Consider the following 115343-nt stretch of genomic DNA (forward strand, 5'->3'; position numbering starts at 1 on the left):
CCAGCCTGTCACCAGGTCACTGATCTCGTTCGATCACTGACCAGTTAGGACTTACTCGTCTAGCACCGGCTACCGCCAAATTGGCCGCGACCCGCGCAACCGGTTGCCGGCCGCGCCGACGCCCGGCTCCCCCGGCCCGCTGTGTCACGATGGCGGGGAGATGAAGACGCAGGACGGGACCCCTCCGCGCGCCGAGATCGTGATCGACCTCGACGCCGTGCGGCACAACGTCGGGCTGCTCGCGGAGCGGGCGGCCCACTCCGGCGCGGCCACCATGGTCGTGGTGAAGGCCGACGGGTACGGGCACGGGGCGACCGACGTCGCCCGGGCCGCCCTGGAAGCCGGCGCCACCTGGATCGGCGTCTGCCACCTCGAGGAAGCCCTCTCCCTGCGCCGGGCCGGCGTCACCGCACGCCTGCTGTCCTGGCTGCACGTCCCGGACGAGGACTTCGCCCCCGCGATCACCGCCGACGTCGACCTGTCGGTCTCCTCGCCGCGGGCGCTGGAGGCGGTGCTCGCCGGTGCCCACCGCGCCGGCCGCCCGGTCCGACTGCACCTCAAGGCCGATACCGGGCTCACCCGCAACGGGTGCCCGTCGGCCCAGTGGCCCGAGCTGGTCGAGGCCGCCGCCAAGGCCGAGGCCACCGGTGACGCCGAGGTCGTGGCCGTCTGGTCCCACCTGGCCAGCGCCGACGAGCCGGCCAACCCCTCGGTCGACCGGCAGGCCGCGCGCTTCGCCACCGCCTACGAGCAGGCCCGCGCCGCCGGCCTGCGCCCGATTCGCCACCTCGCGAACTCCCCGGCCGTGCTGACCCGCCCGGACCTGCACCTCGACCTGGTCCGCCCGGGCATTGCGAGCTACGGGCTCAACCCGGTCCCGTGGGCCGGTGACTTCGGTCTCCGCCCGGCGATGACCTTCCGCGCCCGGGTGGCGCTGGTCAAGCGCGTCCCGGCCGGCGAGGAGGTCTCCTACGGCGGCACCTGGACGACCCCGCGCGAGACCACGCTGGCGCTGGTGCCCACCGGCTACGCCGACGGCGTCCCCCGGGCGCTCAGCGGCCGGATGGAGGTCTGGCTGGGTGGCCGCCGCCGGCCCGTCGTCGGCCGGGTCTGCATGGACCAGATCATGGTCGACTGCGGCGACGACCCGGTCGTCGAAGGCGACGAGGTGATCCTGTTCGGCACCGGCGACCGCGGCGAGCCGACCGCCCAGGAGTGGGCCGACACGCTCGGCACCATCCACTACGAGATCGTCAGCGGCATGGTCCGGCCACGGGTGACGCGCACCGTCATCAACCGGGGAGCGCGCCGGTGAAGCCGGTGTGGCGAGCGATCAGCCTGGCCGCTGGCGTGGCGGGCGCGACCCTGCTCGGGACGGCCGTCGGCATCGCCGCGCGACGTTCCCTCCGGGCCCAGCGCCGCCACCCGATCGCTGAGGAGCCACCGGCCCGCGAGTTCACCGTCTCCGCGGATGACGGCGTGCCGCTGTCGGTGGAGGAAATCGCCCCGACGGACGGTGGGTCACCGGATCTCACCGTGGTGCTGGTGCACGGCTACACGCTCGACCGCCGATCCTGGATCTTCCAGCGCGAGTCGTTGCCCCGGCTGGCCGACCCGCGGGTGCGCCTGGTGCGGTACGACCAGCGCGGCCACGGCCGCTCCGGCCGCTCGACACGCGCGCACAGCACCCTCGACCAACTCGGTAGGGACCTGGACGCCGTGCTGCGGGTCGTCGCTCCCGACGAACCGGTGGTCCTGGTGGGCCACTCGATGGGTGGTATGACGATCATGGCACTGGCCGAGCATCGGCCCGAGCTTTTCGGCGACCCGTCACGAGGGACCGCCGGGACCCTGCCGCGAGCCCCCGCGCGGGCAACCTCCTTGGAGGCGCAAGCCCGCAACCAGCCTCGAACCATCGGCGCGGCCCCCGTGCTCGGGGTGGCATTGGTGGGCACCTCGGCCGGCGAGATCGGGCGGCGCGGGCTCCCGCGGCCGGTGCTGTCCCGCTACAACCCGTTCACCCTCGGCCTCGCCAAGCTCACCGGCTGGCAGCCCGGCCTGGTGGAGCGGGCACACCGGATGACCGGCCACCTCACCTGGGGAGCGGTGCGGGCGCTGTCGTTCGGCGACCGCAAGATCGACCCCGAGCGCGTGGACCTGGTGCACCAGATGATCGAGGGCACGTCCGTGCAGGCCATCTCGGACTTCCTCGCCACACTCGCCACCCACCACCGGTACCGCGCGCTCGCCGCCCTACGGCGGTGCGAGGTGCTGGTGATCGGCGGAGACGCCGACCAGATCACCACGTTCTCGCATTCCGAGGCGATCGCGGCGGAGCTACCCGACTCCCAACTGGTTCGGGTACCGGGTGCCGGGCACATGGTGGCCATGGAGCGACCGGAGTTGGTCGACGGGTACCTTGCGGCATTCCTGACGCGATGCGCGGCGGCGAATCGGCAGCCGCGCGAGTGGCGGGCGGACGACGACACCGGGAGCACGGAAAGGGGAGCGTGACGGTGCGCAGCGGGGTGGACGGCGTCCACGGGACCGCACAGGGCCGGGGCCGGGACGGCTTCGAGCTGCCGGACGAGGCGGACACCATCGCCTTCGGCCGCCGGCTGGGCTCCGTCCTCCGGGCCGGTGACCTGGTGCTGTTGTCCGGGCCGCTGGGAGCGGGCAAGACGGTGATGGTGCGCGGGATCGCCGAGGGGCTCGGCGTGGCCGGCCAGGTGAACTCGCCGACATTCGTGATCGCCCGTGTGCACCGGCCACGACCGGACGGCCGAGGGGTGCCGCTGGTGCACGTGGACGCGTACCGGCTGCGCGGCCTGGACGAGCTGGACGACCTCGACCTGGACACCGACCTGATGGACGCCGCCGTGGTGGTCGAGTGGGGCGAAGGTGTCGCCGAGCGACTGTCCGAGGAGGACCACCTGGTGGTGCGGCTCAACCGGCGTCCCGACGACGTGCGGGAACTGTCCCTGGAGCCGCACGGCGCGGACTGGGCCGACCGCGTCGCCTCCCTGCTTTCCTGACCGGAAGCAGGAACACGACCGTGATCCTTTCTTCATATTTTCCCGATAAACCGTTCCGGCGGTCGGAATTCGCATTTGTATCACCTGGTCCTGCGGTGCTTCCCACCGCGCGGACCCAACTACACCACGTGGGGTAAGAACCGCACGCGGATCCTTCGAAACCGCGGGCCCGATGCCACTGTTTGGTGGCTACGGCTTCGCGTGCGCTGTTCCGGAGCCTGCGGCCCAGGGAAGGGAGAGGGATGAGACGCATGATGCGCGCGGTGCGCGTCGGGGCGGCGTTGCTCGGTGCGGCTGCGGCCTTGGTCGCCACCTCGCTGCCCGCCTCCGCGGAGGCGACCGCCGTGGTGACCGGCGACGAGGACTTCGGCCGTAACGTCGTGCTCGAGGGTTACGGCTCGTGGCGGACCTCGCTGATCGGCCTGCGCCTTGCCGACGGTACGGATCTGCGGACCTACTGTGTCGAGCTGGACGTGGACACCCGCAAGGGAGCCCCGATGACGGAGGCGCCCTGGGAGGCTTACCCGGACGCGAGCAAGGCGTTCAAGTCCCAGCCCGACAAGGTGCTGTGGATCCTGAGCCACTCGTACCCGACGGTGCAGCTCGACGAGTTGAGCAAGAAGGTCGGCGTCGGCCTGGACAAGCAGGAGGCGATCGCCGGCACGCAGGCCGCCATCTGGCACTACAGCAACGGCGTGAAGTTCGTCGAGGGCCGGAACGAGCGTGACGTCACCGCCCTCTACAAGTACCTGACCGGCCCGGAGAACGTCGGCCAGAAGCAGCAGCCGCCGGTGTCGCTGGAGCTGACGCCCGCGACGGCCAAGGGCGTCGCGGGTGAGCGGATCGGCCCGTTCACCGTCAACACCACCGCCGAGTCGGTGCAGGTGTCGGTGGAGACCAAGTCCGGCAAGGCCGTGCAGCTCGTCGACGCCAACGGCAAGCCGGTGACCGAGGTGAAGAACGGGGACAAGGTCTTCGTGCTGCCCTCGGCGGACTCCGACGCCGGTTCCGCCACGATCAAGGCCACGGCGACCAGCGGCGCCACCGTGGAGAAGGGCCGGCTGTTCGTCGGCTCCGACCCCAAGGCCCGCACGCAGACCCTGATCACGGCGGAGACCACCACGACCAAGCCGATGGCCGAGGTGAAGGCGCAGTGGACGGCCAAGCCGGCGCCGACCACCACCCCCGCCCCGACCACGACCGCGCCGCCGACCACGACGCCGCCGACCACCACCGAGGTGGTTCCGCCGGCGACGACCAGCCAGCCCCCGTCGGTCTCGATCGATGACAAGAAGAACCTTGCGAACACCGGCGCCTCCGTGTGGGGTGCTCTTGGTGCCGCTGCCGTTCTTCTGGGCGCGGGTGTGGTCGCACTTGTGCTGACGCGCCGGCGTCGCAGGGCCTGACGGCTCATCCCGGCACGACCGACGAGAGGTGCCGCCCCCTCGGGGTTGGGGGCGGCGCCTCTCTTCTGTTGTGGGTCGAGTGGCACGTCGCCTGTCCTGCCGCGCCAGCCCGGCGCGTTGCCGGTCTACAGCCACGCCAGGATCAGGGGCACCCCGACGAGGAACACCGCCAGGTTTGCGGTGAGGACGGTCCCGGCGCAGCCCCCTGGCAGCGCCGAGAGGCGCTCCTGGAGGCACAGGAAACAGACGACGCAATGGCCATGCTCGCCCCGACGAAGGCCGCGACCGCCGCCCTGCTCCCGATATCCAGGACTCCGGTCCGATCCCATGTCAGAAGGACACATCCGAGCAGGGTCAGCGCGAGTGAGAGCCAGGACAGCTCGGATAAGGGCTGACGCCGGACTTCCCGCGGGCGTGGCTCGGCACGTTTCTCGTGATCAATCAGCCGGCTCACAGTCGATCACGCACCGATCGCGGATCGAGTATCCATAGATCAGGCCGGCACGCATCCGCGTGCGTTTCGTTCACCTTTGGTTTCTCAATGGGCCGCCGAAGCCTCCAGACCATGCGGGGGACCGTTGGGGCTGGATGCGACGGCCTGGCCCGTTCCGGAGCCGGCGGGGGTACGTCCGGTGTCGGCGTCGCCGCCGAGCCCGACCGAAAGGGTGGCCAACAGGGCGGTGATGACCTCCTCCGCCTCCGGGCCGAAGCAGCCCCCCAGCTCCAGCGTGACGACACCATGGAGCGCGCTCCACAGCTGCGCGGCGACCAGTACCGGATCGGCAGCGACGAAGCTGCCGGTCTCGATGGCCCGGCGCACGGCCTCCACCAGCACCTCGAACGTCCTGCCCGCTTCGGTCAGTTCCCCGTCTCGCGGTTGCCGGTACCTGCTCAGCGACACGTTCTGGAACATCACCTTGTACAGATGCGGGTTGGCCAACGCGTTGGCCCGGTAGGCCAGTGCCAGGTTCCCAAGGTCGACGACCGGCTCGCCGCTCGGGCACACCTGGCTCAGGTGTGCATCGAGCCGGTGGAAACCTTCTCGGGTGACGGCGGCGACGACCTCCTGTACCCCAGCGAAATGGGCATCGACGGTCCTGGCGGAGGTGCCGGTCTCGGCTGCCAGGCGTTGGGTCGACAGTGCGCAGGTGCCTTCTTCCACGAGGATCCGGGCAGCGGCTTCGACCAGCTGACCGTGGACAGCTATGCCGGGGTCCTGAAGGTCGGATGGGTGCGGCGGCATGTCCGGACCTTCTCGTATACGGGCGCTGTCGCGCAGTCAAAGCGTCGCGATTCGCCCTGCTGCAGCAGCGTCACCGCCAAGCCGTCGGATCACGGCCCACCACGCGGTGAGGCGGCCCGCGGCACGTAGCTCGGCGATCCGGCTGACCGGCGAGAACACTCGTTCTCTCGTACCGTCCCACCATGAAGAACATGACGGACGCCGAGTGGCGGGCCTTTCTCACCGCGGACACTCGCACCGCCAAGCTGGCCACGGTCCGCGAGGACGGCCGACCACACGTGGCGCCGGTCTGGTTCGTGCTGGATGGCGACACCCTGGTGTTCACCACCGGAGCCACCTCGGTGAAGGGGCGCAACCTCCGCCGCACCGGGTACGCGGCGGTGGCTGTCGATACCGACGGGCCACCGTACGCCTTCGTGACGGTGGAGGGGCCGGTGTCGATCAGCGACGACCAAGACGAGAAGCTGCGGTGGGCAACCGCCGTCGCCCGGCGGTACGTGGGCGACAAGTTGGCGCCGGCCTTCGGGGCTCGCAACGCGGTCCCGGGAGAGATCGTGGTGCGGCTCAGCATCGCGAAGGTGGTCGGCATGGACCTGAGCGACTAGCGGAGCCGGCCCGGTTGCCGAGGCGAGGAACAGGTGGGTGGGCGCGGCCGCCTACTCTGGACGGGTGCTCGTGCTCGCCATCGACACCGCCACGCCCGCGGTCACGACCGGCCTGGTCCACCTGGACACGGACGGGGCCCCGGGCACCCTGGCCCAGCAGATCACTGTCGACCCCCGGGCCCACGGTGAGCTGCTGACCCCACACATCAAGGCCACGCTGGCCGAGGCCGACACCGAGCTGGGCCAGCTCGACGCCATCGTGGTCGGCGCGGGACCGGGACCGTTCACCGGCCTGCGCGTCGGCATGGTCACCGCCGCCGCGCTCGGCCACGCCCTGGGCTGCCCGGTCCACCCCGTGGCCACCCTCGACGCCATCGCCCACGACGTGTTCGCCGCTGCCCCCGCCGAACCGCTCCTGGTCGCCACGGACGCCCGCCGCCGCGAGATCTACTGGGCCCGCTACGACGAGACGGGCGCGCGGGTCGACGGCCCGCACGTCGAGCGCCCCGCCGACGTGACAGCACGGGGCCTGGAGGTCGAGCGCGCCGCCGGCCACGGCGCGGAGCTGTACGCCGACGTCCTCGGCCTGCACCTCATCCCCCCGCCGTTCCCCAGCCCGGAGGGCCTGGTCGGGGTCGCCGCCGACGCGCTGCGCTCGGGCGCCGAACCGGCCCCGCTCACCCCGCTCTACCTGCGCCGCCCCGACGCCGTCGAGCCCGGCGCCCGCAAGCGGGTGACCCAGCCGTGAGCGAGCCCGCGGTGCGCCTCGACCGGCTCGGCTACGCGGACCTGGCCCGCTGCGCCGAGCTGGAGAAGGTGCTTTTCCGGGGCGACGACCCCTGGCGGGCCTCGGTCTTCGCCTCCGAGCTCGACCAGGGCCACTACTACCTCGGCGCCTACCTGCGACCGGCCGAGGGGGAGCCGGAACTGCTCGTCGGTTACGCCGGCCTGGCCGTCGTCGGTCGCCGGCCGGTGGCCGAGGCGAGCATCCAGACGATCGGCGTCGACCCGGCCTGGCAGGGGCGCGGGATCGGTCGAGCGCTGCTCCGCGCGCTGTTGAAGCGCGCGGACTCGTTCGAGGCCACCACGTTCCTCGAGGTGCGCACCGACAACGCGGCGGCCATCCAGCTGTACCAGGCGCACGGCTTCGAGACCGTCGGCCTGCGCAAGCGTTACTACCAGCCGTCCGGCGCGGACGCGTACACCATGCGGCGTCTGCCGGCCACGGCGGTCGAGAAGGGGAGAAGCGCGTCGTGAGCGCGAATGCTGCCGCGATCGTTCTCGGGATCGAGACGTCCTGCGACGAGACGGGCGTCGGTGTCGTCCGGATGCGCGCCGACGGCCACGTCGAGCTGCTGGCCGACGAGGTCGCGTCCAGTGTGGACGAGCACGCCCGCTTCGGCGGTGTTGTTCCGGAGGTCGCCAGCCGGGCGCACCTGGAGGCCATGGTGCCGACGGTGCAACGCGCCATGACGGTCGCGAACGTGAAAGAGTCCGATGTGGACGCTGTTGCGGTGACCGCCGGACCCGGACTCGCGGGCGCACTCCTCGTCGGTGTCGCCGCGGCGAAGGCATATGCGACGGCGTGGGGAGTGCCGCTCTACGGCGTCAACCACCTCTCCGCGCACGTTGCCGTGGACACCCTGGAACACGGGCCACTCCCCGGACCAGCACTGGCGCTGCTGGTTTCCGGTGGGCACTCCAGCCTCCTGGAAGTGGACGACCTCGCGGGGCCGGTCACCCAGCTTGGCGCCACGATCGACGATGCCGCGGGCGAGGCGTTCGACAAGATCGCCCGGGTGCTCGGCCTGCCATTCCCCGGCGGGCCCTACATCGACCGCGCCGCCCGCGAGGGCGACCCGGAGGCCATCGCGTTCCCGCGCGGTCTCACCGGACCCCGTGACCCCGCCTACGACTTCTCCTTCGCCGGCCTCAAGACCGCGGTCGCGCGCTGGGTGGAGAACGAGGAACGCGTGGGGCGTTCCATCCCGGTCGCCGACGTCGCCGCCTCGTTCCAGGAAGCGGTTGCTGATGTGCTCACCGCGAAGACCGTGCGCGCGGCCAGGGACAAGGGCGTCGACCAGCTCGTCATCGGCGGCGGTGTGGCGGCCAACTCGCGCCTGCGTTCGATGGCCGAACAACGTTGCGCCGACGCGGGTATCCATCTTCGCGTGCCACGGCCGAAGCTGTGCACGGACAACGGCGCGATGGTTGCCGCGCTGGGCTCCCACCTGCTGGCCGCGAACGTTCCGGAGTCCTCGCTGGACATTCCGGCGAACCCGGGCCTGTTCGTCTCCGAAATCGTGATGCCCTGAGCCCGCGAAGGCGGTCGTCCTGACACGCGTTGTGGTGGCACGACTTTTCGGCCGTGCCACCACAGCACATGTCAGGGCTTCAAGACATTACGAGGCGGAGTCGGTCTCCGTCCCACGCTCCGCCGCGACCTTGTCGAGTGCGTGTTGCGCCTCGGTGAGCGTCTGGATCCAGACCGGTAGCTCCTCCCGCTTGATGGCCAGGTAGAGCTGGGCGTTCGGGCCGGTCGTCAGGAACACCTCGTCGCCATAGCCGTCGGTATTGAAGGTGAGCCCACCCCGCTCGACGGCCTCCGCACGCCTCCTCACCACACCGTCCCCGCCCTTCAGCTCCGCGTCCTGCACCGCGACGTACAACATCTCGCCTCCCCGTCGCCACCCGCTGGTTGCTATGGGTGGTTGGTCGGTTACTCTGCCGTTCGGCTTAGGCAAGATACTTTGATTATTTTCATGATCGAAAGTGCCTGATTGGGTGAGGTGGCGCGATGAGTGGATCGGCACGACTTCGCCGGCTCGGTGCGGAACTACGGCGGCTGCGGGAGGCCGCCAACCTGACCCAGGCTCAACTTGCCAGGACGCTGGGGCGTTCTCAGGTGTCGCTGGTCCACTGGGAGCATGGCCGGACCCGCATCGGCAAGTCGGACCTGCACATGTTGTTGATGGAGCTGGGTGCGTCCGAGGACGTTCGGGCCGAGCTGGAGAAGCTGCGTCTGGACGGTCGCAAGAAAAACTGGTGGTCGGTCTTCAAACTCCCGGAGTGGTTGCGCCCGTTGGTGAGCTTCGAGGCGGATGCGGCCAAGATCGAAGCGTTCGAGCCGATCTTGGTTCCAGGGCTGCTCCAGACCGAGTCATACTCCCGAGTGGTTCACATAGCCGGTCCCCACGCCACCCCACCCGACAAGGTGGATGACCGCGTGAAGCTTCGGATAGAGCGGCAGCGCCGTCTTGAGGGCGAAGACCCTTTGCGGTTTCACGCGGTGATCGCCGAGGCGGCGCTGCGACTGGAGGTAGGTGGATCGGCAGTCATGAGCGAGCAGCTTTGGCATCTGGTGAAGTTGGCCAGCGCACCGAACATCCGCATCCAGGTACTGCCCAGCAGTGTTGGCGCGCACTCAGCGCTGAGCGGCAACTTCGCCGTACTCCACTTCACAGACCCCAAGCTTGACCCTCCGCTCGGCTACGCCGACGACTCCGTTGGCGGGCACATCATCGATGACCAGGCAGATGTCGAGGTCTTGATGAGCATGTTCGGGGAACTCTCGCGGATCGCTCTGTCAGAGCCAGAGTCCGTGGACTTCATCGCCACGGTGATGCGTGAATACGCTTCATAGCTGAAGGCGTGTCGAGGAGGGTTAGGTTGATGACTGGTCTGTCTGCCGTCTCTTGGCGGAAGAGTAGCCGCAGTGGCTCCAGCAGCATGTGTGTGGAGGTCGCCCGGTCGTCTGGTTGGGTCGCACTGCGTGACAGCAAGGACCCGACCGGCCCTGCCCTCGTGGTCAGTCCGGAGATCTTCGACATGTTCCTGCGCCGCTTATGCCAGGGGTGACCGATGACCGAACGGCTCGTGTGGCGGAAGAGCAGCCGCAGCGGATCCAACAACACGTAGGTGGAGGTCGGCCGATCGGCCGGCGCCGTGGGTTGACCAAGGTCAGGACGGCCCGTCTGGGATGCGTCGCGGCCCGCCGGTCGTCCGTGCCGTCTCGCGGAGTCGCCGCTACGGATCACGCCCCGGGGGAAGGCTTCCTTCTCGATTTGAAGGGCCACTCGGACAGGAAGTACGTCCGTGCCAGAACCGCGGCTGCCAGGACTAGCAGGATCGCGGCCACAACCCAGGGTGTCCAAGGCCCGCGCGGTAGATAGATATTGAGTATGGTCAACGCCGCCATCAGCGTGGGAGGGAAGCACACCCAAAATCGTCGCGCTTTCTTGTCCTGTCCGTCCACGCCTACCTACCAAACCGACACTTCTTGAACATGCCGATACACCCGCTCACGGTTCCGTAAACGTTCACGAGATTCTCCGCATCTGTCATCGGCCGCCACGACCGCCACCCACCCCGACCACTCACAGCATGACCAACCCCCGACGAGCTAGCGGCCGCGACCATCAGACGTGCCTCGCCGTGAGTCCGTGTCCCGGGCTCCACTCTGATCTTGTCCCTTGCTGGGATCGAATCGCGCGTTCTTTCCCTTACCGCTCGTGGCATGCCGTTCTCGTACCCCAATCGGTCGCCCCTGCTGGGCATACCATGGGATGGCCGCGGCATTACGCCGCGGCCACCCTGTCGATGTCCGGTCCTACAGGTCGAGCAAGGTTAGTACTTCGCGGACGGCGCGTAGGAGGTCATCATCCGTCGGATCACCGGGCTCGCGCAGGCTCGCGTCAGCCGTATAGTCTTCGAGAAAGAAGAACATTTCTTTCAGAGCCTCGTACAGCACGCCATGTGTCCGCTCGCCGGAGTCTCGTTCCCGCCTCCAGGCGTCATACCAGTCCATCTCAAAGGACTTGGGGGAGATCTCACCGGTTACCAGCGCGGTCATGAGGGTCAACTGGTCGGCCACGGCCGAGCCTGGTTCCACCTCCTGTGCGGTCTTCCATGATCGACGTGTGGGCGGGTACTGGGCCGCAATGGCTCGGAGCGGGTCACCAACCTTCTTTGCCTGGCGGCGGAACAGGGCGCGGGCCGCGTCAACTCCACCGTTCATGGTCATGGCACCATTTACAAATGCTGGGTCACCACCGAGCAGTGAGTACCCCTGGGTGGTGACCACGAGGGCGGCCGACACGTCGGGCAGCGCGACCACGAACTCGGTGTCCCGCCAAGTGGCGTCGGCCAGCTCCGCCGAATCGACTAGTGACACCCACACCAGCTCCTCACCGGCGTGCTCCTCACCGAGCCGCCAGCCACTCCAGTGGTCACGCCGACTGTTGCCGCACCCGCATAAAGTGCATCAGCGAGCGTGCGGTTGATGTGGGCGGGCGATGCCACCGGCACGACGATCCCGGCCATACTGCTCAACCAGGCCGGGCTGAAGGTCGTCCCGCCCTCGAACAGGATGGCGGACAGTTCGCCGCGGGTGCGTGGTACGACTCGGCTTGTCACGTGAGGGACTCCTTGTGGATGCTGCTGGCGAACTGCTTGTCTCCCAGTTTCCCACCTTGGTCAGGAGGTGACTTCTCGGCAAGTGAGCCGACGCGGATGCGTTCTTCTGGAGGCTGCCTGGTCGAACCGACGCGATGATTTCACCGCTGGTGAAGACTTCAGCCTGGTTTTCTAACTCGTTTATGGGAAAGCCCGCACCCTCCGCTGTCCGGTGCGGAGGGTACGGGCTTCGTCAGAGCCCCGCTATAGCCGAGGACGGCCAGCCCCGCGATTGGGGTGTGACTATCGAAGTTCGACCTCTGAGGTTCGGTCGCTGATCACCGACAGCAGGCTATCCAAAGTCGATTGCGTCAGATGTCGCTGTGTGTCGGTGAAGTTCTCCCAGCGAATCCGGGGTGCGGCGCGTGCTCCCCAGCCCCCGTGGAGGCAGTCGGTCAAGGAGTCCAGGTTCCAGCCGAAGTAGCCGCCGGGGCCGTTGACGGCCTCGCCGATGGCGAGGTAGAAGCTGTCGAGATCGACGATGTGCTCGCCGTTGAGCACGATCTCGCTGGTCGGCGTCTTCGGTCGGGCTGCACCGCTGGTGGCGAAGGCGCTCAACGCCACCACCTGCAGCCATCCGGCGCGACGGCCGGATGGAAGCTCGGTCCAGAGGTTCTTTTGTTGCGGTCCGCCCTGGCGCCACAGCTCCCACACCGGTTGCGCGTCGCGGTGCGGCAGGAGTGCGGTGGCACAGGTGATCTGGCGCCGGTCCTCATCCAGTCGGGTCAGTTCAGCGTTCCAGGCACTGTAGGCGCCCAACACCTCGCCGTGGCCGCCAAGAACCTGGACCTCGAGGGAGTCCAGTGCCGTCCCCGCCGCGCCGCCTTCACCACCAGGTGACTGGAACGGTGGCACCGGGGTGAACCCGGTGAGCGTGAACGTCCACTCGTCCAGATCGTGGTCGCTGGAGATGATGCGGCTGTCCTGCTCGCGGCCGCCACCGCCCACGAAGAAGTCGTGAACTTCGGTGGCCGTCGCTACGGGTAGGTCCTCGGCGCGATCGTATATCGCGTATCTCGGTGACGGTCCTGCTATCCGGCTCACTGTGTTTGCTCCTGATCCTCAGAATACCTGCTTGCTGTTCGCGAACAGATGATTCTGGCTCGCCGAGACAACCTGCTCGATTTGGTCATATTTGACGTATTTCCGGGAAGTCTACGGCAGTCATTATTGAGAAGATGTCGACAAATTCCGAAAAGCTCAAAATTCGCGTTCCTCGTCGAACCAGTCCTGAACCAGCTCAGGCGCGATCTCGACGGGAGCATGGGCGGCCAGCAGGTGTACGCTGGTTTTAGCTCATTGTTGTACGGTGTCTGAGAGGATTCATAGGTATCCTCCGACTCTCAGCTGCTTGAGTCACTTCTCGTGAGCCTCGTGCCTCACCGTATGTTTGCGTCCCAGGCTCCACTCTGATCTTGTCCCTTGCTGGGATCGAATCGCGCGTTCTTTCCCTTACCGCTCGTGGCATGCCGTTCTCGTACCCCAATCGGTCGCCCCTGCTGGGCATACCATGGGATGGCCGCGGCATTACGCCGCGGCCACCCTGTCGATGTCCGGTCCTACAGGTCGAGCAAGGTTAGTACTTCGCGGACGGCGCGTAGGAGGTCATCATCCGTCGGATCACCGGGCTCGCGTAGGCTTGGGTCAGCGGTATAGTCTTCGAGAAAATAGAAAATTCTATTTAGGGCGTCGTACAGTAGGCCGTGTGTCCGCTCGCCGGTGGCTAGCTCTCTGCTTCGGGAATCCAGCCAGTTTCTCACAAAGGATGCGGGGGAGATCTCGCCGGCTACCAGTGCGGTCATGAGGGCGAGTTGGTCGGCCACGGCTGAGCCTGGGTCGACCTCCTGCGCGGTTTTCCATGAGCGATGCGTGCGCGGGTACTGGGCCGCGATGCGCCGGAGCGCAGCACCACCTTTCTTTGCCTGGCGACGAAACAGGTCTCGGGCAGCGTCAACTCCGTCGGCCACGGCTCGCTCCACGAACGCCTGAGAGCCGCCGAGCAGTGAGTATCCCTTGGTGGTGACCACGAGGGCGCCCGACAGGTCGGGCAGCGCCACCACAAACTCGGTGTCCTGCCAGGTCGCGTCGGCCAGCTCCGCCGCATCGACCAGTGACACCGTGACCAGCTCCTCGTCGACGTGGTCTTGGCCGAGTCGCCCTGCTAGCGCCGTGCTTGCGCCGACAGCTGCGGCACCGGCACAAAACGCGTCAGCGAGCTTGCGGTTGATGCAAGCAGGTGATGTCAGCGGAACCACTGTCCCAGCCACACTGCTTAACCAAGCCGGACTGAAGGTCGTCCCGTTCTCGAACAGGATGGCGGACAGCTCACCGCATGTGCATGGCACGGTACGCCCTACCCCCACAAGAACCCCTTTTGGATAATGCTTAGGAATTGTTTTTCTTTCAAATTCCACGCCGACCAGAAGGTCCCGTCAGAGCGCAACATGACCATCTTGGAGGGGTCCGCCTTCTTTATTCCTGGCTTGATGAACCCGATCGCACTGCCCTGGTGGCGGTAGTTGAATCGGTATATTTTCGTCTCGGGGTCGAGCATGTGCTGACGCATGGCCGCCTCGAACCTCGCAAGATTCTGCTTGTTGCGGTTGCCCGTAACGCCGAAGACCGCAGCGTGTTCATCATACTTCTTGCTCATGGTCTTTGGGTTGGTGAAGTCGGCTGCGCGCTCCCAGCCGCCCTTGGCGCCTGCAGGCCCGCAGCCGGCGTTGTGTACGAGGATGGGGTAGTGCCGGCCAGCACATAGTAGGTGTGAATGCCCTCAACCGTGAGGTTGTAGACCTTCATGACCTCGGTGTGCCGGGTGGTGCTCGTGGCGACCACGTGGTCCCCGGTCACCGTCTGGAGGTGCTCACCGGCCCGGATGTCCTGGGCATCGATCCACTGGCCACGCTCGGTGACCCAGAACGGGTGGCGCGCCGTGACCTCGATGGTCCCTCTGTTGGGGCCGTCCACGGCGACCGAGACCATCTGTTTGACCCCCTGTCCGACGATGACCCTGGTGACCGCGCGGGCCGCGGTCTGTCTGGTTGTCGGGTCGGTGGCGGTGACCTGATCGCCGACCGCAATGTCCTTGATCGGCTTGGTGGTGCCGTCGGCCATCAGGACCGGTACTGTGGGTGCGAAGCTGTTGCCTGGCACCTTGCAGGTCTCAATGGCCCGTTGCATCGCCGTACGGCCGGCCTTGACCTCGTTCTTTGCTTGTGCGGTCCGTTTGAGGAAGGTGCCGACCTTGCCGGCGATCTTGGCGATGGCGGCGACGAGCTTGCCGCCCTTGGTGACCAGGAGGAGTGGGCTGGCGAGGGTGAGTGCGTTGATGGTGGTCCAGATGCAGCCCTCGACGTCGCCCTGGGTGAAGCACTTGACGGCGTCGTTGTAGCCGATCACCTCGAGGATGACCTCGGCGCCTTCCCGTTTGAGGAAGTCGAACAAGGTCATGTTCGCGTCGGCGACCGCCTTGTGGAACTTGTCAATGCAGGCGGTGGACGAAGGATCTCGTCGACACGGGGTGGGGGGATCGCTACAACCTGATTGTCGCGGCGGGCGAGGGTGTGCTGTACGCCCGTGACACGGAAGGGAAGCTCTTCCGCTACCACTACGACCACACCAACAAGCGTTGGTTGCAGAAAGAGAAGCTGGTCGGCTTCGGTGGTTGGGAGGTCTACTACCAGCTCTTCTCGCCGGGTGGTGACGTCCTCTACGCCGTGACCAACGACGGTCTTCTCCGCTGGTACCGCTACCTGCCCGAACGTGAGATCGACTGGGCGGGGCCCAACACGATCGGCCTGGGTGGTTGGCGAATGTATCGCGACGTCATGACCAACACCGATGCCTGCAAGCTGAAGAAGAGCTCTTGACAGGCGATCCCCTCACCGCGGTGCCGGGCTGACCAGACCTGGAAACGTGAGCACGTTGCAGCGGCCGTGAGCCCGACAGGGTCGGGCCCCGGCGCGCCTCGTCTGGCGCCGGGGCCCGGTTCCGACACTGGCACGCGTTGTGGTGGCACGGCCGGAAAGCCGCCCCACCACAGCACATCGCAGGGCTTCATGTGCTTCAGCGGAGCGAGACGGCGACCTGCTCCAAGGCGTCCAGCGACTCCTGCATGCCGGCCTCCATCCCGGAGTTCAGGATCGTGTCGCGTAGCTCCTTGCTCGTGGTCTGCATCAGGGCCGTGAGGGTCGTGCGTCCGTCCACCTCGGTGAAGGTGACCGTGTTCAGCGGCGCTTCCGCGTCGGGAAGCTCCGCGCCCTCATAGATCTCGGTGTACACGATCCGCTCGTTCGGGACGATTTCGCGGTACTCGCCGTGGAAGGCGACCTCGAACCCGTCATTGGTGACCATCACGTACCGCCACCGGCCACCGACCCGCAGGTCGATCTCGACCGAAGTCACCTTCCCCCGCTGCCCGCTCCACCACCGTCTGACCAACTCGGGCGTGGTCCATGCCTTGTACACCAGGTGTTTGGGCGCGTCGAACTCCCGGGTGATCAGGATTTGCTCGTCCGTCGGGAGGGTCACCGTCGCCGACCCACTGCTCGTCGTTCCCGCCATCTCAGCTCTCCCCGTCCCTGCGTTCTTCGTCCTTGAGCTCTTCCAACACGACATCCAGCCGCTCGAACCGCTCCGACCACGACCGCTCGTACTTCGTCACCCAGTCGTAGATGGGCTTGAGGGCATGGCCGTTGAGCCGGTACAGCCGCTGCCGCCCCTCGTCGCGCACGTCGACCGCTCCCACCGCCCGGAGCACCCGCAGGTGCTTGGACACCTGCGGCTGGGTCAGCCCGAGCAGGCGTGCCAGGTCGTTCACCGGCCGCTCCCCGCCGGCGAGGAGGTCCAGGATCTGCCGGCGCCGGGGTTCGGCCACCGCGTTGAACGCATCCGTCGTCGTCGCTGCCCGTGCCACGGCCCGAATCATATTCCCATATAGGCATGTGTCAATCGGCCGATCGTGAACCGGCTTGAAAATGGCAGTTCAGCAGGGTTGTATCCGGGTGTGACCCGGCACCTTGTGGGGGCCGTTGAGGACCTGGCACTCTCCTAGGTAGAGTGCTAGTCGCACGGCGCCGGCCCGCCCCGGCACCCGCGACGGCGGGGTGGCAGGAGCCGTCGGTACCTGCCAACGCTTCGAAGACCCCAGAAGGTGGAGGTCACACCGGTGAGCGTGAAGATCAAGCCGCTCGAGGACAAGCTCCTCGTCCAGGCCAGCGAGGCTGAGAACACGACGGCGTCCGGCCTCGTCATCCCGGACACGGCCAAGGAGAAGCCCCAGGAGGGCGAGGTCCTGGCGGTGGGCCCGGGTCGCGTGGACGACAAGGGCAACCGCGTCCCGATGGACGTGAAGGTGGGCGACACCGTCATCTACTCCAAGTACGGCGGCACCGAGGTCAAGTACAACGGCGACGAGTACCTGATCCTGTCCGCCCGTGATGTGCTGGCCGTCGTCGAGAAGTGACGACCCGCTGACAGCGTGAACCGCCCCGGCGGCCCCGGACCCGGGGCCGCCGGGGCGGTTGCGTGCGTGGGGAGCTAGAGGAAGGCAGACATGCCCAAGCAGATCAGCTTCGACGAGAACGCCCGCCGGGCTCTGGAGCGCGGTGTCAACCAGCTCGCCGACGCCGTGAAGGTGACGCTCGGCCCGCGCGGCCGACACGTGGTGCTGGACAAGAAGTTCGGCGGCCCCACCGTCACCAACGACGGCGTGACCATCGCCCGGGAGATCGAGCTAGAGGACGGGTTCGAGAACCTGGGCGCCCAGCTCGCCAAGAACGTGGCGACCAAGACCAACGACGTTGCCGGCGACGGCACCACCACCGCCACCGTGCTCGCCCAGGCCATGGTGCGCGAGGGCCTGCGGGTCGTCGCGGCCGGCGCCAACCCGGCGGCCGTCGGCAAGGGCATCCAGGCCGCGGCCGACGCCGTGGTCGAGGCGCTCAAGACCAAGGCCACCCCGGTCAAGGGCCGGGACAACATCGCGCAGGTCGGCACCGTCTCCTCCCGGGACGCCACGATCGGCGCGCTGCTCGGCGAGGCCATCGAGAAGGTCGGCGAGGACGGCGTGGTCACGGTCGAGGAGGCCTCGACCCTGACCACCGAGCTGGACATCACCGAGGGCATCCAGTTCGACAAGGGCTTCATCTCGCCCTACTTCATGACCGACCACGAGTCCGGCGAGGCCGTGCTGGAGGACACCTTCGTCCTGCTGCACCGGGAGAAGATCTCCGCGCTGCCGGACCTGCTCCCGCTGCTGGAGAAGATCGCCCAGGCCGGCAAGCCGGTGCTCATCGTGGCCGAGGACCTCGAGGGTGAGGCGCTGTCCACCCTGGTCGTCAACGCCATGCGCAAGACCATCAAGGTCTGCGCGGTCAAGGCCCCCTACTTCGGCGACCGGCGCAAGGCGTTCCTGGATGACCTCGCGGTCGTCACCGGCGCCCAGGTCGTCGCCGCCGAGGTGGGCCTGAAGCTGTCCGAGGTCGACATGGGTGTGCTGGGCAAGGCCCGCCGCATCGTGGTGACCAAGGACACCACCACGATCGTCGACGGCGCGGGCGACCGGTCCGCGGTCGACGCCCGGGCCGAGCAGATCCGGCGGGAGATCGAGACCACCGACTCCGACTGGGACCGGGAGAAGCTGCAGGAGCGGCTGGCCAAGCTGGCCGGCGGCGTCGCGGTGATCAAGGTTGGCGCGGCCACCGAGACCGAGATGAAGGAGCGCAAGCACCGCATCGAGGACGCGGTGGCGGCCACCAAGGCCGCGGTCGAGGAGGGCATCGTGCCCGGTGGCGGCGCCCCCCTGGTGCACGCCGCCAAGCAACTCGACGGCGGGCTCGGCCTGACCGGTGACGAGGCGATCGGCGTGCGCGTGGTGCGCGACGCGCTGCCGGCTCCGCTGAAGTGGATCGCGGCCAACGCCGGCCAGGAGGGCGCGGTCGTCGTCGCCAAGGTGCGCGAGCAGGAGTGGGGCCACGGCTACGACGCGGCCACGCTCACCTACCGCGACCTGGTCGAGGCCGGCATCGTCGACCCGGTGAAGGTCACCCGCTCCGCGGTCTCCAACGCCGCCTCCATCGCCCGCATGGTGCTCACCACGGAGAGCGCCGTGGTGGAAAAGAAGGAGGAGGAGCCGGAGGCAGCCGCCGGGCACGGCCACGGTCACGGCCACCGGCACTGACCCGGCCGTTCGCGGAACCCTTCCGCGGTGGCCACGGCCACCAAGGTCCGTTCGAGGGGGCCGGCTCGCGTCACGCGGGCCGGCCCCCTCGGTTTTCGGCAGCGCGGCGGTATCCGCCCCTTGGCGGCTGGCACTGTCGCGGGCAGGCTCGACCACCGGTCCGGTGTGGACGTTCGTTCACCCGACTGATTCACCAGAACAGGGTGTTTCGACTAAACGGAGAGTCACGGGCGGACGGTGTCGAACCGGCCCGATTTGATCGATTTCATCTGATAATTCGGGATCTTTTCGGTCGGTGCTGTCGATCTACCGACACGCCGGAAATCACTCTTCCGGTACAACGTGGGACCTAGGAAGATCCCTGTGGGGGACCTGTCGGTGGTGGCTGGTCCGATGGCTGCGACATCGACGCCTGCGTCGCGGGGATGGGACGCGCCTGCAGGTACGCCACGGTCTTGCCGGTGGCGAACCACAGCAGCACGCTCAACGGCTGGAAGAAGAGGGCCAGCAGGACCCAGAGAGCCTGCTCGCCGCCGCCCAGTGGGGAGCGGGACACGCTGACGATCGTCACGACGACCAGGACGACGTAGACGATCAGGCTGACGAGGCCGAACAGCCCGACGACCACGCCGATGCGCTGGTCCAGCTCGGCCGCGACGCTCCGGACGAGGTCCGTCCACAACGGGGCGGCCGTGCTCGAGCTCAACATGGGGCCTCCTTCCCCATCGGCTCACCGAAGATCAAGACGGCGGGTTTGGTACCGGCTCCGCGGCGTCCTCGTGTGCCACGTCGAGCACTTGACGGATGCTGGGCGCCAGGGCGTGCCGACCAGCCGCAGCCCGATGGCTTCCTGCGAGGTCTCTGGCCGGGACCTGTGCGGGTTTCGGAGCTCAGGTGCTGCGTTGCCGGACGCATCGGTGCCTCGTCCGACGGGATGCTTGGGTGGAGAGAGCCGTGTTGGCCCGCCCCATCACCGCGTTCTCCCGCCCGGTGAAGCACACCTGCACCCGACACACCTGCTCGGGCTCTGCGGTCACCGACGTTGGACACGAGGAGGGGGCGCCGCCAGACCGACGTCGCCCCCTCCCCGCCCGCTGCCCGGCCCAGGGCTGCCCCCCCGACGAGCCCCGGACAGGTTCAGCGCAGCGCAAGCTGCCGCTTGCGGGCCTTGATGATCGAGTCCCGTTCCGATTCGGACAAACCGCCCCAGATGCCATAGGGCTCCTGGACGGCCAATGCGTGTTTCCGGCACTGCTCGAGTACCGGACAGCGTTGACAGATCGCTTTCGCCCGTGCCTCCCGACGAGCGCGCGCTGGCCCCCGCTCGCCGTCGGGATGGAAGAAAAAGGCGCTGTCCATACCTCGGCAGGAACCGCGAAGCTGCCAGTCCCAGAGGTCCGCATTGGGTCCGGGGAGCCGCCGAGTGTCAGCCACCGCGACCACCTCCTCACCGCCTGATCGGTGCCCCACCTGTCGCTGGTTGCCGCGCCAACGAGACCTCACCGTAGAACCGCGCCAAAACTTGTTCAAGAGGAAGCGGGGCAGTCGTTGTTCAATCGATCGGCCCAGTCGCTGCGCCGGACGGGGGCCGTATCCGGTCACCCGGGTTGCCACCCGGCCGGGGCACCCGGAACATGTCCGCCGTGATGACGCAGCCGGACACGCACCACGGGGTGACGGCTGACGGGACCCCCGACTACGTCGCGGAACCGGCCGCGGAGGAGATCGCCGCCCATGCCGGTGAGCCCCGGCTCAGCGTGGCCGCCGTCGCGCGCCGCCTCGGCGTCGCGCCCGCGACCCTGCGCACCTGGGACCGCCGGTACGGGCTCGGGCCCAGCGACCACACCAGCGGGCGGCACCGCCGCTACGGCCCACAGGACGTCGCCCGCCTGGAGCTGATGCAACGCGCGTTGCTGCGCGGCGCCTCCCCGGCCGAGGCCGCGCGGTACGCGCTGACCGCGCCGCTCCCGTCGCTGCAGGTCGCCACGTCGCTGGTCGGGGAGCCGCCGCAGGAGGCCGCCGCACCGCCCGTGAGCGCGGAGCCGCTGCTGCTCGCCGGTGGCGAGGAGGACGAGCAGGAGGGCGCGGGGATCCGGGTCGGGGGACGGGTGCTCCGGCTGCCCGGGGCCGGCCGCCGGGCACGCGGGCTGGGCCGGGCCGCGCTGGCGATGGACGCGGCGGCGGCGCTGCGCCTGATCAGCGACGCGATCGCCGAGGACGGGGTGGTGTCCACCTGGGACGGCGTGATCCGGCCGGTGGTCTGTGCCGTGGGGGAGCGCTGGGAACACTCCGGTGCCGGGATCGCGGTTGGTCACATGCTCGACGAATGTGTGGTCACGGCGCTGTCCCGGGCGACCGCGAGTGCCCCGCCGCCGCGCAACCCCAGGCCCGTACTGCTGGCGTGCATGCCGGACGAGCAGCACAGCCTCCCGATCAAGGCGCTCGGCGCCGAGCTGGCACTGCGTGGAGTGGGCACGTTGACGCTGGGTGCGGCCGTACCACCGGACGCGCTGGCCGCGGCCGTGCGTCGGACCGCGCCGGCGGCGGTGGTCCTCTGGGCACACCTGCCGCGCAACGCCAACCCCGACCTGCTTACCGCGCTGCCCCGGCCCCGGCAGCGGGTGCGCGTGTTCGCCGGCGGGCCCGGCTGGGAACCGGTCCTGCTGCCGAGCCAGATCGAGCTGCTCTACGGCCTCGGCTCCGCCGCGGATCGGCTGGAGCAGACGGTGGTGGGGGTCGGCGGCGTCGCCACCGGCGCCGCGCGCTCCTGATTTCCCGGGTATCTGTGCTGAATCTCGACGCGGTCACGCGTGCCCACTGAAAGTGCGGACTCGAAGTGTGAACCGTAGCAGTGAGTTCGGGAAGTGGCCATTCGCGGCCGCCTGTCGAGCTCGGGTGGAGAACAGAGCGGAATTAAATTGCATTCCGCGGGGCCGTTGCTCTCGCCGCGCTGGCCGAGTACGCCCGCCAAAGTCCCCCTTGTCTTCCATGTCCTTCGACTTCCAGGCACATGCCTTCTCGGGTGCTGGGCCTCCCAGGACGCTTGACTTCCGGGTGTCTCGACCGCCGGGCAACTCGCTCTTCAGGTGCGACTCGCCTTCCCACAGCTGGTCATTCCGGGTGCCTTGCCCCTCGGGTGCTTCGCCGCCCGGGCAACTTGTCTTCCAGGAAAGGTGGCAGGCTCAGATAATGGTGGTTGGAAATATCCGGCGGGATGGCTGGATAGCCATCAATGCAACCGAGAACTGCAAATGTAGAGGTGATGGGGGCGGGTCGGGTGGTCCGCCCCACCGTTCCGTCAGGATTCCGACTGTGCGAGCGCCGGTATCGGACTCGTGGCCAGTGGCGATTTCGTTGGCCAGGCCCATGGAAAATCCTGTCGGGTTGCCGTCGGTGGTGCCGGGCCACACCCGGCGCGGCGGTGGCGGCGAGCGGCGTCGGCCGGCCAGGTCAATCCCCGGCCGCGGCACCGGCCACCGACAATGCGGGGATGGTGGACCTGCGGCGAGCTGCGTTCGGCGATCGGCCTGACCTCGACGTCTCCGCCGCCACCTTCGACCCCGACCCGTGGCGCCGCTGGCTCGCCGCCGTCGCCCTCGGCGGCCAGGGCCGCTACGCCGCCGCCACCGCCCTCCTCCACCCCCTGTCCAGACACCACGACCCCGTCATCGCCGCGCTTGCGGCGACGGCGCTCTCCTCCCACCGCCGCCAACTCGGCGCGCACGCCCCGGCACGCGTCCTGGACGCCCTCGCCCTCAGCCGGATCGCCGAGATCCCACCATCCCGCCTTCGCGCCAGCACCGACCCGGACTCGGTGGACGCTGCGGGTGCCCGGGTCGACGCCCTTCTCGGCTTGGCTGCCGACGCCATCGGCCTCGGACGCCTCACCGAGGCCCGGCGGCTGCACGAGGCCGCGACCCGCGCCGCGGATCCCGCGGCCTGGCGCCCCGCGGTCCGCGTGGGCTGGGTCGCCGCCGAGATCGAGCTGGCCTCCGGCCGCCCGGATGCCGCGATCCACTCCGCCGAACGAGTGATTCCTGTGGCCGAGGAAGCCCCCTCGACCCGGCATCGGGCCAAGTCCGCGCTCGTCCTGGGCACCGCGCTCGCCACCGCCGACGCACCCGCGGCGACTACCGCTCTCGACCGCGCGCTCGGGTGGGCGTCCCGCTTCGGTCTCCTCCCGCTGCTGTGGCCATCCGCGCTGGTCAGAGCGGATTTATCGGACACCGGGGAAGCCGCCGCGCTGCGTCGCGACGCCGCCGCTGCCCTGCGCGAGATACTTCGCAGATCTGATTCGGACGGAAGGCTGTTCGCGGCGGCCTCCCCCTGGTTACCCTCGGGTTTGCTCCGTTCCGGTGACCCACCCTGAACGGGCGGCGATTCGATCCTTGACGGATTAAGTACCGGATCGTGTCAAGGTCGGGGCTCCGGCGTCCGATAGGGGAGTTGGAACGTCACTCGGCTGCAGGAAGGAGTCCCCGTGACGACGGTCCTGATCTGCGATGACCGGCGCAGCGTCCGGGAGGGCCTCACCCGTGTCATGTCGGCCGTACCGGGGGTGAGCAGGATCGACTGCGTGGCGCACGGTGACGAGTTGCTGGCGCGCTACTCCCGGCAGCCGGTCGATGTCGTCCTGGTGGGCACGCAGCGCGCGGTGCCGACGGGGGTGGAAGCGACCAGGCGGCTGGTCTCCGCGCACCCGCAGGCCAACGTGATCGTGTTCGGCGCACCGGACGACGCCGGCAGCATCGCCGCCGCGATCGCCGGCGGCGCCCGTGGCTACCTCCGCTGGGACGCCTCTCGCCCGGAGCTGGTCGCCGCCCTCGCCCACACCCTCGCCAGCACCTCGGTGCCCGCCCCGCGACAGCCCTCCGACCCCGGCGTGCAGCTCACCGAGCGGGAGCTGCAGGTCCTGCGGGGGATGAGCCAGGGCAAGAGCAACGGACAGATCGGCCGCGAGCTGTACCTGTCCGAGGACACCGTGAAGACCCACGCCCGCCGGCTGTTCCGCAAGCTCGGCGTGCGGGACCGCGCCCAGGCCGTCGCACACGGCTTCCGACGCGGCCTGGTCTCCTGACCCGACCCGCCCGGGCGGTATGAACCGCCCGGACAAGGTCACCATCCGATCACTCGGTGGTGTCCGGGTTCACCCCACACAACGGGGACCCCTTTCGGGGTGGACCGCGGGCATCGCGTGCGGGTACCGAGTGGGGCGTCGGCCCGACCGTCAGTGTTGATCCGGACGGCGGCGGCGTCCCGGTCGGTTGACCGGCATTCACCTAGCCGTGTGGCAGATCGCACACCGGCTCGGTCCACCCCACTCCGGGGTCGCCGAGCCGGTGCCGACTGTGGCCGGACTGCTCGGTTCTGGGCTTCGCTGCGCACCTTGTCGCCGCGATGCTCGCTCCGCCCGTCACCTCGCTGTCACACATTGATCCATGTGAGCGGCATCGCACCCGGCGTCCGGGTGCTGATCCGCGCCCGACATCCGACCTGTCAGCGCTGCCCGGTACGGTGAGGGCTCGGCCGGCAACAGGCGGGCAACCACCTCGCGCCGGTCGTTCGTCGGTCCGCCTACACGTAACACCAGGGCTGCTGTCTGCGATGACCAACTCGGGGGACGGGCTGGACGCCGTCGTCGGCGCCGCCGTCGAAGGCGACCGCCAGGCGATCGAGCGTCTGCTGGCGACGATCCGGCCCCTGGTGGTGCGGTACTGCCGTGCCCGAGTTGGTAGGCAGGAGAGGTCGTTCGCCTCCGCGGACGACGTCGCCCAGGAGGTGTGTCTCGCCGTGCTCACGGCGTTGCCGAGCTATCGCGACCAGGGGCGGCCGTTCCTGGCGTTCGTCTACGGCATCGCCGCGCACAAGGTGGCGGACGCCCACCGCTCCGCCGCGCGCAACCGGTCCGAGCCGGTCCCGGAGGTGCCCGACGCCCCGGAGCTGGGCGCCGGCCCCGAGCAGCGCGCGATGCAGGGCGAGCTCTCCGAGCGCATGGCACACCTGTTGCGGGTCCTCCCGCCGAAGCAGCGCGAGATCCTGCTGCTGCGGGTGGTGGTCGGGCTGTCCGCCGAGGAGACCGCCGAGGCGGTGGGCTCGACCCCCGGTGCGGTGCGGGTGGCCCAGCACCGAGCACTGGCCAGGCTCCGGAGGACGTTGGCCGCGGAGGAGGTGGTCTGAAGTGGCCCGGCACGACGGTGAGAACGGGGCCGACCGCGGAAGAACCGGCGTCGGCGACGGGCGGCCGGCAGACGGTCCGATGGACCTCGACGACACCCTGATCGAGTCCGGAGCACCGACCGACCTGTCCGCCCTGCAGGCCGACGACGCGTTGCTCGACATGCTCGGCGGCACCGACCCGGCGCTCACCGGCCGGCTGGCCGAGCAGGAGCTGAGCGCCCTGCTGCTGTCCTGGCGGCGGGACGTCGACGCCGAGCCGATCGACGAGCTGGTCGACACCGACACCGCGCTGGCCGTGGTCGCCGCGGCCCGCGCCCCACGCCGCCGGCACCGGCTGCTGGTCCCGCTGGCCAGCGCCGCGGCCGTGCTGGCCATCGCCTTCACCGGCGTCGGCATGGTGGCCCGCGACGCCCAGCCCGGAGACGCCCTGTGGGGCCTGACCCGGGTGCTCTACTCCGACCACGCCCGCTCCGTGGAGGCCGCCGCCTCGGTCAAGGCCGACCTGGAGCAGGCCAGGACCCTGCTGGCCAACGGCCGGATCGCCGAGGCGCGCGCCCTGCTCGACCGCGCCGAGACGCAGATCGGCGAGGTCAACAACGAGGACGGCAAGCGCGACCTGATGGCCACCCACGGAACGCTGCTGCACGCGATCAACACCGGGCAGCTGCTCCCGCCCGACAGCAGCACCGCCGACTCCAGCAAGCAGGCCAAGCCACCGACCAGCAGCGGGGACACCGCGACGTCGCAGCCGTCGACCTCCCGCAACCCGCAGCCCCCGCCGGCGACCAGTACGACGCCGGTCTCGCCCAGCGACCCGTCGAAGCCGACCGGCAGCACGCCGTCCACGACCCCCGGCAGCAGTGGCTCCAAGGACGGCGGCACCAGCGACGGCTCGCGCAGCAGCCACGGCGAGTCCGGTCAGTCGGACCCCGCCGACGGCGGCGGCAGGTGACCAGCGGGGAGTAGCGCCGGGCGAGTCACGGTGGCCCTGCCGCCCGCCGGTGGCGGCGCCCCGCCGTCCGTGATCAGCGGCCGCGAGGCCGGGATGACCGAGCGGCCGGGCGGTACCCCGCTACCGGCTGCCTTCGCGGCTGCTCTCGGTGGCCGTCACGCCATCGGCGAACCCGCGGCAGTACTCCCAACTCACGTACGCGGCCGGGTCCGGGTCGAAGGCGGGCTCGTGCGGGCGCATCCGACCGTCGGTGAGCAGCTGCTGCAGGCTGGCCCGCAACAACTCCCAGTCGTGGTAGTGCGGTTCTCCGCAGTCGCCGCAGTCCACGACGATCCCGCGGACACCACGCGGTTCGAGCAACGCCTGGTAGACGGCCAGGTCGGTGAGGTCGGCCAGCAACTCGGCGCGCTCGGCGTCCCCGAGCGGCTGTACCGGCTCGGCGTCCTCGTGGCCGTCCAGCTCGCGGGCCGGGTCGTCCGGGTCTTCCGCGAACGGGTCTGGGGGCAACGCATCATGCGGCACGGGGTCGCACCGTACCGGGCGAACCGCTCGCAACGGTGACCCAGTCCGGCCCGTTAGCATGGTGGTACCCGTTCCGCCAATGGTCGCTCCGGGCGACAATCTGCCCGACGCCACCCGTACGAGGACCCGGCCGCACCGGGCGGCCGGCTCCCTAGGAAGGCCAGCAACCCGCCATGACCAGCGAGCTCACCGCTCCCGGCCTGCCCCCCAAGTTCGCGACGCTCGGGCTCACCTTCGACGACGTGTTGTTGCTACCGGCCGCCTCCGAGGTCGTGCCCAGCGAGGTCGACACCACCACCCGGGTGTCGCGCAACGTCAGCCTGAGGGTGCCGCTGTTGTCCTCGGCCATGGACACCGTGACCGAGGCCCGGATGGCCATTGCCATGGCCCGCATGGGCGGGATGGGCGTGTTGCACCGCAACCTGTCCATCGACGACCAGGCGGCGCAGGCCGAGGTTGTCAAGCGGTCCGAGGCGGGCATGGTCACCGACCCGGTCACCTGCTCGCCGGACGACACGCTGGCCGAGGTGGACGCGCTGTGCGCCCGCTTCCGTATCTCCGGAGTGCCGGTGACCGACGCCGACGGCACCCTGGTCGGCATCATCACCAACCGCGACATGCGGTTCGAGATGGACCACACCAGGCCGGTGCGCGAGGTCATGACGCCCAGTCCGCTGGTGACCGCCCAGGTGGGGGTGACCGCGGAGGCGGCGCTGGGGCTGCTGCGCCGGCACAAGGTGGAGAAGCTGCCGATCGTGGACGGGGCCGGCAAGCTGCGCGGGCTGATCACGGTCAAGGACTTCGTCAAGACCGAGCAGTACCCGAACGCGACCAAGGACGCCGACGGCCGGCTGCTGTGCGGGGCCGCGGTCGGCGTGGGTGCGGAGTCCTACCAGCGGGCGATGACCCTGGTCGACGCCGGGGTGGACGTGCTGATCGTGGACGTTGCGCACGGCCAACACCGCCACGTGCTGGACATGGTGGCCAAGCTGAAGCAGGAGCTCGGCGACACCGTCGACGTCGTGGGCGGCAACGTGGCGAACCGCGCCGGGGCACAGGCCCTGGTGGAGGCCGGTGTGGACGGCGTCAAGGTGGGTGTCGGCCCGGGCTCGATCTGCACCACGCGGGTCGTGGCGGGGGTGGGGGTTCCGCAGATCACCGCGATCTACGACGCCGCCGAGGTGTGCCGGCCGGCGGACGTGCCGGTGATCGGCGACGGCGGTATCCAGCACTCCGGCGACATTGCCAAGGCCATCGCCGCGGGCGCGAGCAGCGTGATGCTGGGCAGCCTGCTCGCCGGCACCGCGGAGTCCCCCGGCGACCTGATCCTGATCAACGGCAAGCAGTTCAAGACCTACCGGGGCATGGGCTCGCTGGGCGCGATGCAGACCCGCGGGCAGGCCAGGTCCTACTCCAAGGACCGCTACTTCCAGGACGACGTGCTGTCCGAGGACAAGCTGGTGCCGGAGGGCATCGAGGGTCGGATCCCGTTCCGCGGGCCGCTGAGCCAGGTGGTGCACCAGCTGGTCGGGGGACTGCGTGCGGGCATGGGCTACACCGGGTCGGCCACGATCGCCGATCTCCAGGGGGCCCAGCTGGTCCGCATCACCGCGGCCGGGCTCAAGGAGAGCCATCCGCACGACATCACGATGACCGCCGAGGCACCGAACTACACCACGCGTTGAGCAGGGCGTAGCCTGCCTGCCGGCGAGTTCACCCGCCCGGGCCCGACGCCCCGGCCCGGGCCCGGCCATGCATGCCGCCGCCGGCGGTGGGGAAAGGGGAGCAGTGCGCGATCAGGTCGAGATCGGGATGGGCCGTACCGCGATGCTGGCCTACGACCTGGACGACGTGGAGATCGTGCCGTCCCGGCGCACCCGGTCGTCGAAGGACGTCTCCCTGGGCTGGCAGATCGACGCGTACCGGTTCGGGATCCCGCTGATCACCCATCCGACGGATGCGGTGGTCTCGCCGGCCACGGCGATCCGGATCGGGGAGCTGGGCGGGCTGGGCGTGCTCAACGCCGAGGGCCTGTGGGCGCGGCACGCCGACGTCGAGGACGCGTTGTTCCGCGTGGTGCGGGCGGCCGAGGAGGACGAGGACCCGGACGCCCCGGTGCGGGTGCTGCAGGAGCTGCACGCCGCGCCGCTGCGGCTGGACCTGATCAGCCAGGCGATCAAGCAGATCCGGGAATCCGGGGTCACGGTGGCGGTGCGGGTGAGCCCGCAGCACGCCGAGGAGCTGACGCCCGACCTGCTGGCCGCTGGCATCGAGCTGCTGGTCGTGCAGGGCACGATCATCTCGGCCGAGCACGTGGCGCGCAACGGCGAGCCGCTCAACCTCAAGCGGTTCATCGGTGACCTGGACGTGCCGGTGATCGCCGGTGGGGTGGGCGACTACCGCACCGCGATGCACCTGATGCGGACCGGCGCGGCCGGGGTGATCGTGGGCTACGGCGAGTCCCGGGCGACCACCACCGACCAGGTGCTGGGGATCGGGGTGCCGATGGCGACCGCGATCGCGGACGCCGCCGCCGCGCGTCGTGACTACCTGGACGAGACCGGTGGCCGGTACGTGCACGTGATCGCCGACGGTGGGCTGACCCACTCCGGCGACATCGCCAAGGCGATCGCCTGTGGCGCGGACGCCGTGATGCTGGGTGAGGCGTTGGCGGACGCGGCCGAGGCACCGGGCCGGGGGCTGTACTGGACGACCGCGGCGGCGCACCCGAACCTGCCGCGCAGCGAGGTGATCGGCTTCTCCGGTGCGGGCCACGACCTGGAGACGTTGTTGTTCGGGCCGTCCTCGGACCCGAGTGGTGCGGTGAACCTGTTCGGCGCGCTGCGGCGGGCGATGGCCAAGACCGGGTACTCCGATGTGAAGGAGTTCCAGAAGGTCGGCCTGACGGTCCGCCGCTGAGCCACGCGTGTTTGTCGACGCTGAGTCGGCCGACACGGTGACCGGACGAGACAACCGAAAGCGCCTTTCCCACACTGCCGGGGAAGGCGCCCTTACATGTATGTCAGTTCGACGAAGCAGTGGAGGCTGTCTGTCCGCTCCTGGCCCGGGCGCGCTGTGCGTGAACCGTACGGGCTCGAGGCGAACCCGCCTCGTGGGCGTGCCATGCCTCTCCGTAGCGTGGCCGAGGTCGGGGCGACGGGAGTCACGGCAAAGGGGTTACTCAGGGTAACAGGGTCTAGCGGAACCCGCCAGTTCTGTCTAACCTCGCGCTATGGCGCTACTCACAAGTAGCAACGGGTGTCCCGACTACGACGTCGTGGTCGTCGGGTCGGGCTTCGGCGGCAGCGTCGCGGCGCTGCGGCTGACCGAGAAGGGCTACCGCGTCGCCGTGGTCGAGGCCGGGCGTCGCTTCGCCGACGACGAATTCGCCAAGACCTCGTGGAACCTGCGGCGATACCTCTGGGCACCCCGGCTCGGGTGCTACGGCATCCAGCGCATCCACATGCTGCGCAACGTCATGATCCTGGCCGGCTCCGGCGTCGGCGGCGGTTCGCTGGTGTACGCGAACACGCTGTACCGCCCGCTCAAGCCGTTCTTCGCCGACCGGCAGTGGGCGCACATCACCGACTGGGAGTCCGAGCTCTCCCCGTACTACGACCAGGCCAGCCGCATGTTGGGCGTCGTCACCAACCCCACGACCACCCCGTCCGACGTGGTGATGCGGAAGGTCGCGGACGACATGGGGGTGTCCGGCACCTACCATCCGACCCCGGTCGGGGTGTACTTCGGCGAGCCGGGCAAGGAGGTCGACGACCCGTACTTCGGTGGCGCGGGCCCCCGCCGCACCGGCTGCACCGAGTGCGGTGCGTGCATGACCGGCTGCCGGGTCGGTGCCAAGAACACCCTGGTCAAGAACTACCTCTACCTGGCCGAACAGAACGGCGCCGAGGTGCTGCCGCTGACCACCGTGACGGCGCTGAAGCCTCGCCCGGACGGCTTGTGGGAGGTGCACACCGCGCGGACCGGTGCCAGGTTGCGCACGGGGCGGCGGGCCATCACCGCGGGTCAGGTGGTGCTCGCCGCCGGTACCTGGGGCACGCAGAACCTGCTGCACCGGATGCGGGACCAGGGCTTCCTGCCCGACCTGTCCCCGCGGCTCGGTGAGCTGACCCGCACCAACTCCGAGGCACTCGTCGGCTCCGGCCGGTTGAAGGTTGACCCCGAGCGGGACTTCTCCCGGGGCGTGGCGATCACCTCGTCGTTCCACCCGGACGAGAACACGCACATCGAGCCCGTGCGCTACGGCAAGGGCAGCAACGCCATGGGGCTGATCCAGACCCTGGCCACTGACGGTGCGGCGAGCACACCGCGCGTGATCCAGTTCCTCAAGGAGATCCTGCGCCACCCCGGCAAGCTCCGGATGCTCTCGGTGCGCCGGTGGAGCGAGCGCGTCGTGATCCTGCTGGTGATGCAGAGCCTCGACAACTCCATCACCACCTACACCAAACGTGGCCTGCTCGGCCGCCGCAAGCTCAGCTCCAGGCAGGGGCACGGCGAGCCGAACCCCGCCTTCATCCCGGCCGGCTACCAGGCCAACCAGCTCGTGGCCGAGCACATCGACGGCATCGCGGGCAGCACCTGGGGTGAGCTGTTCAACATCCCGCTCACCGCACACTTCATCGGTGGGTGCGTGATCGGCGAGGATGCCGAGCACGGGGTGATCGATCCCTACCACCGCGTCCACAACTACCCAACACTGTCCATTGTGGACGGTTCGGCGATCACGGCCAACCTCGGCGTGAACCCGTCGCTCACCATCACGGCACAGGCCGAGCGGGCGTTCGCGATGTGGCCCAACGCGGGGGAGAAGGACCCGCGGCCCGCCCAGGGAGCGGGATACCGGCGGGTGGGCCCGGTGCCGCCGGTGCGGCCGGCGGTACCGCCGGCCGCACCGGCCGCGCTGCGCCTGCCGCTGGCCACCGGGCGCACCGAGCGCCACCAGCCACCGGTGGCGCGCTAGCCGGCGAGGAGGTCCTCCGGCCGGGCGGGATGGACCTCGATCCGGCCGTCCTCTCCCAGGTGGACGCGCCGGCCGGGATAGGCGCGGGCGGCGATCGCCACGTCGCGCTCGTCGAACAGTCCGGTGAAGACGATGGTGCCGTTGACCAGCTCGGTCTGCTCGATGGCGGTCGGCCAGCGGTGCCAGTAGACGTCGATGTCGATCGGCTCGTGGGGTTCGGGCAGGTCGGGTCCGAACATGCGTGCCGTTCTCCTTGGTCGGGCCTTCCCGCCCAGTGTCGGCAACGCGGGCACCAAGATCGACAATTCCGCCCCGATCGGGTGGGGCGCCGCGCTGCCCCGGGTCCACCGGTGTACCTGCTCGGTCGAACGTGGACCTCTCCCCGCGGGGAAGCGTCGGAACCGGGACGCCCATTCGTCGCATAGTGGGCCGACCGCTCCTCCGGCAGGATTCGGGGCATGGACGACGACGTCCCGGTGCTCGTCGTGGGGGGCGGGCCGGTCGGGCTGACCACGGGCCTGCTGCTGGCCCGCGCCGGAGTGCCGAACCTGGTGCTGGAGGCCGAGCCGCGGCGGCTGGCCATCGGAAGCCGCTCGATCTGTGTCCAGCGGGACGTGCTCGACGTGCTGGAACGGGTCGGGCTCGGGCGCCGGATCGTCGACCACGGCGTCACCTGGTACCGCGGTCGCACGTTCTTCCGGGAGCACGAGGTCCTCACCATCTCGTTCCCGGAGAGCAGCCACAGCGCGTTCCCACCGTTCACGAACATCCCGCAGACGGACGTGGAGCTGTTGCTCGACGAGCAGGCGGCGGCCGAGGACGTTGTCGACGTGCGTTACGGGCACCGTGTTGTCGGAACCGAGCAGGACGACACGGGTGTCACCGTTCGAGTATCCACAGTGGACGGTGAGCGGGAGTTTCGCGGTAGCCATTGTGTTGCGGCGGATGGTCCGCACTCGACGGTTCGGCACCTGCTGGGCCTGCCGTTCACCGGCGAGTCCTACCCGGACCAGTTCCTCATCGCCGACATCAGGGCCGACCTGGGGTTCGCCGCGGAACGCCGGTTCTTCTTCGATCCGGTGTGGAACCCGGGCCGGCAGGTGCTGGTGCACCCGCAGCCGGGCGGGGTGTGGCGGATCGACTGGCAGGTGCCGGCCGACTTCGACCTGGACCGGGCGCAGGCCGACGGCACCCTGGACCGCCGGGTGCGGGCGATCGTCGGCGACCGCGACTACGACCTGGTGTGGGTGTCGGTGTACCGGTTCCACCAGCGCCGTGTCCCGTCGTTCCGGGTCGGCAGGGTACTGCTGGCCGGGGACGCGGCACACGTCATGAGCCCGTTCGGCGCGCGCGGGCTCAACTCCGGCATCCAGGACGCCGAGAACGCGGCCTGGAAGATCGCCTACGACCGCGCCGGGTGGGCCGGCCCTGCCCTGCTTGCTTCCTACGACGCCGAGCGTGGTGCCGCGGCCGACGAGAACCTGCGGGTCACCGGGCAGACGATGCGGTTTCTGGTGCCACAGACCGACTCCGACCGCACGCACCGGCACGATGTGCTCACGCGCTCCGTCGAGGATCCGGCGGTGCGGCCGGAGATCGACTCCGGCAAGCTCGCCGAGCCGTTCTGGTACCTGGACTCACCACTCACCACACCAGCACCTGCCGACCAGTGCGCGGCCTTCCCTCGGGAACCCGGCGCCACCCGGCCACCGTTGCCCGGCGTGCTGTGCCCGGACGCGACACTGCCCGGAGGATGGCGGCTCCGGCAGACCTTCGGCCCGCACTTCACCGTCCTGGTCCGCGACGACGAACCCGAGTTGCCGGTCCCGGACCACCCGCCGGTCCGGGTTGTGCGGTTGCCTGCTGACGGTCTTGCGGCGGAACTGGGGCTGTGCGCGGGGACATGTGGCCTGGTACGCCCCGACGGCCACCTTGCCGCGATCGGCCCAACCTCAGCCCTCACCGACGCGCTGAAACGCGCCAACGGCTGGTGACCTCGGTCAGAGCGTCAGGCCGGTGAGGACCATGACGCGTTCCTCGGTCAGGTCCGACATGGCCGAGCGCACGCCCTCACGACCCACGCCGGAGCCCTTCACCCCGCCGTAGGGCATCTGGTCGGCCCGGTAGGACGGCACGTCGCCGACGATCACGCCGCCCACCTCCAGCTCACTCGACGCCCGGAACGCCACCCGCAGGTCGTGCGTGAACACCCCGGTCTGCAACCCGAAGGCCGAGTCGTTGACCTGCGCCACCGCCTCGTCGAAACCGTCCACTGTAGACACCGAGAGGACCGGGCCGAAGACCTCCTCGGACCACACCTTCACATCGGCCGGCACGTCGGTCAGCACGGTCGGCTCCAGGGTCGCCCCGGACCGCCCACCACCGACCAGCACCTTGGCGCCGCGCTCGGTGGCCTCCCCGATCCACGTCTCGACCCGCTTCGCCGCGTCCTCGTCCACCATCGGCCCGACCACCACGTCCGGGTCGTGCGGATCCCCGCTCCGCAGCCCCCGCACGGCCTCCACCAGCCGCGGCACGAACTCGTCGGCCACCGCACGGTCGACGATCACGCGCTGCACCGCGATGCACGACTGGCCCGCCTGGTAGTTGGAGAACGTCGCGATGCGCTCGGCCGCGAAGTTGAGGTCGGCGTCGCTGCTCCAGTCCGCGCACACCACCGCCGCGCCGTTGCCACCCAGCTCCAGCACGACGTGCTTGCGGGGCACCGCGTCGGCGATCGACCACCCCACCGGCACCGAGCCGGTGAACGACACGACCGGCAACCGCTCGTCCTCGACCAGCGCCATCGTCTCCTCGTTGCCCACCGGCAGCACCGAGAACGTCCCGTCCGGCAGGTCGGTCTCGGCCAGCAGCTCACCCAGCAACAACGCCGACAGCGGGGTTCGCGGCGCCGGCTTGACCAGGATCGGGGCGCCCACCGCGATTGCCGGCGCCACCTTGTGCGCCACCAGGTTCAGCGGGAAGTTGAACGGCGAGATCCCCAGCACCGGCCCGCGCGACACGCGCCGCACCACGGCCATCCGGCCCTCCGCGGTCGGGTCCGTGTCCAGCCGCTGGAGGTCACCGCTGAACCGGCGGGCCTCCTCGGCCGCGAACCGGAACGTCGACACCGCCCGCCGCACCTCGACCGTCGCCCACCGCAGCGGCTTGCCGTTCTCCGCGGTGATCGTCTCGGCGACCTCCTCGGACAGCTCGTCCAGGCGCCGCGACACGTGCTCCAGCGCGGCCGCCCGCAGGTACGCGGGGGAGCGCCGGAACTCACCGGCCACTGCTGCGGCCGCCGCCACCGCCCGCTCGACCTGGTCCGGCCCGGGCACGGCGACCGCGGCCACCTCCGTCCCGTCGAAGGGATGACGTACGACCAGCTCACGCGCACCCTGCTCCGGGCGACCCGCGATCCAGCAGGGGCGCGGCTTGGCTTCTACGGCGTTCGGCTCAGCGCTGGGACCGCTCATGTGCCCACCGTATGCCCGTCGAGCTTGCCGGCGGCCCCCAGTGCCGCCGGAAGAGAAAAGACCAGGTCAGCGGCGTACTCGCTGCCAGGCGTAACCGAAGAGCCCGGCCGCGCCCGCGGCCACGGCGAGGAAGGCACCGTAGGCGAGCGTGATCACGACGAGCACCGCCAGCGTGGCCACGGCCATTACCGCCGCCAATGCAGAACTCAACAGAGATGTCGTCAACTCCACACCTCCATCCGGGGTGTCGACTGTCACACGATAGACGTGCATCACAGCGAAGAAAAGCCCAACTGTCATACCGCCGTAGTGATGACGTCACGCATGGTCATCGTCACGTTCGCCCGCGGGCCGGATACGGACGATCAGGTGGAGCCATTGGCCGGACGCATCACGGCAGGCCGCCAGGGCGCCGGGGGTGGCTGCCGCAAACAGCGGACCTACCTGGGAGAATGGGACTAGTTCTCACCCATGCGGAGGTTCGCCCCTTGAGCGCCAGCAGCGGCCAGCGCCCGGTTCTCGTCGTCGACTTCGGGGCCCAGTACGCCCAGCTCATCGCCCGTCGCGTGCGGGAGGCCCAGGTGTACTCCGAGGTTGTGCCGCACACGACCCCGGTCGAGGAGATCGTGGCTCGTGACCCGGCCGCGGTGGTGCTCTCCGGCGGCCCGTCGAGCGTCTACGCCGAGGGCGCGCCCTGGGTCGACCCCGAGCTGTTCGACGCCAGCGTGCCGGTGTTCGGCATCTGCTACGGCTTCCAGGCGATGGCCCAGGCCATGGGTGGCACCGTCGAGCACACCGGCACCCGCGAGTTCGGCCGCACCGAGCTGGCCGTCGCCGACGGCGGGGGCCAGCTCCACCACGCCCTGCCCGGCAACCACCCGGTGTGGATGAGCCACGGCGACTGCGTCACCAGGGCCCCCGCGGGCTTCACGGTCACCGCGAGCAGCGCCGGCGCGCCGGTCGCGGCCTTCGAGGACGTCGAGCGGCGGCTGGCCGGGGTGCAGTACCACCCCGAGGTCGCGCACTCCCCGCACGGGCAGGAGGTGCTGCGCCGCTTCCTGCACGAGATCGCGCACATCCGGCCGCAGTGGACGACGGCCTCGATCGTCGAGGAGTCCGTCCAGATGATCCGCGAGCAGGTCGGCGACGGTCGGGCCCTGTGCGGGCTGTCCGGCGGCGTGGACTCCGCGGTGGCGGCCGCGCTCGTGCACCGCGCCATCGGCGACCGTCTGACCTGCGTGTTCGTCGACCACGGCCTGCTGCGCGCGGGCGAGCGCGCCCAGGTGGAGCGCGACTTCGTCGCCGCCACCGGGGTGCGCCTGGTGACGGTGGACGCCCGACAGCGCTTCCTGGACGCGTTGGCCGGGGTCGGCGACCCCGAGGAGAAGCGCAAGATCATCGGCCGGGAGTTCATCCGCGTCTTCGAGCAGGCCCAGCGGGACCTGCAGGCGGAGGCCGGCGAGCACGGCGAGCACATCGACTTCCTGGTGCAGGGCACGCTCTACCCGGACGTGGTGGAGTCCGGCGGCGGCACCGGCGCGGCCAACATCAAGAGCCACCACAACGTCGGTGGCCTGCCCGACGACCTGCGGTTCAAGCTGGTCGAGCCACTGCGGCTGCTGTTCAAGGACGAGGTGCGCCGGGTCGGCCTGGAGCTGGGCCTGCCGGAGACGATCGTGCACCGGCAGCCCTTCCCCGGCCCCGGGCTGGGCATCCGCATCGTCGGCGAGGTGACCGCCGAGCGGCTGGAGGTGCTGCGCGCGGCGGACGCGATCGCCCGCGAGGAGCTGACCGCCGCCGGGCTGGACCGCGACATCTGGCAGTGCCCGGTGGTGCTGCTCGCGGACGTCCGCTCGGTCGGCGTCCAGGGCGACTACCGGACCTACGGCCATCCGGTGGTGCTGCGCCCGGTCTCCAGCGAGGACGCCATGACCGCCGACTGGTCGCGGCTGCCCTACGACGTCCTGGAGCGGATCTCCACCCGCATCACCAACGAGGTGCCCGAGGTCAACCGGGTGGTCCTCGACGTCACGAGCAAGCCGCCGGGCACCATCGAGTGGGAGTGACCCTGCGGGGCTCGGGCCGCTGATCAGCCACGCGCAGGCTCGACGAGGTCCGCGGCCGCGAGCGACCTGACCGGCGCCGCGAACAACGGTGGGCCGGGACAACGTCCCGGCCCACCGCCATACCCCCTTGTTTCTTATTTCCGCCGCGGGCGCAGGGACACGGCCAGCATCAGGATCCCGATGCCCACCGCACCGCCCGCCACGATCCAGCGCAGATCCACGTCCGGCAGCCAGAACGCACCGTTGGTGAGGGCGTAGGCCGACACCAACAGGGCCAGGAGCCCGGCGACCAGGGTGAGCGGGTCCGGCCCGCGCCTGGCCGGTGTCGTGCTGTCGCCCGAGTTCGCCACATTCCCTGTATCGCTCGGCACGCTCGGGAAAGCCTCGGAACCGAAGCTCGGCGGCACGTACGGGTAGGACGAGCTGGTGCCGAACGTCGCGCCCGGTGGGTTGAGGGTTGGCCCAGAGGGGGTGCTCAGCGAGCTGTTGATCGACTCCGCGCGCGAGGTCGCAGATCCTGTGGGTGAGTCCGCTACGCGGCCAGACTCGGTGACAGGGCTTTCCGTGCCGTGGCTTGCTGTTGCTCGCGAGTCCTCGGCACCCTCCCCCGACTCGGCGCGCAGGTTGTCGGTGTCACCGCTCGACCCTGCGAGCAGGTCTTCGGTCTTTCGCTCCCGGCCCGGGTCAACCACGGCCCACCTCCACGTTTCCGGTTCCGGCCCGCACGTCCAGCACGACCTTGCCGCCGCCGGAACCCTCCTGGTGCGTCCGCGTGCTCTTCCGCAACCCCGAGTTCCGCTGGTCCAGGCAGGTGATGTCGCCGATCTTGGCCGAGCAGGTGGCCGCCACCTCCGCATTGGCCGGTACCAACACCCGGACGTTGCCGAGTCCCACGTTGATCTCCTTGCGCAGCTCCTCACCCGCGCCGAGCGGCAGCTCCGACAGGTCCACGCGCAGGTCGCCGACCGAGAGCCGGTAGTCGCCCGCCTTGGCCTCCGCGACAGTGCGCGGCGTGAAGCGTTCGTCCCCGATGCCGTGCCACGCCCCCGGCCACGCGCCGAGCGGCAGCACGCTGGTGATGACCGCGGCGGCACCCACCGGAATCGCCAGCGGGATCAACCCCCGGCCGCCCTGTAGGAACGACCCGAACACCATGCCCAGGCCGAGCACGCCGAGCACGACACCGATCACGTGCGACACCGTCATCGCGGGAACCTGGGAGGCCACCGCGATGGCGATGCCACCCGCCACCAGCGCGAGGCCGAGCGTCACGAGGGTGACCCGGGACTGGCGCCGGGGCGGCTCCGTCGGCCCGACCGGCGCGGGTTCCGGCAAGTCCCATGCGAAGGGCGCCACGCCCAGGGGGTCCCAGGTGGGGGGCGCCTCCGGCTCGTGCGCCGGGGAGCGGGCCCCGGCAGGTGCACCTGCCTGGTAGGCCCCGCGAAACTCGCCGGTCGGGTACGCGGGCGGCGTGGGCCCGGTGGCCGGTGGGGCTGCCTCGGCGGGCGGCGCCGAGGCAGCGGTCGCCAGGTACCGCTCCCGGTTCTCCGCCCCGCGGTTCTGGTGCAGCAGATACAGGCCGGCGGCGGCCAGCGCGATCACGAGCCACCCGCTGGGACCCCCGGGCCCGAACACCGCTCCACTCGCCGGCAGCAGCGCGATCAGCAGCAGGATCGTCGTGACGGCGGACACCGACGAGCGGCCCCGCTTGGCCAGCCCCTCCAGCGCCGACACCTCGTCGCCCTCCTCCGGCAGCAACAGCCAGCCCACGAGGTAGAGCAACACCCCGACCCCGCCGGCGATGGTCGCCACCACGAACGCGATCCGCACCAACACCGGGTCGATGCCGTACCGCTGGCCGATGCCGGTCGCGACGCCCGCGACCTTCCGGCCGGCCTTCGGTCGTCGCGGCCGGGTGGCCCAGAAGTCACGTAGCGTGTCGTCCAGGCCACCGCCCTGTTTTGCCTGCATCCCGCTCACGATGGACAAGCCTCGTCCACCGGTCGGGCGGTCGCATCGGGGACGCCCCTGAGCCGGCCCGGAAGTGGCGCGCCACCGGGTCCGGGTCGTTCCCCGATGTCCCGCGCGCGGGCGCGTGTGACCATGGCCGGGAGCAGGCAGGGCCCGGTGGCAGGGGAGGCGATGTGCAGGAGGCAGCCGTGACGGACGCGGCGGAGCGGCCCGAGGATCCGGCCGCGGTCCCGCGCGGCGGCCAGCGGGCGGCGGACCCGGGGGACCGGGCCCGGCGGGCTGGGCGGGCCCAACCACCCGAGCAGGCGGTGGGGGAGCGTCCACCGCTGCGGCGCCGCCGGAGCGGGCGGGTCGTCGCGGGCGTGGCCGGCGGGGTCGCCGACCACCTCGGCGTGCCCGTGCTGTGGGTGCGGGTCGTGTTCGCCGTGCTGGCCGGGCTCAGCGGCGCCGGCGTGGTCGGCTACGGGCTGCTGTGGGCGTTCGTTCCGCAGGAACCGGTCAGCGCCGAACGCACGGCGTCGACGCGGGAGCGACAACAGGCCGTCGGCCTGCTCGCGCTGGCGGTCGGGCTGGCGGTGCTGGCCGGCATCCTCGGCAACCCGACCACCGGCTGGGTCACCGGGCCGCTGGGGATCGCCTTGGTCGGCGCCGTCCTGGTGTGGCGGGAGGCCGACGAGGCGCAACGCCGCCGCTGGCTGGGCAGCGCCCGCTCCGGCGCCCTCGGGGTGCTGCTCGGCGGCGGGGGCACGGCCGCGGTCATCCGGGTGGTCGGGGGCGCCTCCCTCGTCGTCACGGGGATTGCCGTGTTCCTGTTCGAGCAGGTCGACCTCGCCACGGTCCAGGCCGCGCTGCTGGCCGTGCTGGCCACGCTGGCCGGGGTCGCCGTCCTGACCGTTCCCTGGTGGTTGCGCCTGGTGCGGGACCTCAACGAGGAGCGGCGGGTCAGGATCCGCACCGAGGAGCGCGCCGAGATCGCGGCGCACCTGCACGACTCGGTGCTCCAGACGTTGGCGTTGATCCAGCGCCAGGCCGAGGCGCCGCGCGAGGTGCGCCGGCTGGCGCGCGGGCAGGAGCGTCAGCTCCGAAGCTGGTTGTACGGGCCGTCCGGCTACGGCCGGCGCGGGGCGACCGAAGGCGCCGAGGACGGGGCCTCGGTGTCGACCGCGCCGGGGGTGTCGGGTCACACGCTCGGCGAGGCTGTTGCCGCCGCGTGCGGTGAAGTCGAGGACGCGTTTGCGGTCAATGTGCAGCAGGTCGTTGTGGGGGACTGCGAGCTGGACGAGCGCACGGTCGCGGCGGTGCACGCGATGCGGGAGGCCGTGGTGAACGCGGCCAAGCACGCCGGCGTTGGCGAGGTCAGCGTGTACGCCGAGGTCGAGCCGGACATCGTCACGGTCTTCGTGCGGGACCGGGGCAAGGGCTTCGACCCCGAGGACGTGCCCGCGGACCGGCACGGGCTGGCCGACTCGATCCGGGGAAGGATGGAACGGCACGGCGGTACGGTCCGGTTGCGCACCGCGCCGGGGGACGGGACCGAGGTGCAGCTGACGATGCCGCGGCACGGCGGCCGGCGGAACGGCAAGGAGGCACGAGGGTGAGCGCGCAGGGCGAGGATGGCACGACGGCGTCGGGGGCTGGCACCGAGCAGGGGCCGGTGCGTGTCTTCCTGGTCGACGACCACGCGTTGTTCCGTACCGGGGTGAAGGCCGAGCTGCAGGATGCCGCAAACGAGGTGCAGGTCGTGGGGGAGGCCGGCTCGGTGGCCGAGGCGGTCGCCGGGATCGCGCACTACCGGCCGGACGTCGTGCTGCTCGACGTGCACATGCCGGACGGGGGCGGTGCCGAGGTGTTGCGCCGAGTTCGGCCGAACCAGCCGGACGTCGTGTTCCTGGCGCTGTCGGTGTCGGACGCGGCCGAGGACGTCATCGCCGTGATCCGGGCCGGTGCCCGGGGTTACGTCACCAAGACGATCTCCGGTCGGGAACTGGCCGACTCGATCCGGCGGGTGCGCGAGGGCGACGCGGTGTTCTCCCCACGGCTGGCGGGATTCGTACTGGATGCCTTTGCCGACAGGCCGGGAGCGGCGCCCATCCGCGACCCGGAGTTGGACCTGCTCACCCCGCGCGAGCGCGACGTACTCCGGCTTCTCGCGCGGGGCTACGCGTACAAGGAGATTGCCTCCGAGCTGTTCATTTCGGTGAAGACGGTGGAGACCCACGTTTCGAGCGTGCTGCGCAAGACCCAGCTCTCGAACCGCTACGAACTCTCCCGCTGGGCCTCCGACCGCCGCCTGGTGTGATCTGCCGGCTTTATCGGACTTTCATTTGTGCCGCAAGCGGACTTCACCGACCTGTGGATAACCGCGCCAGCCTGGGGAAACCGGTTTTGGTCCGGCCGCCAAGATCGGTAGGCTGGCCAGGGGCTCGCCCCCCAGGGAGGGCGGGTGGTGTGTCAAGGCTGGGCGGCACCAGGGCCGCCGGGCGTGGTCAGCCGCCGCTGCAGGCCGCTGAAGGTCCGTGCCCACCACGTCGTGGCCGACTATCGGGATTCCGCAGGGCAAAAGCCAACTCCGTTCCGAGAGCGCCTTCGACCAGGCCAAATTCGGTAATCCGACGGTAGGGTCCCCATCGACAGGGGATCGGATTCGGCTGCCACCGGACCCGGCCCCCGTGCGTGTCCCAAAAGACCGATTCCCTTGAGGACGTATGCGTAAGAAACCCGCCTTCGTCATGGGCCTCGCGGTCGCCGCGGCGCTCGCCGCCGCGGCACCCGCCAACGCCGTGACACCCGCCCCGGTGGACGCCACGCAGCGGGCCAACTGCCCCCAGCTGAGCACGAACCTCGACTGGCACGGCGACAACCGGGCCAAGCTCCAGAAGATGATCGACGAGCGCGGCACCTGCTCGGGTAAGCCCGGCCCGCGTCCCGTCGCCGCATTCGACTGGGACAACACCGTCGTCAAGAACGACATCACCGACGCCACCCTCGCCTGGGCACTCCGGCACGACAAGATCCTGCAGCCCAGGAGCTGGAAGGACACCAGCAAGTGGCTGACCCCGGCCGCCGACCGTGCCCTGACCACGGCGTGCGGCACGTCCGTCCCGGCCGGTAAGCCGCTGCCCACCTCGCGCAACACTGCCTGCGCCGACGAGATCATGGAGATCCGCGGGAAGTCGCGGACCGTGGCGGGCGAGGAAGCCTTTGCCGGTGACTGGAACCACCGGCGCACGGTCCCGGCCTACGCCTGGATCCCCCAGTTGTTCGCCGGACACACCCCCGGGGCCCTGAGGTCCTTCGCCAAGAAGGCACGCGCCGAGGCCCTCGGGGCGCCGGTGGGCTCGACGCAGACCATCGGCACGCACACCATCGCCGGATACGTCCGCTACTACGAACAGCAGAAGGACCTGATCCGCACGCTGAAGGCGGCCGGTTTCGACGTCTACATCGTCTCCGCCTCCTCCGAGGTGATCGCCGAGGCGTGGTCCGGAGGTGTGGGTATCGACCGCGAGCACACCATCGGCATCCGCAGCGCGATCCGGCACGGGAAGCTGACCACGGGCATCCGCGGCTGCGGCGACGTGCCGGACGGGCAGGGCGAGGTGCTGCCGTATCGGGACGGCAAGCGCTGCTGGATCAACCAGGAGATCTTCAAGATCAAGGGTGCGGCTGCCTGGGAGCAGCAGGATCCCGCGCGTCGCATCGCTCTCGGTGCGGGCGACGCCGATACCGATGTGACGTTCGTAAGCGACGCCACCGGCGCGCACCTGGCGATCAACCGCAACAAGCCCGAGCTGATGTGCCGCGCCTACGACAACGCCGACGGCCGCTGGGTGACCAACCCGATGTTCGTCGAACCACTGCCGGGTAACCCCAACAGCTACCCCTGTTCGACGACGGCCAATGTCCACCCGGACGGCACGCACGGACCCGTGCTGCGCGCCGACGGCAGCGTGATCCCGGACCAGCTGGACACGGTGCACGGCTGAGCCGTAGCCCTCGGCGATTTGCACGAGCCCGCCGGGGACCCCCGGGTCTGCCGTACGGGTCCCCGGCCGGCGCGGTCAGTCGCCGGCGCAGGCGGCGGGTTGGGTAGCCCGTGCCGGCTCGGGAGGCACCGGCACGGGCTGGTTTCGGGGCGTGCGGCGGGTGAGCGCGACTCCGACGAGCACGACGGCCATCCCGGCCAGCACGCGCTGGCTCAGCACCTCGCCGAGGACCACGGTGCCCAGCAGGACCGAGACGATCGGCATCACGTAGGTCACCGTCGCCGCGTTGGTCGGGCCCTCGTCGGCGATGAGCTGGTGGTTGAGGGCGAAGGCGAAACCGGTGCCCAGGGTTCCGAGGACCACGACCGAGGCGATCGCCAGCCAGTCCAGGTGAACCGGCTGCAACCCGGCCACGGGCACCGCCATCGTCGTCAACACCGTCGCGCCGATCATCTGGCCGGCAGCCGTCGCCGTGGGCGGTAGCCCGCGGCCGGACAGGTGCCGCGACAGGTAGACGAACCCGACGCCGTAACTCGCGGAGGCGGCGAGACAGGCCAGCGCTCCCCAGCTCAGCAGACCTTCGGCGTGCCACGGCGCGAAGATCACCATGATACCGGCGAAACCGAGCAGCAGGCCGGCCAGCCGCATCAAGGTCATCCGCCGTTCCTGCTTCGCCAGCAAGGCGAACAGCAGTGTCCACAGTGGAGTCGTGGCGTTCAGAACCCCGGCGAGCCCGGAGTCGACCGTCTGCTCGCCGTAGCCGAACAGCACGAACGGCACGGTGTTGGCAACGAGCGCGACGACGGCCAGGTGCAGCCACACGTCCCGGCCCCACCCCGGTCGCTGGCCCTTCCTGGCGCACATCGCCACGAGCACCAGCGCGCCCAACGCCACCCGCCCGAGCGTGATCTGCACCGGCGAGAACGCCGCGAGCGCGAGCTTGATCCACAGGAAGCTGGAGCCCCAGAGTAGGGCCAAGGTGGCGAAGCGGAGCAAGCTTCCCGGCCTGGTCACGTCGTCCTCCCGGCTGAGCGGTGCGTTGCGCCGACAGCCTGCGTCCGGAAACGCGTCAGATCAAGTGAATAATTGTGCATGGACCATTGAGTAAATCTGTAGAGTGGGGTGCGTGCTGGACGTGCGCCGCCTGCAGATCCTCCGCGCGGTCGTGACGAGCGGATCCGTGACCGCCGCCGCGACCAACCTCGGCTACACCCCCTCCGCCATCAGCCAACAGCTGGCCGTCCTGGAGAAGGAAACCCGGACGCCGTTGCTGGAGAAGGCCGGCCGCGGGGTGCGCCCCACCGCCGCCGGCCTGCTGCTCGCCGAGCACGCGGCCGTGCTGACAGCTCAGCTCGCCACCGCCGAGGCCGAGCTGACCGACCTGCGGGAGGGACGCACCGGGCGGCTGCGCATCGCGTTCTTCGCCACCGCCGGCACGTCGCTGGTGCCCCCGGCCATCGCCCGGTTCCGCCGGGAGCGACCCGACATCCAGCTCGAGCTGATCCTGCGCGACCCGGACGATCCCGTCGACGAAGTGGTGGCGGGCAATGCGGACATCGCGGTGACCGTCGTCGCCGACACCCCCGCCACCCTGCCCGGTATCAGGTTCCACCACCTGCTCGCCGACCCGTACCGGGTGGTGCTGCCGCGCGGTCACCACCTGGCCGGCGAAGCCAGCCCGATCGATCTCGGAAACCTGGCCGGAGAGCAATGGGTCGACGCGCTGGCCAACAGCCCCAGGGCATGCCGTCACATCGTGCTCGACGCCTGCGCCGCGGCAGGTTTCGCACCGCACCAGGTCGGCGAGTCCGACGACTTCACCACCGCGCAGGGCTTTGTCGCCGCCGGCCTCGGCATGGCGTTGATCCCGCAGCTCGGCCTCACCGCCCCGCACCCCGGTGTCGTGGTCCGGCCCCTGCGCAACCCCGAGCCGATCCGGCACATCTACGTTGCGGTCAGGGAAAACGGTGCCAGCCCGGCGCTCCAGGTACTCCTCGACGCACTCGACGACGTCGCAGAAGCCGCCTGACACAACAAAAAGCGGGCCCCCACCAGGGAGCCCGCTCTTGGGATCAGATCGGCGGTCAGGTGGTGCCCTCCCACTTGAAGTTGTTGATCAGCCACCCACCGTCCTCGTTGGCGTACTTGTGGTACATCCGCTTGTCCTCCGTCCCACCGTCCGTGCGGTGGATCCGGATGAGGACGGTGACCTGACCATTCGACGTCCTCGACGGGCCCTTGAGTATCTCGACCTTCTTCGAGTTGGTCCACCAGCCCCTGGTCTGTTCCATCGCCAACCTGCCGTTGAGGTCGAGCTTGGTCCAGGCGAGGTCTACATCGGGCATGGCTTGGTAGAACTCGCTGACCGCTTCCTCCGGGCTGTTCGCCGGGCCCGGCTTGATGCTCTTCTCCCTGGCCTGGTCGGCGTTGCTGACCTCGGCGCCGTTGTTGGTGGAACTCGAACCACCGGCACCGCCGCTCGGGTTGTCGAGCATCGAGGAGGCGATCAGCACCCCGACCACGGCGGCGACCACCAACGCGGCCAGGTACAACCAGCCGGACCGGCGCGGCACCGGTCGCTTGGGCGAGCGCTTCGGGGCAGCCGCCGGGCGGCTCGGCAACGACGGGTGCGGGTCACGGCGGGGTGCGGCAGCGGGACGCCCCGCCGTCGGCCGCACGGGCGGCACTTCGGCCACCCGAGTCGGGTTCGGCCGGTTGGTCGCGCGCGGGTCCATCCGCGTCTGGGACTGCACCGGCGGCACCGGCATCCCCGCGGTCGGCGTGTGCGGCGGGCGTCCCGGCGGCGCGACCGGACCCGGCATGGCGGTGGTGGGCACCGCCTGGGTGGCCGCGGTCGGGCGCCACGGCGGCACGACGGTCGTCGGCTCCAACGCACCCGCCGGCACCGGCTTGCCGTCCGCAACCGCCTGCAACGCGTCCCGCGCCTGCGCCATCGTCGGCCGGTCCTCCGGCTCGGCGCGCAGTAACCGCATGAGCAACGCGGTCAGCGGCCCCGCCTGCTTGGGCGGGTTGACCTTGCCCGCGGCCACCGCGTGCAGCAACGCGAGCGTGTTCTCGTTCAGCCCGAACGGCGGCTCACCCTCGATCGTCGCGTAGATCGTCGAGCCGAGCGAGAAGACGTCGGAGGGCGGACCGATGTCCCGGCCGCGTGCCACCTCCGGAGCGAGGTAGGCGGGGGTGCCCGCGAGCATGCCGGTCTTGGTCACGGTGACGTCGCCGGTCGCGCGGGAGATCCCGAAGTCCGTGATCTTCACCGCACCGTCCTCACCGAGGAGGATGTTGCCCGGTTTGATGTCGCGGTGAATGATGCCGGCGGCGTGCGCGGCGGTGAGTGCGTTGGCGATGTGCGCGCCGATACGCGCGGCCTCCTGCGGCGACAGCTGGCCCTGCTCGGCCATCACCGCCGCCAGGCTGCGCGAGGGCAGGTACTCCATCACGAGGCAGGGCGCGCCGTCCTCCTCGACGACGTCGAACACCCCGATCGCGTTCGGGTGCTGCAGGCGCGCCGCGATCCGGGCCTCGCGCATCGCGCGCTGCCTGGCCTCCTCGGACTCGTCCCGGCTCAGGCCGGGCTGCAACAACAACTGCTTCACCGCGACCGTGCGATGCAGGCGCTCGTCGTGCGCCTGCCACACGATGCCCATGGCACCGCTGCCGATGCGCTCGAGCAGTCGATAGCGTCCGGCGACCAGGCGACCTCCGTCGCTCACCGGCGGCTCCCCGTGATGGTCACAGCGACCAGGCTAGCCCCAGCCCCACCATGGGAGGGAAGGCCAGCCAGGACGCCCGTGGAATCGGACTGGGCTGCGCTGCGGCGACCGGGTGGGGCCCGGGGCCGCTGGTGAGCGACCCACGACGCACTTTCCGATCACCGGTGACGGTCAGCACCTCCGCATCTACGATACGGCGCTGCTCTCCGCCCTCGTACCACCACCCGCTGCTCGGGAGCGGCCGGGAGGGTGGTTCCTGTTGGATTTAGTCCGCAATGGCGTGCCGGACGTTAGCGCGCGCCACCGTGGCCTGACGCACTCCGCGTACACTAATGGTTTCGGCCCACGCAGTGGGAGTCCTTGTGGCGCAGGCGGTTGCGACCAACGGTGTAGATCACGTGCGCGCTGCGTCAACCATGCTGCGCCGAAAGTAGTTGTGCACCGACGATCCGGGGTGGACTGGTACGACTCACGGTGAGAAGTTGCTCGGTGTGCAGCCAGTCACCCTCCGGTCGCTGCATGCTCACCGAGACCCGCACCGAACCGTCGCGTCCCGGCTCCACCCGGGCCAGCCGGACCGCACGCACCGTGCGCCACGAGGACACGAAGCCGAGCGGGTCGTTGCCGACCATCTGCTGGTCCAGTAGCGCGAACGCGGCGGCGGGCTCGCTGCTGAGCAGTCGGTAGAACTCGCGCACCACCTCCACCCCCGAGCCCAGCCCACTGGCGGACGGGTCGGTGGTGATCGGGCGGGTCTCGGCCCCGCGGATGAACGGCTCGAACCCGGCGGGCGGCGTGGTGGGTGGGGCGGCCCGGAGGGTGCGGGCCACCGCGGGGTGGGCCGGGGTGGTGAGGGTGCCGTGCAGCAGATCCGGTCGCAGCACCGTGGGCCCGGTGATCTCGGTCGGCGTGGGCGCGGCGGCGGCCGTGGGGATGTGCGGCCGGGCGCTGACGATCACCGAGGCCGCCCCCACCGCACCGCACACCACCAGCACACCCACACTCACCAGCACGAACCGCAGTAACTGCACCGCCTTGCCCGGCCCCTCCGGCGCCGACGGCCGGTCCGGGCCCAGCAGCTCCTCGACGAACCGCTCGCTCTCGATGGCCTCGCGGGTGCGCAGGTGGGGATGGTTGCGGATCAGCTCGGCGACGCTGACCGAGCCCGACCGGGGGTGTCGCCGACCGGTCGTCGAAGGGTCCACGGGGCGGCCTCCGCATGCCTCCGTACGTGCTGTCGTCGGCTGAACTCGTACCGTGACAACCCACAGCGACGCCACTCCGCGGCGGTGGTTCACCAGTTTGAGGCGGCAAGCGGCCGGCCACGGTCACACGCGCGGCGCAACGATCACGCTCCGCTGTCAGCATGCTACCGATGGACGCGGAGCGTGACCGAGCGATAGCCGTTGATCAGCGCCCAACCCGACGCGACCGCCGCGCGCTCGCGGCTCGCCGCCACGTGATCGGGCTCGACGAACCAGGATCCCCGGTCCGTTTCCCGCCGGTTGGAGGTGGCCAGGTTGGCCGGTTCCGGTCGCCGGGTTGGGTTGCCCCCGCTGATCTTGTCGCCGAGCAGGCCGTAGACGTCCTCGACGCCGTGCGCCACCGAACCGTAGAAGTTGGTGGTCGCCCGGTCCAGCTCCGGGATGATCGAACTGGTCGACGGGTTCGTGGTGTTGGTCGGCCCCGAGGGCGGGGGGCTCGAGAGCGTGGAGTGGTGCGGCGAGCCGGGTCGGCTCGAGCCGGATTCGGTCAGTCCGGGAGCCGACTCGATCGGGGAATAGGTGTCGGGACCGCTGAATTCCGGGGTGATGCCCTGCTCGCTGGTGTCTGTCTCCGTGTCCGCGCTGCTGGCCGGCAAGGGCATCCCCGGTGCCGGGGCGGGCGTGCGCGCCGGTGGTGGCAGCCGGCGGTGGCGGTCGGCCGGGACTGGTGCGAAGTCGGGATGCGACGGGAACGGGAACGCACTCGGATAACCGGGCATCCCCTCCAACCGCTGGTGCGAACGCGTCGGCACCACCGTCGACCCGATCGCGGTCAACGCCGCCAACACCGCACACGACGCGCTCACGCTGAACCACGCGGCACGCCGCCAACTCCGCGGCGGTGTCACCGAGGCCGGCACCGTGCCCAGGTCGAAACTGCGAAGCCCGGCCGACTCACCCTCGCCGGGCCGGTCCTCCGCGGGACCGACCCGAGCCGGCTTCCGGTCCAGGTACGTCTGGCGGTACCGGGCTCGCCCGGGCCCGGTCCGGCGCGGTCCGGTCCACTCCTGTCCGCGGTTCATGTCGCCCTTTCTCGGCACCGGGTGCGCCCGCTACCCGGTCTGCACCACCTGGAACGCCTCCGCGAGCCGGCCGTCGGGCAGCCCGAAACGTCGGGCCGTGCCGGACAGCCAGGCGCGTCTGCGTTCCGCCAGGTCGTCGATGTGTTCGGTCTGCGACCGGTGCGCCCACAACGCCGCGAGCGTGATCGGGAAGACCTCGGTCACGTCGACCACTTCGTTGCGTCGCTCCATCGGTCCGTCGGCCACCCACAGCTCCTCGACCGTCCACGGCACGAGCCCCTCGTCCCGGAGGAGCTCGGGGTGGGAGTGCGGGTTGCGCGCGTCCGGGTAGACCGCGGCCAGCGTGGCCTCACCGGCCGCACGGTGGTCCGGGTGCGAGGTGACCAGCTGCTCCCAGTTGATCTCCGGGGACCAGGTGAGGACCCGGTGCGGTCGCAGCTGGCGGATGATCCGGGTGATGTCCCGCCGCAGCTCCAGCGAGGGCACCAGCCGACCGTCCGGGTGGCGCAGGAACACGGTGTCGGAGACGCCCAGCTCCGCGGCCGCGGCGATCTGTTCCCGCTCACGTTGCTGGGCGACGGCGTCGCGGGGCAGGTCCGGATCCCCGGTGGCCTCGCCGGACGTACAGACGCAGTAGGCGACGCGCAGCCCGGTCGACGTCCAGGTCGCGACGGTGCCGGACGCGCCGAAGTCCACGTCGTCGGGATGTGCGGTGACGACCAGTGCGCGTTGTGCGGCGGGAACCTCCGATGGCTCGGTCATCGCGGCCATAGGGTAGGCGTGAGGTAGGTGTGACGGGGGTGATCGGGCAACGTTCCCCCGACCGGGCAGGAGCATCACGCCAATGGACGACGTGTTATCGCCCGCTGCACCGATTTTCCCTTGCCGGCTGGCAAATGCCAACGGGTTGGCTGACCCCACCGCGACCGTGAGTGGCGCCGGAATCCCCTTGGGTGTGCCTCGCACTCGGCTTGCGTCCCGCGACGGCGAACCCGGACGCCTCCCGTTCCCTCGGCGCAGCGGTCGCCGGTTCGAGACAGGGGAACCGCCACGGAGAGCGCGGTCAGCCTGGCCGCTCCGTGTCATCGCGACATCGAACCCTGGCCATCGAGGTCACGGCGGCGGTATCCAACCTTCGGCACGTCATCGCCCGCGCAAGCAGGGGTGGTTCACCGGCCCGCGCCCCACCGAAACCAGACCCGGTCAACTGCTCGGCCTGAAGGACCGAGCCTGAACGGGGTCGGTCCGTAGGGGCTCCCCTGACGCTCCTCGGCCGCCGCTGGCTGCCACGGTCCGGGTCGCATCGCCAGACGCTGGGCAGCGTCGGTTGGGGCATGTTGACGAATACCCACGCCGCGCGTGCACGGTTACGCGGGTTGATCGCGGCGACGTGATCGGCTGGCTCGGCGAGATCACACCACCGCCGTGCCCCCCACCGGTGAGCAGACCGGTAAACAGCGGCCGTCATGCCGCACACGACCGCGAGCAGCGCATCAGCCGCCGGTGCGGTACCGGCTCCGGGTGCCCTCCAACGCCTTCATCGCACCGACCCCGCCGCCGGCTCCGGCGATGATCGCGAGCACGTCGGCGAACGCGCCACCGGTGCTCAGGGCCAGTGCGAGAAGTGCGGCGCCGGTTGTCACCGCCGCCACCGGAACCCGGCTGCGCACGTACTGCGCCACGGGTTCGCCGCCGGCCCGGCGCTTCGCCGCCGAGCCGAGCATCGCCAGGTAGCCGTCATGTGCGAGCGCAGCCAGGAGCGCGAGCACCGCGATCACCGTCGCCAGGAAGTCCAGCATGGCTCCAGTCTGCCCGTGCCGGCGGCCGGGCAGGGCCGGGTCAACCCGGAAACATCCCTGATTTTCGGCACCACCCCCGGACGCGTCCTGGACCGTGTGGACCGCTGAGCCACGCGCCAGCGGTCCGATCCACAACCGATCACGAGCCTGGATCGGCGCCCGTCGCAGGCCCGCGCCGACCGCGCCACAACACCCCGACGGCCGAGGCTCGCTACGGCCGATCTACCGGCGACAAAACACGATGAAACCAGCGCCTGGTCGCACATATCCTGGGGCGTCGTGACCCGCGTTCTGCACGTGTTCTGGCACGACGCCTGCCTCGCCCACGACCCCGGGACGGGCCTGTGGGAGCTGCCCGGCCAGTGGCCCTGGCTGGACGAGCCGGAGCCGCATCCGGAGAACGCGGCCCGGCTGCGCACCTTCCGTGCGGTCCTGCGACGTGGTCCGGTCGCCGGTGCCGTGCGTTGGCACGACGGCCGGATGGCCAGCCCGGACGAGCTGGCCGCGGTGCACGACCCGGACTACCTCTCCGCCGTGGAGCGGGCGTGCGCCGGCCCCGGCCAGGTGGCGGTGGAACAGAACACCGTCGTCGGGCCGGGCTCGTGGCCCGCCGTGCTGGCGGCCGCCGGTACCACCCTGGCCGCGACCGAGGCCGCGCTCGATGGGACCGCACCGATGGCCTACGCGCTGGTCCGCCCGCCCGGCCACCACGCCCAGTCCGCTGCGGCGGACGGGTACTGCCTGGTCAACAACCCTGGGCTGGCCGCGGCGCGCGCTCGGGCCGCCGGGCTGCGGGTGGCCGTCCTGGACTGGGACGTCCACCACGGCAACGGCACGCAGGAGCTCTTCTACGCCGACCCCGACGTGCTGGCCATCTCGATCCACATGCGGCACGGGGCGTGGGGTCCCAATCACCAGCAGACCGGCGCACCGGAGGAGCTGGGCAGCGGCGACGCAACGGGCCGCAACGTCAACATCGAGCTGTCACTGGGTGCCGGCGACGCCGCCTACCTGCGCGCGTTGGACGAGATCGCCGCCCCGGTGCTCCGGGAGTTCGGCCCCGACCTGCTGGTGTGCGCCTCCGGGTTCGACGGCTCGGCCTTCGACCCGAACGGCCGGCACAACGTCACCGCCGACGGCTACCGGGAGATCGGCCGCCGGGTGGCCGACCTGGCCGAGGAGCTGACCGGCGGCCGCGTCGTGCTCACCCAGGAGGGCGGCTACCTGCGCGGTTACTCCGCGTTCTGCCTGCACGCCCTGGCCGAGGGCTTGGTCGGCGTGGCCGAGCCGGCCGCCGAGGACCCGCTGGCCTATGTCCCGGACGACTCGGCGTCGCGGCCGGAGCGGACCGATGCCGATCTTGCCCTCGTGCGCAAGGCGGTGGCCTCGTACTGGCCCGGGCTCGGCTGGTGAAGCTGTCCGAATCGTCGCGTTCGAGCTGCTCCCTGGTGCCTAACACCAGCCGCCGATCGCGTGGTGTAGCGACGGAAACCATGGGCTGAGACCTGGGTCACGCCTACTTTCGGTAGTCATGGAACCGCATTCCGCAACCCTTGCCGGCCGGCGGGCGCTCGTCACCGGTGGGGCGACCGGAATCGGCGCCGCCATCGCCCGCCGGCTGGCCGCCGCGGGGGCCGATGTGATCGTGGCCGACCGAGACCTGCTGCGGGCCGATCGGGTGGCCGGCGAGATCGGCGGGGCGGCGGTGCACGTCGACCTGTCCGACCCGGATGCGGCCACCCCGCTGGGCGTGGGCGCGGACATCGTCGTGAACAACGCCGGGTCGCAGTACAGCGCCCCGGTGCACAGCTTCCCGCCGGAGATCTTCGCCGAGCTGGTCCGGGTGATGCTGGAGTCACCGTTCCGGATCATCCGGTCCGCGCTTCCCGGCATGTACCAGCGCGGCTGGGGCCGGATCGTGAACATCTCCTCGGTGCACGGGCTGCGCGCCAGCGCCTACAAGGTTGGCTACATCGCGGCGAAACACGGTCTGGAGGGGTTGTCGAAGGCGGTGGCGGTCGAGGCGGCGCTGCACGGGGTCACGTCGAACTGCATCTGCCCCGGCTTCGTGCGTACTTCGCAGGTGGAGCAGCAGATCGCGCACTACGCGGAGGCGCATCGCATCCCGCGCGAACAGGTTCTCGACGACGTGCTGCTGGCCCGCTGCCCGGTGAAACGGCTGGTCGAGCCGGAGGAGGTGGCCGACCTCGTGGCGTGGCTGTGCGGGCCGCACGCCCACACGATCACCGGTGCCTCCTTCACGATGGACGGCGGCTGGACGGCGAACTGACGCCCCCGGGCGGCTAGCGGCGCGAACGGCGGTACCGCGGCCGGGGCGGGTGTGTGCCCTCGGGTGCCGAGCCGAACACTGTCGCCGGCGGCATCCGAGTGATCGTGTGGCGCCGTCGGTCGTCCGTAATGCGGGTGCGGCCGTCTCGTGACCTCGAGGGGCTGACCACGCCCGTTCCGCTCGACAGAATGCAGCAGTGACCGAGATCACTGGCGAGCTCTACCGCAGGGTGATCGCCGCGCTCTGCGAGATCTGCTCGCCTGATCACGCGCCCGGTACCGATCACCGCGAGCTGTCCGCGCCCCTGCAGGACCCGCGGGCCGGCGAGCTGCCGGCTGGCGAGCTGGGTGGGCTGGCCGCGGCGGTGCGCGACGCGGAGCGCGTGCAGTCCTGGCTGCACGGGCTCACCGGTCTGAACGTGATCTTGCGGGCCAGGCTCGCCGCGGTCGAACGGGCCGCCGCCGCGCACGACCGGTTCGCCGGTCTCGTGCTCGACGGCGCGGGGTTGACCGAGCTGGCCCAGGCGGTCGTCGACGTGCTCGGCGGGGCACTGCTGGTGCGCGACTCCGACGGCGTGCCGCTGGCCGTGGTCGGCGACCTGGTCGGGCTGGACGAGCTCCCGGCGGTCGCCACGGACCCGGCCGCGCGCACGGAGCGGCTCGGCCGCGCCTGGCGGGCCCCGGCGACCGCCGGGGACGAGGTGCTCGGCGACCTGCTGCTCGCCGGCCGGGCCGAGCTGGCAGGGACGGACCTGCACATCCTGGAGCGCGCCGCAGTGGCCACCGCGCTGCTGTTGCTCCTGCGGCGCACGACGGCCGTTGCCGAGGAGCGGGTCCGGGGCGAGCTGTTGACCGACCTGCTCGCCGACCCGGAACGCGACCTGCTCGCGGTGCAGGACCGGGCCCGGCGGCTCGGGGTCATCCTCGACAACGCGCATTGCGTGGTGGTGCTGGAGACCGACGTGCCGCGGCAGCGGCTGGGACAGGCCGCCGCGCACCACGCGCGGCTGCTGGGTGGGCTGGGAGTACAGCACCACGGCCGCGCGGTGCTGCTCCTGCCCGGACGGGACGCGGGAACGCTGGCGCGCCGCTCCGCCAAGGCGTTGGCCACCACGCTGCAGCGCCGGGTCACCGCGGGGGCGGCGGGGCCGGTGCGCGGGCCGTCCGGGATCCCGGCGGCGCACGGGGAGGCCGAGCGGTGCCTGCGCGGGCTGGTGGCGCTGGGCCGGGTGGGGGAGGCGGCCTCGGCCCACGAGCTCGGCTTCGTGGGGCTGCTGCTGGCCGACCGCGCCGACCCGGCCACCTTCGTCCGCGCCACGCTGGGCGCGGTCCTGGACTACGACGCCAGCCGCGGCACCGAGCTGGTGCGCACGCTGCGCGCGTACTTCGCCAGCGGTCGCAGCCCCGGACGGGCCAAGGACGTGCTGAACGTGCACGTCAACACGGTGGTGCAGCGGCTGGAGCGGATCACCGGCCTGCTCGGGCCGGACTGGCAGCAGCCGGACCGGCTGCTGCAGGTCGAACTGGCCTGCCGGCTGCTCGACCTGTTGCCCCCGACTGCCACGCGGTAACTGCGCGCCTGGACAGCGCTTGGATGGCCGCAATGGCCGCAATGGCCGCATCGTGGAGCGCGGCCGGGCCCTGATGACGATGGGCTCGACCAACCCGGTAGCAGCCAACACCAGCTCAGCCGCGGACGAGCAGGGTGTCGTGCGGTGGCATGGCCGGCCGGTCAACCCGCAGACGCGGCCGGCCGCCTTCGGGCCGGCCCGCCGTCGTGTTGGTGGCCCACCCGGGCGGCTTGCCGGGCCGGGCCAGCTGCCCTCAGCGCCCGAGCCGACCCCGGCCGAGCCGCAGCAGCAACAACGCCAGTTCCCGGCCCTCGGGGCCCAGCTCCCGGTAGCGGGCTAGCACGTCCATCTCGCGGTTGTAGACGATGCGGGTCCCGCCGGCCGCCATGCGCGCGGCGCCGATCAGTCGGGACACCTCGCTGCGGCGCTTCACCAGGCGCAGGATCTCGGCGTCGAGCGTGTCGATCTCGGTCCGCAGCTCGGCGATGTCGGACATGCTCGGGGCGTCGTCCCCCGCGTCTTCGGGGGCGCCGTTGTCGAGCTTGGCGTCCATGGGTCTCCTCCGGCTCTGCCAGTCCTGGAGCCTGCTGTCCCGGAAGCACGACACCCCCGGGTCCGCGGACTCCGGGGGTGACGTCGTGGTCTGTGTCGTGCCTACGCGACCACGGGCACCGGAGTCCGGCACCCGTAGTAAAACTCGAACACGCGCTGCGGCACGTCGTCAGTTTGCCACATCTCCCGCGTTGTGGGCGGGAACCGCCCGCAAGGTGGGACGGGGAACACGGCGTCCTGGTTGCCCCTGCCCGGCCGTTCCGCGCTGGGCAACAGGGAGCGGCACGCCGCGTCGAGCGGGGGCGCGACGAGTACCGTGGACAGACGATGAGCGCCCTCTTCGAACCCGATGGCTCGACCCCGCGAGCGGGTCTCGCACTCCCGCCCGGTGCCCCGGACCACTCTTCCGCCAGCGCCGCACCGCCGGCCAAACCGGACCCGGACGCACTGCTGGACGGGCTCAACCCCCAGCAACGCGACGCCGTCCTGCACGCCGGCTCCCCGCTGTTGGTCGTGGCCGGCGCTGGCTCGGGCAAGACCCGGGTGCTCGCCCACCGCATCGCCTACCTGCTGGCCGCCCGCGGCGTGCACCCCGGCCAGATCATGGCGATCACCTTCACCAACAAGGCCGCGGCCGAGATGAAGGAGCGGGTTGTCTCCCTGGTCGGGTCCCGCGCGAACGCGATGTGGGTCTCGACGTTCCACTCCATGTGCGTGCGCGTGCTGCGGCGTGAGGCGAAGCACCTGGGCCTGTCGTCGAACTTCTCGATCTACGACGCCGACGACTCCCGCCGCCTGGTTACCCTAGTCTCGCGCGAGCTGGACCTGGACCCCAAGCGGTATCCGGCACGCGCGCTCGCCGCCCACATCTCCAACCTGAAGAACGAGCTGCTCGACCCGGAGGACGCGGCCGCCCGCGCGGGCAACGACCTGGAGCGCCGGGTCGCCGAGGTCTATGCCTCCTACCAGCGCCGGCTGACCCTGGCCAACGCCCTCGACTTCGACGACCTGATCATGCGCACGGTCGGGTTGCTGCAGGCGTTCCCCCAGGTCGCCGGGCACTACCGGCGCCGGTTCCGGCACGTGCTGGTCGACGAGTACCAGGACACCAACCACGCCCAGTACGTCCTGGTGCGGGAACTGGTCGGCACGGAACCGGGAGAGGGCGACAGCACCGTCCCACCGGCCGAGCTGTGCGTCGTCGGCGACGCCGACCAGTCGATCTACGCCTTCCGTGGCGCCACGATCCGCAACATCGTGGAGTTCGAGCGCGACTTCCCGAACGCCCGCACCATCCTGCTCGAGCAGAACTACCGCTCCACACAGACGATTCTCAGCGCCGCGAACGCGGTGATCGCCCGCAACCCCAACCGCCGGGACAAGCGGCTGTGGACCGAGGCCGGCGACGGCGACAGGATCGTCGGCTACGTCGCGGACAACGAACACGACGAGGCCGCCTTCGTGGCCGCCGAGATCGACCGGCTGGTCGACTCCAGCGAGGCCCGCGCCGCCGACATCGCCGTCTTTTACCGCACCAACAACCAGTCCCGGGTGTTCGAGGAGGTGTTCATCCGGCTCGGCCTGCCCTACCGCGTGGTCGGTGGGGTGCGCTTCTACGAGCGGCGCGAGGTGCGCGATGCCCTGGCATACCTGAGGGTGCTGGACAACCCGGAGGACACGGTCAGCCTGCGCCGGATCCTCAACGTGCCCAAGCGCGGCATCGGCGACCGGGCCGAGGCGTGCGTGGCCGCACACGCCGAACGGGAGCGGATCTCCTTCGCCGCCGCACTACGCGAGGGTGCGGCGGGCAAGGTGGCGTTGCTGAACCCGCGGTCGCAGAAGGCGATCGCGGCGTTCGTGGATCTGTTCGACGAGCTGCGCGAGTTGGTGACCTCCGGGCAGGACGTGGCCGAGGTGCTGGAGGCGGTGCTCGACCGCACCGGCTACCGGGCCGAGCTGGACGCCAGCGACGATCCGCAGGACGGGACGCGGCTGGACAACCTCAACGAACTGGTGAACGTTGCACGCGAGTTCACCGAAGACGTGGCTGCCGCACCGCCCGCCGAGGACGGGTTGCCCGAGCCGGGCTCGCTGGCGACGTTCCTGGAGCGGGTGGCACTGGTGGCCGACTCCGACTCGGTGCCGGACTCCGAGGACGGTGTGGTCACGTTGATGACGCTGCACACCGCCAAGGGCCTGGAGTTCCCGGTCGTGTTCTGCACCGGCTGGGAGGACGGGGTCTTCCCGCACCTGCGCGCGTTGGGTGAGCCGGCGGAGCTGGCCGAGGAGCGGCGACTGGCGTACGTGGGGATCACCCGGGCACGGCAGCGGCTCTACCTGTCGCGGGCAATGGTGCGCTCGGCGTGGGGGCAGCCGATGACCAACCCGGCGTCGCGGTTCCTGGACGAGCTCCCGGCCGACCTGATCGACTGGCGGCGGGTGGAGCCGGAGCGGTCCGCGCCCACGGCCGCCACCCGGTGGGGGCGGCGGGCCGAGGTGGGTGGGGGTGACTCCGCGCAGGCGGGGGTGGCCGCCGGCGGCATGCGCTCCACGCCGTTCAAGGGGTGGCAGGAGACGCCGGCGCTCAACCTCGAGGTCGGGGATCGGGTCAACCACGACAAGTACGGCTTGGGCACGGTCGTGGCGACAGAGGGCAGCGGGCCGCGGGCTACCGCCACGATTGACTTCGGCTCGGCCGGCACGATCCGGCTGATGCTGATCGGCGGCGTGCCGATGCAGAAGCTCTGACAACCTCGGCGGGGGTTTGGGGCGGTGGCCCGACGTCCTACTCGCTATCGAGCGACGCCACCGGCTTCCGAGATCATGATGTTCGGAGCCCCGGCGCGGAACACGCCGCCACTGGTGCGGCACGGGCCGGCGAGGAACCCGCGCCGCACCAGCGATCTCGTGGGCAGCAGGCTCAGCTCTTGAGCGGCTCGGCGGAGACCGTGTAGGTCACCTCGACCTCGCCGAACTGGCCCTTGATCTTCTGGACGAAGCGGCCGGGCCTGTGTTGCGGCGTGCTCCAGGTCGCCCTGCCCTTGGCGACCTCGTCGTCCTTTTCGAGGATGCTCGCGTCGTAGTCGGTCAGGTTGACGTTGACGTACAACGAGCCGCCACCGGTCACCGACCGGTCATCCAGTGGCAGCGTACCGCCGGGCCCCACCTCGACGACGTTGCTGTCGTTGCGCTGGAACGCGAAGGTCTGCACGCTGCCGTTGTCGAGGGACACCGAACCGTAGATGTCGGCAGGGTTCTCCCCGTCCGCGTTGAGGATCTTGACCTCGTTGACGGTGAGCCGGTACCAGTCCGGGGCGACCCGGTAGGTCACGTCGACCTTGCCGTTCTTACCGGTGACCCGCCGGGTGTGTGTGCCGAGCGAGTCCTTTGCCGGGTCCCAGGTGATCGTTCCGTTGGCGACCTCGTCGTCGGGATCGAGCACGGTCTCGTCCCAGTCGATCAGGTTGACCTTGATCGCTGCCTTGCCCGGCACCTCGATCGCGGTGTGCTTGACCGGAAGCGCGTCACCCGGACCGGCCTCCACCGCCGATCCCTTGCGGTCGACCGCCTTGAAGGCGCTCACCTTCTGCGATCCGCTGATGAGGGTGATTTCGCCGTAGATGTCAGCGGGGTTCTCGCCGTCGGCGTCCCCGATCCGGACGGAGTCAACGATCAGCTTGGGAGGAGCGGGCTTGGACAACACCTTCGGCTCGGTACACGCCGCCGGCGTGTTGCCCGAGGCGTCCCGTTTCTGCCGGGCCGAGGTCGATCCCAGGCCGCAGAGCATCCCGAGCGAGAAGGTTCCCCGGTTCAGCTCCACTCCGAAGTTCTGGTTCTCGGCGCCGTCGTGGTAGTTCGACGCGCGCGCGATCGGGTAGGGGCCGCGATTGGCGTCCGGCTGCCCCTGCCGGTACCGGGCGCTGGAGACCGCCTGGTCCCAGATCGGCGTCGGCAGGCCCCGCACGATCCGGACCGGCACCGCGTACTGGATGAGTTCCGGGGCGATCGACCCGCGGGAGGCCCACTCCGCCTGGTTGCCGTAGAGCCGCAACGCGTCGCTCGTCGCCTGACGGACAGCTGGTGAGCCATTGCGGTTGGCGGCTTCGAGGCTGGCCCGGACGTCGTAGAAGTTGCGGTCCGGGCGGATGATGTACACCCAGGGCGTGCGTTCGGGCCGGCCGCCGCCGGCAGGGCTCCACAGTCGGCCCGCGTATCCCATGACGTAGTTGACGTCGGTGGACGTGGAAACGAAGTTGGTCGTGCCGTCCGCCTGCCGAACGCTGCGGCCCGAGACGTGGTCGAGCAGGTTGTCGTTGGCGCCCGAGCCAGGTACCTCGAACCCCTGACCGAAGATGTCGTCGGGGGAGCGGGTGTCCACCCGGTAGACGCACTGCGGCTGGTCGTTCACCGGTGTGCAGTCGCGCAGCTGGGACGGCGTGGGCGTCTGGGCCTGGGCGGCGCCGAGAAAGGTCGCCTGGGCGGTCAGCGCCAGCAGTGCCGCAACCGGGACTGCCCAGAGTTTGGTCCGATTGATCATTCTTGTACGTGCCTCCCTGCCCCGGCCGACTTCGGCCGAGGACGGCGATTGTGCAGGGGCGGGCGTGAAATTCGCCCGGAATAGCTTAGGTCGGTCGAGGTGGCCGGGCCAGAGCGGAATACGTGCGCAGTCCCACGCCATTCATCAGTAGTCGCGCAGGATGGACGTGTCGCGACACGGAAACATATGAATCCCGCAGAGTAGACTCCGGGGTGGCGCACGGTAGCCGGCCGGATGTGCCGGGTAGTGCGGCGCGGAGCGGATTTTTCCTGCCGCCGCAGGGATATGGCCCGGAACCTCAGGGGCTGGCAGTGTCGTAGCCGACGTCACCCCGTGCCGGTCAGGGCAGGTTTCGGGACAATAATCAGGAATTCGAAGGAATCGGTGTTGTCGAGAGCTCCGGTGTCATCTTCTTTATCTATGATCCGGCCCGCGATCTCCGTGTGGAACGCAAGTTCCCGTTCGTGCCGATCATGTTTGGCGACCACTGATATCCGGTCCCGGGCTCGGTCGCAAGGAGGGATATCGGTTGACCGTCGGACCGACGACGGCCAGCTACTCCTCGTGGTTCCTTCGAGGTCATCGGGAGATCGGTGGCAAGCGGGTGGACATGCTCCTGTACGCCGCGATCAGGCGGACCGGCGAGTGTCCTCGGGTCGGGCGTCGACGCGGGTGCGCTGCGCCGTTCGGGTGGTTCGAACAGGGGTTCGATTACTGGGCTCCGATTCTGTCGGTGGTGTCTTGTTTGCTGGGTCGTGAGCCGGGATGCCGGACGCCGCTTGGGGGTGCGTCCGGCACCCGGCACGGGCACCGACGAGGAGATCACCGGATGGCACGAGGAGCGGCACCACTGGCCGACGCGATGCGTTGCCGCGCAAGGGTGATCCGAAGGGCATCCAGTCCGCACCGGAGGCAGTTGAGGAAGCGTCCGCAACGCTGGACAGACGGCGTCACACCGACCATCCGGCCGCGTGATCGGCACGTCGAGGTGGGGTCAGCAGCAGACCCGCGCGTCTTCCTCGCCGCGATCGGCCGAACCGTGCGATCAGACCTGGATACCGCGCTCCGCGAGCCAGGGCACCGGGTTGATCTTCTTGTTGCCGGCGTTCCAGACCTCGAAGTGCAGGTGTGGTCCGGTGGAGAAACCGCGGTTGCCCATGGTGGCGATCTGCTGCCCGGCGGCCACCTTCTGCCCGACCCGCACCAGGGTGCGGTCCACGTGCCCGTAGACGGTGATCGTGCCGTCCTTGTGCTGCACGCGCACCCAGAGACCGAAGCCGCTGGCCGGACCGGAGTCCAGCACGATTCCCTCGGCCACCGAGTAGATCGGGGTCCCGATGCGGTTGGCGATGTCGATGCCGTAGTGGAAGGTGCCCCACCGGCCGCCGTAGCCGGAGGTGAAGATGCCCTCGGCGGGCCGCACGAACAGCGGCTTGCGCGCCTCGGCCTCCCGGGCCGCCCGCTCGGCCTGGATCCGGCCGGTCTTGGCGAGCTTCTGTACCTCCACGGTGGGGTCGCCGGCCGGGGCGGCGACCGGCAGCACCTCGGGCGCGGGCGGCGCGCCGCCCACACCCATCGCCGCGGCCGCGTCCCGGCCGTTGGCCAGCGGGGTGACGCCTTCGGTGGTGCCGTTGCCCGAACTGGGGGTGGTGTCCAGGGTCTGGCCGGCCGCGGCCAGCGCGCCGGCGGCCACCGCGGCCACCATGATCCGGCCACGCAGGGCGTGCGGAGGCGGGGGGAGCCGATGCGCGCCCCGGCTTCGGGACGGCGTCTTCCGCAGCGCCTCGTCGAGTACCGGGGTCTGACCTTCGCCGCCGGGGGAGCGGTGTCGAGCCAAGGCTGCCCTTCCGTCTTCGGGGAGTCCGGTCGGACGCCGGGCGGGGGATCCCGGTGAGTCGATGGGGGTAACCGACTCGATGTCCTCGTTGTGACCGGACCGTGACAACGGACCGCAGGACAGTAACCAAGGGAAAGCCCCGAGGGCAAACCCCCGAGTGGAGCATCTGCCGATCGGGGTGCGTGTCGACCGCTTCTACGATCAGCTATTACGCAAAGTAGTCGCGAGATCGCGGTGTGATCCGCGTCTCTGCCCCGTGTCGCCCACTCGCTCTTCCGTCTCGTGAGTGAGGGTGGTGACAACGAGTTTGATCACCTCGGTGTCGAAGGGCAGCGAGAGATGCCCGACATCACGCAGCCGGTGCATCTCGACCGTGAGATCCGGGTGATCCAGGCGAGCGTTCCGTGGCGGCAGCACGACCTCGTCCAGCTCGCTCCACACCGCCACGAACCGGGTCCGGCAGCCGCTCGCCGCCCCGGCCAGCTCGATGAGCAACCGCGATCCGGGCCGCAACTGGCGGGCGAGCCGGGTCGGCAGCAGGTGCGCGGTGACGGTGCCGCGGTGCGGGGTGCCCAGGGTGACCAGGGTGCGTACCGATCGGTCCCCGCCGAGGCGCTGCACGTAGTAACGGGCGATCAGGCCACCGAGCGAATGGCCGACAACGTGCACGTGATCGCTGCCGGTCAGCTCGCGTACCCGCTCCACCTCGACGGCGAGCCGGCGAGCTGCCTGCCGCACGTCACCCCGCACCGCGGTGAGGACGCTGTAGTTCACCGCGTACACCAGCCCGAAGCCCCGCTGCCGCAGTGCCCGCCCGAGCATCGCGAACGCCGAGCGGTTGTCGATGATCCCGTGCACCAGCACGATCGGGGTGCTCGCCGCGGCCAGCGCGGAGACCACCAGGCCGCGCTGGGTGGGAGACAACTCGTCGGTCCGGTAGTGCCGGTACGTGCCGGATCGCTCCACGGGCGCGGATCGCGCGCCCCACGGATAGAGCACCGCGTGGGCGGCCAGCGAGGCGGCTTCCACCGCCAGAGCGCGCAACGCGCGAGGACGGGTCATCGACCGTGCGACGAGCTGGGCGGTGCGCGTCACCGTGTCAACCAGGGACGAGGCCGCCGTGCGGCCCCGCAGCGCGTCCTCCCGCCGCGCCGCGGAATCGGACAGGTCGAAATCCCCCACCCGAGTGACGGTAAATGATCGAGTTCGCTTCGGCAGCCGATATACCGGTTCCGGGGCGGAACCGACCCGAAACCGAAATATGGTCCGCACCCGGGTGAGCCATCGATGAGTACCTCTCTCGGGTGCGGTCGTGGTTGCTAGCGTCGCCACCGATGACCACGCGGCGCACGAACCAGGGCGACCCGGCCTCCCGGCGGCCGGGTGGTGCCGGTGGAGCCAGGCCGATGACCCGCCGGCAGCGGGATGCGCGACGGACGTCGTCGTCCCCAGGCCCGGCCGCACAGACAAGGGTGCAGGTCGATCCGCCCGCGGAGCCCGTGTCGGCGTTACGCCCGGCGCTCGGTGTCGCCGTGCTCGCCGCGCTGCTGCAAACCGCTGGGCCACTGCTCGGTGTGGTCAACGGCTACGAGCCCGCGTTCCTGTCGTGGCCGTTGCTCGGGCTGCTGGCTGCCGCGCCCGTGGTGCTCGCCGGGTGGCTCGCCGCGACCGGACGGACCGCGATGGCCGCCGGGGTGCTCGCGGCGCTGGCGTTGTTCGCCCCTGGCCGCGTGCTGACCGACCTGCAGGCCGGTCTCGACCCGATCAACGGGGCCCGTCCTGACCTGCTTCTGCCCACCAGCCTCGAGCCGGTGCCGGTGGCCGCCGGGATGCCCGTGCTGGTTGCCGGACACGTGGCGATGGCAGTGGCCGGCGTGCTCGCGACGCGGGTCCTGCCTCGCACCACCGGTACTGCCCGGCAGGGCCTCCTCGCACTTGCCCTGACCGCCAGCGTGGTTGCCGCCACCGGCCTGGCATTGCCACCGTTCGACTCCGACGACCCGTACCTGCTGCCGCGCTTCGTGGCCGATCTGCCTCTTTGGCCCGCGGTTGGGGTGTTGTTGCTGGCGCTTGCCGTGCCGGTGTCGGCGGCTTTGATGACGGGCGCGCCTGACGTGGACGCGGCGAGGGGCGGACTGTTCGGCACCGCGCTCGCGACGACGGCCGTGGCCGGTCCACCGCTGGTCGCGACCCTGCTGCTGCCCGACATCCACCCGACGGGCGGGCCGATCCTGGCGCTGCTCGCGGCTGCGGCGCTTGCTGCGCTGGCGCTCGCGGCCGGCCGGGAGACCGCGGAGGCACCGGGGGATGCGGGGGATGCGGGGGATGCGGGGGAGATGGCGCTGCCGGCCGCCTCCCGGCTGCATCTGCTCGCCGGTGCGCTCGCCCTGGCTGCTGGTGGCGCCGCTGTGGCCGGGGCGTTCCTGCCGCAGTTGACCGTAATGGGGGGCCTTGAGGCGCCCGCGAACTACGCGGCCCGACCGCTGGTCCCGGCGGGCCTGCTCGTCGCGGCACTGGGTGTCGCCCTGCTGATCCGGGCCTGGGCGGCCACGGTGCGGCCCGCGCTTGCGGTCGCCTGGGTTGCCGTGCCGCTGGCCGCGGCCGGCGCCCTGGAGAACGCCCTGACGGCGGTGGACGTCGACGTGGTCGACGTGTCGGTGGGACCCGGCCCGTGGGCGGCGGGACTGGCCGTCGTGCTCGCGGTGACGGCCGGGGTGTGTGCCGCGCTGGCCGGCGGCGTGGAGCGGGACGACGTCGACATCACCGCGCTGTCCGTGGATCCGAAGGTCGCCTGGACCGCCGGGGTGGCGGTGGTGCTGGCCGCCGGTGCGTTCGGGCTCCCGGCCGTTGCCGGCCCCGACTACGTCTCCGCCGGCCTGGTGACGCAGTTCCGAACCTCGTCGTGGGGGTTGCTTGCCGGGCTGGTCGCGGTGGCCGCCGCGTGCGTCGTGGCGGCTCGCAGCCGGCCGGTCCGGGGCGCCGCACTGCTGCTCGGGGCGGCCGCACTGGTCGGTGTCCGTCTGCTGGAGCTGCCGTTGACGGCGGGACGGGTGGCCGGGGCCGGCCCGGCGGGCGGGGTGTGGTTCGGAATCGCCTGCCTGGTTGCGCTGCTGGCTGCCGCCGCGATCTCTGGCGCTCGGTCTCCCCGCCCGGGCGTGTGACGCGTTACTCTCCGGCTGGCGGCTGTGGTTAGCGATCGTTCGCATCGTCGACCGCGGCGGCGGGGACGCCACGCGGGCGGTGCACGACTCCGCCGGGGTGGAACCACGGTGAGGACCCGCCGTGGGTGGGGCTTTTCGGCCCGGCGGAGGTGACCGGGTGCGGACGGCCCGCGGGAGCACAGGAGGGAAGCCATGAGCGGTCGGATCCGTGTCGTCGTGGCCAAGCCGGGGCTGGACGGCCACGACCGGGGGGCGAAGGTGGTCGCCCGGGCGTTGCGGGACGCCGGCATGGAGGTCATCTACACCGGGCTGCACCAGACGCCGGAGCAGGTGGTGGAGACCGCCCTGCAGGAGGACGCCGACGCGGTCGGGCTGTCGGTGCTGTCCGGCGCGCACATGACCCTCTTCGCGAAGGTGCTCGACCTGTTGCGGGAGAAGGGCGCCGAGGACGTCGTGGTGTTCGGCGGCGGCATCATTCCGGAGGAGGACATCCCGCTGCTGGCGGAAATCGGTGTGGCCAAGGTTTTCACCCCGGGCGCGCCGACCCAGGAGATCGTGGACTGGGTGCGCACGCACGTCGGTCAACCCACGGGCGCTTGATGCCCTGTGGTCGGTGTCTGTCAGCACCGGCCTGACGGATGTTCGGCGGCACCTGCTTCGGCGCGCTGAACTCGCACGACACCGACAGCATCTACGGACGACGGAAACCCTTACCTCGCCCCGATTTGCCGGGCCCCCGCAGGGACCGCGAACCCTTGCTGGCGGAAACCCCGCTCACCCCGGAATCTCGCCGCAACAACAAGCCCGGGTGGCATCTCTTTCTTCGGTGGTGTCACCGATCCCGGCCTGAGAGACACCACCTCGTTCCCCAACCGCCGACACCTGATGCCCGCACCATCAACCCCAGTGCGCCCTTCCCGGCCACCGTTGTGCCACAAGAATTGCCCCGTCGCGGACAAGTCCGTCCATGGCGCGCGCTTCCCGGCACCCGACGCCATCCGTCGAACAATCGCCGACCACGCGCGTGCACCCCACGCTCCCCCCCGGCGGCCTCCGAACTCCACACCCGGGCACACCAGGAGCCACCGCGCGGCCGAGTCGTGCATCACCCACCGCGGCCACGCCTGTGCGGTAGCCCCATACGGAGGCTGGAGCTGCGAACCAGACGTGCAGGTCGCATGCTGGAGGCGCACTTACCGCGAGCGGCCAACCGCGTTCCGTCGAGGTGTCGTCGCTCACGGTGACGGACCTCACCGAGCACGAATTCCACACCGTCGTCGCTGGTCGATAGGGTCTGGCGCAGGCCGCGTCCGGCGGGCTCCGCCAGGGTGCGTCCAGGGGAAGCCGAGCAAGCCCACCACTGGACCGGCCGAGTCCGACACCGACGTCGCAGGAGACTCGAGTGGACCTGTACGAGTACCAGGCGAAGGATCTCTTCGCCCGCCATGGCGTCCCGGTGCTGCCGGGCACCGTGGTCACCACCCCCGAGGACGCCAGTGCCGCCGCCGAGCAGCTCGGCGGGACGGTCGTGGTGAAGGCCCAGGTGAAGACCGGCGGCCGCGGCAAGGCCGGCGGTGTCAAGCTGGCCAAGACCCCGGACGAGACCCGCGCCAGGGCCTCCGACATCCTGGGCTTGGACATCAAGGGTCACACCGTGCGCAAGGTGCTGGTGACGCCGGCGTCCGACATCGCCGAGGAGTACTACTTCTCCTTCCTGCTCGACCGCGCCAACCGCAACTTCCTGGCGATGGCCTCCGTCGAGGGCGGCATGGAGATCGAGGAGGTCGCCGCCACCAAGCCGGAGGCGCTGGCCAAGATCGCCATCGACCCGCTGGCCGGCGTCGACCTGGCCAAGGCGCGCGAGATCGTGGCCGCCGCCAGGTTCCCGGCCGAGGTCGCCGACCAGATCGCCGAGACCATCGTCAAGCTGTGGGAGACCTTCGTCCGCGAGGACGCCACCCTGGTCGAGATCAACCCGCTGGTGCGCGACCCGGAGGACCGGGTGCTCGCGCTGGACGGCAAGGTCACGCTGGACGACAACGCCGACTTCCGGCACGCCGACCACGCCGAGCTGGTCGACATCGACGCGGAGAACCCGCTCGAGGCCGCGGCCAAGGCCAAGGGCCTCAACTACGTCAAGCTGGACGGCCAGGTCGGCATCATCGGCAACGGCGCCGGCCTGGTCATGTCCACCTTGGACGTGGTCGCCTACGCGGGCGAGGAGTTCGGCGGCGTGAAGCCGGCCAACTTCCTCGACATCGGCGGTGGCGCCTCGGCCGAGGTGATGGCCAACGGCCTGCACGTCATCCTGGGTGATGAGGACGTCAGGTCCGTGTTCGTCAACGTCTTCGGCGGCATCACCGCCTGCGACCAGGTCGCCACGGGCATCGTGCAGGCGCTGCGGATCCTGGGGGACGAGGCCACCAAGCCGCTGGTCGTGCGGCTGGACGGCAACAACGTCGACGAGGGCCGGCGGATCCTGGCCGAGGCCAACCACCCGCTGGTCACCATGGTGGACACGATGGACGGCGCGGCCCGCAAGGCCGCCGAGCTCGCCGCGGCGAACTGAGGAGCGATCGGCTGTGGCTATCTTCCTTACCGAGAACAGCAAGGTCATCGTCCAGGGGATGACCGGCTCCGAGGGCAGCAAGCACACCCGCCGCATGCTCAAGGCCGGCACCAACATCGTGGGCGGCGTCAACCCGCGCAAGGCCGGCACCACCGTCGACTTCGACGGCACCGAGCTGCCGGTGTTCGCCTCGGTGGGCGAGGCGATGGAGAAGACCGGTGCCGACGTCACCGTCATCTTCGTGCCGCCGAAGTTCGCCAAGGACGCGGTCTTCGAGGCGATCGATGCCGGCATCGGCCTGGCCGTGGTGATCACCGAGGGCATCCCGGTGCACGACGCCGCCGCCTTCTGGGCGCACGCCTGCGCCGCCGGCAACAAGACCCGCATCATCGGCCCGAACTGCCCGGGTGTCATCTCGCCGGACAAGTCCAACGCGGGCATCATCCCGGCCGACATCACCGGCCCGGGCAAGATCGGCCTGGTGTCGAAGTCCGGCACGCTGACGTACCAGATGATGTACGAGCTGCGGGACATCGGCTTCTCCACCTGCGTGGGCATCGGCGGTGACCCGATCATCGGCACCACCCACATCGACGCCCTGCAGGCGTTCCAGGACGACCCGGAGACCGCGGGCATCGTCATGATCGGCGAGATCGGTGGCGACGCCGAGGAGCGGGCCGCGGCCTACATCTCCGAGCACATCACCAAGCCGGTGGTGGGCTACGTGGCCGGTTTCACCGCACCCGAGGGCAAGACGATGGGGCACGCCGGTGCGATCGTGTCCGGCTCCGCCGGCACCGCGCAGGCCAAGAAGGAGGCCCTGGAGGCCGCCGGGGTCAAGGTCGGCAAGACGCCGAGCGAGACCGCGGAGCTGATGCGCGAGGTCATCAGGTCGCTGGGCTGACACCCTTCCGGACCGCTGTTGCGGGCCGGGACGCCACGGCGTTCCGGCCCGCCTCAGCATGCAGGGGATTCTCCTCTTCCGGGCGGGGGAACCTCGGCGAGCCACCCTCCGTCGAACGGGTGGCGATCGGCTAGCGTTCGGCTCGCCACCCACGCATGACCCGCCCCGCGGAGGAGGAAGCCACAATGTCCGTGCCTTACGGCGCGCCCCAGCCGGCGCAGCCGCAGCAGCCCGGTGCCCCGGCACCGTCGGCGGGCAACCTGAACCTCGGGATGATCCTCGCCCTGTCGGCCGCCGGCCTCGCCCTGGTCGCCTACTTCTGCGGGTTCGCCAAGGATGCCGTGGGGACCGAGTTCCTGATCTGGGTCCTCCTTGCGGGCGGGTTGCTCTCCGGCCTGGCCGCGGTGCCCAAGATCGAGGCCAACACGCTCCCCGCCGGTGCCGTGCTGAGCACGGTGGGCGCCCTGGGCCTGCTGGCGGGCGTCGTGCGTGGCCTCCAGGTCGCGGGTTCGTTCACCCGGGAGACCCCGTCCATCGTCATCGTGATCCTGATTGTGGCGTTGCTGCAGATGGTGGCGGCCATCGCGGCGTTGCTGTTCCAGGCCGAGATCATCAAGATCCAGCCGAAGCCCGCCTACGCCCCGCCCGGTGGCTGGAGCCCGCAGACCGGTGGCTTCCCGCAGCAGGGCCAGTACGGACAGGGCCAGTACGGCCAACCCGGGCAGTACGGCCAGCCGGCGCAACAACCCCAGCAGCCGCAGCAACCGCAGCAGCCCGGCCAGTTCGGTCAGCCGGGCCAGCAGCCGCAGTACGGGCAGCCCGGCCAGCAGCCGGGCCAGGGTGGCCAGTACGGCGGTGGCCCCCAGCCGACGCAGCAGTTCAACCCGACGACGCCCCCGGGCGGCTTCAGCGCCCCCGGGCAGAGCTGATCCACGACGCCAGCAGCGGGCCCGCCCCCAGGTGAGGGGGCGGGCCCGGCTCGTGTGGTCGCCGTCCCCCGGAAGGGCAGACCTCGGCGTGGCTCACCCGGATGGCGCAACGGCGATGCCAAGGTGAGGGCCGTGACCGCGCTGGAGCCACTGCCGCACGGGGTCGCCGAACCCGCCGGCGTCTCCCGGGCCGCGTGGGCACGCGCCCTGGCGGCCGCGGCGCTGGGACCGCTGTTCGCCGGCTACACCGCGGCCGCGACGGTCGTCGCGGTGATCGTGTCGACCGCCCCCGGTGCGGACGCCTCGTCGGGCGCGGTGCTGCGTGGGGCAGGCCCGATTTGGCTTGCCGCGCACCAGATTCCGCTCCTCGTCCGGGGTGCGCCGTTGGGGGTGTTACCGCTACTGCCGACGGTGCTGGTGCTGTTCCTGGTGATGCGGGCCGCCATGGTGGCTACCGATCGCGTGCGCCCCCACACCTGGGAGCAGGCTGCGCTCGTTGTCGGCACGATCGGCGGTGCGCACGCCGTGTTCGGGGCGGTGCTCGCCGGGATCTCCACCGAGCCGGTGACCGCGGAGGCGCCGGAGGCGTTCTTCGGCTGCGGCCTGCTGGCCACCGTTGCCGCCGCGATCGGGTTGAGCAGACGGGCGGGCCTGCTGAAGATCCTCGCGGAGCGGCTCGATTCCACGGTGCTGCGCGGCCTGCGCGCGGGTGCGCTCGGGCTCGCCGCCCTCCTTACCGTGTCGACGGCGGCGGTGGCGGTTGGGCTGCTGTTCTCCTTCGGCACCGCACGGACGATCTTCGCCGAGATGGCGCCGGACGCCGGGAGTGCCTTCGGGCTCTGGATGCTCTCGATGAGCTACCTGCCCAACGGGATCGTCGCCGCGCTGGCGTTCCTGGTGGGACCGGGCTTCGGGATCGGCAAGGTCACGATCTCCCCGCTGGCGACCCTGCCCGGACCGGTGCCCGCGGTTCCGCTGCTCGCCGCGTTGCCCACGCAGGAGTCAGCGCGGTGGTGGCTGCTGATCCTCATGCTCCCGCTGGCGGTCGGGGCCTTCCTGGGATGGGCCTACCGGCAGTGCGACGAGGACCCGATGATCCGCGTTCAGGTCGTCGCGATCGGCGCTGGCGTGGTGGCCGCGAGCTGCTTCCTGCTCGCGATGTTGACCGGCGGCCGGCTGGGGTCCGGCCAGTTCGATCCGGTTGGCCTGCGGAGCGGGCTGGTGGCGGTCGCCGCGTTCGTCTGGGTGTCGGTGCCGGCGATCAGCATTGCCTGGTTCTTCGGGCCTCGACCTTCCCGTGCTGACAAGCCTCCCGACGGCGAAGCGGCCGAGGGCGACGAGACGGGTGAAGCCGGGGATGCGGCCGACGCGGAGACGGCTGCTGGCGAAGCCACTGGCGAGGGGGACACCGAGAAGGCGGACGGCGATGCCGGAGCCGAGGCGGAAGCTGTTGCCGCAGAGGAGGAAGCCAGCCTCGAAGAGGTGGACGCCGACGACGCCGAGATGGCAGGGCTACTGGACGAGCTCGAGGACGCCGAGGAGGCGGTGTCGACGCTCGACGCCGCAGACAGGTCTTCGGCGTCGCCGCGGGACGAGGTGAGTGACGTCGCTGATCAGGACGAGCCGGCGGTGGCCGGGGACACGGATCGCGGTGAATCGATGGTCACCGAAGAGTCGGGCCGGGATGAGCCGACGGCCGTCGAGGTCGCCGGGACGGACCCGGGCCAGCCCGGTGCGGGCGACCAACCACCCTCGGAATCCGCCGGCGAGGGCACTGACCAGCACCGGGAGCGCTGAGCCCGGCCGCCGTCCCACCACCTGCTCGTCGCCGGCCTCCACCGACCGCTTAGGCTTCGGGGCGACAACGAGTCCGTGGCGTGCAGTCAGGAGCCCGAGCTGAGTCCGTCGACCGAGTTCCCGTTCGCGGGACCGAGCATGAGCGGCCGAGACCTGGCCGCGGGGGCGAGCAGCGGCCCCGCGGGCACGTCCGGGGCTCCGCGGAACACCGCTCGCCCCGAGAGAGCGGAGCGGGTACCGGGCGGCACGTTCCAGCTGCGGTTGCCGGTGCCGGCCCGCGTGGTCGCCCTGGTCTCCGGCTCGGGCACCCTCCTCCAGTCGTTGCTCGACGCCACCGATGACCCCGACTACCCGGCGCGAGTGGCCGCGGTGATCGCGGATCGCGCCGGAATCGAGGGCCTGGCCAGGGCCGAGCGGCGCGGCCTGCCGACCGTCGCGGTCCGGCTGCGCGACCACGCCGACCGCTCGGCGTGGGATGCCGCGCTGACCGACACCGTCACGGGTTTCGCGCCGGACCTGGTGGTCTCCGCCGGCTTTATGAAGATTCTCGGCCCACAGTTCCTCGCCCGCTTCGGCGGCCGTGTACTGAACACCCATCCCGCGTTGCTGCCCGCATTCCCGGGGGCACACGCCGTGCGGGACGCGCTGGCTTACGGGGTCCGGGTCACCGGCTGCACCGTGCACCTGGTGGACGCCGGCGTGGACACCGGGCCGATCGTGACGCAGGAGGCTGTCCCGGTGCTGCCGGGCGACACCGAGGACACCCTGCACGAGCGCATCAAGAGCGTGGAGCGGCGCCTGCTGGTCGATGTCGTCGCCCGACTGGCCCTGCAGGGCTGCACCGTGACCGGACGAGAGGTGAACATCCCGTGACCGCAACGCAGTCCACTGTGGATGGTCGGCGGCCCGTGCGGCGCGCACTGGTCGGCGTGTCGGACAAGACGGGCCTGCTCGAGCTGGCCACCGGGTTGCACGCCGCCGGTGTGGAGATCGTGTCCACCGGGGGGACGGCGCGCGCGCTGGCCGACGCCGGTGTGCCGGTGACCCCGGTCGAGGAGCTGACCGGCTTCCCGGAGTGCCTGGACGGCCGGGTGAAGACGCTGCACCCGCGGGTGCACGCCGGGTTGCTCGCCGATGTGCGGCGCGAGGAGCACGTGGCGCAGCTGCGGCACCTGGACATCGCTCCGTTCGACCTGCTCGTGGTGAACCTGTACCCGTTCGCGCGGACGGTGGCTTCGGGCGCGGGGCCGGACGAGTGCGTTGAGCAGATCGACATCGGCGGTCCGGCAATGGTGCGGGGCGCGGCCAAGAACCACGCCAACGTCGCGGTCGTCGTGGACCCGTCGCGTTACGACTGGGCGCTGCAGCAGGTGCGGGCCGGTGGTTTCACTCTGGCGGACCGGCAGGCGCTGGCCGCCGACGCCTTCCGGCACACCGCGTCCTACGACGTGGCGGTGGCTTCGTGGATCGGCGCCACGCTGGCACCGGATGACGAGTGCTCCGGCTTCCCGGGCTGGGTCGGGACGACCTACCAGCGCAAGACGGTACTGCGGTACGGCGAGAACCCGCACCAGCGGGCCGCGCTCTACGTGTCCGACTCCGGCCAGGGCGGGCTGGCGAACGCGAAGCAGTTGCACGGCAAGGAAATGTCGTACAACAACTACGTGGACGCCGACGCCGCGTGGCGGGCCGCGCACGACCACGAGGTCGCATGCGTCGCAATTATCAAGCACGCCAACCCCTGCGGCATCGCGGTGTCCACTGTGGATGGATCTGGTGCGATCGCCGACGCGCACCGCAAGGCGCACGCCTGCGACCCGGTGAGCGCCTACGGTGGTGTCATCGCGGCCAACCGCGAGGTCACCGTGGAGATGGCCGAGCAGGTTGTGGACATCTTCACCGAGGTGATCGTCGCCCCCTCCTACGCGGACGGCGCCGTCGAGGTGTTGTCCCGCAAGAAGAACGTGCGCATCCTCCTCGCCGAGGCTCCGGTCCGTGGTGGGCTGGAGACGCGGGCGGTGTCCGGTGGCCTGCTCGTGCAGTCGGCCGACGCCATCGACGCGCCCGGTGACGACCCGGCCAAGTGGACGCTGGCCTGCGGCGAGCCGGTGGACTCCGAGACGTTGCGGGACCTGGTGTTCGCGTGGCGGGCCTGCCGTGCCACGAAGTCGAACGCGATCCTGCTGGCGCTTGGCGGGGCAACCGTCGGCGTCGGTATGGGCCAGGTCAACCGGGTGGATGCCGCGCGGCTGGCGGTGACCCGCGCCGGCGACCGGGCCAAGGGCGCGGTGGCTGCGTCGGACGCCTTCTTCCCGTTCCCGGATGGCTTGCAGGTCCTGCTGGAAGCGGGCGTGCGTGCGGTGGTGCAGCCGGGTGGCTCGGTGCGGGACGCCGAGGTCATCGCGGTGGCCGAGGCCGCTGGCGTGCCGCTGTACCTGACCGGCACGCGCCACTTCGCGCACTGACGTACTCGTACGGAAGCGGGGCTCTCTCCGAGTGGAGGGGGCCCGTTTTCTTTGGACGGAGGACCTGCGGGGCGCGCGTCGACCTGATCGGCGTCAGTGCTGGTCAGCGGTCCGGCGCCGGTGCCATGGGCCCACCCGGGGCGGGCTGTGGATCACCGGATCGGGGGTGTCCGCCGGGCTTGACGGTGTGGGTGCGGGCCGGTTTACTGGACCCACCGATTCGAACAGATGTTCGATCGGTCGAGGTGGTCGGAGGATGGGATCGGCCGCTTCGTAGCACCGCTGGCTTCCCCACGGCGGTGGCGTGCTGAACGGGTGCGTGCACGTCGCGTCGAAGGGAGCCAGGCCGGTGTCCGGTGCGGTGGTCGCATCGCTGAGGTCGTTGGACGGGGTGGGCACGGCTTCCGGGGTCGCCGTGTCTTCCAGCGACCTGGCAGCGGGGCGGGTGCTGCCGGTGCGGGCGGAACTGTCCGCCGTGCTGCCGTGGTCCGGACTGCGCCGCGGCGGCACGGTGGCGGTGCGCGGGTCCACCGCGTTGCTGCTCGCGCTGCTCGCCGAGGCCACCGCCGCCGGCTCGTGGGCGGCCGTGGTGGGGCTGCCGGGGCTGGGTGTGCTCGCCGCCGCGGAAGCGGGCGTGGCGGTGGAGCGGCTCGCCCTGGTGCCACGACCAGGAGACGAGCCGGCGGCGGTGGTGGCCGCCCTGCTGGACGGGGTCGACCTGGTGGCGGTGGCCGGCACCGACCGGATCGGCCGGGTCGGTGCCCGGAAGCTGGCGGTACGGGCGCGGCAGCGCGGGGCCGTGCTGGTGCCGTTCGGCTCCTGGCCGGCGGCGGATGTTGAGTTGAGTTGTGTGGCCGGGCAATGGCACGGGCTCGGTGCGGGACACGGGTACCTACGGGAGCGTCAGCTCCTGGTGCGGGCGCGAGGACGGGGCGCGGCGGCGCGGCCCCGCGAGGCATGGTTGGCGCTCCCGGCAGCCGGCGGGGGTGTCGCGGAGAGAGCGAGGCGGAACCGGGAAACCCGTGCGCCGGGCCCGGCCATCACCGGAGTTCCCATCATCGAGGTTCGGGGTGCCGCCACCCCGGTGGCGGAGCTGCCCGTTCGGACGGAACGCGGATCGGCCGGGGATCGTGCCTGGGCCAGTCGGGGCAGGGCACGGCCCGATGGTCGTGCCGAGCCCACCGACGGCGTACCCGGAGACGTCGGAACGCGGAGCGCGGGCACGGTTGCGCCGGGCCGCTCGGCTCTGCGCGCCGAGGAGCTCCTACCGCCCGATTCCGGCCGCGCCGGGCCGGGTTGGGCGGATGAGGGATCCGCGGAGGCCGGGTGATCCGCCGTGCCCGAGCGGACGAGGAGAGCGGAGGAGCCGGTGCCTCCGGGGGAACTCGCCCCCGGGTCGGGCATCGGGGTGACCGGAGTGTTGTTACGGGCGGTGTGCTCGTCGCGTCGGGTCGGCTTCCCCGGCGTGCGATGTGACTGGTTGTTTCGACGATTGATGTTGCTGTGTCGTGCTTTTCGGCGGCGGGGTGAGGCGTGATGAGCGCTGACAAGGATTTCCCGCAGCCGGTCGGAAAACGATCCGAGGAGGTGTTGCCTGGCAAGGAAAGTGGGCGGCAGGAGCCCGATTCGGGCCGAGTGGTGTCCACGCCGGTGCGGATGCTCGTGGTGTGGTGCCCGGACTGGCCGGTGGTCGCGGCCTGTGCGGCGAGCGGTACCCCGCCGCACGTCCCCGCGGCCGTGCTCGCGGCCAACCGGGTGGTGGCGTGCTCGGCGACGGCCAGGGCCGAGGGTGTCCATCGGGGTGCACGCAAGCGGGAAGCCCAGTCCCGCTGTCCCGAGCTGGTCGTCTTTGACGACGATCCGGAGCGGGACGCCCGGTGGTTCGAGCCGGTGGCGGCGGCCGTCGAGGAGCTGGCCCCCGGGGTCGAGGTGGTGCGTCCGGGAGTGGTGGCGGTTCCCGTCCAGGGACCGGTCGGCTACTTCGGCCGCATCGCTCGGGACCACGCCGGTGACGGCGCTCCCGGGGCGGTCACCGGAGCCGGCGAGTCGGCTATCGGCATCCGACCCACCGGACAAGACGGCGGTGCTCAACAACGCGAGCAGGTCGATTGTGCGGACGCTCCCCCCGGCGAGCAACCCCGCGCCACCGGTGCCCGGAACGGCGAGCCCGCCACGGGCGCCGATGCCCGAGCCCGCAGGGGGATATGTGATGCCGATGCCCGTGAGCAGGGCCTGGACGCTGACGCTCGGTCCGCCGAGCAGCCCGGTGCCGACGCCCAGCCGTGCAAGCGAGGCATTGGTATCCACGCCCGAAGCCCCAAACCGGTCGATGGTTCTCGACCATCCGGTCAGGTCTGCGGTGTTGCTGCTGGATCCTGTGAGCAGTTCGGTGTTGACCCTCAACCCTGTGCGCAGGTCCCCGGCAACGACACTCGAACCGCTACGCACGTTGTTGATGCGCCTCCCGGCGCGCAATCCCTTGCCGCGGAAGAGGTTGTCGCCGAGCGGCTGATCGACCACGTGGCGGTGGGCACCGGGGTGGAGTGCCAGGTCGGGATCGCGGATGGGCTGTTCGCCGCGACCCTGGCCGCCCGGCGGGGCGTGCTCGTCCCGGCGGGCGGGAGCCGGGAGTTCCTCGCCCGGCTCCCGGTGGCGGAGCTGCTCGTCGACGACGTCGATCGGTCGTCCACAGTAGATGGTCAGGCTCGTGCCGAGCTGGTGGAGCTGCTGTGGCGGCTGGGGTTGCGGACGCTCGGGGCGTTCGCGGCGGTTCCACCCGCCGACGTCGCCTCCCGGTTCGGGGCCGCCGCGATGGCCGCGCACCGGCTGGCACGGGGGCTGGAGGAGCGTCCGCCGGTGCGGCGCCGTCCGCCACCGGACCTGGCCGTCACCCAGGAACTCGACCCGCCGGTGGACCGGGTGGACGCGGCGGCGTTCGCCGCCCGGGCCCTCGCCGAGCGGCTGCACGAGTGGCTGGCCCGGGCCGGGCTGGCCTGTACCCGGCTGCGGATCCGGGCCAGGACCGAGCACGGCGAGGAACTGGCCCGGGTGTGGCGGTGTGCCGATCCGCTCACCGCGCACGGCACGGCCGACCGGGTGCGGTGGCAGCTCGACGGCTGGCTGACGGGGCGGAGCGGGGCTCGGCCCACCGCCGGCGTGGGAGTGCTCCGCCTGGAGCCGGTGGAGGTGGTCGAGGCCGCCAGCTTGCAGCTCGACCTGTTCCGGGGGGCGGGCGACACCCCGGGCGCGGAACGGGCCGCGCGGGCCCTGGTGCACGTGCAGGGCCTGCTCGGTCCGGAGGGGGTGTTGACACCCGTGCTGGGTGGCGGGCGTGGGCCGGCAGAGCGGGTGCGGTTGGTGCAGTGGGGGGACGAGCGGCGGCCGGCGCTGGACCCGGACGCGCCGTGGCCGGGACGGTTGCCGCCACCGACGCCGACCGTGCTGCCGGAACGCCCGACGCCGGCCGAGGTGCTCGACGCGGAGGGCAACCAGGTCGGGGTGAGCGGACGGCACGAGATGACCGCGCCCCCGGTGTGGGTCCGGGTGGCCGGCGCGGCCCCACGCCAGGTCGTGGCCTGGGGCGGGCCATGGACGGTGCACGAGAGGTGGTGGGTGACCGAGGAACTGCAAGCAGGAACGGGCACCGGTACGGCGACCCCGGGTCGGACCGTGGACCCTGCGGCCCGACCCGCCGGGCCGGGCACTGACGGGACCCGGACTGCCCCGGGGGCGGCGGGCAGGGCGGGGGCCACGGTGGGCGCACGCCGGGCCGCCCGGCTGCAGGTCGTGCTGGCCACCGAGGACACCGAAGACCTGTTTGCCGGGTCGAGCATCGACAGGGAGTTCGACGGCCACCGCACCGGTCCGGGTGCCACCGGCACCCCGGCCTCGCCCATCGCCCCGGGTGCCAGCACCCGGGGCCCCCGGGGCAGCGCCACCCTGCCTGCGGGGACGGACGCCGATGTCCCGGCACGGCCGCCGTACCGGGGCGCGGGTCCCGCAGACCCGCCTGCGGGGGCGGGCGATGGCGGAGTCGGACTCGGGGGGTTCGGCGCCGGCACAGGGGAGACCGCGCTGCTGCTCGTCCGCGAGGGCGGCCAGTGGTGGGTCGAAGGGCTTTACGACTAGCGGAAGGGAGAACGGCAGGGAAAGGAAGGCATGTCGGGGAAAGGGAACGACTGAGGGAAAGGGGACACGACTAGGGAAGAGCGGCTAGGGGACGAGGTATGCGGGGGAATGGAGGTGGAGCGGGGGCGGGTGGGGGGAGGGGAGGGAGAGAGAACCGGGTCGCGAGCCAGGAGAGAGACGGCGAATGGGGTGGAACAACCCGCCCGTGAGCTGGTCGGAGTTCGAGCGGGCACTGTCTGGTCGGAGTGTGCCGCGGGATGAGCGGTACCCCGGGGACGGCGGGGACAGCCCGGCGTGGACCCGGCGTCGTGCGCGTTATGTCCCGCCGGCTACTTCGGCGCGTCCACGTACCCGGTCGGCAGTTCCCGGCGACCAGCAGGCCGGCTCGAACGACGTTGCTCACGACAGCGTTGAAGGGCAGCAGGCGGAGGAGAAGGGTAAGACGGCGAACCCAAGGCCAGCGCCGAGAACCGAAGAGCCGCAAGGGGGCTCGAACGGCGGCTCCGAGTGTCCGCGTGCAGGGGAGAATCAAGGCGCGAGAGATCCGGGTTCCCGAGCGGGTGTCGGGGAGCTGTCCCAAGAGTGTGTGGACATTGCGGGTCAGGGTGCCGCGGCGGGCGTTCCCACGGATTCGCGCGCGGCAGCGAGTACAGCTGAGACGTGCGATAACCCTGCAGATCCGGGTGCGGGGTCGGATGAGGGCACGGGAGATCGACAAGCCAGAGCAGTCGCTGATTCGCGCGGAAGGCCCAGCGTTGGCGCTGCGGGATCATGTGTGCGATCCGGTACCCCGGATTCGCCTGCGGGAGTGGGTGCGGGCGATCCGTTTGAACCGGGTGCTGACACTGCACATCAGCCTGCAACATCAGAAGCCACCGTAACCCCGCACGCGGGAGCGAACACCGCCACGAAGTCGCCCACAAGGCCGAATGCCGACGCCACAGTCCTGCATGCGCTGCCCGGAACCGAGGCAACAGGACCGCACACAGCAACACCTTTCCCGGCAGCGAGCAAGAGCGCGGCGAATCTCCTTTCCAGGAGGAGCGCAACACTCTCCACTCCCAGTCTTGGTTACGCCGAGCTGCACTGTCACTCCAACTTCAGCTTCCTCGACGGCACCAGCCATCCCGAGGAACTGGTCGAAGAAGCCGCCCGGCTGGAGCTGGAAGCCATCGCGCTGACCGACCACGACGGTGTCTATGGCGTCGTCCGCTTTGCCGAAGCCGCAGCCGCGCTGGGCGTGCGCACGGTGTTCGGCGCCGAGCTGAGCCTGGGACTGTCCACGCCGCAGAACGGTGTGCCGGACCCGGAGGGTAACCACCTGCTGGTGCTGGCCAGAGACCCGGAGGGCTACGCACGGCTGTGTCGCGCCATCACCGCCGCCCAGTTCAGGGGGGAGGAGAAGGGCCGCCCGGTCTACCACTGGGATGACCTGGTCAGCCAGGCCGGCGGGCACTGGCTCGTGCTCACCGGCTGCCGCAAGGCAGCGGTGCGATCCGCGCTGGCGGCCGAGGGCCCCGCCGGCGCCGCACGCGAGCTGGACCGGCTGATCGAGTCCTTTGGCAAGGACAACGTGGTGGTGGAGCTGACCCACCACGGACAGCCCACCGACGACGAGCGCAACGACCTGCTGGCCGCCCTCGCCACCACCGCCGGTCTGTCCACAGTGGCCACGACGGCCGCGCATTACGCCTCTCCCGCACGCCATCCGCTGGCAACCGCGCTCGCCTCGGTGCGCGCCCGCCGCAGCCTCGACGAGATGGACGGCTGGTTGCCCCCGTCCAGCACGGCCCACCTGCGGTCCGCCGCGGAGATGGCCGCCCGGTTCGCGCGCTACCCCGGCGCCGTGGCCAGGGCCGCCGAGCTGGGCCGGGAGTGCGCCTTCGACCTGCGCTTGGTCGCTCCCCAACTTCCCCCGTTCCGGGTCCCACCCGGCTACAACGAGGACAGCTGGCTACGGGAGTTGACCATGCGCGGTGCGGCCGAGCGGTTCGGCGCCCCAGAAGAGAATCCCCGTGCCTATCAGCAGATCGAGCATGAACTGGCGACGATCGAGCGACTGGGCTTTCCCGGCTACTTCCTCGTGGTTCACGACATCGTGCAGTTCTGCCGCAACAACAACATCTTCTGCCAGGGCCGTGGTTCGGCAGCCAACTCCGCCGTCTGCTACGCCCTGGGCATCACCCACGTCGACGCGGTGCGCTACGAGCTGCTGTTCGAACGTTTCCTCGCACCGGAACGGGACGGCCCACCCGACATTGACATCGACATCGAGTCCGACCGTCGCGAAGAGGTCATCCAGTACGTCTACCGACGCTACAGGCGTGACCGGGCCGCCCAAGTAGCGAACGTGATCACCTACCGCGCCCGCTCGGCGATCCGCGACATGGCCAAGGCGCTCGGTTACTCGCCGGGCCAGCAGGACGCCTGGAGCAAACAGATCGACCGATGGGGGCCGATACAAAGGTCCACGGAGGACACCGACATCCCGGAACACGTGGTCGCGCTCGCCGACCAGCTGGAAGGCTTCCCCCGGCACCTGGGCATCCACTCCGGCGGCATGGTGATCTGCGACCGGCCGGTGGGCGAGGTGTGCCCGGTGGAGTGGGCCCGCATGCCCGGGCGCACGGTCCTGCAGTGGGACAAGGACGACTGCGCCGCCGTGGGCCTGGTCAAGTTCGACCTGCTGGGCCTGGGCATGCTCTCCGCCCTGCACTACGCCGTCGACCTGGTCAACGAGCAGCACGGCGTGCGGGTCGACCTCGGCCGGCTCGACCTGACCGACCCGGCTGTCTACGACATGCTCTGCCAGGCGGACACGGTGGGCGTGTTCCAGGTGGAGAGCCGCGCCCAGATGGCCACCCTGCCGAGACTGCGACCGCGGGAGTTCTACGACCTGGTGGTGGAGGTGGCGTTGATCCGGCCGGGGCCGATCCAGGGTGGCTCGGTGCACCCCTACATTCGTCGCCGCAACGGCCAGGAGGAGCCCAAGATCGACCACCCCCTGCTGGAACGTTCGCTGCGCAAGACCCTGGGCGTACCGCTGTTCCAGGAACAGCTCATGCAGATGGCCGTGGACGTGGCTGGTTTCTCCCCGGCCGAGGCCGACGAGCTGCGCCGGGCGATGGGCGCCAAACGCTCGACCGAACGCATGTCCCGCCTGCGGGGCCGACTGTTCGAGGGCATGGCGGCCAACGGCATCACCGGAGAGCTCGCCGAGCGCATCTACACCAAGCTGCTGGCCTTCGCGAACTTCGGCTTCCCGGAAAGCCACGCGTTGAGCTTCGCGTTGCTGGTCTACGCCAGCTCGTGGTTCAAGCTCTACTACCCCGAGGCGTTCTGTTCCGCGTTGCTCCGCGCCCAGCCGATGGGGTTCTACTCACCGCAGTCGTTGATCGCGGACGCCCGCCGGCACGGGGTCGAGGTGCGTGGCCCGGACGTCAACGCCAGCCTCGACTACGCGACCCTGGAACCGGTCGAGGCGACGGGACCGGATCCCCTGGTGGCGGAGGTGGCCGCACGCCGCCGGGCCGCCGCCGACGGCACCGCGCTACGCACCGGCGACGGGAGGAAGGTCATCGCTGTGCCCCGGGAACAACGGGAGCCGCGGGCGATCCGGTTGGGGCTGGGCACCGTGCGGGGAATTGGGGAGGACCTGGCGAAGCGGATCGTGGCCGAACGCCGGCAGAACGGGCCGTACCGGGACATGGTGGACATGGCGCGCCGGGTGCGGTTGACGACGGCCCAGGTGGAGGCGTTGGCCACGGCAGGGGCGTTCGGCTGCTTCGGGGTGTCCCGGCGGGCGGCGTTGTGGGCCGCGGGCGCGGTGGCGGCGGAGCGGCCGGATCGGCTGCCGGGTACGGCGGTGGGCGTGGCGGCCCCGCCCCTGCCGGGCATGGACGAGATCGAACTGGCCGCGGCCGACGTGTGGGCCACCGGGGTGTCGCCGACGAGCTTCCCCACGCAGTTCCTGCGGGACCGCCTGAACGCCCTGGGCGCGGTCCCGGTGACGCGGCTGTCCGAAGTCCCGAACGGGAGCCGGGTCCTGGTCGGCGGAGCGGTGACGCACCGGCAGCGCCCAGCGACGGCCGGCGGGGTCACCTTCCTCAACCTGGAGGACGAGACCGGCATGGTGAACGTGGTGTGCACACCCGGGCTGTGGGCCCGCTACCGCAGGGTGGCCCAGACCAGCTCCGCCCTGCTGGTGCGTGGTGTCCTGGAGCGCGCCGAGGGGGTGACCAACATCCGGGCGGATCGCCTGCAACACCTCGACCTCCGCGTCCCCTCCAAGTCCCGCGACTTCCGCTGACTCCGGACGAGGAAGAACGGGCCCGAACCCACCGGACCGCGAGTGGCCACGAGTGAACCGGCTGGTAGTGGCCGCGCGGCCCCGGGGCGTTCGGCCCTGACCGTTCGCACGGCGGCCGTACTGTGCGGAGCCGGCGACGGTGGCGTTGCCGACGCCTCCACCGGATGGTGTCCCAGTTGCGATGGCCATCCCCCTCCAGGAGGAGGTTGCTCCCGGCCGGGTCCGGACGGCGCGCCTACCATCGGGGCGTGCCACCCTCCTCGCTCGGGTTCGAGATCGGCAAGGTCGGCGTGGGCGCCATCGTCGTCGGGATCGACGGCACCCCGTCGAGCGGCAACGCCGCGGCCTGGGCCGCGGGCCTGGCCAGCCGGGAACGCGCACAGCTCGTGCTGGCGTACGTCGAACCGGTCGGTGGCGCCGCGTACTGGGCGCCCTCCGGGGTGGCGGTCGCCGCCGAGACCGCCACCGAGCTGGTGGACGAGCTGCGTGCCGAGCTGGAGCGGTCCCTGTCCAACTCCGACGTCGCGTGGGAACTGCTGCACCTTCGCGGCGACCCGGCGAGGATGCTGGAGAAGGTTGCCGACGAACGCCGCGCCGACTGCATCGTGGTCGGACGCTCCCGGCACAGTGGCCGCTTCCTCGGCTCGGTCCCGAAGACCCTGGTCACCGAGGCCGTCCGCCCCGTCGTCGTGGTGCCCTGAGCACGAGGTGGTCACCTCGGCCCGCGAGAACGGTTCTGCTGGAAGAAGAAGCGGGGAAAGGAGCCGTAGGCTCAATTTCACGGCCTGTTCATGGTTCGGACAGGCGGGTGCGGACAAGGACTCTCGCTTCGGTGCCCCCCGCGTGGAAATGCTCAGGACCTGGTTTCCGCAGCTTGTTGCAGGACACGGATGAACGTGCGCTGGCGTGTGGTGCGGCGCCGGGGATTCCTCGAGAGATCGGGTGCGGATGGGGGCCGGATACCGGGGTAAAAGCGGCTCGGCAGGCGGCGGCATTGTAGGTCGAGATCAAGCAGCGGACCGCTCCGGTCCTTCGGTGTAGCGAGCCGACGTCCCATGGAAATGATGTTCTGGTCCGAGGCAACGGGCCGGCATCAGTAGGGGCGCGGATAGCCGGGAAGAAGCATCAGGCAACCATCCATGACCAGCTCGTTCAATGCCACCGGTAACACGTAGGCGGTCCCACCCCCGGGCTGGCCGAACCACGGGATCGCCGTCCCCGACAAGACTTCCACCGGCCTTAGTAGCCGATAGGCGTGATACGGCAACCCGAACCAGTCCGGCGGTAACGACCGCATCGCGAAAGGTGTGCCAGCGGCGTAGACAACATTCCCGTCGTCCATCCCGAACCGGTCGATCTCCGCTCCTGTCGGCAGCACGATCCGCCGCCGGTCGCGGTAAAGATCAAGCGGCGGTTCGCCGGACAACGGCTGGATCACCTGCCCGGTCGCACCATGCTGCCCACCGCCCCGCGCCGCTCGCGCACGCACCCGAGCCGGCACCGAACCAAACAGCACGACACCAAGCAGAAAGGCGGCAGCATCGGCCACATCGCGGAACCGGAGTAGCCGCGCCGGCTCCTGCCCTTCCGATCGGCTCACCACCCACTCGGCACCGCGACGCACGAGGAACCACACGCCCTCGGCGGTCTCGCCAATCCGGTACGCCTCGGGCGGCACGCCCAGCTGCACCAACCGGTTCCGCAGCGCCTGGAACACCGACTCCTCGTCGACTCCCGTCTCGAACCTGTCCCCGTCCGACTCCGGTTCACCCAGCCAACCCAACACGACTCCCACGGCATGCAGGGCCGGCTGATCCACCGCAGGCACAACGAAATCGTTCTTCCGAGCGTGGGCGACCAGCTCAGGCTCTGGCGGAACACCGTGCTGCCGCAGGTAGTAAGCAACGCTCGCGGGCCAGATCCAGGTCCCGTCGGTGTGGAACGCACGGGGCACGACAGCGGGCCCGCCGGGAGAGAGCGGATCCACCTCCGGACCAGCCCCGGCCCGAACAACCGGCGCGCCGGAGAGATAGTCCAGGAGCGGCATCCGGTCACCCGGGGGCACGGCGGGCCGGTCAACGACCGGCCGCCCGGTCGCGTCAGTCCCGTCGAACGGCTGCGCGATCCGGAACGGCGAACTCGCCGCCGGCCCCTCGATTCTTCGTAGCAAGCCAACTTTCCGGACCAGCCACGCGGGAACGTGCTCCGGCGCACGCGGGAACCTGCGGAAGTCCTCCCGATACGCGTCCGGCCCGACCGGTGACTGCCAGTCGGGCTCGTGGTCGCGATCCAGCTCGACCTTCGGATCCGCGCCCCGGCTCACCGCGACCCGCGCCGTGAACCACGCGCCGACATCGGGGCGATACGTGATCTCCCGCAGCCGGTCCAACAACTCCCCACACGCGGGGGACGGCCGGAACTGCACGGGAACCCCGCCCCGCCGGGTGGCCGTCACCAGGTCGCTGCCCAGCCTGCCCACCCGGCGCGAAACCAGGTCCAGCTCCTCCCATTCCGGCGGAGCCTCCTGGCCGGCCACCTCGACGAGACGGCGCAGCAGGCCCCATCCCCGCTCGCCGAGCTCGTCCACGGGCCCGCCCCAACCGGCCGGCTCCCGCTCGTCATCGGCCATGCCCGCCACCTCCGCCCGCCAAGGCGACCCGACGCCTCGAACGGGCCCGACCGTAGGCCGTTGGCGGTCAACGACGCGTCAGCGGCCGTCGTCCGGATCCACCTCCGGCCACCTCACGTCGGCCCTCGCCGCACCGTCGTCGCCAGCCATGGCACCGGGACCGTCGCCGTCGGCGAGTACCGCCCCGAGGAGATACCGGCCCGCGGCCTCGCAGTCGGTGAACGCGGCCCGTCCGTGCTGCTCGCCCTCCCGGGCACAGAAGACCACCCACTCCTGGTCTTCGGCCAGCAGGCACCAGGCACCGTCGGCGACCTCGCGGATCCGGTACCGCTGCGGATCGGCGTCCCACACGACGAGTAGCCGTTGCAACTCACGCAACACCGGGGAACCGGTGCTGGGCGGGGGAGCAGAACGCCGGTCGAACGCCCGGGTGGGCTTGGCCGCCTCCTCCGGCTCGATCCACCGGCTCGCCGTGTCCGACGCATCCACGCTCTGCGGCGAGGAATCGACCAGCTGCGTCGGCGTCTCGGCGCGGCGGGCGGCAGAGTCGGAAGGAGCAGCAGCCGACTCCGCGGACCGCTGCTCCCGAATCCCTGGCCCGAACCAGGTCGTCGCCGCTTCGCCGGCTGCGGCCGACGGCTGGTCGGGCGGCACCGACCCGGGCTCGACCCTTCCCCTCTCGACCGCCGAAGGCGCCAGAACCGTGGTAGGCGGGATCATCGAGGACGGTTCCGCGTTCCGGTTCTCCGCCGGTGCCCAAGGCCGTTCACCGGTCCCGGCAGCGGGCTGCCGCGGCCGCCGGTCGAGGTGCGCGTGCGCTGCCGCCAATGTCGCCTCGTCGACGGCGGGCGGCTCGAACCGCTGCTGCACGATGTGCTCGATCAGCGCCGGATCGGGCGGAACCCCGTGCTGCCGCAGGTAATAGGCCACCGCGGCGGGCCAGACCCAGACGCCGTCGGTGTGCAGGGCCAGCGGAACCGCGTTCGGTCGCTGGTCCAACAGGTCGATCTCGAAGACATCGGACGACCGGACAACCGGCGCGCCTTCCAGGTAGGCCAGCAGCCCGGGCACCATGTCGGGCGGAACCGGCCGACGCCGGACGACGGGACGCCCGTCCGGCCCCTGGCGGTCGAAGGTGCGCGCGTTGCGGAACCGTACCGGTGGTACCGGTGCACCCACCCCCATCCGCGATGCCACCTGTTGGGGTCGCACGTCCTCCCTCGGAGGTTCCGGGTCCACCCCAGTGGGCTCGCCGTTACGCGATGCCACCGCGTTCGCCGGCCTGGCCTCCGGCAGCGGCCCGGACGGCCGCCCAGTGACCCCGGCCCCCGAGGAGGGAACCTCGTTGTCACCGGTCGGCCCCCCGAAGGGATCCATCGACGCCGTGTTCGACTCCGCGAGCGCATCCGGCATGTTCGTACTCAACGTCGCCAGTGTGTCCGATGCGTTGAGTTCGATCCGCGCCACGGCCGTCTCCGGCCCATTGCCCGAGCCGGCAGGCGGATACACGGTGGTGGCGCTCGACCCGTCGAGCGGCCCTCCCGCATCGACGTGCTGTCCGGTAAGAGGATTCGCCATGGTGCTGCCTGGCGCTCCGGGCGGGTTCGCGGGATGAAAACCCGGCCCGCCAAAAGGATCAGCACCGTTCATGCCCGACCGGGATCGCGGGTCCACGTTGGTGATCGTCGTTCCCGTCAACGGATCTGTCGGACCAGCACCCGACGCGCCGAACGGATCCGTCGCGCCGACGACCGACGTGGCCAGCGGATCTGTCGGGCCCATGCCAGATCCGGCAAAAGGCTCCGCCGTGCCCATGCCAGATCCCCCCAGTTGATCTGCCGTGTTGGCACCCGACCCCGCGGGCTGCGCCTCGGAAGCCTCCCTGGCGGCCCGCTCCCGCAACCACCGGGGAGTACGGTCCGGCAGCCGCGGGAAGGCCCGCAGGTCCTCACCGAACGCGGTCGCCGGCGGCGGGTTCTGCCAGTAGGGCTCGTTGTCGTAGTCGAACTCCGAGCCCATCCGGCCATCCGCCTGGACCTGGAAGCGCGCCGTGAACCACGCGCCCGTGTCCGGGGCGTGCATGTTCCGCCGCAGCACGACACACATTTCCACCACCTGGACCGGTGGCGGCAACGGGAGCGCGGCACCGTCGGCCAGCACGACGGACGTCGACAACTCGACATGCCGGCCCATGATCCGGAACTCGGCCACCACGTACCGCCACTGCCCGGGCGCGGCACGCAGCAGTGTCTGGGCGATCTGGTCGAGCAGGCCCTGTTGTTCGACCACCTGCTGGGTAGATGGCGGCATGCCGAGATCCTCGAAGGTCGTGGGGAAGCGGGCTCACCGGGGTGCCGGTGGCCGCGTGGTCGCGGCGTCGATCTCCACCAGCACGCCCTCGGCGAGCAACTCGCCCACGGGCTTGGGGAGGACGTAGGCGGTCCCGCCACCGGGCTGGCCGAGCCACGGCACGGCCGTTCCGGTGACCACCTCGACGAACTGCCGCAGCCGGTACACCCGGTACCGCCGGCGCGCCCAGTGCCCGGGCAGCGAACGCTCCCGGTACGGGGTGGCGGCGGCGTAGACGACGTTGCCCGTCGCGGTCCCGAACCGGTCCACCTCGGTGTCCGGCGGGAGCGTGGCAATCCGCTTGTCCCGGTACAGGGCCAGCGGCGGCTCGCCCGGCAACGGCAGGACGGGCCACACCTCCTCTGCGGTAGTGGGTTCGGTGTTCCTGGCGCGCCGTCGACCCCCGGTCCCTGCGGGAGCCCGCGGGACACCGGACGCCGGCGGCCGTTCGTCCGCAGGGTCCGATGCCGCGCGCCGTCGACGCGGTCTCGCCCCCGCAACGGGTGGCTCCGCCGGAACGCCCGGCGGAAAGATGGGCTCCGACCGGAGCAGCGTTTCCTCACGCTCCACCGGGGAATCCGGTTCCTTCGCGCCGTGGGAAGGACCGGAACGCCTGCCCGGCAACGGATCGGTCTCCGGGATGAAGCGGTGCTTTTCCGGCGGTACTTCCGAATTCTCCAGGGACGGTTCCACTTCGAGGTCCCCTTGCCGACGGGAGTTCCGTTCCGCAGAAGATACCGCCCGGTCCGGTGCCGGGACCTCGTTCGGGGTGGAATCAGCCCCCGGTTCGGTGAAACCGACGGGCGAAGTGAATGCCTGTTCTCCCTCCGGAACACTGGATGATGGTCCTGGCGAACCGGATGGTGGTGCGTCCGCTACCTCGCCCGAGCCGGTGATGCCGAGGGAATCCGGCGCCCGATCCACGGGTGGCCACGCGTGCCGACCGGCGCTGTTTTCGTCCGCGGCGGCAGGGGACGTTTCACCGGGCTGGCCGGGGAAGGAACCAGCATGCGGAACCGAGGCGGTCTCCCGGCCACCGGGACGCTCCGCCGACAGGGAGAGCGACGTCTCGGGATCGCCTGGTACGGCAGAAGAAACGCCACGCGCATCGCTGGACGGGAGCTCCGGATGATCATCGTGTGCCGCATCCGGGTCGCAAGGCCGGTCGGACGTCCCGGTTGCCCCTGTCCCTGATGGGAAGCGTGGCGTCGGCGGGTCGAACAGCTCCGCGTGTCTGGACGACAGCCGCTCGGGATCGGATGCGGGACTCTCCCGGGCCAGGTCCTCGGAGAAGGCCGCTGCACGATGCGTAGGCCGCTCGTCCGGTTCCGTGGCCGAAATGCTCTCGTCCGCCGCATCGCGCGATCCGGAACCCCCGGCGTGCGCCGGATCCGTGAAAACCTCGGGTGTTGAAGGTTGCCCTGCGGAAGGAGCCGCCGAAGTGCTCTCCGCGGGCATGCGGATTCCCGGGTCCGCCGGTGTTTTCTCGGTCAGCCGCTCGAAAGGGGTGGTCAACTCCGAGCCGGATTCGGGGAAGGCAGGCGTGAAAGAGGGGGTGACCGCCGCCGTGCCCGAACGGCCGTCCGCGGAATCGGCGGCGGGCCCACGTGAAATGTCGGGCCGCTCCGCGGGGTGGAGTTGGTCGCGATCCCCGGCCCCGCTGGCCGGAGTGGGTTGCTGCTCCAGGGAATGCTCGGCCACGGAGTCGAACTGTCCGGTGGCCTGCGACCCTCCGGTTTGAGAGCGTTCCTGCAATGCTGGAAGGCCTGCCGCTGCCTCGAATCGCCCAACGGGCTGGGACCCCCCGGTGGGAGCGGGCTCGGGCATCGCGGGACGGTCCGTCCGCGGGTCGAACCTTCCGTCTGGGTCGGCGCGGTGGGCTCGAGTGCTCTCGTGCGCCGCGGAACGCTCGGCCGCCGGCTGGAATCGTTCGGCGGCGTCGGTCCCGCCGGCCGGAGCAATGTCCTGCGTTGCCGGGCGCTCGGCTACCGGGTCGAACTGCCCGGTGGACTCAGCCCCACCGGCAGCACTCTGCCGCACCGCGGACGGCTCCGCCGGTGGGTCGAACCGTCCGGCGCGTTCGGGAAGGGCGTTCTGGACGCCAGCGGCGCTGTCCGGCCGGCGCAGCCCGGCCAGCCAGGCCGGCAGCCGGTGCTCGGGAAGGGGAAAAAGCCGCAGCTCCTCGGCCACGTCCCGGACCGTGGGAGGGCGGCCCCAGCGCGGCTCCTCCTCGTGGTCGAACCCGACGCTGACACCACCGTCGGCGGTGATCCGCAGGCGCGCCCGAAACCACGTCCCCCTGCCCGGCTCGTACATCCCCGAGCGCATCCGCAGAAGGGCGAGGGCGACCGGCCGCGGCATCTCCAGCGGCCGGGCCGCGCCCGCCTCGTCGACCGCGTCCAGCCCGAACTCGGTGTGGTACCCCACGACCTGGGCGATCGCCCGCAGCCGGTGCCACCCCGGCGGCGCCAGCTTCCGCAGTTCCCCGGCGATCCGGCCGAGCAGGGCGCGCTGTTGGGGTTCGTTCAACGGGCCGGTTTCGGGGATCGCGACCGTCGCCCCACCCGCAGCCGGCGCAGCCTCACCAGCCGGTACGGCCTTGCCCGGTACGGACACATCACGGGAGGCGGCGACCTCGGGCGGGGCGGACGTGCTCCGCGAAGAAGGTGCCGCGGGCAAGGCCGGCGCGTTCCCGGATGCAAGGAGCTCCGGCGCACCGGGCGTGTCGGGAGCGGCCGGCGGCTCACCTGGTCCGCCGGTGCCATCCACCTTGCGGCGCAGCCACTCCGGCGTGGCCGCCGGATCCCGCGGGAACCGGGCCAGGTCCGCCGCGTAGTCGGCCGCGGTGGGCTCCTCGGAGTCCCACCGCGGCTCCTCGTCCAGCTCGTAGCGGAACCGGGCCTGGTTCGGGGTGGCCAGGTGTCCCACCACGGCGAACCACGTGCCCCGCCCCGGCTGGTACATGCGTTCCCGCAGCTCACCGAGGAGCGCCAGCACCTCCTCGGGCATGAGCCCGGGCACCACCGTGCTGTCGGTGAGCACCGCCTCCAGGCCGTGTGCCACGGTCCCGTGCACCGCGCACACCTCGAAGTGGATCTCCTGCCAGTCCCGCGGCGCGAGCCGGGCCAGCACGCGGCAGCACTGCTGCTCCAAGGCGAGCTGCTCCTCCTCGGTGAGCCGCTCGGGGGTCAACCCTGTTCCTCCTCCTGCGGCGCGGGGATCTCCACCAGGCTGCCGTCCTCCAGCAGCTCATGGACGGACCGCGGCAGCAGGTAGGCGGTTCCCCCGCCCGGCTGGCCGAACCACGGGATCGCCGTGCCGGTCAGCGCCGGCAGCGGCCGTTGCAGCCGGTAGACGTGGTACTCCCGCTTCGCCCAGTCCGGCGGTAGTGACCGCTGCGGGAAGGGCGTGCCCGCGGTGTAGGTGACGTTGCCCTCGCCCGGGCCGAACCGGTCCACGTCCGTGCCAGCCGGCAACCGCACCTGCTCGGTATTACGGAACAGGGTCAACGGCGGTTCACCGGGCAGCGGGACGATCTCCTCGACCGGCTCCTCCGGCGCGGCGACGACTGTCTGCTCCTCGGGCTTCTCCGGCTCGACCGCCACGCCGGCCGGAGGTGGGGCTGCCTGCGGGGGCGCCGGGCGTTGCGCCGGCGGCGCGGCCGGTGGCGGGGGAGCCTGCGGTGGGGTGGATGGCACCGGAGCCGCCGGCGGGTGCGGAGCCGAAGCCTGCGGCGCGGCAGGAGACTGGGGAGTCGGGGCCGCCGCGGGTGGCATCCCCTGCGGCGGTTCCTCGGAGGCGGCGTCCACCGGCGGCAGCAGCAACGTGCCGAGGAGCTGCGCGGCGGCCTGCTCCACGTCCTCGAACCCGACGGGGTGGTGCTGCTGTCCCTGCTCCGACCAGAACACCAGCCAGCCCGCCGGCTCCCGGACCACGCACCACGCCTGCTCGGCCACCCCGCCCAGCCGGTAGTCGGTGGATGGGATGCCCAGCTCCTCGAGCCGCTGCCGGAGCCGGCGGAAGGCGGCCTCCTCGGCCACCCGGCGCCGCTCCTCCAGGTTCGGCTGCGGACCGGGCGGTGGCACCGGCGGGGCGGCCGGGGCGGCGGCCGCAGGCACGGGCGGCGTCGCTGGCGTGGCCGAAGCGGCCGGCGCTGTCGGGCCGGTCGCGGCGGGCGGTGCCGGCTGGGCCGGTCGGGAGAGCTGCGCCCGCTGCCGCAGCCAGTCCGGCAGGTACTCCTCCTCACGGGGGAAGAAACGCAGCTCGTCGACGAACGCTGGGGGCGGCGGCTGCCGCTGCCAGTCCGGCTCGTCGGTGCGGTTGTACTGCACCGAGTAACGGTCCGGGTGCTGCAGCTGGTACTGCGCGCTGAACCAGGTACCACGGCCCGCGCGGTGCATGCCGGCACGCAGCTCGGCGAACCGCTGGGCGACCTCCGGCGGCGGGGTCCAGCTCTGGCTGCCGCCGTTGACGAAGCGGACCAGAACCGGCATCTCCACGTACTTCCCGGCCGCCCGGTAGTCGATGAGCACCTCCTCCCAGCCGGGGGGAAGGGTGTGCACGAGCTGGACCGTGGTCTGCTGCAGCAGGTGGTCCTGGTCGGTGGGGTTGAGCGTTCGGGGGCCCGTCATAGGTTCGCTTCCTCCTGCTTGGCCGCAGGCCTCAGACCGGCGCGGACGCGTCGCGTTGGCCGGCCAGCCTGGCCCGCAGCCAACCCGGGACGTGCTCGTCGTCGCGCGGGAATGCTTCCAGATCCTGCGCCAGCACCGTGGCGGGGACCGGGGGGTTCCACAGCGGGTCGTGGTCGAAGTTGAAGCTGACGTGGAACCGGCTGGGCGGATCCATCGTGTACCGCATGGAGAACCAGGTTCCCAGGCCGGGCTGGTACATCAGCTGGCGAAGCTCCACCGCCGCCGAGGTGACCTGGGGCGGGGTGGCGAAGCCCGCGGTGGTGCCGTCCTCCATCACCACGGTGAGTGCCAGGTCGTGCACGGAGCTGGCCATCGTCGCCTTGAGGTCGATGCGTCGCCAGCCGGCGGGGGCGATGCCGAGCAGACCGCTGCCGATGACCTGGAGCAGCTCCTCGCTCCGGTCGTCCTCACCCGTGGTCGGGGCGTCGTCGGTGTCGAGGTCGGGGTGCTGCGGTTCGTGCATGGTTCTCGGGCTCCCGGGTCGGTCTTCCGCCGCCGGCGTCGCGGCGGGAGTCGGGGTGCGACGTTAGTGCGATCGGGTGGTTGTCGGGCCGTGACCCGGCGGATGTTTACCCGGGTCGGTGTCGGACCTCACTGGCAGAGTGGCACCCATGAGCTCGGGAACGACAACCGGGGCGGACTTCACGGATGCTGTTCTGGTAGGCGAAAAGCTCGAAGATCGCTCCTTCGAGGGTTGTGACTTCACCGGAGCGGACCTGGCGACGCTGCGCACCGTGCGTTGCTCTTTCACCGACTGTGATTTCACCGCGGTGGACCTTGGTCGTTCCCGGCATCTGTCTTCAGCCTTTCGGGGCTGCGGCTTCGATCGGGCCCATTTGGTCGAGGCGGAGTTCGCCGGCTGCACCCTGCTGGGCTCGATGTTCAACGACTGCCGGTGGCGGGCGGCGCGGTTGCACGAGACCGATCTCACCCTGGTCGGGCTGACCCGGGCCGACCTGCGGAACCTGGACCTTTCCGGGCTGCGGTTGCGGGAGGCGAACCTCAACGAGGCCGACCTACGTGGCGCGGACCTGCGCCGGGCGGACCTCAGTGGTGCCCGGATGTTGCGCACCAGGTTGCGCGGGGCTGATCTGCGGGAGGCGCGCGTTGAGCCGGACGCCTTCGTGCAGGCGGATTGGGAAGGAGCAGTCATCGACGTGCCGATGGCGATTGCGTACGCCGCGGCACGCGGCCTGCGCGTGGAGTGATCCCAGCAATACTCGAGGCGAAGATCGCGCCATCGAGCGACCTCCACGCATCTGGCGCTGTTCCGGGACGGCTTGGCCCTACGGTCCACCGAGTGACGACTCCGAGCGATCGCTCAGCACAGAACCACCGGCACCGGTAGGAATTCGGCGACGTGTACGAGCTGCTGGACGCCACCAACCAGACCATCACCGCTGTTGCGGCGAGGCAGCGGCGGCACGACACCAGGCTGGAGGAGATCCAGCACGCTCTCGACCTAGCCGTGGGCCGGCTGGATCGGTTGGAACAGGCCGAATGGCGCCTCGCCGAAACCCAGCGTGAGCAGGCCGCCAAGCTGGACGAGATCCTCGACCTGCTCCGGAACGGCCGGGGCTGAGCGCACCGGAACGCCCGCCCGCATGTCCTGGCCCCTGCTGGGAGTCCGGGCGAGCCTCCTCTTCGGCAAGGCCAGTGATCAACGTGCTCGTGGCGCCGATCAGCACACCAAGCCCGTGCTGTGCCCGGCCTTCTGGCACGATGAGAAGCCGTGACCGCCACCATCCTTGACGGCAAGGCCACCAAGAACGCGATCTACGAGGACCTGCGCGCGCGGGTCGCCGCGCTGGCCGAGCGCGGCCGGACACCCGGGTTGGCCACCGTGCTGGTCGGCGACGACCCCGGCTCGCACGCCTACGTCCGGGGCAAGCACAACGACTGCGCCAAGGTGGGCATCACCTCGATCCGCCGCGACCTCCCGGCGGACACCTCGCAGGCCGAGGTGGAGGCGGTCCTGGCCGAGCTGAACGCCGACCCGGCGTGCACCGGCTACATCGTGCAGCTACCCGTGCCCGACCACCTGGACGCCGGGCGCCTGCTGGAGCTGGTCGACCCGGCCAAGGACGCCGACGGCCTGCACCCGATCAACCTGGGCCGCCTGGTGCTCGGCGAGCCGGGCCCGCTGCCCTGCACCCCGCGCGGCATCGTGGAGCTGCTGCGCCGCTACGACATCCCGCTGGCCGGCGCGAACGTCACCGTGGTCGGCCGTGGCGTCACGGTGGGCCGCCCGCTGGGCCTGCTGCTCACCCGGCGCAGCGAGAACGCGACCGTGACCCTGTGCCACACCGGCACCAAGGACCTCGCCGCCGAGATCGGGCGCGCGGACATCGTGGTGGCCGCGGCCGGCAAGGCCCACCTGGTCACCGCGGACATGGTCAAGCCCGGTGCGGTCGTGCTCGACGTGGGCGTCACCCGCACCGAGGATGGCCTGGCCGGCGACGTGCACCCGGACGTGCTCGAGGTGGCCGGTTTCCTGTCGCCCAACCCCGGTGGCATCGGCCCGATGACCCGCGCGATGTTGCTCACCAACGTCGTGGAGGCGGCGGAGCGCGCCGCCGGGACGGCGTGAGGAGGTTCTGGGAGTCCGAACGCGTCCGGCGTCACCTGCCGTTCGCGGCGGTGATGGCCGTCGTCCTGATGGGCCTGGTGCTCATCTCGATGGCCCACTGGCGACGCGGCTCGTTCCTGATCGGATGCGCGTTGCTGCTCGCCGCCGGGTTCCGGTTCTTCCTGCCGGAGGAACGCCTGGGACTGCTGGTCCTGCGACGCCGCAACGTCGACCTGGCGCTCTACGTCGGGTTCGCCATTGCGATCATCGCGATCGCGATCAGCATCCGCCGCTTCCCGGTCTAGTTCGGATCTGGTTCCGGGCCGACGTCGCGGCAATCGTCATGAGTAGCGGACGACGAACCGGCCCGGCGGTGACCGCCGGGCCGATTCGGGCTCGTGGGGTCAGTCCTGCGGGCCGCGCTGCTCGATGAGGCAGTCCGGTCCCGGAAAGATGAGGGCCTCGTGGCCGTCGTCGAACCGTACGCGGTACGGCGGCTCGCCCTGGGAGCCCCGAACCTCGACGATCTCGCCGACGTGCTCCTTCATACCGACGATACGGCCCTTGATCCGCACTCGGTCGCCAACGGTTGCGTGCATGAGTGACCACCTCCGCGCCCCCAAGCCTAGGCAAGGATGGCCGACGTCACAGCCCACCCGATGGGTTGATCAGGAACAGGCCCTCGTCAGCCGGTCGACCCGCTGCAGCCGCTCGTTCGTCCAGCTCATGAGCTTGCTCGGGTCCAGGTCGCTGAGCTGGAGCTGGCCCATCTGGTCGGCGGTCTCCCGCAGCTGCTGCTGCAGGTTGGCGTCGGACACCTGCTCGGCCAGCTTGCGCAGCTCGTCGGCCTTGCGCTGGGCCTCGTCCACGGCCTGCTGCCCCTTGCTCGGGTCCGGCGAGTACCCGGCCGCGCTGAGTGCCTTGGTGCACGCCTCGGCCTTGTCCAGTCCCTCGGAGACCTGGTTGAGGCTGTCGCAGCCGCCCAGCGCGAGTACCAGCAGCGGGGCGGCGAGGGCGAGGGCGACGCGAGGTCCGGCGATCCGCATGGCGTGACACTACCGATCAACCACCGGAAGAGCACGGGATTCGCGGAGTTCGTACAACCGACGGATGACATCGGCGATCTCCGGCTCCAGCACGCTCACGTCGTGCACCGGCGCCCGCTCGGCCACCGCCGTGATGAGGGCCGCCGCGGTCAGCCGCTCCCGGTCGAACACCAGGTGCTGGCGGGAACCGTCGTTCTCCACGTGCGCGACCCGCGCTCCGGGCAGCTCCAGCGGCGGCACCGGCCGTTCCAGGTCCACCACCAGCGTGCGCTCCCGGGCGACCTCGGCCCGCAGCCCGGCCAGCGGCCCGTCCGCCAGCACCCGGCCGTGGTCGATGACCACGAGCCGCCGGCACAACGTCTCGATGTCGTCCAGGTCATGGGTGGTGAGCAGCAGGGTGGTCCCCCGCTCGGCGTTCAGCCGGGCCAGGAACCGGCGCAGCCGGACCTTGGACTCCAGGTCCAGGCCGATCGTGGGCTCGTCGAGCACCAGCAGCCGCGGCCCGTGCAGCAACGCCGCGGTCACCTCACCCCGCATCCGCTGCCCGAGCGAGAGCTGCCGTACCGGCGTGTGCAGGAACGGCCCCATCTCGAGCAGCTCCACGCACTCGTCCAGCCGGTCCGCGTGCGCAGCCCGCGGCACCCGGAAGATGTCCCGCAGCAGGTCGAAGCTCTCCAGCAGCGGCAGGTCCCACCACAGTTGGCTGCGCTGCCCGAAGACCACGCCGATCCGGCCGGCCAGCTCGCGCCGCCGCGCCGCCGGTTCCAGCCCGCACACCCGCACGAAGCCACCGGTCGGCACGAGGATCCCGGTCAGCATCTTGATCGTGGTCGACTTGCCCGCCCCGTTGGGACCCACGTACCCGACGGTCTCGCCCGCCTCGATGGCGAAGGACACGTCCTCGACCGCGACCACCTCGTGCCGCTGCCGCCGGAAGCGCCCCACCTTGCGGCGCAACGTGAAAGTTCGCCGCAAATCGCGGGCTTCGATCAAGCTCATGACCCCGTCCCCCGATAGTGCCGAACCGCGAACCGCCACACCCCACCGGCCACCGCCGTCGCCGCCACGGCCACCAGCGGGCTCGTCCAGCCCAGCCACCCGGGCAACCCGAGCGGGTCCGTCCGCTCCAGCAGCACCAGTGCCGGGTAGTAGGCGACGAACGCGCCGGGCACCACGAACGCCATCAGGCGCCGCAGCCAAGCGGAGAAGATGTTGATGGGGTAGGAGTTGAACATGCTGCTGCCGTAGGTCACCGAGTTGGCGAACTCCCGGCCGTCCACCAGCCAGAAGCAGATACTGCAGGCCGCCACCCACACCGAGGAGAAGATGACCGCGCCGGCCAGCGGGGCGACCACGAGGAGCGCAAGTTTGGCCATGCTCCAGGAGATATCGGCCACGGACAACGCGAAAAGCAGCGTCGCGAATCCGATCGCGGCACGCCCCAACCGCCGTAGCTGCACATCGAGCGTGAGGACCTGGCCGAGCGTGCCCAGTGGACGCACGAGCAGCACGTCGAACTTCCCGGTGCGGATCAGCTCGCCCAGGTGGTTGAGCTGGGACACCGCCAGGTCCGCCAACCCGAAGCCGAAAGTGGCCAACCCGTACATTAGCAACACGTCGTTCCGGCCGAACCCGCCGAGACTCGTGGTGTTGTGAAATACAGCGAGGATCGTCACCAACTCGAGGCCGCCCGCGATCACCTGGGCGCAGAGTTCTACGGTGAACGAAAGCCGGTACGTCGCTTGTGCGCGGAGTCGGGAACCGATGACCCGGCGATAGGCGCGGACGGTACTAGCCACCCTGCACCACCAGCTTCCGCTCGGCGGAGCGCTGTACGAGACGACCCGCGAGAAGGAGCAGCACTGCCCACAGCAGCTGGTGCCCGACAGCCGGGAGGGGCGAACCACGCTCCACGAACACGTCGAGGGAGTCCTGCATGAGCGCGGGGAACGGCGTCCACCAGAGGATGGTTCGGATGCCTTCGGGGAAGAAGTGCAGCGGGATGACCAGGCCGGCGAGCAGGCCGGAGGCGACCCCGTAGATGCTGATCAACCCGCGCGACTCCACGAGCCAGAACGCACTGAGGTTCAACAGGTAGCGAATACCGAAGCTGACCATCACGGCCAGCAGCAGGCTCACCGCGAACCAGCCCCAGGTGCTGAGCCGTTGCGGCCAACGGAACGGGAAGAACAGCACCCCGAAGGCTACCGGCGGCACCATACGGGTGACGAGGTGGTAGCCGAACCGGCCCAGGTCACCGGCCAGCTCGGCGAGCTGGAAATCCCACGGCCGCCCCAGATCGATGGCGATGTCGCCCGACCGCACCCGCTCGGCGACATGAAATCCGCTCCACATCGAGACGGTCGCGATCATGCCCTGCCCCAGCCAGACGTAGGTGACGGCCGCCGCCGCGTCGTAGCCCGCGACCCGGGGCCGCTCGCCGATCACCGCCAGGAGCAGGCCGACCCTCATCAGACCGAACACGACGTTCGTGCTCAGCCCGGCGAGCATCGCGGCCCGGTAGGCGGAGTAGCGGCGGAAGCCGGCGAGGACCAGACGTGGATAACAGTGGGCGCGGTTGATCAGCCCCCAGGGATCGGCGCGCACGTCGTTCCACGTTACGCGGTGGTGCAGCAGGTTTCGCCGGCAAGAAGGGGATTCAGCCGGATTATGAGGATCTTTCGGGGGCTACGTGGTGGCCGTTGCTGCCTTGCGGGCCATGAGGGTGCGGAAGGTGCGGGAGATCCAGCGGTAGGCCGGCTGCTCCACGAACCTGGTCAGCGCCCAGCCGAGGACGATCGCCGAGCAGACCGTTGCCACCACCCAGACCCAGGAGGGGAAACCGAGGTCGGTCAGCCGGCGGGCGATGACGTAACCGATGTGTTGGTGCACCAGGTAGATGCCGTAGGAGATGCCGGCGATCCACTTGACGGCACGGACGAGCACCTCGGGAAGGAAACGCCAGTCGGGCCCGCGCGCGGCCAGGCAGATCAGCCCGAGCATGATCGCGAACGCGCCCACGGAGTCGCCCGCGGGCGGCTGCTCGTGCAGGGCGATCAGCGTCAGGCCGAGGAGCGCGAAGAGATGGGCGAAGCGCAACTCGCGGTTGGACCACCGCCAGATCGCGATCCCGGCCACGAACAGGTGCGCGCGGTGCAGGCCGGTGTGCTCCACGAGCGCCACCAGCCAGCTCGACGGCTCTTCGTGGGCGAGGTAGGTCACCCGCAGGAAGAGCGGGACCAGGATCACGGCGTACAGGATGGGGAGGGAGGGGAGCCGGCCCCGGGAACGCAGGTGCCAGAGCACGGCGAGCGCGGTGAACCCGGCGACCTGGACGGGCAACGTCCAGAAGGAGCCGTCGACGTAGCGGATGTGCTCGGACCAGGGCTGGATCAGCAGGATGTTGCCGACCAGGTCGACCACGGACGGCCGGATCGGCCAGTCCGCCGGGGCGAACACCCGCACGAAGGTGAACACCAGGAACACGGCCGCGACGTAGGCTGGCAGCAGGCGGGCCATCCGGCGCAACCACCACTGGAGGCTGGTGTACCGGCTCAGCGTCATGCCCGCGAAGTAGGCGGAGATCACCAGCAGGGTGGACGCGCCGAACTGGTAGGTGCTCTCGAACGGCGGTGCCGCGATACCGAGCGGCTCGTTCGGCCCGACGAACGTGAGGTGGTGTACGAGAACGGCGAACACCGCAACGACCCGCACCAGGTCCCAGCTGAACCGGCGCGAGGACCGCTTCCTGGTTCCGGCAGCCGGAACTGACACCCTTGTCGCCACAGGGAAAGCACCTTACTGGCTGAAGGGTCAACCAGGTGTGAGCGGGTCTGGTCGGCTCAGAGCAACATCCGATGGCGGAACGAGTTGGTCATCCGGTGGGGTGATGTCGGTCCAGCCGACCGGACTTGAGGGAGGAGACGAAGGAGGACCACGCGGACCGGGATAACAGGAGTACTGGACCGGTTGACTCCTTACTGTCCCGGACGGCGGTGGCCGGGCACAAGTTGGCTACCTCGACGCACTCGCCGCCGCTCTGGCTGTGGCTGCTCTTCCGCCATAAGCCGGGAAGATCACTCACGGCTCAGCCTCTCTAGGTCGTCTATCACGGACTCCAGGAAGCGTGCAGAGTCCCGTGGGCTCAGCGCAGCAGCTCGAAGATCGTCGTAGACCATCCCGAGCTGGTACACAGCAGCCACATCTTCCAGCACGTGTCCGCCCTCCAGATAGGCGACGTCGTGAGTGATCCCGTCGGGGAAGCTGAGCAGTGTGATGGGACCCGACATCGCTGGGTGTGCTCCGGCCTCGTAGGGAAGGATCTGCACCTTCACATTGGGCAACTCCATGAGTTTCAGGATGTGCTGGAGCTGGTCCCTCATCGCGATCGGTCCGCTCACCAGTCGGCGGACCGCGGCTTCACCGATGACCGCCCAGTACTCGAGCGGCGGTGCCGCGGTGAGTCGGTCCTGGCGCTGCATCCGTGCGGCGACCTGCTTATCCACTCCGCTGACCGGTGCCAGGTGGCGGGCACTGAAGTGAATCGAGGTCGCGTATCGCTCGGTCTGCAGCAGCCCGGGTATCAACTCCGGCTGGAAGCTGCGGACGGAGCAGGCGTCCGACTCGAGAGAGATGTACATCCGGAACCACTCCGGAATGCCGTAGGTGGACCACCAGCCACGCCGGTTGGTGTTCCTGCGTAGCTCCTCGGCGATCCTGCGGGCGTCCGGCGGGGCGTCGTAGAAGTCAAGGAGCTTGTTAGCTCGGCCTTCTTGATGGCGTAGTAGCCATGCTCAATCCTGCTGATCTTGGCCGCTGAGCAGTCCAAAACTGAGGCCGCTTCGTGTTGGCTCGAAGGTCATTCGATCGGGCGATGTGGTGTGGGCGTGGCGGCCGGACGCTGGTGGCCGGTTGGGTCGCGTCGCCGGTTTCGGTGTCACGTGCGTTCTCGTGCACTGAAACGCTGTCGCCCGCGTCGCGCGTGTGCGACCCGAGGACCTTCGAGTCGTGATTGCGAGCGAGTCATGAGTTTGCGCCCACCCAGGGGCTGCGCCTACGAAGCTATCCCTGCCAGCCGCTACGAACTCCAGCAAGCACGCCGCAACTGCGAGTCATGGCTCGTTGGTCGCTGCGACTGGAACTGCCTCTGCTGCGTCCGTGAAGGCTACGCAGTCGGGGAACGTATCCTCCGCATATCCCGGCTCGTCGACGAGGACGAGTACGCCAAGTGCTCGTTCCCCGCCTAAGCCCTTATCCCTCGCAGTGCGTTCCTCGATCCAAGTTCACCGACGTGATTCTCAGGCGAACGTCAGCAGGTCGAAGCCCAGCCAGGGCAAGGCACCCGCGTGCTGCAGTGCCGCAGCGGACAGCCAGACCGCCAGCAACGTCAATCCAGGCAACACAAGGGAAAGCTCGACCGCGCCACCGGTCCGCATCCGCATCACCTTGGGCGGTGCCACCGGATACCAGGTGCGGCCACCAATCGGAATTGGCCACAGCATGGGGCAACCCTGCTCGGTGATGGCATCGCCGAGGTAGTGCGCGAAACACCCAATCATGACCGCGATACCCGCCGCCGCGGCGTTCTCCGGCGCTGCCACGACCCACTTCATGCACAGCAACGTGAGCGCACCCGAGGTGACGATGATGGCAAGCGCATCTCGTTTCGGGCACCAGTTGTTCAGCAGTCCACGCACCGCGAGGCCACAGAACACGAACATCAACACCGGCAACGCGAAACGGTTACCCGCCTGTACGATCGCCGTCGTCACCAAGCCGGCAAGGACAGCGAACACCACCGTATGTGTGAGTCCTCGGTGCCCGCCGTCGCGATCTGTGTCCTTACTCGTCTTGGTGGCCCGGTAGGTCCATGAACTCACCGTGTTGGCAATCTTGGAGAATGCCAGGCTGAACGCGCCGAACGTGCGCGCCACCGTCGACTGTGGGTGGTCGATGTCCGGCAACAAGGCCGCTCCCGACGCCAACGTCGCCCCGAGCACCCACGCCTGCGGCGTGAGCTGGCCGATCGCGTGGTTGCTGGCGATGGCGGTCACCCCCGCCCAGCAAGCCAGCCCGCTGATGGCATGAGTCGGACCCGTCGACATCGTTCCCCCGATCGTGATCATCCGATTCGGGGAGGGTACCGATCATGATCAGCGAGGGGGAAATGGTCGGGTTCGCGTGCCCAGTGGCTCGGCTCGGTGCCGTGCACAGGGTGCTTGGTGCCGGGTGGTCCCGGCAGTGCGGTTCGAGGTGTTGTGTTGCCCGTCACTCCGTCCGGTACTTGGCGCCGGGGTGGTTGTCCGGAAGCCGCCGGACACCCGGGCCGTAGATCGTCTCGCGCAGTGTGCTGCCCTCGTACTCGGTCCACACCCGGCCACGTCGCTGCAACTCGGGCACCACCAGCTCGACGAGGTCGACGAACGTGCCCGGCGTCACGGCGTAGGCCAGGTTGAAGCCGTCCACGTCCGCCTCGTCGACCCAGCGCTCCAGCTCGTCGGCGACGGTGGTCGGCGAGCCCACGATCACCGGGCCGAGCCCACCGATACCCACCCACTCGGCGATCGCCTGGGGCGTCCACTCCCGCCACGGGTCGGCCTTGGAAAACGCCTCGACGGCCGACTGGATGGCATCGGTGTGCAGCAACTTCAACGGCTGGTCAGGGGCATACGCCGAGAAGTCGATCCCGCTCCAGCCGCCGTAGAGCGCCAGCGCACCCTCGAAGCTGATGTGTTCCTGGTACGACTTCAGCTTGGCTCGGGCGTCCGCGTCCGTGTCACCGGTGACGACCGTGGCCAACGCGAAGATCTTCACGTCGTACGGGTCGCGGCCCTGCTCCGCAACCTGCCGGCGGATGTTGTCGATGATGGGACGTAGCACCTCCGTACGGGTGCCCATGATGAAGATGGCTTCGGCGTGCCGCGCGGCGAACTCCTGACCGCGCTTGGACGCCCCCGCCTGGTACAGCACCGGCGTCCGCTGCGGCGACGGTGCGCACAGGAAGTTCCCGGGGACGCGGAAGTACTTCCCGTCGTGATCGATGTCGCGGACCTTCGTGGGATCCACGTAGATGCCGCGCTCCCGGTCGTGGACGACCGCGTCCTCGGCCCACGACGACTCCCACAGCTTGTAGCAGACCTCCAGGAACTCATCGGCGATGTCGTACCGCTCGTCGTGCGAGATCTGGTTGGTCAGGCCCAGGTTGCGGGCCGCACTCTCCAAGTAGGACGTCACGATGTTCCACGCGACCCGACCCTTGGTGAGGTGGTCCAGGGTGGTCAGCTTGCGGGCGAGAGCGTAGGGCTGCTCATAGGTGAGCGAGACCGTGACGCCGAAACCCAGGTGCTCGGTCACCGCGGACATCGCCGATACCGTGAGCAGCGGATCCTGGACAGGCACTTGCACAGCCTGCTGTACGGCCGCGTCCCTGCTGTCCTCGAACACGTCGTAGACGCCGAGCACGTCGGCCAGGAACAGCGAGTCGAACTTTCCTCGTTCGAGTAGTTGGGCCAGCTCGGTCCAGTAGTCGAGGTCGGCGTACCGGTGGGATTGGTCGTCAGGGTGACGCCACAGCCCGGGGGACAGGTGCCCGGCGCAGCTCATGTCGAATGCGTTGAGTCGGATCCGTCGCGTGGACACAGCGGTTTCTCCTTGCAAGATCAGGTGTAGAGCGTGTACGGCGGATGGGCGCCGGTCAGGAAGTGGTCGCCAACCTCCCGGAGCTTGTAGGCGACCGGGTCGTGCAGCGTGTGCGTGCGTACGTTCCGCCAGAACCGATCCAGTCCGTATTTCGACGCGGTGGAGCGGGCGCCGGTGACCTCGAAGACTCGCGAGGTGACATCGAGCGCCGTTCTTGTGGCGGCGACTTTGGCGGCGGCGATGAGGGTCGCGATCTCGCCGCGTTCCTCGCCCGTCAGGGCCTCGCGCCGGTCGTGCAGTGCGGGATCGATGGCGTTGATGGCCTGGTCGGCCAGGGCTCGCGCGGCCTTGGTCGCCGTGACCAGCTCGCCGTAGGTGCCGAGCACATAAGGGTCCCTGGTCGCCGAGTCGACGCCGCTGAGCAGCCATGGCCGGCTCCTGGACACGGTGTACTCCCGCGCGGTGGCCAGCGCACCCTCGGCAATGCCCAGGTAGAACTGCACGAAGACGAGCTGGATCGTGGGAGTCACCAGGGAGGCGAAGGGCGATAGGTTGTCGTACGAGCCAAGCACGTCGTCAGGGCTGACGACGACGTTGATGAACTCGGTGCTGCCGCTGGCGGACAGCCGTTGACCGATGTTGTCCCAGTCGTCGGGGCGATTCACGCCCTTCTGCGCCGGATCGACGATGAGCGCGACGTGCTCGTCGGTGTCGGGCCGGAGCGCACCGACGACGATCCGATCGCCCACCCGGGCGCCGGTGGTGAAGCTCTTGCGGCCGTTGAGGATGAAGTGGTCGCCGCGCGGGGTGAGCGTGGGGTCGTCGTCACGAGGGTTGAACGCCCCGCCCCAGAGCCAGTTTCCGGCCGCGGACTGGCGTTCGAGCCGCTCCTGGGCCTCCGCCGAGCCGAAGAAACGGGGGTTCCAGGACAACAGGTAGTGGTAGCCGATGAGCTGGCCGATCGAACCGTCGGCGATCGCGATCTCGCGGATCACCTGGTAGGCGGTGCGCCATCGGGCGCCGCCACCACCGCGTTCGGTGGGAATGAGCAGGTTGAGCAGGCCGGCGTCCCGCAGTTTCCGGGCCTCGCCGAACGGTGCCTCGTTCGCGCGGTCCCGCTCCACCGAGTCGATCTTGAGGTCCTCGGCGACCCGCCGGGCCGCCTTGATCCAGTCGTCGTCCACGAGCAGGTCGGGCATGGGAACGCTCCAGGGTGGTGAAAAGGGGCTGTGGGGGCTGAGAAGTGGGGTCAGACGATGCCGTTCGGCGGGGGCGCGACGCCGTTCAGCGCGTGGTTGCCGATGTGCTGGACCTTCCAGCGCCGCGGGTCGTGCAGCGTGTGGGTCCGGGCGTTGCGCCAGTGCCGGTCGAGGTTGTGGTCGCGCAGCGCGGACCTGGTGCCTGCCAGCGCGAACACGTCGGTGGAGACCGTGATGGCGGCGGTGTCACCTTGGGCGCGGGCTGCCGCCACGGCGACCGACGCCTCGGCGGCCAGCTCGGCCAGGCGGTCGCCGGTAACACCTGACCGGAACGCGGCTCTGGCTTCGTCCAGCGCCCGGCCGGCCCGTTCCAGGAGTGCTTCGGCGGCGCGGACGAGCAGCGCCAGCTCGCCGAACCGCTGGATCACCAGGGGTTCCTCGGCGGCACGCTGGACACCCGACTCCCACCACGGGCGCGACGACGTACGGATGAACTCCCCGCCCTCGGTGAGCGCTCCGCCCGCGATGCCCACGTCGATGGCGGCGTGGATGTACTGGCCGAACGCGCCGAAGATCTCGGAGCGTTGGAAGGTTCGGTAGTGCGGCACCACGTGCTCGTCCGGCACGTGCACGTTGTCCAGGAGGACGGTTCCGCTCGCCGTGGTGCGCTGACCGATACCGTTCCAGTCGTCGATGACGGCCACACCCGCGGTGTCCGACTGGACGTAGGCGACGAACACCCGGTTCTCCGAGTCGGTGACGAACACCGGGATCCAGTGCGCGAACAGCGCGCCCGTCGAGTAGTTCTTGGTGCCGTTGAGCCGGTAGCCGCCCGCGGAGTCCGGGGTCAGCTTCGTCCGGAACTCGTTGGCGTGCCGGGCGCCGGCTTCGGCCAGGGCATTGCCGAACCGCTTACCGGCCAGGACCTCTTTGTAGAAGAACGCCTGTTGCTCCGGTGCGCCGTTCTCCCGGAGCACCTCGACGAAGAAGAAGTGGTTCTGCGGGATCTGGCCGATGTTCGGGTCGGCGGCCGACAGCAGTCTGATCACCTCGCCCAGGGCGCGTGCCGAGACCTCCGCCCCGCCGTGCTCCCTGGGCACGGTGATGGCAAGGAGGCCGCTGGTGGACAGCTCGTCGAGCTCCGTGACCGGGAGAACCCGCTCGGCGTCGCGGTGGGCGGCGCGCTTCGCGAACTGGTTGGCCAGGGAGCGGGCGGTCTCGATTGCTTCGTCGTCGCTGGTGATGACATGTGCCATGACGGACCTCGCTGGACGCGGGAGAGACACGGAGAGGACACGGAGAAGGCACGGCGGAGATGCGGAGAAGGCCGCAAGAAACGGCGAACAGTCACAAAACGGACTGCGGGAAGGCGAGATAAGGCTCGCTCAGCGGCGACAGATCGCGCTGGCGACACGACAGAAGTCGACGTGCTGCCGCACGCGGAAGTCATCGTGTTGCGCCATACGGGCGAAGCTAGGCGGCCCTCGCGAGGGGGTCAACGTGATGGTCGTGGGGTTCCACATCCTGAGCCGGCCCCGCAGGAGAGGGGTGGGCGACGGGGCTGATCGCCGGTCTCGTGGCTCGCGGGGTCCGGTGCTCCGAACCGACGATTGCGTAGATTCCTCGGGAACCACCCGCCGTAGCCAGCGTCATACGGCAGGATGCCCGTCGAGGTGCACGTCCGGGGGAGAGTGACGTATGGGTGAGATGGTCAGTGGCTACTGGGCCGCCAGCGCCGTCGCGGCCAGCGCGGTCGCCGGTCCCGCAGCCGGCGCGGCCATGCTCGGCGCCGCCGCTGCCCAGGCGGCGGCCAACGCGGGTGGCTCGGGCGGCGGTGGCGGTTCCGGCGCCCACTTCGCGGTCGACCGCGACCAGATCCCGGGGTTGATCAAGGAACTGGAGCAGGCCCGGGACAAGCTGGAGAGGGCAGCCAGTGTTGCGCGTGAAGCGGGACGATGGCCAGCACCAGGAACCGATCCCTACAGCCCAAAAGCTGCCGAGCGGATGGGTCCGCAGCTTGTCGACAACTACCTTGCGGCGAACAAGCGGCAGCAGCAGGACATTAAGAACATGATCCAGAGTCTAGAGGCAGCGATGAAGTCCTACGACAATGCCGATGAGTCGGCCCGATCGTCCTTCCAGAAGCGGGGCTAATCCACATGCGTAAGTCGATCTTGGCGGTTGCTACAGCATTCGCTGTTTTCATGCTTGCTGCCTGTAGCTCTGGCTCGACCAATGGAAGTGCGCAGCCGGCCACCAATACCGGAACCACGACGGGTTCTTCCGCTGCCAACCCTGACGTGCCACGCGTGCCGAAGCCGCTGGATACCTCCAAGTTCCAACAGGTCCCGTGTAGCGTCCTGACGCCAAGCCAGCGGCAGTTTTTGAAGATTGGTAAAGAGCCCAATAGGTTTGATAGTGATCTCGGCCCGGGTTGTGAATGGCGGGATACATCTGGGCCATCGAAGATGAGCTTCTCGGCAAGGCTTGTGGTCAAGGGTGACGGGCTTGCGGGTCTTTATTCCCGCCGAGACACATACAAGATTTTCGAGCCACTTGAAGTCGATGGTTATCCCGCTGCCGTCGTCATGGCTGTGCGTGATCAGCGGTCAGAGGGTGTTTGTGTCATCAGCGTCGGGGTTACCGACAAGCTTGTTTTCGATGTGGACATGCAGCTCGATGACGAGTCTCCGTCCTACAACGACCCGTGTGGACAAACCAAGCTAGTCGCCGGTGAGATTTTGAAGACGTTGAAGGGGGGCACGTGACCGGTGGGCATCATTGGAGTACCGGACTGGGCCGTCAATTACGGGGTGAAGGTAGGGTCCCGTCTCCTGGGAGAGACCAGACCCCAGGGTGTGCCAGGGGCCGAGATCTACGACATGTTCCACAAGGGGCCGGGTACATCCGCCGGCCTGGACACTGCGTCGGGCAAATGGCGTGAGGTCGCGAAGGCTCAGCACGACGCCAGTGGTGACGTCGAGGCTGCGATGAAGAAGGCCGGCGTCGCATGGCAGGGTCAGGCATCGGAGTCGGCCCAGGCTGGGATGTCGCCATTGGCGACGTCGGCGTCGCAGGCGGGTGACACCGCGAACAAGGTCTCTGGTGTGCTCACCCAGCAGAGCGGCGGGTTCAACACCGCAAAGCACACCGTGCAGCCGGTGCCGAAGAATCCGCCGGAGCGCGATTTCGTCGACTACATCAATCCGTTCACCACGGACGTTGACAAGCAAGCCGCTGCCTACCGCGAGAAGACGCTCGCGAACCAGCACGCCCTGCAGAGCTATGGCAGCACCACGAGTTCCAACATCAGCGCGGTGCCGACGTTCACCGCCGACACGCACCACGCGAACGTGGATGTCACCGACCCCGGTCGTGGTGACGGCGTCGGCGACACCCGGCAGCCGCCCGGCAGAGGCGGTGGAGGTCAGGTTTGGCGCCCGGCAGGGTCCTCCCCCGATCCGTCCGGTGGGGGCCAGGTTTGGCGGCCTTCGTACTCCATTCCGGATTCGTCCGGTGGGGGCCAGACGTGGCAACCGGCGGGTTCGTCGCCGCCTCCGGCGCAGGTTGATCCGAGCAGGGTCGACCCGTTGCCGGGCAACCCGGGGACGCCGGGTTGGAACGGTCCCGGCTCCGGTGGTGGGTCCGGTACCGGCACGCCCGGCGGCGGTGGCGGTAACTACCACCCCGGCGGCGGTTACTACCCGGGCGGTTACGGCGGCAACAACACCGGTCAGGGCGGCGGGATCATGCGACCGGCCGTGCCGCCGCGCTCCGGTGGCTTGGGCTCGTCGGGTGGGCCGGGTGGCGGCGGGGGCCGGGGTAGCGCCGGTTCCCTGAGCGGTGCTGCTGGCCGTGGCGTCGGTGGCTTCGGTCCTGGCGGCTCGGGTGCTGGCGGCGCGGGCTCATCAAGCGGCGCCGGTGGTTCCGGTGGCGGCCTGGGAGCTGGTAACGCGACGGGTCGCGGCCCCGGAGGTAGCGCTGGTGCCGGCGGTTTCGGGCCCGCAGGTGCGACGGGCGGTGCCGGCGGTCGTCCGGGCGGTGCCGGGATGGGCGGCATGGGCATGGCCGGTGCCGGCCGTGGCCAGGGCGGCGAGGACCAGGAGCACCAGCGGCCGGGCTACCTGGTGGAGACCGACGACATCTTCAGCTCCGGAGAGATGGTCGCCCCGCCGGTCATCGGCGGTGAGCCGCCGCGCCAGCAGTAGGCGCAGGTCGTCGCCAGTCGGTCGGTCGTTGCCAGTCGGCTCGTGCGGCCGGGCCGGTCGTTCGGCCGGTTCGTCCTGGTCGTTCCAACAGGTCATTGCACACAGAAGTAAGGGGTCGCCCCAACCGGGCGAGCCCGGTTGACAGCTGAGCGGGGAGGGGAGTCGCGCCGTGCTGCGCCGCGAGGTGGTGGTGTCCGAGCTGGCCTACGACGTGCTGTGGGAGGTCGAGGTCGGCGCCGTGCTGCACGCCGAGAAGCACCCGGCCCTGCACTGCTCCTCTCCGGGCGCGACCTGGACCGAGCGGGAACACCTGGTAGCCCAGGTGGGGGTCGAGCTGGCGCGGCTCGACCTGGTCCGGGGCAGCCAGGCCGACCCCGACCTGGTCGGGGCGTTGCGCCTGCTGGCGCGGCCCCAGCTCGAGGTCTACGGCTGGTACAGCGCCGCCGGGCAACCCACACGCTCCGTGGTCGGCGCCGTCGCTGGTCGGGAGGGCGTGCTCGCCGAGCTCGGCAACGGGCAGTTCCGGCTGCGGCCGCTCGCGCCGGAGTGGCTGTGCCCGGCGGTCGCCTCGGTGGTGCCGGAGCTGAGACCACTCCCCGGCCAGCACCACAACCTCCCCACCGAGCTGCTGACCGGCGACGGCCCGGCGCACGGGACCGCGGACGCCGGGCTGCTCCAGGCGGTCGGGCGCAGCGGGCCGGACGCCGAGGTGGACCGGGTGCGCCGGCTGCTCGCCCGGCCCAGGCGCGCCGCCGCCCAGTTCTACGTCGCCGGCCGGGGGCGGGACGGGGCGCGGCAGCGCTGCGAGTTCCCGGTCAACGTCATCGAGACCGAGGAGGGCTGCTACCTCACCCAGCAGCTCCGCGGCAACGACGGGCGGGCGTGGACCGTGGCCACCCCCGTCGACCAGCGGCTCCTCGCCGACCGGCTGACCCACCTGGCCAGCACCTACGTTGCGAACTGAATCCCTGCAGGTCAGTGCGCCCGGGTGGCGCTGGCCACGGCCCGCCGACGAGCACGCGACGCTACCAGTACGCTTGTCATGCTTGCGCGTATCGCGGCAGGAGACGCGAGAGGAGAGGCCCGGCCCATGGCCAAGATCAAGGTTGAGGGGACCGTCGTCGAGCTCGACGGCGACGAGATGACCCGCATTATCTGGCAGTTCATCAAGGACAAGCTGATCCACCCGTACCTGGACGTCAACCTCGAGTACTACGACCTGGGCATCGAGCACCGGGACGCCACCGACGACCAGGTGACCGTGGACGCCGCGAACGCCATCAAGAAGCACGGCGTCGGTGTGAAGTGCGCCACCATCACGCCGGACGAGGCACGCGTCGAGGAGTTCGGCCTGAAGAAGATGTGGCGGAGCCCGAACGGCACGATCCGCAACATCCTCGGCGGCGTGATCTTCCGCGAGCCGATCATCATCTCCAACATCCCGCGGCTGGTGCCGGGCTGGACGAAGCCGATCATCGTCGGCCGTCACGCGCACGGCGACCAGTACAAGGCCACCGACTTCAAGGTGCCCGGCCCTGGCACGCTGACCATCACCTACACCCCGGCCGACGGCAGCCAGCCGATGGAGTTCGAGGTCGCCCAGTTCCCGGAGGGCGGCGGCGTCGCGCTGGGCATGTACAACTACCGCAAGTCGATCGAAGACTTCGCGCGGGCGTCCTTCGCCTATGGCCTGGCACGCAACTACCCGGTCTACATGTCGACCAAGAACACGATCCTCAAGGCCTACGACGGCATGTTCAAGGACGTGTTCCAGGAGATCTTCGAGTCGGAGTTCAAGGCCGAGTTCGAGGCCAAGGGCCTGACCTACGAGCACCGGCTGATCGACGACATGGTCGCGGCCGCGCTCAAGTGGGAGGGCGGCTACGTCTGGGCCTGTAAGAACTACGACGGCGACGTGCAGTCCGACATCGTGGCGCAGGGCTTCGGCTCGCTGGGCCTGATGACCTCGGTGCTGATGACCCCGGACGGCCGGACCGTGGAGGCCGAGGCCGCGCACGGCACCGTCACCCGGCACTACCGGCAGCACCAGCAGGGCAAGCCGACCTCGACCAACCCGATCGCGTCCATCTTCGCCTGGACGCGCGGGCTGGCGCACCGGGGCAAGTTGGACAACACCCCGGCGGTCACCGACTTCGCCCACACCCTCGAGCAGGTCTGCATCGAGACCGTCGAGAGCGGCAGGATGACCAAGGACCTGGCCTTGCTGGTCGGCGGGGACACCCCGTACCTGACCACGCAGGAGTTCCTCGGCGCACTGGACGAGAACCTGCAGAAGAAGATGGCCGGCTGACGCCCGCTGCCCGACTCGGAGCCCGGTTGCCCTCGCGGGGGCAACCGGGCTCCGGCGCGTCTGGCCCACCATGACTACCTCGGGTAGCGGCGTCACCCTGGCCTGTCCTGCTTGTGAGTGGACGTTATGCGGGAGCTCGGGTGGTGTTACCCGATACGGGAAGCCCACCACCCGCTTTCCGGGCTATACCGGATGGGGGGCTGGCACCTCGTGAAGTTGGTTGGCGTGGGTGATCTGCGGGAGGTGGCTGGAGATGGCGGTGCCGATTCGACCCGTGATCGTCGCTGTCGCGCTCGGTGCGGTTGCTCTGGCGCTGGTGGCCAGTCCCCGAGACGGGAAGCAGAACGAGCCGAACCCGGTCAGTCCGGCTTCGGAACGCAACCAGTGCGAGTTCCGCGTCACCGCCGACCTCCTCAACGTCCGCTCCGGGCCGGGCACGGGCGAGCGGGTGGTCGACACGCTGCGGAACAACATGCTGGTCGCGGCCACCGACCAGACGGAGCGGGGCTTCCGCAAGCTCTCCGAGGGGCGGTGGGCCTCCGAGAAGTTCCTGCGGGCGGCCCCCGGGAACGCCTGTCGTTGATCGTGTGCTCGCTGGCCGGCTGATGGGCGTTGCTCATCGGGCGCGGTGGTCGGACAACAGCGGCTCGAAGCGGCGGTAGGCGTCGTAGTTGCGGAAGTGGCGGGCGTAGACCTCGACCACGTCCTCGCCGGGGTGGCCGCCGCGGACGCTGTCGTCGAGCACCGGGCTGACGTCGACGACGTGGCGCAGGACGAGGCGGATGGTCTCGCCCGTCTCGTTGCGGTAGCTGGTCTCCTGCGCACGGCCGTAGCGGGTGGCCTTGCGCCCGGCCTGTTCGGCTGAGGCGGCGCGGACCAGCACGAACGTCTCCTCGTACAGCGGTCGGCGGCGGGGCGCGTCGGAGGTGGCTTCGTAGACGAGCACGGCAACGTAGCGATTCCAGACGACGGTCATCGTGGGCACCGTCTCAGACCGCGGCGCACCGGTGCGCGGGATTGGCGACCTTGTCACCACTTGTGATTACGTTCGGGCGTGCTGACCGTGTCGACCGTGAACGTCAACGGCCTCCGGGCTGCCGCCAAGAAGGGGTACCTCGAGTGGCTGGCCGGCACCGCGGCCGGCGTGGTGTGCCTGCAGGAGACCAGGTGCGAACCGGACGAGCTGGCCGCGGAGCTGCGTGACCCCGAGGGGTGGCACGCGGTGCATGCGCGGTCGGAGATCAAGGGGCGCAACGGGGTGGCGATCCTGACCCGGCAGGCGCCGGAGGCGGTGCGGATCGGGTTCGGTGAGACCGAGTTCGACCACAGCGGGCGGTACGTGGAGGTCGACCTGCCCGGGTTGACGGTCGGCAGCCTGTACCTGCCCAGCGGGGACGTGGGCACCGCGCGGCAGGAGGAGAAGGAGCGGTTCATGGCCGCGTTCCTGCCCTACCTGGTGGAGCGGCGGGAGAAGGGCGCGGCCGAGGGACGCGAGGTGCTCGTCTGCGGGGACTGGAACATCGCGCACCGGGAGATCGACCTGAAGGCGTGGAAGGCCAACCGGAAGAACTCCGGGTTCCTGCCGGAGGAGCGGGCCTGGATGGACCGGGTGTTCGGGGAGGCCGGGTACGTGGACGTGCTGCGGCGGTTGAACCCCGAGGGACCGGGGCCGTACACGTGGTGGTCCTACCGGGGGCGGGCGTTCGACAACGACGCGGGTTGGCGGATCGACTACCAGGCCGCTACTCCTGGCTTGGCCGAGCGTGCGACCACGGCGGTGGTCGAGCGCGCGCCATCCTATGACACCCGGTGGTCGGACCACGCGCCGTTGACCATCACGTTCGACTGGCCTGCTTTCTGAACACCTGACCTTGCCTTCGCGGAGCCGGCTCGCCCACAGACCGCTGCGGTCGGGAAAGGTGATCGTCCTTCGTCTCATGACACAAGATGATCAAAGCCGGTCAGGCCCGTGCCCCATTGGGCTCTCACTAGCAATAACACGACCCATCTCCAAGTGCTTGCTTGCGGGAGCAATAGTATCTTGAGGGCAATTTGAATATGTTTCACAAAAAGATATACTTTTTGTAACGAAGTAATGTCAATATGATTACGTGATCCACGTCGATGTAAAATTAGTGTTGGCTTGGACGATCAAGTTTGCATGAACGTCGGCAGAGATGACCTCACTCCCCCCGAGTCCAAAGTTTCACCAAGCCGCGGCCAATTCCGGCGGGAACTTATCTGGGTTGGGCCGGCGCTGCTGGCAACTGCGATTGTGACGGCCTTCCTTATCCTGCTGCCTGATGGCGCTTCGGAACTTGCGGCGATCTTCGGCGTGGCAATAGCTGCCGTAGGCTTGATCGTAGCAATTCTACCGATTCGTTTGAGCCTTTCCGGTGATCCCGATGCGCAACCGGGGTCGCGTCGTTGGCGGCTGTGGGTTCCATGGACTGCTGCAGGTATTGTTGTTCCGGCCGTCCTGATTGCGTCCTTCTGGGTCATTCCTCAGCTGGGAGATGGCGAGCCAGACCCGTCGGAGTACCTGAAGGGCCGCGTCGCCATCGGGATAAACGGTAAGATCCCTGGCTGGAGCATGCAAGATGGCAAGTCGTCGTTCAGCGGATTTGATGTAGAACTCGGTAAGTTTCTGGGGACGGAACTTGGCTTTGAACCACACTTTGTTACCATGGATCCTGGGCAACGCGATGAGGCCCTGCCTGATAGGAAGACGGGGCGGCAGGGAACCGTCAAACTTGTCATTTCTAACTATTCCATAACGGACAAGCGTAAAGAAATTGTGGATTTTTCTGGGCCATATTTCTATGACAGGGCCGGCTTATTAGTTTCGTGGAACAAGGCTCAATCTCGGCTGGGTGAGCGAAAAGTCATATGCATGACCAGGGGAACTACCGCGATAGATCTCTCGGATATATTGATGCTGGCGGAACTTGAAAGTGAGAGTAATGATCCAAACTTGGACAAGTGCATGCAGAGGCTCTTCAATCGAAAGGATCCCGTTATAGGAGTAATGACGGATCACGTCATTTTGGATGCGTACAGAGGGAGTGAGCCAAGTAAATATTCAGATCTGGACCTGCTCGAGATCAAGCCGGGTCTGGCTGGGGTGGAGAAGTATGGAATCGGGTTGCCGAACCATAGCCCCAACCTGTGCAAGAAGATCAATGCGGCTTTGGATAAGTTTATCAACCAGCATTGGAATGATTTCTTCTATCAGGAGCTCAAGAAGTTGGGTATTGGTCGTGAGGATCATCGTCCGGGGAGTGTTGACTATGACAATTGCGAAGAATGAGGTTGGGCTTCTTGGAAAATTCGCATAGGAGTCGCTGACTTATCGATGGTGTGTGATCTCCGTACGTGTGGTGGGGCTGGCCTGGGCCAGCCCCACGAAACCTTCCGCTGGACACGAGCACGCCACCCAGCCCAAGAGTTCCCGCCTGGTTGCGTGGCTGGTGGACAAGGCCGCGATGCGAGGAATCGGATTGCCCGAGTTGACCAACAGACATGCTGGTCCGGGTTGGGTCGACGACGCGGGTTGGCGGATCGACCTGGTTTGTACAACAGAGGGTATTGCACGCCGAGCGGTGTCCGGCGTGGTGGAGCGCCCAGCCTCCTACCAGGAGCGATGGTCTGACCACGCGCCGTTGACGGTCACGTTCGACTGGCCAGAGTCGGGCTGACGTCCGTCGGCAGCCTGCCGGGGTCTCGTGCCCGGCTCCTTGCTAGGCCTGGTCCCCGAGCCGAACGCGAGCAGTGCGCCAGACTCTGCGCCGAGACCGCACTGAGGTCCACCGGCATCCCACGGTGCGCCGAGTGCCGCCGTCAGCTACGCCGCGCGAGGGAAGATCAACTGGGGCACCGAGTGGCGGCTGCATTGTGCCCCCGACATCGCCAGCCCGGGTGAAACGAATCCCGCAAATACTGTCAACCTAGTCATTGCTGGAGTAGTGAACTCCTCCATCTTGCGTAAAAACTACGGCCCAGGCGAGAAGCTCTTGATTGTGGTTCGACCCCGGGTGTACGACGAAGACGGGAGGAAATGTCGTGTCGTGGAATCAGCCTCCCAATACTTGGTGCACACGTTTGCCAGAAAAGGATGGACTAGTGAGACGACTGATTCGATTACCACTGCTGCTGACCACCGCTCTGGGACTGTTCGTCGGGCTCAGCGTTCCCACCCAGGCCGCCGAACTGGCGCGCGTGCGCGGTGATGTCTGTCGTGGGGGCGTGTGTGGCAGCGCGACTTTCAACTTCACCGGGATATACCAGCTGACCAACGTCAGCCTGTCCGTGAAGGACAGTAAGTGCGACAGTCACGACGTCTACATTCAGTTGCTGGTCTATAAAAACACGGGCAAGGTATACACAACCAAGCGGCGGAACAGCAAGGGCTGCCGCGGCGGATACAAGGCCTGGCACGGGCGCTCCTTCAGCACCAACGACTACATCAAGGGTGTGCGCGTGCGGGGGTGTGTGGATGACCCCGGTCGCGACACCTGCTACCACTCGCGGTATCTGGACAACCCGAACACCTAATTCAGGTGGACTGGCAGCGGAACAGGATCCTCCGTTAAGCCGGAGCGGGTTGCCGGGCACCGGACCGTTCCTGTGGTTGACACCCGGTCTCAGGCGGGCTGCGGCGAGACTGGTGGCGCGGAAGGGATTGCAGACGGAGTGTTCCTGCGCGCCACCAGTGTCCCGTATCGCCGAAGAAACGTGGGAGATGGGTGCGAGCGCACCAGCGGGGTCGCGTAGGCCGCGGG

102 protein-coding genes and 2 pseudogenes are annotated in these 115343 nt (G+C 70.1%); 59 read left to right on the forward strand and 45 right to left on the reverse strand.

What is annotated here, in order from left to right; genetic code table 11:
• The first annotated feature begins 160 nt into the window (after positions 1 to 160).
• From alr to IEY55_RS15555, 4 genes are all read left to right on the forward strand, one after another.
• Positions 161 to 1315, forward strand: a complete 1155-nt coding sequence (gene alr / locus IEY55_RS15540) for an alanine racemase (protein WP_189058437.1) — start codon at positions 161 to 163, stop codon at positions 1313 to 1315.
• Positions 1312 to 2514 (forward strand): alpha/beta fold hydrolase, encoded by a 1203-nt coding sequence (locus IEY55_RS15545; RefSeq protein ID WP_189058439.1) that lies wholly within the window; start codon positions 1312 to 1314, stop codon positions 2512 to 2514. Before alr ends, IEY55_RS15545 begins: the two co-directional genes overlap by 4 nt.
• A 2-nt stretch (positions 2515 to 2516) precedes the next feature.
• Positions 2517 to 3035 (forward strand): tRNA (adenosine(37)-N6)-threonylcarbamoyltransferase complex ATPase subunit type 1 TsaE, encoded by a 519-nt coding sequence (tsaE, locus tag IEY55_RS15550; RefSeq protein ID WP_373290019.1) that lies wholly within the window; start codon positions 2517 to 2519, stop codon positions 3033 to 3035.
• 242 nt (positions 3036 to 3277) lie between these two features.
• Positions 3278 to 4441 carry a thioester domain-containing protein gene (locus tag IEY55_RS15555; RefSeq protein ID WP_189058443.1) on the forward strand — a complete coding sequence of 388 codons (1164 nt, stop codon included), beginning with the start codon at positions 3278 to 3280 and terminating at the stop codon, positions 4439 to 4441.
• Positions 4442 to 4979: 538 nt separating this feature from the next.
• Here the strand turns inward: IEY55_RS15555 and IEY55_RS15560 are convergent.
• The gene (locus tag IEY55_RS15560; protein ID WP_189058445.1) at positions 4980 to 5684 is read right to left on the reverse strand and encodes a TetR/AcrR family transcriptional regulator; all 705 of its coding nucleotides are present in this window, start codon (positions 5682 to 5684) and stop codon (positions 4980 to 4982) included.
• A gap of 182 nt (positions 5685 to 5866) precedes the next feature.
• On the opposite strand from IEY55_RS15560, the gene IEY55_RS15565 reads away from it, so the two are divergent.
• From IEY55_RS15565 to tsaD, 4 genes are all read left to right on the forward strand, one after another.
• The gene (locus tag IEY55_RS15565) at positions 5867 to 6289 is read left to right on the forward strand and encodes a PPOX class F420-dependent oxidoreductase (protein WP_229686427.1); all 423 of its coding nucleotides are present in this window, start codon (positions 5867 to 5869) and stop codon (positions 6287 to 6289) included.
• Positions 6290 to 6353: 64 nt separating this feature from the next.
• Positions 6354 to 7037 carry a tRNA (adenosine(37)-N6)-threonylcarbamoyltransferase complex dimerization subunit type 1 TsaB gene (tsaB, locus tag IEY55_RS15570; protein WP_189058447.1) on the forward strand — a complete coding sequence of 228 codons (684 nt, stop codon included), beginning with the start codon at positions 6354 to 6356 and terminating at the stop codon, positions 7035 to 7037.
• A gap of 11 nt (positions 7038 to 7048) precedes the next feature.
• On the forward strand, positions 7049 to 7546 hold the full coding sequence (gene rimI / locus IEY55_RS15575) for a ribosomal protein S18-alanine N-acetyltransferase (protein ID WP_189058678.1): 498 nt from the start codon (positions 7049 to 7051) through the stop codon (positions 7544 to 7546).
• Positions 7543 to 8604: a tRNA (adenosine(37)-N6)-threonylcarbamoyltransferase complex transferase subunit TsaD gene (tsaD, locus tag IEY55_RS15580; protein ID WP_189058449.1), complete on the forward strand. Its 1062-nt coding sequence runs from the start codon at positions 7543 to 7545 to the stop codon at positions 8602 to 8604. The genes rimI and tsaD overlap by 4 nt, the downstream gene beginning before the upstream one ends.
• Positions 8605 to 8691: 87 nt before the next feature.
• Here tsaD and IEY55_RS15585 read toward each other — a convergent pair whose 3' ends face one another.
• Complete coding sequence (locus IEY55_RS15585; protein WP_189058451.1) at positions 8692 to 8961, reverse strand: hypothetical protein; 270 nt, start codon at positions 8959 to 8961, stop codon at positions 8692 to 8694.
• Between the two features lie 125 nt (positions 8962 to 9086).
• Here IEY55_RS15585 and IEY55_RS15590 point away from each other — a divergent pair, with 125 nt between their 5' ends.
• Positions 9087 to 9932 (forward strand): helix-turn-helix domain-containing protein, encoded by an 846-nt coding sequence (locus IEY55_RS15590; protein WP_189058453.1) that lies wholly within the window; start codon positions 9087 to 9089, stop codon positions 9930 to 9932.
• Between the two features lie 29 nt (positions 9933 to 9961).
• The gene (locus IEY55_RS15595) at positions 9962 to 10147 is read left to right on the forward strand and encodes a DUF397 domain-containing protein (protein WP_189058454.1); all 186 of its coding nucleotides are present in this window, start codon (positions 9962 to 9964) and stop codon (positions 10145 to 10147) included.
• Positions 10148 to 10898: 751 nt separating this feature from the next.
• Here IEY55_RS15595 and IEY55_RS15600 read toward each other — a convergent pair.
• From IEY55_RS15600 to IEY55_RS15620, 5 genes are all read right to left on the reverse strand, one after another.
• A complete protein-coding gene (locus IEY55_RS15600) occupies positions 10899 to 11462 on the reverse strand; it encodes a colicin immunity domain-containing protein (RefSeq protein ID WP_189058455.1) in 564 nt (187 codons plus the stop codon).
• Between the two features lie 524 nt (positions 11463 to 11986).
• Positions 11987 to 12787 (reverse strand): barstar family protein, encoded by an 801-nt coding sequence (locus IEY55_RS15605; RefSeq protein WP_229686428.1) that lies wholly within the window; start codon positions 12785 to 12787, stop codon positions 11987 to 11989.
• Positions 12788 to 13302: 515 nt separating this feature from the next.
• On the reverse strand, positions 13303 to 13860 hold the full coding sequence (locus tag IEY55_RS15610) for a hypothetical protein (protein ID WP_189058456.1): 558 nt from the start codon (positions 13858 to 13860) through the stop codon (positions 13303 to 13305).
• Between the two features lie 236 nt (positions 13861 to 14096).
• Complete coding sequence (locus IEY55_RS15615) at positions 14097 to 14396, reverse strand: colicin D domain-containing protein (protein WP_189058457.1); 300 nt, start codon at positions 14394 to 14396, stop codon at positions 14097 to 14099.
• Positions 14393 to 15196, reverse strand: coding sequence for a Hint domain-containing protein (locus IEY55_RS15620; RefSeq protein ID WP_189058458.1), 804 nt, complete (start codon positions 15194 to 15196; stop codon positions 14393 to 14395). The genes IEY55_RS15615 and IEY55_RS15620 overlap by 4 nt, the downstream gene beginning before the upstream one ends.
• Positions 15197 to 15255: 59 nt before the next feature.
• Here IEY55_RS15620 and IEY55_RS15625 point away from each other — a divergent pair.
• Positions 15256 to 15615, forward strand: a pseudogene (locus IEY55_RS15625) (tachylectin-related carbohydrate-binding protein); the annotation flags it as partial.
• Between the two features lie 196 nt (positions 15616 to 15811).
• Here IEY55_RS15625 and IEY55_RS15630 read toward each other — a convergent pair.
• Both IEY55_RS15630 and IEY55_RS15635 read right to left on the reverse strand, forming a co-directional pair.
• The gene (locus IEY55_RS15630; protein ID WP_189058459.1) at positions 15812 to 16309 is read right to left on the reverse strand and encodes an SRPBCC family protein; all 498 of its coding nucleotides are present in this window, start codon (positions 16307 to 16309) and stop codon (positions 15812 to 15814) included.
• A 1-nt stretch (position 16310) separates the two neighbouring features.
• Positions 16311 to 16661: an ArsR/SmtB family transcription factor gene (locus IEY55_RS15635; protein ID WP_189058460.1), complete on the reverse strand. Its 351-nt coding sequence runs from the start codon at positions 16659 to 16661 to the stop codon at positions 16311 to 16313.
• 252 nt (positions 16662 to 16913) lie between these two features.
• Here IEY55_RS15635 and groES point away from each other — a divergent pair, with 252 nt between their 5' ends.
• Positions 16914 to 17210, forward strand: coding sequence for a co-chaperone GroES (gene groES, locus IEY55_RS15640; RefSeq protein ID WP_189058461.1), 297 nt, complete (start codon positions 16914 to 16916; stop codon positions 17208 to 17210).
• A 90-nt stretch (positions 17211 to 17300) separates the two neighbouring features.
• Positions 17301 to 18926 carry a chaperonin GroEL gene (groL, locus tag IEY55_RS15645; protein WP_189058463.1) on the forward strand — a complete coding sequence of 542 codons (1626 nt, stop codon included), beginning with the start codon at positions 17301 to 17303 and terminating at the stop codon, positions 18924 to 18926.
• Between the two features lie 349 nt (positions 18927 to 19275).
• Here groL and IEY55_RS15650 read toward each other — a convergent pair whose 3' ends face one another.
• Entirely contained in the window at positions 19276 to 19635 is a 360-nt protein-coding gene (locus IEY55_RS15650; RefSeq protein WP_189058464.1) for a hypothetical protein, read from the reverse strand.
• A 428-nt stretch (positions 19636 to 20063) separates the two neighbouring features.
• Positions 20064 to 20360, reverse strand: coding sequence for a WhiB family transcriptional regulator (locus IEY55_RS15655; RefSeq protein WP_189058466.1), 297 nt, complete (start codon positions 20358 to 20360; stop codon positions 20064 to 20066).
• 212 nt (positions 20361 to 20572) lie between these two features.
• Here IEY55_RS15655 and IEY55_RS15660 point away from each other — a divergent pair, with 212 nt between their 5' ends.
• The 5 genes from IEY55_RS15660 (at position 20573) to IEY55_RS15680 (ending at position 26055) form a co-directional block, all read left to right on the forward strand.
• Entirely contained in the window at positions 20573 to 21697 is a 1125-nt protein-coding gene (locus IEY55_RS15660; RefSeq protein WP_189058682.1) for a MerR family transcriptional regulator, read from the forward strand.
• A gap of 719 nt (positions 21698 to 22416) precedes the next feature.
• Positions 22417 to 23295 carry a hypothetical protein gene (locus IEY55_RS15665; protein WP_189058469.1) on the forward strand — a complete coding sequence of 293 codons (879 nt, stop codon included), beginning with the start codon at positions 22417 to 22419 and terminating at the stop codon, positions 23293 to 23295.
• A gap of 111 nt (positions 23296 to 23406) precedes the next feature.
• Positions 23407 to 24003, forward strand: a complete 597-nt coding sequence (locus IEY55_RS15670; RefSeq protein WP_073479281.1) for a response regulator transcription factor — start codon at positions 23407 to 23409, stop codon at positions 24001 to 24003.
• 527 nt (positions 24004 to 24530) lie between these two features.
• Positions 24531 to 25103, forward strand: a complete 573-nt coding sequence (locus IEY55_RS15675) for a sigma-70 family RNA polymerase sigma factor (RefSeq protein WP_189058471.1) — start codon at positions 24531 to 24533, stop codon at positions 25101 to 25103.
• Position 25104: 1 nt separating this feature from the next.
• The gene (locus IEY55_RS15680) at positions 25105 to 26055 is read left to right on the forward strand and encodes an anti-sigma-D factor RsdA (RefSeq protein WP_229686429.1); all 951 of its coding nucleotides are present in this window, start codon (positions 25105 to 25107) and stop codon (positions 26053 to 26055) included.
• A gap of 120 nt (positions 26056 to 26175) precedes the next feature.
• Here IEY55_RS15680 and IEY55_RS15685 read toward each other — a convergent pair whose 3' ends face one another.
• Positions 26176 to 26577 carry a DUF5319 domain-containing protein gene (locus tag IEY55_RS15685; RefSeq protein WP_229686430.1) on the reverse strand — a complete coding sequence of 134 codons (402 nt, stop codon included), beginning with the start codon at positions 26575 to 26577 and terminating at the stop codon, positions 26176 to 26178.
• Between the two features lie 173 nt (positions 26578 to 26750).
• Here IEY55_RS15685 and guaB point away from each other — a divergent pair, with 173 nt between their 5' ends.
• The 3 genes from guaB (at position 26751) to IEY55_RS15700 (ending at position 31558) form a co-directional block, all read left to right on the forward strand.
• Complete coding sequence (guaB, locus tag IEY55_RS15690; protein ID WP_189058475.1) at positions 26751 to 28262, forward strand: IMP dehydrogenase; 1512 nt, start codon at positions 26751 to 26753, stop codon at positions 28260 to 28262.
• A 103-nt stretch (positions 28263 to 28365) separates the two neighbouring features.
• The gene (locus IEY55_RS15695; RefSeq protein ID WP_189058477.1) at positions 28366 to 29496 is read left to right on the forward strand and encodes a GuaB3 family IMP dehydrogenase-related protein; all 1131 of its coding nucleotides are present in this window, start codon (positions 28366 to 28368) and stop codon (positions 29494 to 29496) included.
• Positions 29497 to 29809: 313 nt separating this feature from the next.
• Positions 29810 to 31558: a GMC family oxidoreductase gene (locus tag IEY55_RS15700; RefSeq protein WP_189058479.1), complete on the forward strand. Its 1749-nt coding sequence runs from the start codon at positions 29810 to 29812 to the stop codon at positions 31556 to 31558.
• On the opposite strand, the gene IEY55_RS15705 is transcribed toward IEY55_RS15700, so the two are convergent.
• Entirely contained in the window at positions 31555 to 31797 is a 243-nt protein-coding gene (locus IEY55_RS15705; RefSeq protein WP_189058481.1) for a hypothetical protein, read from the reverse strand. The two genes, IEY55_RS15700 and IEY55_RS15705, sit on opposite strands and share 4 nt — an antisense overlap.
• 219 nt (positions 31798 to 32016) lie before the next feature.
• Here IEY55_RS15705 and IEY55_RS15710 point away from each other — a divergent pair, with 219 nt between their 5' ends.
• Positions 32017 to 33552 carry an FAD-dependent monooxygenase gene (locus IEY55_RS15710; RefSeq protein WP_189058483.1) on the forward strand — a complete coding sequence of 512 codons (1536 nt, stop codon included), beginning with the start codon at positions 32017 to 32019 and terminating at the stop codon, positions 33550 to 33552.
• Between the two features lie 6 nt (positions 33553 to 33558).
• Here IEY55_RS15710 and IEY55_RS15715 read toward each other — a convergent pair whose 3' ends face one another.
• Both IEY55_RS15715 and IEY55_RS15720 read right to left on the reverse strand, forming a co-directional pair.
• Positions 33559 to 35034 carry an aldehyde dehydrogenase family protein gene (locus IEY55_RS15715; RefSeq protein ID WP_189058485.1) on the reverse strand — a complete coding sequence of 492 codons (1476 nt, stop codon included), beginning with the start codon at positions 35032 to 35034 and terminating at the stop codon, positions 33559 to 33561.
• 66 nt (positions 35035 to 35100) lie between these two features.
• A complete protein-coding gene (locus IEY55_RS15720) occupies positions 35101 to 35259 on the reverse strand; it encodes a hypothetical protein (RefSeq protein WP_189058487.1) in 159 nt (52 codons plus the stop codon).
• Between the two features lie 87 nt (positions 35260 to 35346).
• Between IEY55_RS15720 and IEY55_RS15725 the strand changes: the two genes are divergently transcribed.
• Complete coding sequence (locus IEY55_RS15725; protein ID WP_189058489.1) at positions 35347 to 35496, forward strand: hypothetical protein; 150 nt, start codon at positions 35347 to 35349, stop codon at positions 35494 to 35496.
• A gap of 26 nt (positions 35497 to 35522) precedes the next feature.
• Positions 35523 to 37100 carry a glutamine-hydrolyzing GMP synthase gene (gene guaA / locus IEY55_RS15730; protein WP_373290018.1) on the forward strand — a complete coding sequence of 526 codons (1578 nt, stop codon included), beginning with the start codon at positions 35523 to 35525 and terminating at the stop codon, positions 37098 to 37100.
• A 134-nt stretch (positions 37101 to 37234) separates the two neighbouring features.
• Here the strand turns inward: guaA and IEY55_RS32800 are convergent, their stop codons facing one another.
• Positions 37235 to 37792, reverse strand: coding sequence for a hypothetical protein (locus IEY55_RS32800; RefSeq protein ID WP_308424763.1), 558 nt, complete (start codon positions 37790 to 37792; stop codon positions 37235 to 37237).
• Positions 37785 to 39071 (reverse strand): PspC domain-containing protein, encoded by a 1287-nt coding sequence (locus tag IEY55_RS15740; RefSeq protein ID WP_189058493.1) that lies wholly within the window; start codon positions 39069 to 39071, stop codon positions 37785 to 37787. The genes IEY55_RS32800 and IEY55_RS15740 overlap by 8 nt, the downstream gene beginning before the upstream one ends.
• Before the next feature lie 188 nt (positions 39072 to 39259).
• Here IEY55_RS15740 and IEY55_RS15745 point away from each other — a divergent pair, with 188 nt between their 5' ends.
• From IEY55_RS15745 to IEY55_RS15755, 3 genes are all read left to right on the forward strand, one after another.
• Positions 39260 to 40669 (forward strand): ATP-binding protein, encoded by a 1410-nt coding sequence (locus tag IEY55_RS15745; RefSeq protein WP_189058687.1) that lies wholly within the window; start codon positions 39260 to 39262, stop codon positions 40667 to 40669.
• Positions 40666 to 41370 carry a response regulator gene (locus tag IEY55_RS15750; protein WP_189058495.1) on the forward strand — a complete coding sequence of 235 codons (705 nt, stop codon included), beginning with the start codon at positions 40666 to 40668 and terminating at the stop codon, positions 41368 to 41370. Before IEY55_RS15745 ends, IEY55_RS15750 begins: the two co-directional genes overlap by 4 nt.
• Before the next feature lie 406 nt (positions 41371 to 41776).
• Positions 41777 to 43057 (forward strand): HAD family hydrolase, encoded by a 1281-nt coding sequence (locus IEY55_RS15755; protein ID WP_189058497.1) that lies wholly within the window; start codon positions 41777 to 41779, stop codon positions 43055 to 43057.
• Positions 43058 to 43132: 75 nt separating this feature from the next.
• On the opposite strand, the gene IEY55_RS15760 is transcribed toward IEY55_RS15755, so the two are convergent.
• Positions 43133 to 44071, reverse strand: a complete 939-nt coding sequence (locus IEY55_RS15760; RefSeq protein ID WP_189058499.1) for a DMT family transporter — start codon at positions 44069 to 44071, stop codon at positions 43133 to 43135.
• Positions 44072 to 44183: 112 nt separating this feature from the next.
• On the opposite strand from IEY55_RS15760, the gene IEY55_RS15765 reads away from it, so the two are divergent.
• On the forward strand, positions 44184 to 45086 hold the full coding sequence (locus tag IEY55_RS15765) for a LysR family transcriptional regulator (RefSeq protein WP_189058501.1): 903 nt from the start codon (positions 44184 to 44186) through the stop codon (positions 45084 to 45086).
• 55 nt (positions 45087 to 45141) lie between these two features.
• Here IEY55_RS15765 and IEY55_RS15770 read toward each other — a convergent pair whose 3' ends face one another.
• The 5 genes from IEY55_RS15770 to IEY55_RS15790 form a co-directional block, all read right to left on the reverse strand.
• Positions 45142 to 46788 carry a serine/threonine-protein kinase gene (locus IEY55_RS15770; protein ID WP_189058503.1) on the reverse strand — a complete coding sequence of 549 codons (1647 nt, stop codon included), beginning with the start codon at positions 46786 to 46788 and terminating at the stop codon, positions 45142 to 45144.
• Between the two features lie 410 nt (positions 46789 to 47198).
• Positions 47199 to 47993 (reverse strand): hypothetical protein, encoded by a 795-nt coding sequence (locus IEY55_RS15775; RefSeq protein WP_189058505.1) that lies wholly within the window; start codon positions 47991 to 47993, stop codon positions 47199 to 47201.
• 164 nt (positions 47994 to 48157) lie between these two features.
• A complete protein-coding gene (locus IEY55_RS15780; protein WP_189058507.1) occupies positions 48158 to 49075 on the reverse strand; it encodes a hypothetical protein in 918 nt (305 codons plus the stop codon).
• 30 nt (positions 49076 to 49105) lie between these two features.
• Positions 49106 to 49837, reverse strand: a complete 732-nt coding sequence (locus IEY55_RS15785; RefSeq protein ID WP_189058509.1) for a PIG-L deacetylase family protein — start codon at positions 49835 to 49837, stop codon at positions 49106 to 49108.
• A gap of 731 nt (positions 49838 to 50568) precedes the next feature.
• The gene (locus IEY55_RS15790) at positions 50569 to 50874 is read right to left on the reverse strand and encodes a hypothetical protein (RefSeq protein WP_189058511.1); all 306 of its coding nucleotides are present in this window, start codon (positions 50872 to 50874) and stop codon (positions 50569 to 50571) included.
• 279 nt (positions 50875 to 51153) lie between these two features.
• Here IEY55_RS15790 and IEY55_RS15795 point away from each other — a divergent pair, with 279 nt between their 5' ends.
• From IEY55_RS15795 to IEY55_RS15805, 3 genes are all read left to right on the forward strand, one after another.
• The gene (locus IEY55_RS15795) at positions 51154 to 52287 is read left to right on the forward strand and encodes an arginase family protein (RefSeq protein ID WP_229686431.1); all 1134 of its coding nucleotides are present in this window, start codon (positions 51154 to 51156) and stop codon (positions 52285 to 52287) included.
• A gap of 118 nt (positions 52288 to 52405) precedes the next feature.
• Positions 52406 to 53164 carry an SDR family oxidoreductase gene (locus IEY55_RS15800; protein ID WP_189058513.1) on the forward strand — a complete coding sequence of 253 codons (759 nt, stop codon included), beginning with the start codon at positions 52406 to 52408 and terminating at the stop codon, positions 53162 to 53164.
• Positions 53165 to 53360: 196 nt separating this feature from the next.
• The gene (locus IEY55_RS15805; protein ID WP_189058515.1) at positions 53361 to 54734 is read left to right on the forward strand and encodes a PucR family transcriptional regulator; all 1374 of its coding nucleotides are present in this window, start codon (positions 53361 to 53363) and stop codon (positions 54732 to 54734) included.
• 253 nt (positions 54735 to 54987) lie between these two features.
• Here the strand turns inward: IEY55_RS15805 and IEY55_RS15810 are convergent, their stop codons facing one another.
• Complete coding sequence (locus IEY55_RS15810) at positions 54988 to 55287, reverse strand: chorismate mutase (protein ID WP_189058516.1); 300 nt, start codon at positions 55285 to 55287, stop codon at positions 54988 to 54990.
• 326 nt (positions 55288 to 55613) lie between these two features.
• Between IEY55_RS15810 and pcrA the strand changes: the two genes are divergently transcribed.
• The gene (pcrA, locus tag IEY55_RS15815; RefSeq protein WP_189058518.1) at positions 55614 to 58034 is read left to right on the forward strand and encodes a DNA helicase PcrA; all 2421 of its coding nucleotides are present in this window, start codon (positions 55614 to 55616) and stop codon (positions 58032 to 58034) included.
• Positions 58035 to 58206: 172 nt separating this feature from the next.
• On the opposite strand, the gene IEY55_RS15820 is transcribed toward pcrA, so the two are convergent.
• From IEY55_RS15820 to IEY55_RS15830, 3 genes are all read right to left on the reverse strand, one after another.
• Complete coding sequence (locus IEY55_RS15820) at positions 58207 to 59823, reverse strand: hypothetical protein (RefSeq protein WP_189058520.1); 1617 nt, start codon at positions 59821 to 59823, stop codon at positions 58207 to 58209.
• Between the two features lie 1045 nt (positions 59824 to 60868).
• A complete protein-coding gene (locus tag IEY55_RS15825; protein ID WP_229686432.1) occupies positions 60869 to 61660 on the reverse strand; it encodes a M23 family metallopeptidase in 792 nt (263 codons plus the stop codon).
• A 201-nt stretch (positions 61661 to 61861) separates the two neighbouring features.
• Entirely contained in the window at positions 61862 to 62842 is a 981-nt protein-coding gene (locus IEY55_RS15830; protein ID WP_229686433.1) for an esterase/lipase family protein, read from the reverse strand.
• Positions 62843 to 62994: 152 nt separating this feature from the next.
• Here IEY55_RS15830 and IEY55_RS15835 point away from each other — a divergent pair, with 152 nt between their 5' ends.
• The 12 genes from IEY55_RS15835 to IEY55_RS15890 all read left to right on the forward strand — a co-directional run bounded on the left by IEY55_RS15835 (position 62995) and on the right by IEY55_RS15890 (position 82623).
• Complete coding sequence (locus tag IEY55_RS15835; protein WP_189058522.1) at positions 62995 to 64821, forward strand: hypothetical protein; 1827 nt, start codon at positions 62995 to 62997, stop codon at positions 64819 to 64821.
• 192 nt (positions 64822 to 65013) lie between these two features.
• Entirely contained in the window at positions 65014 to 65421 is a 408-nt protein-coding gene (gene icmB / locus IEY55_RS15840; RefSeq protein WP_189058524.1) for a coenzyme B12-dependent isobutyryl CoA mutase small subunit, read from the forward strand.
• Positions 65422 to 66223: 802 nt separating this feature from the next.
• Positions 66224 to 67390, forward strand: coding sequence for an ADP-forming succinate--CoA ligase subunit beta (gene sucC / locus IEY55_RS15845; protein WP_189058526.1), 1167 nt, complete (start codon positions 66224 to 66226; stop codon positions 67388 to 67390).
• 13 nt (positions 67391 to 67403) lie between these two features.
• A complete protein-coding gene (gene sucD / locus IEY55_RS15850) occupies positions 67404 to 68294 on the forward strand; it encodes a succinate--CoA ligase subunit alpha (protein WP_189058528.1) in 891 nt (296 codons plus the stop codon).
• Positions 68295 to 68479: 185 nt separating this feature from the next.
• Entirely contained in the window at positions 68480 to 69223 is a 744-nt protein-coding gene (locus tag IEY55_RS15855; RefSeq protein ID WP_189058530.1) for a DUF5336 domain-containing protein, read from the forward strand.
• Between the two features lie 132 nt (positions 69224 to 69355).
• Positions 69356 to 71020 (forward strand): cell division protein PerM, encoded by a 1665-nt coding sequence (locus IEY55_RS15860; RefSeq protein WP_189058532.1) that lies wholly within the window; start codon positions 69356 to 69358, stop codon positions 71018 to 71020.
• Between the two features lie 255 nt (positions 71021 to 71275).
• Positions 71276 to 71893 carry a phosphoribosylglycinamide formyltransferase gene (gene purN, locus IEY55_RS15865; RefSeq protein ID WP_229686449.1) on the forward strand — a complete coding sequence of 206 codons (618 nt, stop codon included), beginning with the start codon at positions 71276 to 71278 and terminating at the stop codon, positions 71891 to 71893.
• Positions 71890 to 73485 carry a bifunctional phosphoribosylaminoimidazolecarboxamide formyltransferase/IMP cyclohydrolase gene (gene purH / locus IEY55_RS15870; RefSeq protein ID WP_229686434.1) on the forward strand — a complete coding sequence of 532 codons (1596 nt, stop codon included), beginning with the start codon at positions 71890 to 71892 and terminating at the stop codon, positions 73483 to 73485. The genes purN and purH overlap by 4 nt, the downstream gene beginning before the upstream one ends.
• Positions 73486 to 73834: 349 nt before the next feature.
• On the forward strand, positions 73835 to 74815 hold the full coding sequence (imuA', locus tag IEY55_RS32805) for a DnaE2-dependent mutagenesis accessory factor ImuA' (RefSeq protein WP_308424764.1): 981 nt from the start codon (positions 73835 to 73837) through the stop codon (positions 74813 to 74815).
• A gap of 326 nt (positions 74816 to 75141) precedes the next feature.
• Positions 75142 to 77613 (forward strand): DNA polymerase Y family protein, encoded by a 2472-nt coding sequence (locus tag IEY55_RS32090; RefSeq protein WP_229686450.1) that lies wholly within the window; start codon positions 75142 to 75144, stop codon positions 77611 to 77613.
• A gap of 1081 nt (positions 77614 to 78694) precedes the next feature.
• Positions 78695 to 81922, forward strand: a complete 3228-nt coding sequence (locus IEY55_RS15885; RefSeq protein WP_373290020.1) for an error-prone DNA polymerase — start codon at positions 78695 to 78697, stop codon at positions 81920 to 81922.
• Between the two features lie 248 nt (positions 81923 to 82170).
• Complete coding sequence (locus IEY55_RS15890; protein WP_229686436.1) at positions 82171 to 82623, forward strand: universal stress protein; 453 nt, start codon at positions 82171 to 82173, stop codon at positions 82621 to 82623.
• Positions 82624 to 83015: 392 nt separating this feature from the next.
• Here IEY55_RS15890 and IEY55_RS15895 read toward each other — a convergent pair whose 3' ends face one another.
• The 5 genes and pseudogenes from IEY55_RS15895 to IEY55_RS15915 all read right to left on the reverse strand — a co-directional run bounded on the left by IEY55_RS15895 (position 83016) and on the right by IEY55_RS15915 (position 92054).
• Positions 83016 to 84551: a TNT domain-containing protein gene (locus IEY55_RS15895; RefSeq protein ID WP_189058540.1), complete on the reverse strand. Its 1536-nt coding sequence runs from the start codon at positions 84549 to 84551 to the stop codon at positions 83016 to 83018.
• Between the two features lie 78 nt (positions 84552 to 84629).
• A complete protein-coding gene (locus tag IEY55_RS15900) occupies positions 84630 to 86861 on the reverse strand; it encodes a hypothetical protein (protein WP_189058542.1) in 2232 nt (743 codons plus the stop codon).
• Positions 86862 to 86894: 33 nt separating this feature from the next.
• Positions 86895 to 90092, reverse strand: coding sequence for a glycohydrolase toxin TNT-related protein (locus IEY55_RS15905; RefSeq protein ID WP_189058544.1), 3198 nt, complete (start codon positions 90090 to 90092; stop codon positions 86895 to 86897).
• Positions 90089 to 90415: pseudogene (locus tag IEY55_RS33220) on the reverse strand (TNT domain-containing protein); the annotation flags it as partial. The gene IEY55_RS15905 and the pseudogene IEY55_RS33220, both read right to left, overlap by 4 nt.
• A gap of 1147 nt (positions 90416 to 91562) precedes the next feature.
• Positions 91563 to 92054, reverse strand: coding sequence for a hypothetical protein (locus tag IEY55_RS15915; RefSeq protein ID WP_189058548.1), 492 nt, complete (start codon positions 92052 to 92054; stop codon positions 91563 to 91565).
• 148 nt (positions 92055 to 92202) lie between these two features.
• On the opposite strand from IEY55_RS15915, the gene IEY55_RS15920 reads away from it, so the two are divergent.
• The 5 genes from IEY55_RS15920 to IEY55_RS15935 all read left to right on the forward strand — a co-directional run bounded on the left by IEY55_RS15920 (position 92203) and on the right by IEY55_RS15935 (position 94465).
• Positions 92203 to 92799, forward strand: a complete 597-nt coding sequence (locus IEY55_RS15920) for a pentapeptide repeat-containing protein (RefSeq protein ID WP_189058550.1) — start codon at positions 92203 to 92205, stop codon at positions 92797 to 92799.
• A 152-nt stretch (positions 92800 to 92951) separates the two neighbouring features.
• Positions 92952 to 93173: a hypothetical protein gene (locus IEY55_RS15925; protein WP_189058552.1), complete on the forward strand. Its 222-nt coding sequence runs from the start codon at positions 92952 to 92954 to the stop codon at positions 93171 to 93173.
• A gap of 22 nt (positions 93174 to 93195) precedes the next feature.
• The gene (locus IEY55_RS32555; RefSeq protein WP_268239318.1) at positions 93196 to 93327 is read left to right on the forward strand and encodes a hypothetical protein; all 132 of its coding nucleotides are present in this window, start codon (positions 93196 to 93198) and stop codon (positions 93325 to 93327) included.
• Positions 93324 to 94181, forward strand: coding sequence for a bifunctional methylenetetrahydrofolate dehydrogenase/methenyltetrahydrofolate cyclohydrolase (locus tag IEY55_RS15930; RefSeq protein WP_189058554.1), 858 nt, complete (start codon positions 93324 to 93326; stop codon positions 94179 to 94181). Before IEY55_RS32555 ends, IEY55_RS15930 begins: the two co-directional genes overlap by 4 nt.
• The gene (locus tag IEY55_RS15935) at positions 94178 to 94465 is read left to right on the forward strand and encodes a DUF3017 domain-containing protein (RefSeq protein ID WP_229686437.1); all 288 of its coding nucleotides are present in this window, start codon (positions 94178 to 94180) and stop codon (positions 94463 to 94465) included. Before IEY55_RS15930 ends, IEY55_RS15935 begins: the two co-directional genes overlap by 4 nt.
• 99 nt (positions 94466 to 94564) lie before the next feature.
• Here IEY55_RS15935 and IEY55_RS15940 read toward each other — a convergent pair whose 3' ends face one another.
• The 12 genes from IEY55_RS15940 to IEY55_RS15995 all read right to left on the reverse strand — a co-directional run bounded on the left by IEY55_RS15940 (position 94565) and on the right by IEY55_RS15995 (position 105299).
• On the reverse strand, positions 94565 to 94759 hold the full coding sequence (locus tag IEY55_RS15940) for a DUF1918 domain-containing protein (protein ID WP_189058556.1): 195 nt from the start codon (positions 94757 to 94759) through the stop codon (positions 94565 to 94567).
• 69 nt (positions 94760 to 94828) lie between these two features.
• Positions 94829 to 95206 carry a bacteriophage spanin2 family protein gene (locus tag IEY55_RS15945; RefSeq protein ID WP_189058558.1) on the reverse strand — a complete coding sequence of 126 codons (378 nt, stop codon included), beginning with the start codon at positions 95204 to 95206 and terminating at the stop codon, positions 94829 to 94831.
• Between the two features lie 9 nt (positions 95207 to 95215).
• The gene (locus IEY55_RS15950; RefSeq protein ID WP_189058559.1) at positions 95216 to 96205 is read right to left on the reverse strand and encodes an ABC transporter ATP-binding protein; all 990 of its coding nucleotides are present in this window, start codon (positions 96203 to 96205) and stop codon (positions 95216 to 95218) included.
• The gene (locus tag IEY55_RS15955) at positions 96202 to 97005 is read right to left on the reverse strand and encodes an ABC transporter permease (RefSeq protein ID WP_189058561.1); all 804 of its coding nucleotides are present in this window, start codon (positions 97003 to 97005) and stop codon (positions 96202 to 96204) included. Before IEY55_RS15955 ends, IEY55_RS15950 begins: the two co-directional genes overlap by 4 nt.
• On the reverse strand, positions 96998 to 97813 hold the full coding sequence (locus tag IEY55_RS15960) for an ABC transporter permease (RefSeq protein WP_229686438.1): 816 nt from the start codon (positions 97811 to 97813) through the stop codon (positions 96998 to 97000). The genes IEY55_RS15955 and IEY55_RS15960 overlap by 8 nt, the downstream gene beginning before the upstream one ends.
• A gap of 81 nt (positions 97814 to 97894) precedes the next feature.
• Positions 97895 to 98992 (reverse strand): acyltransferase family protein, encoded by a 1098-nt coding sequence (locus tag IEY55_RS15965; RefSeq protein WP_189058563.1) that lies wholly within the window; start codon positions 98990 to 98992, stop codon positions 97895 to 97897.
• A gap of 88 nt (positions 98993 to 99080) precedes the next feature.
• Positions 99081 to 99290: a DUF397 domain-containing protein gene (locus IEY55_RS15970; protein ID WP_189058565.1), complete on the reverse strand. Its 210-nt coding sequence runs from the start codon at positions 99288 to 99290 to the stop codon at positions 99081 to 99083.
• Positions 99283 to 99846, reverse strand: coding sequence for a DUF5753 domain-containing protein (locus IEY55_RS15975; protein ID WP_189058567.1), 564 nt, complete (start codon positions 99844 to 99846; stop codon positions 99283 to 99285). The genes IEY55_RS15970 and IEY55_RS15975 overlap by 8 nt, the downstream gene beginning before the upstream one ends.
• A 657-nt stretch (positions 99847 to 100503) precedes the next feature.
• The gene (locus IEY55_RS15980; RefSeq protein ID WP_189058569.1) at positions 100504 to 101310 is read right to left on the reverse strand and encodes a metal-dependent hydrolase; all 807 of its coding nucleotides are present in this window, start codon (positions 101308 to 101310) and stop codon (positions 100504 to 100506) included.
• Between the two features lie 163 nt (positions 101311 to 101473).
• The gene (locus IEY55_RS15985; protein ID WP_229686439.1) at positions 101474 to 102844 is read right to left on the reverse strand and encodes an LLM class flavin-dependent oxidoreductase; all 1371 of its coding nucleotides are present in this window, start codon (positions 102842 to 102844) and stop codon (positions 101474 to 101476) included.
• A gap of 20 nt (positions 102845 to 102864) precedes the next feature.
• Positions 102865 to 104043 carry an acyl-CoA dehydrogenase family protein gene (locus IEY55_RS15990; protein ID WP_189058571.1) on the reverse strand — a complete coding sequence of 393 codons (1179 nt, stop codon included), beginning with the start codon at positions 104041 to 104043 and terminating at the stop codon, positions 102865 to 102867.
• A 50-nt stretch (positions 104044 to 104093) separates the two neighbouring features.
• Positions 104094 to 105299, reverse strand: coding sequence for an SfnB family sulfur acquisition oxidoreductase (locus IEY55_RS15995; RefSeq protein WP_189058573.1), 1206 nt, complete (start codon positions 105297 to 105299; stop codon positions 104094 to 104096).
• Positions 105300 to 105741: 442 nt separating this feature from the next.
• Between IEY55_RS15995 and IEY55_RS16000 the strand changes: the two genes are divergently transcribed.
• The 6 genes from IEY55_RS16000 (at position 105742) to IEY55_RS16025 (ending at position 111145) form a co-directional block, all read left to right on the forward strand.
• A complete protein-coding gene (locus IEY55_RS16000; RefSeq protein ID WP_189058575.1) occupies positions 105742 to 106197 on the forward strand; it encodes a hypothetical protein in 456 nt (151 codons plus the stop codon).
• Between the two features lie 5 nt (positions 106198 to 106202).
• Positions 106203 to 106811, forward strand: coding sequence for a DUF3558 domain-containing protein (locus IEY55_RS16005; RefSeq protein ID WP_189058577.1), 609 nt, complete (start codon positions 106203 to 106205; stop codon positions 106809 to 106811).
• Positions 106812 to 106901: 90 nt separating this feature from the next.
• Entirely contained in the window at positions 106902 to 108251 is a 1350-nt protein-coding gene (locus tag IEY55_RS16010) for a WXG100 family type VII secretion target (RefSeq protein WP_189058579.1), read from the forward strand.
• Between the two features lie 169 nt (positions 108252 to 108420).
• Positions 108421 to 109215: an ESX secretion-associated protein EspG gene (locus IEY55_RS16015; protein WP_189058581.1), complete on the forward strand. Its 795-nt coding sequence runs from the start codon at positions 108421 to 108423 to the stop codon at positions 109213 to 109215.
• Positions 109216 to 109341: 126 nt separating this feature from the next.
• A complete protein-coding gene (locus IEY55_RS16020) occupies positions 109342 to 110562 on the forward strand; it encodes an NADP-dependent isocitrate dehydrogenase (protein WP_189058583.1) in 1221 nt (406 codons plus the stop codon).
• Positions 110563 to 110815: 253 nt separating this feature from the next.
• The gene (locus tag IEY55_RS16025) at positions 110816 to 111145 is read left to right on the forward strand and encodes an SH3 domain-containing protein (protein ID WP_189058585.1); all 330 of its coding nucleotides are present in this window, start codon (positions 110816 to 110818) and stop codon (positions 111143 to 111145) included.
• Positions 111146 to 111178: 33 nt separating this feature from the next.
• Here the strand turns inward: IEY55_RS16025 and IEY55_RS16030 are convergent, their stop codons facing one another.
• Entirely contained in the window at positions 111179 to 111538 is a 360-nt protein-coding gene (locus tag IEY55_RS16030) for a DUF4288 domain-containing protein (protein ID WP_189058587.1), read from the reverse strand.
• Between the two features lie 78 nt (positions 111539 to 111616).
• Between IEY55_RS16030 and IEY55_RS16035 the strand changes: the two genes are divergently transcribed.
• The 4 genes from IEY55_RS16035 to IEY55_RS16050 all read left to right on the forward strand — a co-directional run bounded on the left by IEY55_RS16035 (position 111617) and on the right by IEY55_RS16050 (position 115116).
• A complete protein-coding gene (locus IEY55_RS16035; protein ID WP_189058589.1) occupies positions 111617 to 112423 on the forward strand; it encodes an exodeoxyribonuclease III in 807 nt (268 codons plus the stop codon).
• A 282-nt stretch (positions 112424 to 112705) separates the two neighbouring features.
• Positions 112706 to 113872 (forward strand): transporter substrate-binding domain-containing protein, encoded by a 1167-nt coding sequence (locus tag IEY55_RS16040; RefSeq protein ID WP_189058592.1) that lies wholly within the window; start codon positions 112706 to 112708, stop codon positions 113870 to 113872.
• Positions 113873 to 113924: 52 nt separating this feature from the next.
• The gene (locus IEY55_RS16045) at positions 113925 to 114260 is read left to right on the forward strand and encodes a hypothetical protein (protein ID WP_189058594.1); all 336 of its coding nucleotides are present in this window, start codon (positions 113925 to 113927) and stop codon (positions 114258 to 114260) included.
• 424 nt (positions 114261 to 114684) lie between these two features.
• Entirely contained in the window at positions 114685 to 115116 is a 432-nt protein-coding gene (locus IEY55_RS16050; protein WP_189058596.1) for a hypothetical protein, read from the forward strand.
• Positions 115117 to 115343 lie beyond the last annotated feature (227 nt).

The organism is Longimycelium tulufanense (genome assembly GCF_014645795.1).
Classification (GTDB): domain Bacteria; phylum Actinomycetota; class Actinomycetes; order Mycobacteriales; family Pseudonocardiaceae; genus Longimycelium; species Longimycelium tulufanense.

Excerpts from the sequence above, each read along its gene's own strand:
- IEY55_RS15755 (WP_189058497.1), top strand. The coding sequence starts at position 41,777 with ATGCGTAAGAAACCCGCCTTCGTCATGGGCCTCGCGGTCGCCGCGGCG.
- guaB (WP_189058475.1), top strand. The coding sequence starts at position 26,751 with ATGACCAGCGAGCTCACCGCTCCCGGCCTGCCCCCCAAGTTCGCGACG.
- IEY55_RS15990 (WP_189058571.1), bottom strand. The coding sequence starts at position 104,043 with ATGCCCGACCTGCTCGTGGACGACGACTGGATCAAGGCGGCCCGGCGG.
- IEY55_RS15560 (WP_189058445.1), bottom strand. The coding sequence starts at position 5,684 with ATGCCGCCGCACCCATCCGACCTTCAGGACCCCGGCATAGCTGTCCAC.
- IEY55_RS15790 (WP_189058511.1), bottom strand. The coding sequence starts at position 50,874 with ATGCTGGACTTCCTGGCGACGGTGATCGCGGTGCTCGCGCTCCTGGCT.
- IEY55_RS15595 (WP_189058454.1), top strand. The coding sequence starts at position 9,962 with ATGACTGGTCTGTCTGCCGTCTCTTGGCGGAAGAGTAGCCGCAGTGGC.
- IEY55_RS16030 (WP_189058587.1), bottom strand. The coding sequence starts at position 111,538 with ATGACCGTCGTCTGGAATCGCTACGTTGCCGTGCTCGTCTACGAAGCC.
- IEY55_RS15700 (WP_189058479.1), top strand. The coding sequence starts at position 29,810 with ATGGCGCTACTCACAAGTAGCAACGGGTGTCCCGACTACGACGTCGTG.
- IEY55_RS15585 (WP_189058451.1), bottom strand. The coding sequence starts at position 8,961 with ATGTTGTACGTCGCGGTGCAGGACGCGGAGCTGAAGGGCGGGGACGGT.
- IEY55_RS15630 (WP_189058459.1), bottom strand. The coding sequence starts at position 16,309 with ATGGCGGGAACGACGAGCAGTGGGTCGGCGACGGTGACCCTCCCGACG.
- IEY55_RS15895 (WP_189058540.1), bottom strand. The coding sequence starts at position 84,551 with ATGGCCGATGACGAGCGGGAGCCGGCCGGTTGGGGCGGGCCCGTGGAC.
- IEY55_RS15660 (WP_189058682.1), top strand. The coding sequence starts at position 20,573 with ATGACGCAGCCGGACACGCACCACGGGGTGACGGCTGACGGGACCCCC.
- IEY55_RS15565 (WP_229686427.1), top strand. The coding sequence starts at position 5,867 with ATGAAGAACATGACGGACGCCGAGTGGCGGGCCTTTCTCACCGCGGAC.
- IEY55_RS15950 (WP_189058559.1), bottom strand. The coding sequence starts at position 96,205 with ATGAGCTTGATCGAAGCCCGCGATTTGCGGCGAACTTTCACGTTGCGC.
- IEY55_RS15900 (WP_189058542.1), bottom strand. The coding sequence starts at position 86,861 with ATGCCGCCATCTACCCAGCAGGTGGTCGAACAACAGGGCCTGCTCGAC.
- IEY55_RS15710 (WP_189058483.1), top strand. The coding sequence starts at position 32,017 with ATGGACGACGACGTCCCGGTGCTCGTCGTGGGGGGCGGGCCGGTCGGG.
- IEY55_RS15665 (WP_189058469.1), top strand. The coding sequence starts at position 22,417 with ATGGTGGACCTGCGGCGAGCTGCGTTCGGCGATCGGCCTGACCTCGAC.
- IEY55_RS15620 (WP_189058458.1), bottom strand. The coding sequence starts at position 15,196 with ATGACCTTGTTCGACTTCCTCAAACGGGAAGGCGCCGAGGTCATCCTC.
- IEY55_RS15940 (WP_189058556.1), bottom strand. The coding sequence starts at position 94,759 with ATGCACGCAACCGTTGGCGACCGAGTGCGGATCAAGGGCCGTATCGTC.
- IEY55_RS16025 (WP_189058585.1), top strand. The coding sequence starts at position 110,816 with ATGGCGGTGCCGATTCGACCCGTGATCGTCGCTGTCGCGCTCGGTGCG.
- IEY55_RS15705 (WP_189058481.1), bottom strand. The coding sequence starts at position 31,797 with ATGTTCGGACCCGACCTGCCCGAACCCCACGAGCCGATCGACATCGAC.
- IEY55_RS15855 (WP_189058530.1), top strand. The coding sequence starts at position 68,480 with ATGTCCGTGCCTTACGGCGCGCCCCAGCCGGCGCAGCCGCAGCAGCCC.
- pcrA (WP_189058518.1), top strand. The coding sequence starts at position 55,614 with ATGAGCGCCCTCTTCGAACCCGATGGCTCGACCCCGCGAGCGGGTCTC.
- IEY55_RS15555 (WP_189058443.1), top strand. The coding sequence starts at position 3,278 with ATGAGACGCATGATGCGCGCGGTGCGCGTCGGGGCGGCGTTGCTCGGT.
- IEY55_RS15785 (WP_189058509.1), bottom strand. The coding sequence starts at position 49,837 with ATGACCGAGCCATCGGAGGTTCCCGCCGCACAACGCGCACTGGTCGTC.
- IEY55_RS16020 (WP_189058583.1), top strand. The coding sequence starts at position 109,342 with ATGGCCAAGATCAAGGTTGAGGGGACCGTCGTCGAGCTCGACGGCGAC.
- IEY55_RS15590 (WP_189058453.1), top strand. The coding sequence starts at position 9,087 with ATGAGTGGATCGGCACGACTTCGCCGGCTCGGTGCGGAACTACGGCGG.
- IEY55_RS15725 (WP_189058489.1), top strand. The coding sequence starts at position 35,347 with ATGACGTCACGCATGGTCATCGTCACGTTCGCCCGCGGGCCGGATACG.
- IEY55_RS15740 (WP_189058493.1), bottom strand. The coding sequence starts at position 39,071 with ATGCAGGCAAAACAGGGCGGTGGCCTGGACGACACGCTACGTGACTTC.
- IEY55_RS15715 (WP_189058485.1), bottom strand. The coding sequence starts at position 35,034 with ATGAGCGGTCCCAGCGCTGAGCCGAACGCCGTAGAAGCCAAGCCGCGC.
- IEY55_RS15780 (WP_189058507.1), bottom strand. The coding sequence starts at position 49,075 with ATGAACCGCGGACAGGAGTGGACCGGACCGCGCCGGACCGGGCCCGGG.
- IEY55_RS15650 (WP_189058464.1), bottom strand. The coding sequence starts at position 19,635 with ATGTTGAGCTCGAGCACGGCCGCCCCGTTGTGGACGGACCTCGTCCGG.
- IEY55_RS16005 (WP_189058577.1), top strand. The coding sequence starts at position 106,203 with ATGCGTAAGTCGATCTTGGCGGTTGCTACAGCATTCGCTGTTTTCATG.
- IEY55_RS15800 (WP_189058513.1), top strand. The coding sequence starts at position 52,406 with ATGGAACCGCATTCCGCAACCCTTGCCGGCCGGCGGGCGCTCGTCACC.
- IEY55_RS32555 (WP_268239318.1), top strand. The coding sequence starts at position 93,196 with ATGTCCTGGCCCCTGCTGGGAGTCCGGGCGAGCCTCCTCTTCGGCAAG.
- IEY55_RS16000 (WP_189058575.1), top strand. The coding sequence starts at position 105,742 with ATGGGTGAGATGGTCAGTGGCTACTGGGCCGCCAGCGCCGTCGCGGCC.
- IEY55_RS15835 (WP_189058522.1), top strand. The coding sequence starts at position 62,995 with ATGACCACGCGGCGCACGAACCAGGGCGACCCGGCCTCCCGGCGGCCG.
- icmB (WP_189058524.1), top strand. The coding sequence starts at position 65,014 with ATGAGCGGTCGGATCCGTGTCGTCGTGGCCAAGCCGGGGCTGGACGGC.
- IEY55_RS15675 (WP_189058471.1), top strand. The coding sequence starts at position 24,531 with ATGACCAACTCGGGGGACGGGCTGGACGCCGTCGTCGGCGCCGCCGTC.
- IEY55_RS15820 (WP_189058520.1), bottom strand. The coding sequence starts at position 59,823 with ATGATCAATCGGACCAAACTCTGGGCAGTCCCGGTTGCGGCACTGCTG.
- IEY55_RS15975 (WP_189058567.1), bottom strand. The coding sequence starts at position 99,846 with ATGTACATCTCTCTCGAGTCGGACGCCTGCTCCGTCCGCAGCTTCCAG.
- IEY55_RS15915 (WP_189058548.1), bottom strand. The coding sequence starts at position 92,054 with ATGCACGAACCGCAGCACCCCGACCTCGACACCGACGACGCCCCGACC.
- alr (WP_189058437.1), top strand. The coding sequence starts at position 161 with ATGAAGACGCAGGACGGGACCCCTCCGCGCGCCGAGATCGTGATCGAC.
- IEY55_RS15810 (WP_189058516.1), bottom strand. The coding sequence starts at position 55,287 with ATGGACGCCAAGCTCGACAACGGCGCCCCCGAAGACGCGGGGGACGAC.
- IEY55_RS15980 (WP_189058569.1), bottom strand. The coding sequence starts at position 101,310 with ATGTCGACGGGTCCGACTCATGCCATCAGCGGGCTGGCTTGCTGGGCG.
- groL (WP_189058463.1), top strand. The coding sequence starts at position 17,301 with ATGCCCAAGCAGATCAGCTTCGACGAGAACGCCCGCCGGGCTCTGGAG.
- IEY55_RS32090 (WP_229686450.1), top strand. The coding sequence starts at position 75,142 with ATGCTCGTGGTGTGGTGCCCGGACTGGCCGGTGGTCGCGGCCTGTGCG.
- IEY55_RS15615 (WP_189058457.1), bottom strand. The coding sequence starts at position 14,396 with ATGAGCAAGAAGTATGATGAACACGCTGCGGTCTTCGGCGTTACGGGC.
- IEY55_RS15920 (WP_189058550.1), top strand. The coding sequence starts at position 92,203 with ATGAGCTCGGGAACGACAACCGGGGCGGACTTCACGGATGCTGTTCTG.
- IEY55_RS15995 (WP_189058573.1), bottom strand. The coding sequence starts at position 105,299 with ATGGCACATGTCATCACCAGCGACGACGAAGCAATCGAGACCGCCCGC.
- IEY55_RS15945 (WP_189058558.1), bottom strand. The coding sequence starts at position 95,206 with ATGCGGATCGCCGGACCTCGCGTCGCCCTCGCCCTCGCCGCCCCGCTG.